General features: G+C 44.1%; 96 protein-coding genes and 2 pseudogenes (2 of these 98 cut by a window edge). 54 read left to right on the top strand and 44 right to left on the bottom strand.

What is annotated here, in order from left to right; genetic code table 11:
* Nucleotides 1-200, top strand: the final stretch of a protein-coding gene (locus L1D60_RS16735; protein WP_239842153.1) for a GGDEF domain-containing protein. Its footprint begins 1,738 nt before the window's first position; 200 of the gene's 1,938 nt are visible here — the last part of the coding sequence; its start codon lies beyond the left edge, outside the window; its stop codon occupies nt 198-200.
* Nucleotides 201-324: 124 nt separating this feature from the next.
* On the opposite strand, the gene L1D60_RS16730 is transcribed toward L1D60_RS16735, so the two are convergent.
* On the bottom strand, nt 325-1,041 hold the full coding sequence (locus L1D60_RS16730; protein WP_239842109.1) for a 3'-5' exonuclease: 717 nt from the start codon (nt 1,039-1,041) through the stop codon (nt 325-327).
* 5 nt (nt 1,042-1,046) lie between these two features.
* The gene (locus tag L1D60_RS16725; RefSeq protein WP_239842108.1) at nt 1,047-2,936 is read right to left on the bottom strand and encodes a DUF294 nucleotidyltransferase-like domain-containing protein; all 1,890 of its coding nucleotides are present in this window, start codon (nt 2,934-2,936) and stop codon (nt 1,047-1,049) included.
* 149 nt (nt 2,937-3,085) lie between these two features.
* Here L1D60_RS16725 and L1D60_RS16720 point away from each other — a divergent pair, with 149 nt between their 5' ends.
* Nucleotides 3,086-3,727 carry an outer membrane beta-barrel protein gene (locus L1D60_RS16720; RefSeq protein ID WP_275665723.1) on the top strand — a complete coding sequence of 214 codons (642 nt, stop codon included), beginning with the start codon at nt 3,086-3,088 and terminating at the stop codon, nt 3,725-3,727.
* A 106-nt stretch (nt 3,728-3,833) separates the two neighbouring features.
* Here L1D60_RS16720 and L1D60_RS16715 read toward each other — a convergent pair whose 3' ends face one another.
* The 3 genes from L1D60_RS16715 to L1D60_RS16705 all read right to left on the bottom strand — a co-directional run bounded on the left by L1D60_RS16715 (nt 3,834) and on the right by L1D60_RS16705 (nt 7,305).
* Complete coding sequence (locus L1D60_RS16715) at nt 3,834-5,024, bottom strand: amino acid aminotransferase (RefSeq protein ID WP_032548727.1); 1,191 nt, start codon at nt 5,022-5,024, stop codon at nt 3,834-3,836.
* Between the two features lie 226 nt (nt 5,025-5,250).
* Nucleotides 5,251-6,753 carry an HD domain-containing phosphohydrolase gene (locus tag L1D60_RS16710; RefSeq protein ID WP_239842107.1) on the bottom strand — a complete coding sequence of 501 codons (1,503 nt, stop codon included), beginning with the start codon at nt 6,751-6,753 and terminating at the stop codon, nt 5,251-5,253.
* A gap of 252 nt (nt 6,754-7,005) precedes the next feature.
* Nucleotides 7,006-7,305 (bottom strand): hypothetical protein, encoded by a 300-nt coding sequence (locus tag L1D60_RS16705; protein ID WP_239842106.1) that lies wholly within the window; start codon nt 7,303-7,305, stop codon nt 7,006-7,008.
* Between the two features lie 211 nt (nt 7,306-7,516).
* Here L1D60_RS16705 and L1D60_RS16700 point away from each other — a divergent pair, with 211 nt between their 5' ends.
* The 4 genes from L1D60_RS16700 (at nt 7,517) to L1D60_RS16685 (ending at nt 11,474) form a co-directional block, all read left to right on the top strand.
* The gene (locus tag L1D60_RS16700) at nt 7,517-8,923 is read left to right on the top strand and encodes a PLP-dependent aminotransferase family protein (RefSeq protein WP_239842105.1); all 1,407 of its coding nucleotides are present in this window, start codon (nt 7,517-7,519) and stop codon (nt 8,921-8,923) included.
* Nucleotides 8,924-9,029: 106 nt separating this feature from the next.
* Nucleotides 9,030-9,236, top strand: coding sequence for a hypothetical protein (locus L1D60_RS16695; RefSeq protein ID WP_239842104.1), 207 nt, complete (start codon nt 9,030-9,032; stop codon nt 9,234-9,236).
* A 367-nt stretch (nt 9,237-9,603) separates the two neighbouring features.
* Nucleotides 9,604-10,293, top strand: coding sequence for a hypothetical protein (locus L1D60_RS16690; protein ID WP_239842151.1), 690 nt, complete (start codon nt 9,604-9,606; stop codon nt 10,291-10,293).
* Nucleotides 10,294-10,295: 2 nt separating this feature from the next.
* Complete coding sequence (locus L1D60_RS16685; RefSeq protein WP_239842103.1) at nt 10,296-11,474, top strand: trypsin-like serine protease; 1,179 nt, start codon at nt 10,296-10,298, stop codon at nt 11,472-11,474.
* Between the two features lie 83 nt (nt 11,475-11,557).
* On the opposite strand, the gene asnS is transcribed toward L1D60_RS16685, so the two are convergent.
* Together asnS and L1D60_RS16675 are read right to left on the bottom strand one after the other, a co-directional pair.
* Nucleotides 11,558-12,958 carry an asparagine--tRNA ligase gene (asnS, locus tag L1D60_RS16680; protein ID WP_239842102.1) on the bottom strand — a complete coding sequence of 467 codons (1,401 nt, stop codon included), beginning with the start codon at nt 12,956-12,958 and terminating at the stop codon, nt 11,558-11,560.
* A 267-nt stretch (nt 12,959-13,225) separates the two neighbouring features.
* Nucleotides 13,226-14,848 carry a methyl-accepting chemotaxis protein gene (locus L1D60_RS16675; protein ID WP_239842101.1) on the bottom strand — a complete coding sequence of 541 codons (1,623 nt, stop codon included), beginning with the start codon at nt 14,846-14,848 and terminating at the stop codon, nt 13,226-13,228.
* 797 nt (nt 14,849-15,645) lie between these two features.
* Between L1D60_RS16675 and L1D60_RS16670 the strand changes: the two genes are divergently transcribed.
* Entirely contained in the window at nt 15,646-16,788 is a 1,143-nt protein-coding gene (locus L1D60_RS16670) for an aromatic amino acid transport family protein (protein ID WP_239842100.1), read from the top strand.
* A gap of 92 nt (nt 16,789-16,880) precedes the next feature.
* Here the strand turns inward: L1D60_RS16670 and L1D60_RS16665 are convergent, their stop codons facing one another.
* The 3 genes from L1D60_RS16665 to L1D60_RS16655 all read right to left on the bottom strand — a co-directional run bounded on the left by L1D60_RS16665 (nt 16,881) and on the right by L1D60_RS16655 (nt 20,538).
* Nucleotides 16,881-18,242: an L-serine ammonia-lyase gene (locus tag L1D60_RS16665; protein WP_239842099.1), complete on the bottom strand. Its 1,362-nt coding sequence runs from the start codon at nt 18,240-18,242 to the stop codon at nt 16,881-16,883.
* A gap of 133 nt (nt 18,243-18,375) precedes the next feature.
* A complete protein-coding gene (locus L1D60_RS16660) occupies nt 18,376-19,629 on the bottom strand; it encodes an aromatic amino acid transport family protein (protein ID WP_239842098.1) in 1,254 nt (417 codons plus the stop codon).
* A gap of 309 nt (nt 19,630-19,938) precedes the next feature.
* Complete coding sequence (locus tag L1D60_RS16655; protein WP_239842097.1) at nt 19,939-20,538, bottom strand: CoA pyrophosphatase; 600 nt, start codon at nt 20,536-20,538, stop codon at nt 19,939-19,941.
* A 340-nt stretch (nt 20,539-20,878) separates the two neighbouring features.
* Between L1D60_RS16655 and L1D60_RS16650 the strand changes: the two genes are divergently transcribed.
* Complete coding sequence (locus L1D60_RS16650) at nt 20,879-21,418, top strand: heme NO-binding domain-containing protein (RefSeq protein WP_239842096.1); 540 nt, start codon at nt 20,879-20,881, stop codon at nt 21,416-21,418.
* Between the two features lie 4 nt (nt 21,419-21,422).
* Entirely contained in the window at nt 21,423-23,138 is a 1,716-nt protein-coding gene (locus tag L1D60_RS16645) for an ATP-binding protein (protein WP_239842095.1), read from the top strand.
* Nucleotides 23,139-23,253: 115 nt separating this feature from the next.
* Here L1D60_RS16645 and pabB read toward each other — a convergent pair whose 3' ends face one another.
* Nucleotides 23,254-24,624 carry an aminodeoxychorismate synthase component 1 gene (gene pabB / locus L1D60_RS16640; protein WP_239842094.1) on the bottom strand — a complete coding sequence of 457 codons (1,371 nt, stop codon included), beginning with the start codon at nt 24,622-24,624 and terminating at the stop codon, nt 23,254-23,256.
* A 267-nt stretch (nt 24,625-24,891) separates the two neighbouring features.
* Between pabB and L1D60_RS16635 the strand changes: the two genes are divergently transcribed.
* From L1D60_RS16635 to L1D60_RS16600, 8 genes are all read left to right on the top strand, one after another.
* On the top strand, nt 24,892-26,406 hold the full coding sequence (locus L1D60_RS16635) for a fumarate hydratase (protein ID WP_239842093.1): 1,515 nt from the start codon (nt 24,892-24,894) through the stop codon (nt 26,404-26,406).
* A gap of 137 nt (nt 26,407-26,543) precedes the next feature.
* Nucleotides 26,544-26,729 carry a hypothetical protein gene (locus L1D60_RS16630; RefSeq protein ID WP_032548748.1) on the top strand — a complete coding sequence of 62 codons (186 nt, stop codon included), beginning with the start codon at nt 26,544-26,546 and terminating at the stop codon, nt 26,727-26,729.
* Between the two features lie 206 nt (nt 26,730-26,935).
* On the top strand, nt 26,936-28,309 hold the full coding sequence (locus L1D60_RS16625; protein ID WP_239842092.1) for a YcjX family protein: 1,374 nt from the start codon (nt 26,936-26,938) through the stop codon (nt 28,307-28,309).
* An 11-nt stretch (nt 28,310-28,320) separates the two neighbouring features.
* On the top strand, nt 28,321-29,373 hold the full coding sequence (locus L1D60_RS16620; protein ID WP_239842091.1) for a TIGR01620 family protein: 1,053 nt from the start codon (nt 28,321-28,323) through the stop codon (nt 29,371-29,373).
* A gap of 105 nt (nt 29,374-29,478) precedes the next feature.
* On the top strand, nt 29,479-31,023 hold the full coding sequence (gene tyrR, locus L1D60_RS16615) for a transcriptional regulator TyrR (RefSeq protein ID WP_239842090.1): 1,545 nt from the start codon (nt 29,479-29,481) through the stop codon (nt 31,021-31,023).
* A gap of 9 nt (nt 31,024-31,032) precedes the next feature.
* Nucleotides 31,033-31,611: a ribosomal protein S5-alanine N-acetyltransferase gene (rimJ, locus tag L1D60_RS16610; protein ID WP_239842089.1), complete on the top strand. Its 579-nt coding sequence runs from the start codon at nt 31,033-31,035 to the stop codon at nt 31,609-31,611.
* A gap of 99 nt (nt 31,612-31,710) precedes the next feature.
* Nucleotides 31,711-32,187 (top strand): DUF2947 domain-containing protein, encoded by a 477-nt coding sequence (locus L1D60_RS16605; protein WP_239842088.1) that lies wholly within the window; start codon nt 31,711-31,713, stop codon nt 32,185-32,187.
* A gap of 196 nt (nt 32,188-32,383) precedes the next feature.
* Nucleotides 32,384-32,599 (top strand): hypothetical protein, encoded by a 216-nt coding sequence (locus L1D60_RS16600; protein ID WP_239842087.1) that lies wholly within the window; start codon nt 32,384-32,386, stop codon nt 32,597-32,599.
* A gap of 125 nt (nt 32,600-32,724) precedes the next feature.
* Here the strand turns inward: L1D60_RS16600 and L1D60_RS16595 are convergent, their stop codons facing one another.
* The 3 genes from L1D60_RS16595 to L1D60_RS16585 form a co-directional block, all read right to left on the bottom strand.
* The gene (locus tag L1D60_RS16595) at nt 32,725-35,562 is read right to left on the bottom strand and encodes an Hsp70 family protein (protein ID WP_239842086.1); all 2,838 of its coding nucleotides are present in this window, start codon (nt 35,560-35,562) and stop codon (nt 32,725-32,727) included.
* 242 nt (nt 35,563-35,804) lie between these two features.
* Nucleotides 35,805-37,757: an Hsp70 family protein gene (locus tag L1D60_RS16590; RefSeq protein ID WP_239842085.1), complete on the bottom strand. Its 1,953-nt coding sequence runs from the start codon at nt 37,755-37,757 to the stop codon at nt 35,805-35,807.
* Nucleotides 37,757-38,389 (bottom strand): DUF2760 domain-containing protein, encoded by a 633-nt coding sequence (locus L1D60_RS16585; RefSeq protein ID WP_239842084.1) that lies wholly within the window; start codon nt 38,387-38,389, stop codon nt 37,757-37,759. The genes L1D60_RS16590 and L1D60_RS16585 overlap by 1 nt, the downstream gene beginning before the upstream one ends.
* 348 nt (nt 38,390-38,737) lie before the next feature.
* Here L1D60_RS16585 and L1D60_RS16580 point away from each other — a divergent pair, with 348 nt between their 5' ends.
* Both L1D60_RS16580 and L1D60_RS16575 read left to right on the top strand, forming a co-directional pair.
* Nucleotides 38,738-40,288, top strand: a complete 1,551-nt coding sequence (locus L1D60_RS16580; protein ID WP_239842083.1) for a sensor domain-containing diguanylate cyclase — start codon at nt 38,738-38,740, stop codon at nt 40,286-40,288.
* Nucleotides 40,289-40,367: 79 nt separating this feature from the next.
* Nucleotides 40,368-40,898 (top strand): 3'-5' exonuclease, encoded by a 531-nt coding sequence (locus tag L1D60_RS16575; RefSeq protein WP_032548762.1) that lies wholly within the window; start codon nt 40,368-40,370, stop codon nt 40,896-40,898.
* Between the two features lie 89 nt (nt 40,899-40,987).
* Here L1D60_RS16575 and L1D60_RS16570 read toward each other — a convergent pair whose 3' ends face one another.
* Together L1D60_RS16570 and L1D60_RS16565 are read right to left on the bottom strand one after the other, a co-directional pair.
* Entirely contained in the window at nt 40,988-42,673 is a 1,686-nt protein-coding gene (locus L1D60_RS16570) for an LruC domain-containing protein (protein ID WP_239842082.1), read from the bottom strand.
* 12 nt (nt 42,674-42,685) lie between these two features.
* The gene (locus tag L1D60_RS16565; RefSeq protein WP_239842081.1) at nt 42,686-43,156 is read right to left on the bottom strand and encodes a hypothetical protein; all 471 of its coding nucleotides are present in this window, start codon (nt 43,154-43,156) and stop codon (nt 42,686-42,688) included.
* Nucleotides 43,157-43,466: 310 nt separating this feature from the next.
* Between L1D60_RS16565 and L1D60_RS16560 the strand changes: the two genes are divergently transcribed.
* The 4 genes from L1D60_RS16560 to L1D60_RS16545 all read left to right on the top strand — a co-directional run bounded on the left by L1D60_RS16560 (nt 43,467) and on the right by L1D60_RS16545 (nt 45,777).
* Nucleotides 43,467-43,829 carry an antibiotic biosynthesis monooxygenase family protein gene (locus L1D60_RS16560; RefSeq protein WP_239842150.1) on the top strand — a complete coding sequence of 121 codons (363 nt, stop codon included), beginning with the start codon at nt 43,467-43,469 and terminating at the stop codon, nt 43,827-43,829.
* A gap of 30 nt (nt 43,830-43,859) precedes the next feature.
* Entirely contained in the window at nt 43,860-44,522 is a 663-nt protein-coding gene (locus tag L1D60_RS16555) for a hypothetical protein (protein WP_345772875.1), read from the top strand.
* A 63-nt stretch (nt 44,523-44,585) separates the two neighbouring features.
* Complete coding sequence (locus tag L1D60_RS16550; protein ID WP_239842079.1) at nt 44,586-45,335, top strand: winged helix-turn-helix domain-containing protein; 750 nt, start codon at nt 44,586-44,588, stop codon at nt 45,333-45,335.
* A gap of 1 nt (nt 45,336) precedes the next feature.
* A complete protein-coding gene (locus tag L1D60_RS16545; protein ID WP_239842078.1) occupies nt 45,337-45,777 on the top strand; it encodes a hypothetical protein in 441 nt (146 codons plus the stop codon).
* Between the two features lie 59 nt (nt 45,778-45,836).
* Here L1D60_RS16545 and L1D60_RS16540 read toward each other — a convergent pair whose 3' ends face one another.
* The 3 genes and pseudogenes from L1D60_RS16540 to L1D60_RS16530 all read right to left on the bottom strand — a co-directional run.
* The gene (locus tag L1D60_RS16540; RefSeq protein WP_239842077.1) at nt 45,837-46,286 is read right to left on the bottom strand and encodes a TerB family tellurite resistance protein; all 450 of its coding nucleotides are present in this window, start codon (nt 46,284-46,286) and stop codon (nt 45,837-45,839) included.
* A 169-nt stretch (nt 46,287-46,455) separates the two neighbouring features.
* Entirely contained in the window at nt 46,456-48,411 is a 1,956-nt protein-coding gene (locus L1D60_RS16535) for an alkaline phosphatase family protein (RefSeq protein WP_239842076.1), read from the bottom strand.
* 49 nt (nt 48,412-48,460) lie between these two features.
* A pseudogene (locus tag L1D60_RS16530) lies at nt 48,461-48,866 on the bottom strand (hypothetical protein); the annotation flags it as partial.
* Between the two features lie 98 nt (nt 48,867-48,964).
* On the opposite strand from L1D60_RS16530, the gene L1D60_RS16525 reads away from it, so the two are divergent.
* Entirely contained in the window at nt 48,965-50,263 is a 1,299-nt protein-coding gene (locus tag L1D60_RS16525) for a MipA/OmpV family protein (RefSeq protein WP_239842074.1), read from the top strand.
* A gap of 85 nt (nt 50,264-50,348) precedes the next feature.
* Here L1D60_RS16525 and L1D60_RS16520 read toward each other — a convergent pair whose 3' ends face one another.
* The gene (locus tag L1D60_RS16520; protein ID WP_239842073.1) at nt 50,349-50,933 is read right to left on the bottom strand and encodes an FMN-dependent NADH-azoreductase; all 585 of its coding nucleotides are present in this window, start codon (nt 50,931-50,933) and stop codon (nt 50,349-50,351) included.
* Nucleotides 50,934-51,128: 195 nt separating this feature from the next.
* Between L1D60_RS16520 and hrpA the strand changes: the two genes are divergently transcribed.
* Together hrpA and L1D60_RS16510 are read left to right on the top strand one after the other, a co-directional pair.
* Entirely contained in the window at nt 51,129-55,130 is a 4,002-nt protein-coding gene (gene hrpA / locus L1D60_RS16515) for an ATP-dependent RNA helicase HrpA (RefSeq protein WP_239842149.1), read from the top strand.
* A 136-nt stretch (nt 55,131-55,266) separates the two neighbouring features.
* Entirely contained in the window at nt 55,267-55,761 is a 495-nt protein-coding gene (locus tag L1D60_RS16510; protein ID WP_239842072.1) for an outer membrane beta-barrel protein, read from the top strand.
* 182 nt (nt 55,762-55,943) lie between these two features.
* Here L1D60_RS16510 and L1D60_RS16505 read toward each other — a convergent pair whose 3' ends face one another.
* On the bottom strand, nt 55,944-56,702 hold the full coding sequence (locus L1D60_RS16505; protein WP_239842071.1) for a hypothetical protein: 759 nt from the start codon (nt 56,700-56,702) through the stop codon (nt 55,944-55,946).
* The gene (locus L1D60_RS16500) at nt 56,623-57,417 is read right to left on the bottom strand and encodes a hypothetical protein (protein ID WP_239842148.1); all 795 of its coding nucleotides are present in this window, start codon (nt 57,415-57,417) and stop codon (nt 56,623-56,625) included. Before L1D60_RS16500 ends, L1D60_RS16505 begins: the two co-directional genes overlap by 80 nt.
* Nucleotides 57,418-57,896: 479 nt before the next feature.
* Between L1D60_RS16500 and L1D60_RS16495 the strand changes: the two genes are divergently transcribed.
* From L1D60_RS16495 to pheT, 7 genes are all read left to right on the top strand, one after another.
* Nucleotides 57,897-58,685, top strand: a complete 789-nt coding sequence (locus L1D60_RS16495; RefSeq protein WP_239842070.1) for a TetR/AcrR family transcriptional regulator — start codon at nt 57,897-57,899, stop codon at nt 58,683-58,685.
* A gap of 176 nt (nt 58,686-58,861) precedes the next feature.
* Complete coding sequence (locus L1D60_RS16490) at nt 58,862-61,267, top strand: MMPL family transporter (RefSeq protein WP_239842069.1); 2,406 nt, start codon at nt 58,862-58,864, stop codon at nt 61,265-61,267.
* Nucleotides 61,268-61,403: 136 nt separating this feature from the next.
* The gene (locus tag L1D60_RS16485) at nt 61,404-62,177 is read left to right on the top strand and encodes an outer membrane lipoprotein-sorting protein (RefSeq protein WP_239842147.1); all 774 of its coding nucleotides are present in this window, start codon (nt 61,404-61,406) and stop codon (nt 62,175-62,177) included.
* Between the two features lie 9 nt (nt 62,178-62,186).
* Nucleotides 62,187-63,383, top strand: a complete 1,197-nt coding sequence (locus tag L1D60_RS16480) for a hypothetical protein (RefSeq protein WP_239842068.1) — start codon at nt 62,187-62,189, stop codon at nt 63,381-63,383.
* A gap of 202 nt (nt 63,384-63,585) precedes the next feature.
* Nucleotides 63,586-64,695: a GGDEF domain-containing protein gene (locus L1D60_RS16475; protein ID WP_032549684.1), complete on the top strand. Its 1,110-nt coding sequence runs from the start codon at nt 63,586-63,588 to the stop codon at nt 64,693-64,695.
* A 286-nt stretch (nt 64,696-64,981) separates the two neighbouring features.
* Complete coding sequence (gene pheS / locus L1D60_RS16470; RefSeq protein WP_032548794.1) at nt 64,982-65,965, top strand: phenylalanine--tRNA ligase subunit alpha; 984 nt, start codon at nt 64,982-64,984, stop codon at nt 65,963-65,965.
* A gap of 18 nt (nt 65,966-65,983) precedes the next feature.
* Entirely contained in the window at nt 65,984-68,371 is a 2,388-nt protein-coding gene (gene pheT / locus L1D60_RS16465; protein WP_239842067.1) for a phenylalanine--tRNA ligase subunit beta, read from the top strand.
* 97 nt (nt 68,372-68,468) lie between these two features.
* On the opposite strand, the gene L1D60_RS16460 is transcribed toward pheT, so the two are convergent.
* Nucleotides 68,469-73,361, bottom strand: a complete 4,893-nt coding sequence (locus L1D60_RS16460) for an ATP-binding protein (protein WP_239842066.1) — start codon at nt 73,359-73,361, stop codon at nt 68,469-68,471.
* Nucleotides 73,362-73,496: 135 nt separating this feature from the next.
* On the opposite strand from L1D60_RS16460, the pseudogene L1D60_RS16455 reads away from it, so the two are divergent.
* Nucleotides 73,497-73,595 (top strand): annotated as a pseudogene (locus L1D60_RS16455) (alpha/beta hydrolase); the annotation flags it as partial.
* Between the two features lie 101 nt (nt 73,596-73,696).
* On the opposite strand, the gene L1D60_RS23560 reads toward L1D60_RS16455, so the two are convergent.
* The 3 genes from L1D60_RS23560 to L1D60_RS16445 all read right to left on the bottom strand — a co-directional run bounded on the left by L1D60_RS23560 (nt 73,697) and on the right by L1D60_RS16445 (nt 75,607).
* Nucleotides 73,697-73,819 (bottom strand): hypothetical protein, encoded by a 123-nt coding sequence (locus tag L1D60_RS23560; RefSeq protein WP_275665721.1) that lies wholly within the window; start codon nt 73,817-73,819, stop codon nt 73,697-73,699.
* A gap of 55 nt (nt 73,820-73,874) precedes the next feature.
* Entirely contained in the window at nt 73,875-74,132 is a 258-nt protein-coding gene (locus tag L1D60_RS16450) for a hypothetical protein (RefSeq protein WP_032548799.1), read from the bottom strand.
* 236 nt (nt 74,133-74,368) lie between these two features.
* Nucleotides 74,369-75,607, bottom strand: a complete 1,239-nt coding sequence (locus L1D60_RS16445) for a ferredoxin reductase family protein (protein ID WP_239842065.1) — start codon at nt 75,605-75,607, stop codon at nt 74,369-74,371.
* A gap of 191 nt (nt 75,608-75,798) precedes the next feature.
* On the opposite strand from L1D60_RS16445, the gene L1D60_RS16440 reads away from it, so the two are divergent.
* Entirely contained in the window at nt 75,799-76,137 is a 339-nt protein-coding gene (locus L1D60_RS16440; protein WP_032548803.1) for a hypothetical protein, read from the top strand.
* A gap of 296 nt (nt 76,138-76,433) precedes the next feature.
* Nucleotides 76,434-77,360: a hypothetical protein gene (locus L1D60_RS16435; protein WP_239842064.1), complete on the top strand. Its 927-nt coding sequence runs from the start codon at nt 76,434-76,436 to the stop codon at nt 77,358-77,360.
* A gap of 91 nt (nt 77,361-77,451) precedes the next feature.
* Here the strand turns inward: L1D60_RS16435 and L1D60_RS16430 are convergent, their stop codons facing one another.
* Nucleotides 77,452-78,960: a DUF3360 domain-containing protein gene (locus L1D60_RS16430; protein WP_239842063.1), complete on the bottom strand. Its 1,509-nt coding sequence runs from the start codon at nt 78,958-78,960 to the stop codon at nt 77,452-77,454.
* Nucleotides 78,961-79,503: 543 nt separating this feature from the next.
* Nucleotides 79,504-80,148 carry a hypothetical protein gene (locus L1D60_RS16425; protein ID WP_239842062.1) on the bottom strand — a complete coding sequence of 215 codons (645 nt, stop codon included), beginning with the start codon at nt 80,146-80,148 and terminating at the stop codon, nt 79,504-79,506.
* A 246-nt stretch (nt 80,149-80,394) separates the two neighbouring features.
* Here L1D60_RS16425 and L1D60_RS16420 point away from each other — a divergent pair, with 246 nt between their 5' ends.
* The 3 genes from L1D60_RS16420 (at nt 80,395) to L1D60_RS16410 (ending at nt 82,517) form a co-directional block, all read left to right on the top strand.
* Nucleotides 80,395-80,949: a hypothetical protein gene (locus L1D60_RS16420; protein ID WP_152468861.1), complete on the top strand. Its 555-nt coding sequence runs from the start codon at nt 80,395-80,397 to the stop codon at nt 80,947-80,949.
* 305 nt (nt 80,950-81,254) lie between these two features.
* Nucleotides 81,255-82,127 (top strand): patatin-like phospholipase family protein, encoded by an 873-nt coding sequence (locus tag L1D60_RS16415; protein ID WP_239842061.1) that lies wholly within the window; start codon nt 81,255-81,257, stop codon nt 82,125-82,127.
* A 33-nt stretch (nt 82,128-82,160) separates the two neighbouring features.
* Nucleotides 82,161-82,517, top strand: coding sequence for a hypothetical protein (locus L1D60_RS16410; RefSeq protein WP_239842060.1), 357 nt, complete (start codon nt 82,161-82,163; stop codon nt 82,515-82,517).
* A 110-nt stretch (nt 82,518-82,627) separates the two neighbouring features.
* Here L1D60_RS16410 and L1D60_RS16405 read toward each other — a convergent pair whose 3' ends face one another.
* The 4 genes from L1D60_RS16405 to L1D60_RS16390 form a co-directional block, all read right to left on the bottom strand.
* Nucleotides 82,628-84,400, bottom strand: a complete 1,773-nt coding sequence (locus tag L1D60_RS16405; protein ID WP_239842059.1) for an ABC-F family ATP-binding cassette domain-containing protein — start codon at nt 84,398-84,400, stop codon at nt 82,628-82,630.
* 417 nt (nt 84,401-84,817) lie between these two features.
* Entirely contained in the window at nt 84,818-85,603 is a 786-nt protein-coding gene (locus L1D60_RS16400) for a hypothetical protein (RefSeq protein WP_239842058.1), read from the bottom strand.
* 309 nt (nt 85,604-85,912) lie between these two features.
* Nucleotides 85,913-86,248 carry a hypothetical protein gene (locus L1D60_RS16395; RefSeq protein ID WP_239842057.1) on the bottom strand — a complete coding sequence of 112 codons (336 nt, stop codon included), beginning with the start codon at nt 86,246-86,248 and terminating at the stop codon, nt 85,913-85,915.
* A gap of 112 nt (nt 86,249-86,360) precedes the next feature.
* Nucleotides 86,361-86,816: an Lrp/AsnC family transcriptional regulator gene (locus tag L1D60_RS16390; RefSeq protein ID WP_032548816.1), complete on the bottom strand. Its 456-nt coding sequence runs from the start codon at nt 86,814-86,816 to the stop codon at nt 86,361-86,363.
* A 142-nt stretch (nt 86,817-86,958) separates the two neighbouring features.
* On the opposite strand from L1D60_RS16390, the gene L1D60_RS16385 reads away from it, so the two are divergent.
* Entirely contained in the window at nt 86,959-88,770 is a 1,812-nt protein-coding gene (locus tag L1D60_RS16385) for a PLP-dependent transferase (RefSeq protein ID WP_239842056.1), read from the top strand.
* Nucleotides 88,771-88,856: 86 nt separating this feature from the next.
* Here L1D60_RS16385 and L1D60_RS16380 read toward each other — a convergent pair whose 3' ends face one another.
* The gene (locus tag L1D60_RS16380) at nt 88,857-89,837 is read right to left on the bottom strand and encodes a helix-turn-helix domain-containing protein (protein ID WP_239842055.1); all 981 of its coding nucleotides are present in this window, start codon (nt 89,835-89,837) and stop codon (nt 88,857-88,859) included.
* A gap of 114 nt (nt 89,838-89,951) precedes the next feature.
* On the opposite strand from L1D60_RS16380, the gene L1D60_RS16375 reads away from it, so the two are divergent.
* Nucleotides 89,952-90,569: a LysE family translocator gene (locus L1D60_RS16375; RefSeq protein WP_239842054.1), complete on the top strand. Its 618-nt coding sequence runs from the start codon at nt 89,952-89,954 to the stop codon at nt 90,567-90,569.
* Nucleotides 90,570-90,595: 26 nt separating this feature from the next.
* Here the strand turns inward: L1D60_RS16375 and accD are convergent, their stop codons facing one another.
* Nucleotides 90,596-91,456 (bottom strand): acetyl-CoA carboxylase, carboxyltransferase subunit beta, encoded by an 861-nt coding sequence (accD, locus tag L1D60_RS16370; RefSeq protein ID WP_239842053.1) that lies wholly within the window; start codon nt 91,454-91,456, stop codon nt 90,596-90,598.
* Nucleotides 91,457-91,581: 125 nt separating this feature from the next.
* Between accD and L1D60_RS16365 the strand changes: the two genes are divergently transcribed.
* On the top strand, nt 91,582-92,487 hold the full coding sequence (locus L1D60_RS16365; RefSeq protein ID WP_239842052.1) for a LysR family transcriptional regulator: 906 nt from the start codon (nt 91,582-91,584) through the stop codon (nt 92,485-92,487).
* Here the strand turns inward: L1D60_RS16365 and L1D60_RS16360 are convergent.
* A complete protein-coding gene (locus L1D60_RS16360) occupies nt 92,478-93,203 on the bottom strand; it encodes a metallophosphoesterase (protein WP_239842051.1) in 726 nt (241 codons plus the stop codon). The two genes, L1D60_RS16365 and L1D60_RS16360, sit on opposite strands and share 10 nt — an antisense overlap.
* A gap of 62 nt (nt 93,204-93,265) precedes the next feature.
* A complete protein-coding gene (locus L1D60_RS16355) occupies nt 93,266-93,760 on the bottom strand; it encodes a YcxB family protein (protein ID WP_239842050.1) in 495 nt (164 codons plus the stop codon).
* A 409-nt stretch (nt 93,761-94,169) separates the two neighbouring features.
* On the opposite strand from L1D60_RS16355, the gene L1D60_RS16350 reads away from it, so the two are divergent.
* The 5 genes from L1D60_RS16350 to L1D60_RS16330 all read left to right on the top strand — a co-directional run bounded on the left by L1D60_RS16350 (nt 94,170) and on the right by L1D60_RS16330 (nt 100,006).
* Nucleotides 94,170-96,086 carry a methyl-accepting chemotaxis protein gene (locus L1D60_RS16350; RefSeq protein ID WP_239842049.1) on the top strand — a complete coding sequence of 639 codons (1,917 nt, stop codon included), beginning with the start codon at nt 94,170-94,172 and terminating at the stop codon, nt 96,084-96,086.
* Nucleotides 96,087-96,404: 318 nt separating this feature from the next.
* A complete protein-coding gene (locus L1D60_RS16345) occupies nt 96,405-97,298 on the top strand; it encodes a metal ABC transporter substrate-binding protein (RefSeq protein WP_239842048.1) in 894 nt (297 codons plus the stop codon).
* Nucleotides 97,299-97,360: 62 nt separating this feature from the next.
* Complete coding sequence (locus tag L1D60_RS16340; protein ID WP_032549686.1) at nt 97,361-98,242, top strand: manganese/iron ABC transporter ATP-binding protein; 882 nt, start codon at nt 97,361-97,363, stop codon at nt 98,240-98,242.
* Nucleotides 98,242-99,162 carry a metal ABC transporter permease gene (locus tag L1D60_RS16335; protein ID WP_345772874.1) on the top strand — a complete coding sequence of 307 codons (921 nt, stop codon included), beginning with the start codon at nt 98,242-98,244 and terminating at the stop codon, nt 99,160-99,162. Before L1D60_RS16340 ends, L1D60_RS16335 begins: the two co-directional genes overlap by 1 nt.
* A 1-nt stretch (nt 99,163) precedes the next feature.
* Entirely contained in the window at nt 99,164-100,006 is an 843-nt protein-coding gene (locus L1D60_RS16330; RefSeq protein WP_239842046.1) for a metal ABC transporter permease, read from the top strand.
* Between the two features lie 86 nt (nt 100,007-100,092).
* Here the strand turns inward: L1D60_RS16330 and L1D60_RS16325 are convergent, their stop codons facing one another.
* The gene (locus tag L1D60_RS16325; protein ID WP_239842045.1) at nt 100,093-100,590 is read right to left on the bottom strand and encodes a heme-binding protein; all 498 of its coding nucleotides are present in this window, start codon (nt 100,588-100,590) and stop codon (nt 100,093-100,095) included.
* Between the two features lie 209 nt (nt 100,591-100,799).
* On the opposite strand from L1D60_RS16325, the gene L1D60_RS16320 reads away from it, so the two are divergent.
* The 5 genes from L1D60_RS16320 (at nt 100,800) to ihfA (ending at nt 106,594) form a co-directional block, all read left to right on the top strand.
* A complete protein-coding gene (locus tag L1D60_RS16320) occupies nt 100,800-101,474 on the top strand; it encodes a response regulator transcription factor (protein WP_239842146.1) in 675 nt (224 codons plus the stop codon).
* A complete protein-coding gene (locus tag L1D60_RS16315) occupies nt 101,458-102,873 on the top strand; it encodes a HAMP domain-containing sensor histidine kinase (protein WP_239842044.1) in 1,416 nt (471 codons plus the stop codon). The genes L1D60_RS16320 and L1D60_RS16315 overlap by 17 nt, the downstream gene beginning before the upstream one ends.
* Before the next feature lie 299 nt (nt 102,874-103,172).
* Nucleotides 103,173-103,592 carry a hypothetical protein gene (locus tag L1D60_RS16310; protein ID WP_239842043.1) on the top strand — a complete coding sequence of 140 codons (420 nt, stop codon included), beginning with the start codon at nt 103,173-103,175 and terminating at the stop codon, nt 103,590-103,592.
* 154 nt (nt 103,593-103,746) lie between these two features.
* Nucleotides 103,747-105,888: a diguanylate cyclase gene (locus L1D60_RS16305; RefSeq protein WP_239842042.1), complete on the top strand. Its 2,142-nt coding sequence runs from the start codon at nt 103,747-103,749 to the stop codon at nt 105,886-105,888.
* A gap of 409 nt (nt 105,889-106,297) precedes the next feature.
* Complete coding sequence (gene ihfA / locus L1D60_RS16300) at nt 106,298-106,594, top strand: integration host factor subunit alpha (RefSeq protein ID WP_004734853.1); 297 nt, start codon at nt 106,298-106,300, stop codon at nt 106,592-106,594.
* Nucleotides 106,595-106,734: 140 nt separating this feature from the next.
* On the opposite strand, the gene L1D60_RS16295 is transcribed toward ihfA, so the two are convergent.
* Nucleotides 106,735-107,508, bottom strand: a complete 774-nt coding sequence (locus L1D60_RS16295; RefSeq protein WP_239842041.1) for a RelA/SpoT domain-containing protein — start codon at nt 107,506-107,508, stop codon at nt 106,735-106,737.
* A gap of 279 nt (nt 107,509-107,787) precedes the next feature.
* Here L1D60_RS16295 and L1D60_RS16290 point away from each other — a divergent pair, with 279 nt between their 5' ends.
* A complete protein-coding gene (locus tag L1D60_RS16290; protein WP_239842040.1) occupies nt 107,788-108,441 on the top strand; it encodes a thiopurine S-methyltransferase in 654 nt (217 codons plus the stop codon).
* Nucleotides 108,442-108,552: 111 nt separating this feature from the next.
* Here the strand turns inward: L1D60_RS16290 and purT are convergent, their stop codons facing one another.
* The 5 genes from purT to sbcB all read right to left on the bottom strand — a co-directional run bounded on the left by purT (nt 108,553) and on the right by sbcB (nt 113,642).
* On the bottom strand, nt 108,553-109,728 hold the full coding sequence (purT, locus tag L1D60_RS16285; RefSeq protein WP_239842039.1) for a formate-dependent phosphoribosylglycinamide formyltransferase: 1,176 nt from the start codon (nt 109,726-109,728) through the stop codon (nt 108,553-108,555).
* Between the two features lie 168 nt (nt 109,729-109,896).
* Complete coding sequence (gene cdd / locus L1D60_RS16280; protein WP_239842038.1) at nt 109,897-110,784, bottom strand: cytidine deaminase; 888 nt, start codon at nt 110,782-110,784, stop codon at nt 109,897-109,899.
* Nucleotides 110,785-111,120: 336 nt separating this feature from the next.
* Entirely contained in the window at nt 111,121-111,798 is a 678-nt protein-coding gene (locus tag L1D60_RS16275) for a CidB/LrgB family autolysis modulator (RefSeq protein WP_239842037.1), read from the bottom strand.
* 1 nt (nt 111,799) lies between these two features.
* The gene (locus tag L1D60_RS16270) at nt 111,800-112,171 is read right to left on the bottom strand and encodes a CidA/LrgA family protein (RefSeq protein WP_239842036.1); all 372 of its coding nucleotides are present in this window, start codon (nt 112,169-112,171) and stop codon (nt 111,800-111,802) included.
* 46 nt (nt 112,172-112,217) lie between these two features.
* Nucleotides 112,218-113,642 carry an exodeoxyribonuclease I gene (sbcB, locus tag L1D60_RS16265; RefSeq protein WP_239842035.1) on the bottom strand — a complete coding sequence of 475 codons (1,425 nt, stop codon included), beginning with the start codon at nt 113,640-113,642 and terminating at the stop codon, nt 112,218-112,220.
* 363 nt (nt 113,643-114,005) lie between these two features.
* Here sbcB and L1D60_RS16260 point away from each other — a divergent pair, with 363 nt between their 5' ends.
* The gene (locus L1D60_RS16260) at nt 114,006-115,124 is read left to right on the top strand and encodes a flagellin (RefSeq protein WP_239842034.1); all 1,119 of its coding nucleotides are present in this window, start codon (nt 114,006-114,008) and stop codon (nt 115,122-115,124) included.
* On the opposite strand, the gene L1D60_RS16255 is transcribed toward L1D60_RS16260, so the two are convergent.
* Nucleotides 115,121-115,343, bottom strand: the final stretch of a protein-coding gene (locus tag L1D60_RS16255) for a sterol desaturase family protein (protein WP_239842033.1). Its footprint extends 626 nt past the window's final position; 223 of the gene's 849 nt are visible here — the last part of the coding sequence; its start codon lies off the right edge, out of view; the stop codon is at nt 115,121-115,123. The genes L1D60_RS16260 and L1D60_RS16255 overlap by 4 nt on opposite strands.

Below are 115,343 nucleotides of genomic sequence, written 5' to 3'. Positions count from 1 at the left end.
AAGTGGAAGCTCTTAAAGAGCAGTTATATTCTGACCAAACACAGTCGCATATTTTGATAAAGGGTCACCCGATCCCCGTCCTTTTTTCTGTCGGATTTTCGCAGAGTGATAGCTCGGCATTGAACGATATGTTCAGTCATGCAGACCAAGATATGTACACAGAGAAACGTCGCTTTTATGAGGCTCAGGACGAGTCTTAATTGTTTTAAGTGTTAGAAATGAAAAAGGAGCAAGGTTGCTCCTTTTTGGTTTTGAGTTCTCTATTTATAGCTTGTTTATATTTGCTTTAAGAGCTCTGGTGACGTGAGGAAGTCGATTCGCAACTTACAACCAAAACTCTTTCAGCGGCCTGCTCGCATCGTAATGGTGAGCAATCTGAGCTTGGAGTAGTTCTGCAGTCGCGATCGCGTCCGTTAAAGCATGGTGGGGCGTATAGTCGGGTAAGTGGTAGCGGCGACGACTTTGCCCCAATCTAACCGAGCCCGGCTTTTTGCCTTTTAGCTTGTTCCACAGACCGCCAGCGAGTTTGTGCTGTACTTGAGATTCGATTTCTAGCGTATCTAATACTGGGAACTCGATACCTTCGCCAAGACGTGAGCGTAGTGCGTTATCTAGGAAGTTGCGTTCTATGCGTCGGTAATGAACCACAGGAATGTGTCCTGCCATTGCTTTAAGCACTTCATCGAGAACCTCGTTTAGATCTGGAGCATCGAGGATATCATTGTGAGTAATACCGTGAATAACCACCGACTCTTCCTCTAGCTTTTGTCTTGGTCTCAGAGTCCAGTGACGTGCCTGTTTAAGGTAGATTCGGTTAAGTGTGAACGGCACTAACCCGATGGTGATGATGCCATCCTTAGATGGGTTGAGTCCGGTGGTCTCAAAGTCCAACGCCAAAAACGTGACTTCGGATATCGGAGTCTCAGCCGCTGGCAGCGGTTTGCTGTAGTACTCTTTGAGACGCTCATCCTGAACACGATCTAGCTTCTGAGCAAATTTGAAGTGCCAATCCACAGCGGGTGACTTAAATATTCTCGTCATCGTCTCTACTTAAAGTTGTTGTTAGCTTGGTAACGGAACTTGAGGAAGTTCTGGGCATTGCTGAGAATTTGGAATGCATCTTTTAAGTTACGACGCTCAAAGTCAGACAAATTCTCCGGCTCAATGTTGTTATCCGGCTCGATGTTGTTGTCGACATCAAGCGCTTGGTGGCGGATACGCACCATAGAGATAAACTCCATCGCATCTTTCAAGTCTTGAGCTCGGCCTTTCGGTAAGATACCCGCATCAATGATGTCATCAAGACGCTCAAATGAGTTTTTCGAGCGCGATGCGACGGCTAGAGAATGGACTCGGATCAAGTCGGCTAGTGGTGCCGTACCGCGTCGTTTGAGATTGATGGAGTTATTGTGGCGACCATCTTTCTCCATAACAAAGTCTTTAAAGAAGCCAAGTGGCGGCGTGCGGTTGAGTGCATTTCGAGCCAAACAGGCCAAGAAGCGATTGTTTTTACGTGCACGTCGAACAATGAAACTATTGAGTTGTTCTGCCCATTTCAATCGGCCATAAACACCATCAAGATCGAAGAAAATAGAAGCGTTAAGCAGCGCTTTCGGATTTGGGTTATCAATCCAGTCTGCGAAGCACTCTTCCCATTCGGTACGGGTCATTCGCCAGGTTGGATTGGTCGCCATGATGTCGCCTGTACAGTAGCTATAGCCGCACTGATCTAAGCCATCACAGATGAATTTAGAGAAGGCCTCAAAGTAGGCACCATGTTTCGCTTCATCATAGGTGTCGTCAAGAATAATGGCGTTATCTTGGTCGGTAACAAGCAGCTGTTCGTCGCGTCCCATTGAGCCCAATGCAAGGAAACAGTAGGGGATGGGCGCATGGCCAAGCGTCTCTTCGGCAAGCTCAATAATGCGTTGCTTGAAGCTTCGACCTATCACCGACATTGCCGTCCCGACCATGTGAGCATTGGCATCCTCGTTTACAAGGCGCACGAAACTATCTTTAACCTGCTCCGACAGTACCTTGAGATCTTCAATGCTCTGCTGCTGGAAGATACTGCTCACTAGAAGAAGAGAGTTTTGGGATTCGTAGCGGACAATATCTGTCGCTTCGATAATACCAATTGGCTTCTTATCTTTAAGAACAGGTAGGTGGTGTACGTTGTAGCGAAGCATGGTCATCATGGCTTCATAAACGTAAGCGTTATGGTCGAGCGAGATAACCTCTGCAGTCATCACGCTGGAGACTTCATCCGACGGGTCAAGACCTTCGGCCAGTACGCGTGTACATAAATCTCGGTCGGTAATGATGCCGATTACTGGCGTGGAATCATCTTCATCATCTTCTACGATATCTGGGTCAATAATTAGCAGTGAAGAGACGTTCTCTTCGGCCATCATGGTTGCTGCTTGTTGAATGGTGCGTGATTTCTCAATCATTGGTGCATCGCTAGTCAGCAGCGTTTTTACCTTTGATGTGGTCAGGTCGTTGGCATCATTGTTGTTTGAAATGGCTTGGCGCAAGCGCGCGTTGTCTTCAACTTCAACAAAGTCAGCAAACGAATCGTAGTTGTCGTAAAGCTCTTGAAAGATTGACTCTGGGATGCAGTAAAGCAGGGTATCTTCGATTGCTTTAACAGGAAAACGCACCTTGTTGTTGGTCAGAAGACCCATTTGACCGAACAAGTCACCTTGATCTAGACGGTTATAGAGTTCCCCTTTACGTCGGTAAACTTCCACCTCTCCACTGCGTACCACGTATAAGTCGTGAATTTGGTCGCCAAAGTGAATAATCGGTGTGTCCTGACGATAATAGGAAATTTCCACGCTGCTCGTGACTTTAGTGAGCATCTCTTCCGGTAATTCACTGAAGGGAGGGTATTGGGCGAGGAAATTTTGAATCTCTAATAACTCAGCATCCATAATGTTCATCCGTAATTTAATATGATTTCATGGTACATCATTTGATAATAATTTTCTGGGACAAATCATTCTGTGAGGTAAAACCTTTTTAAAGTCTGATGGATAGACTAACCTTTGATAAAAAGAAGACAGTGTTAAGGAAGAGTTAAATGTCGATATGGAAGCTGGGCTTGATCTCTGTATGTACTGCATTCTCAGTGGGCGCAATGGCACAAGATAATGAGCCAACAATACTCGATTATAATTATGTGACTGCCTCGGTGTATTCCGGCAGTTTAAACGAAGACGCGGGCGGCAATAATAATGCCTCTGTGTTTGGTCTGGGTGTTAGCTACGAAATGACAGATGAATGGTTGCTTATTGGTGACTACACCGCGCGCTTTATTCATCCAGACGAGAGTACGACTCGAATTGATACCCTTATGGGGGGCGCAGGCTACCGCTTTAATATCCGTAAAGATCTCGATATCGTGGCATCGTATCTATTGGGGATAACCAAAGGTGAAATTGAACTTAATTCGAACAACAAGACGCTCAAATCTGATACCGAATTTATTCATGGCGGTAAAGTCGAACTGAATTATGGCTTTGCAAAACGATGGATTGCTAATGGTAGTATCCAAGCGAATCGAAGTGATCTGTTTGATGAAGAGATCTACCATCTAGGCTTGCGTTATAAGGTGACGTCTAAATTCTCTATTGAAGGGGCATATCAGCACCGAGATGGCGAAGGTGATGACGGTGGCGAGCGAACTAACGAGCTCGGTCTAGAGTTTAGGTTAGAGTACTAACGGTTTCGATAAGCACCAAAAATAACCATTACGCTTACTAAAAGCATCGAAATACTAAAAAGCCAGCATATACGCTGGCTTTTTTGATATTGGAAAGGGCCAAAGCTTACAGTACTGCAGCGATGCCTTTACATAGAGGTAGCATGTTTGACTTAGTCATACCTGCCACACTGATACGGCCAGAGCCTACGATGTAGATAGCAAACTCTTCTTTCAGGCGAGTTACTTGCTCTTTAGTTAGACCAGAGAACGAGAACATGCCGTTTTGACGCTCGATGAACGTGAAGTCAGCGTCAACGCCTTGCTCCTTCAGTGTTGCTACGAAAAGCTCACGCATCTCTTGGATACGGTCACGCATTTCAGCAACTTCTGCTTCCCACTCTGCACGTAGCTCAGCATCACCTAGGATGTGAGTTACAACTGCACTACCGTGCGCTGGTGGGTTAGAGTAGATAGAACGGATGATGCTCTTCACTTGAGAGAATGCAGTGTTTGCAACGTCTGCAGATTCAGCAACCAGTGTGAATGCACCTACACGCTCGTTGTATAGACCAAAGTTCTTAGAGAATGAGCTCGCTACAAGGATCTCTTTGTTGTACTTAGCGAAAGTACGAAGGCCAGCAGCATCTTCTTCAACGCCTTTTGCAAAACCTTGGTAAGCGAAGTCGAATAGTGGAAGAAGTTTCTTCTCAGCAACCAGTTTCGCCAGTACTTCCCACTCTTCTGCAGTTGGGTCGATACCTGTTGGGTTGTGACAGCAGCCGTGTAGAAGAACGATATCGCCTTCAGATGCTTTCTCTAGGTCAGCAACCATGCCAGCAAAGTCTTTGTCTTTTGTTTCTGCGTTGTAGTAGCTGTATTGAGCTGTCTCAATACCTGCAGCAGAGAAAACGCCGTTGTGGTTTGCCCACGTTGGGTTACTGATCCAGATCTTCACGTCGCCAAGTTGACGTTTAATGAATTCGCCAGCAACACGTAGAGCACCAGTACCACCTGGAGCTTGAGCCGTTTTAGCACGTTGAGCAGTAACGATTTCAGCGTCTGCACCGAATAGAAGCTTCTGTACCGCTAGGCCGTATTCAGCTGTACCTTCAATTGTTAGGTAAGATTTAGTTTTCTCGTTTTCTAGAAGAGCGGCTTCCGCTTTTTTAACGGTTGCTAGAACTGGCGTTTGGCCATCTTCGTTTTTGTAAATACCAACACCAAGGTTGATTTTTTCTGCACGAGCGTCTTTTTTAAACTCTTCAGTCAGGCCAAGAATAGGGTCTGCTGGGGCAGCGAGTACTTTTTCAAACATAATCTTCATCCATGTCAATTGAGAGGGGATAGTATCTAGTGGTATTTATACCTGTATGAAATTTTGAAGACAATATGAATTGGGAAGAAAGCGGAAAAAAAATCTATTTCGACGGAATTTATGAGTAAAGCTCGAATATATCTAATAAAACACCCTACGGATAAACCAATAGGGTGTAAGAAATTAGTGTGTTTTAACTTAATTGTGAGCAGTCGGCAGACCTTAGCTAAGCGGGTTGTAAAGTAAGGTTTTCTCTCTCGAGCTCACTAAGGTCTAACTTGCCATCTTTATGCGTTGCGGCAATTTCAACAAATTGTTGTTCAACCGCGAGAAAAGCTTCAACAACATCTGGGTCAAAGTGCTGGCCTTTCCCCTCGATAATGATGCCTTTTGCTTTCTCGTGGCTAAAAGCGGGTTTGTATACGCGTTTCGAAATCAAGGCATCATACACGTCGGCCAACGCCATCAATCGTCCAGACAGTGGAATATCTTCGCCAGCCAATTGATTTGGGTAACCTTGACCATTCCACTTTTCGTGGTGGGTGAGTGATATCTCTTTTGCGACTCTTAAGAATGAGCAACTGCCGAGTTGACTCTCTGCAATAGACAGCGCCTCGGCACCAATTTCAGGGTGCTTCTTCATGATGTCGAACTCTTCGTCAGTCAGCTTCCCTGGTTTGAGTAGTACATTGTCAGGAACGCCAACTTTACCCACATCATGAAGGGGAGCGGATTTGTAGAGCAGTTCAATGTATTCGGGTGTGAGCAATGACGCGTGTTTTTCTGATTGGCTCATATGTTCCGCCAACGCTTTTACATACTCTTGTGTGCGAATAATGTGCGCACCTGTTTCGTTGTCACGAGATTCCGCTAAGGCAGATAGACTGACGATCGCCACATCACGTGTGGCTTTGACCTCTTGCTGAACCGATTGCAGGCTATCGAGCATGTTATTGGTGAGTAAAGCCATTGAGCCAAGCTCATCATGATTGAAGACAGGTAATCGAGATTGAATATTTCCTTTTGTTACTTCAATCAATGCACACTCATGACTTAAGAGTACTTTCTTAATGAGTTTGCTCCACATGGTCATGATCACCACTGCATAACCACCTAAAACAAGCGATAGGTAAGCAAACTCTTTCATAATGCTGATTTTACCCGTGCCATCTAAGATGCGATCAGGATTATGCTCAAGCCAAAAAACATCTTTGATTGCCACCATGCTCAGCATCAGAGTAAGAGATGTGAGTAGCACCATCACTAGGCTTATTAACTGCTTAACTAAAGACTGGCGAACGCCGCTGAGTTGGACGTCATTCGTCCCTTGAGCATGATAAGTCTCCATCTGCTTAAGTTTGGACTCGAGTTCCAGAATACTGCCTGTAAAGAAACCAAACAGAGCCATTCCAAACAGAACCTTCAGATTACTATCAAGAGGGAACTCATAGCCAAGGTTGTAGTATGTGGCGAGTGGAATACTGATAAGGAAAAATAGAGCCGTATCAAGTTTGATATAACGCCCCTGTTGATAAACATCCCAACGAGTGGCAACGGTAAGCCTTATAACAAGCAAAATTGCAAATACTATGCTGACATGGGTGAGCGTTTCCATCGCTGTTAATGTTTCTAACATCGGGCAAACTCTACTGCCATATGTCCCAAAAAGAACACCAGCAAGCACGTACAGTTTGGTGGTTAGATTGGTATTGTGGTGTGAAGAATCCATCAATTAATCCTTGTTATTATCCTAGTCTGCTTCCAATGACTTATAAGTAGAACGAGACTGGCAAAAAAATATTTCTTTTTAATAGTTATTCTGTATGGATTTTGATAATTCTATCGGTGAGGAAGGGCAATTGATATAACTGAGTGAAAGCTTTTATAGAATTGTTAAGTGTAGCGTTTGTCTGAGCGCTGTTAATGGGGAAAAGAATGAGGCTCACTGATCTTAACGATTAATCAGTGAACCATAGACGTATTACTTCTTAAGGTTGATTTCTGCTTCAATCGAACCTGTTTCAATTTCTGGGTGTGAAGCAAGCTTGTCAGCAGCCCATTGATTGATGTGTTTCAGAATCGCCGATACAGCATGTTTTTGAGTCGCGGGTTGGTCATCGACAACATCAAGCTTCTCTTTTGGATGTGAGCCTGTCGCGTCTTCTGCAATGTGTAGCCAATCAGGGTGCCAGTAGTAAGGCTGTCCACTTGGTGTTGTCCAGCTGTGGACACCATTTGATTCACCTTTGTACTCTAAGTGTTCTGCTTCTATCTTTTTCATTATGGTCTCGCATTATTATTGTGAACATCTGTATAAGTTTAGAGCGATATAAAGTTCTCGCTATGCATCAAAGTTAACAGAGCGCGTCAGTAGTTCTGTGAAGTTTTTCACACAATTATATAAATGACGTTAAATCAGTGGGATAGCTATAACCTAAGCCCATGTTAATGCTAGAGTATTGGGTTTATTGATTCTTTAGGTATTACAATTTATGGCACGTTACGAAGAGCTGGCAAAGGATATTCGCACTCAGATAGCCAATAATACTTGGCGATCTGGTGAGAAGATCCCATCAGTCCGTATGAGTTGCCGTAACTATAAGGTCAGTAATAGTACGGTACTGCAGGCGTACCAGCTTTTAGAAAGTGAAGGGTGGATCATCGCTAAGCCTCAATCTGGGTATTTTGTTGCGCCCAAAATTGAAAGTTTGGTCACGCGGCCTGAAATTTCAGCGCCCAAACGAGCCATTAACGATAGGCTGTTCGACTTTTTGACCTCCAGTTCTGCAGAGGGAGTGGTGCCTTTTGGTTCTGCCTTCCCAGATCCAGACCTCTTCCCACTTCCTGTATTGACAAGAAACCTCGCTAGCGCAGGGCGCAAGATGACAGGTGCGAGCGTGATCAATAACCTTCCTCCGGGGAGTGAATCTCTAAGGCGTCAAATTGCACAACGTTATCTACAGCAAGGAATTGTTGTCAGCCATCAAGATATCGTGATTACTTCAGGTGCGATGGAGGCATTAAACCTCAGTCTGCAAACTGTCACCAAACCGGGTGATACTGTTGTGATTGAAGCCCCCGCTTTTTATGGTGCGCTTCAAGCTGTGGAGCGACTTGGCCTTAATGCCGTTGAGGTAGAGGTTTGTCCTAAAAATGGTTTGAATATCGCGGCCTTTGAACAAGCGATGATTGAGCATGATGTCAAAGCTTGTTGGCTGATGACGACATTCCAAAATCCAACTGGAACATGCCTGTCAGATAAGAGTAAGAAAGAAGTGGTTGCGATTGCTCAAGAGCATCAGGCTCTTATTATCGAAGATGACGTTTATGCTGATCTTTATTACGACGGAGAAAAGCCTAAACCACTTAAAGCCTATGACATTAACGACTCTGTTTTGTTGTGTGGCTCGTATTCTAAGAGCTTATGTCCGGGGTATCGCGTAGGTTGGGTTGTTAATGCTCGTTATCATAATCAGATCCAAAAGCAGCAGCTTCTTTCAACGCTATCAAGCAGCGCACCCGTACAGTTGGGCGTAGCGCACTTTTTGACTCATGAAAGCTACGATAACCACCTGCGTAAGCTACGCAAGCACCTACAAGCGCGAAAGCAAGAGTTTATAAGTGCCGTGAGAGAATATTTTCCGGCTTCTATTGAACTAGAAGAGCCACAAGGTGGTTATTTTATTTGGGTTCGTTTCCCTGAATCCTTCAATAGTCATAAACTCTACAAGCAGGCGATGGAAGAGGGGATCAGTATCGCTTCGGGGGATTTGTTCAGTGATAGTGATTCGGTCTCTCATGCCATTCGACTTAACTTTTCTCACGAGTTCAATCAAGAGCGCCGCTTGGCGTTAAAACTCGTAGGTCAACTAGCTCATCAACTGTCGCGTCAGTCATAAACTTAGAGATAAAGAACTGTACGCCTTGAATCAGGCATAACTGTACGCCTTTCAACAACATAATCTGTGTTTGAATAACGGTAGACCAAATATTGGAGAAACCGTTATGTTGAAATCACCTGCTGGAAATGAAATCAAACTTATCCTAGTCGCTATCGTGTGTGCGGTACTATTGATTTTTGGCCATGTGTTATTGGCAAAAGCCTTTGCTGATATGGCATGGACTGAATACACCACGGCTGCTATCCCATTTGTTTTGTTTGGTATTTGCGCGTTGGCCATTCGTTACGCTGAAAAACAAGAACAATCCTAGTCGATTACCAACTTGCTAAGGAGTTAGGGAGAACAGATCACTTCCTCGCTCCTTTTAATTTTCCTTGTTAAATCGATGAACATCTCACTTAGTCGCGTCAATTTAGACTCCTACCAAATGCAATACCCCTGCTAAACGTAAGCTTAAGTAAGTGCTTTCTAAGAAAATGTTAGCTGTCGCCAAAATGTTGACCCCAACCTCAAGCTATTAACAAATTGAACAGTGGAAGAATCTCATTGCATTCACGTCAATTATTGGTCGTGCAGCCATTAATAAACCGGTTGATGTGCTTACAGTGGCTTACACCTTGTTAATTTCTCTTTCATACAATCGTATTGTTCAGTTGAGAGGAATAAACATGAATAAAATGAGTATTTTAGCAATGGGGTTGATGGTTAGTGCCGCTCAAAGTAGTGAACTGGCTGTTGATTTAAACAATCTGTCGAACGTGACTGAGGTAGAAAGTCATGGACTGATATTGGTGAGTGAATTCTATGGTTACGAGCTTGAAGAAGGTCGTTATCGCTATGCTAACGAGGTTGAGCTAGACGGATTGGATTGGTCTTTTTGGTACGGTGAACATCAACACGTAGCGAAGCCTGATGTGAATTATATCTCGTTCGTAAGCGAAATTGGTGATTTAGAGAAAGTGAAAAACAGCTCCACTAAGAACGCTGTCGGCAATCGCTATTTCTGGGATGGAGGAAGTTCCCTAGATTACAGCGACCAATTGGCGGATTCTGCCATGATTCATGGCACTGGCGGTTATGAGTTTACCGTTCGACCAGGAAAAGAGGGTGAGTTCGTTGTAGAGCTCTACACGCATAATTGGTTGTCATCTTCCGATGTGACTGCTTGTCTAAGAAACCACTGTACAACAGTTCAAAATGACATCACTTTCCATATGACCAGCGTAAAGAATACGATTCGTTTTCATGCTACGTCGCCGGACGAGATGCTGACTGTTAGTTACCAACGTAGCCCTCGACAGTTCGATTTTGAGCAAGATAAGGGATACCACGCCCTAGAAGCCATTCAGTTGATGGAGGTACGATAATTATGAAAAAATTGATTCTTGCATCGGCAATTCTAGCGACATTCTCAGCGAACGCTGGTATCGGAAAGCTGGATCGCTCCGTGACTCAGCACAAAGAGTTCGCACTGCAAAGCAAATTTGATTTTGCCTGTCACATGAACGCAGGTTCTGCGACGCTTATTGACCCGTACTGGGTTATCACAGCGAATCATGTTGCGGGCTCAAAAAGCGAAGGTTATCGAAATACCGTCACGTGCTCATCATTCAAAAAAGACAAGAATGGTGTGTATCAAGTTGTACATTCATCACGAGCAAGCACTGATCCAAACGGAGAGTGGGGTGAATACGAGTTTACGGATGGCTTTTATGACTTTGCTCTTGTTCGATTAGATACACCAATAACTGGTATAAAGCCCGCTAAACTTCCGGAAAAAGGCATGTTTAGCTATGACGAAATCTATGAAGTGAATAACATTGGCTACGGAAACTATAATGGCCGAAATGGCGGCAAAAAGTTTGTTAAGTACAATGAGACCGACAAAAAATGGTTGGCCGAATATAAGTATGAGCCGGTCATTATGCCGCAAAGCGATCTTCAGTGGCTAGCGATTCACGGTGATTCCGGCTCGGGCATTACGATTGAGCGTGATGGCGAATACTATATTTTGGGCGAGATTGGCCTGCAATATTATGGTGAGCTTGGTTGGCAAGATACCTTTGATGACGTTATTGGTCGTTTAGACAGCCTTAAACGTGATATGAAAACACATGGCTTTAGCTACACCGAAACCGTTGAGCTGAGTGAAGTGAAATGGACGCATCAAACGCAGCACACCATTGAAGATCTCCACGCGTTCTACAGCTACTGGCGAGCTGAAAATATGGACTTTAATGGTACGTACTGGACTGAAGATGGCGGTATCTACAATACCGTATATGCAGCGGACGGCGAGCGTTATACCTTTGAAACCGTGATTCCAGCTAATCCTAAAGCGCCAGCATTTGATCTGTTCATCAATGGCCGTCAGGTTGCTCATAATATCAAGGCTGACAACGAGAGTCTGTTGTTGAAGGTGAACGCTTTCGAACAGAAAGGCGACCAATTGATTGTTGAATTTAAGCCACTCCACGTCGATGAAAACAAAGAATCGGTTGAGAAGATTCTATTAGACCATTTCTTGGTACGACACGCGGGGGAGTAGTCCTTCGGTTTATTTCAATAAAAAAACCTCCGCAATTGCGGAGGTTTTTGATTTCGTTCTTTTAATTCGAGCTTATAGCGGAATTAGAAGTTCGCAGAGCGAGGAGTACGTGGGAATGGAATCACGTCACGTACGTTACCCATGCCTGTTACGTAAGATACTAGACGCTCAAAGCCCAGACCGAAGCCTGCGTGTGGCACTGTGCCGTATTTACGTAGATCGCGGTACCAGCTCATGTGCTCTGGGTCGATACCAACTTCACGCATACGCTCGTCTAGAATGTCTAGACGCTCTTCACGCTGAGAACCACCGATGATTTCACCGATGCCAGGTGCTAGTACGTCCATTGCCGCTACTGTCTTACCGTCATCGTTCGCACGCATGTAGAATGCTTTGATGTCTTTCGGGTAGTTCTTAACGATTACAGGTGCTTTGAAGTGCTCTTCTGCTAGGAAGCGCTCGTGCTCAGAAGACATGTCGATACCCCATTCAACAGGGAATTCGAACTCACGACCAGAATCTAGAAGGATTTGGATTGCGTCAGTGTAGTCAACTTGTGCGAAATCAGAAGAAACAAACTGCTCTAGACGAGTGATTGCTTCTTTGTCGATGCGTTGAGCGAAGAACTCAAGGTCATCGCGGCACTCTTCAAGAACTGCTTTGAATACGAACTTAAGCATGTCTTCAGACAGCTTAGCAACGTCTTCTAGGTCAGCGAATGCAACTTCAGGCTCAACCATCCAGAATTCAGCTAGGTGGCGGCTTGTGTTTGAGTTTTCAGCTCGGAACGTAGGACCGAACGTGTAAACTTTGCTTAGTGCACAAGCGTAAGCTTCTGCGTTTAGCTGGCCAGATACTGTCAGGAATGTCTCTTTACCGAAGAAATCTTCGTTGTAGTCAACATCGCCTTTCTCTGTGCGAGGTAGGTTTTCCATGTCTAGCGTAGAAACGCGGAACATTTCACCTGCACCTTCTGCATCAGAAGCTGTGATCAGCGGAGCAGATACCCAGAAGAAACCTTGCTCGTGGTAGAAGCGGTGAATCGCTTGAGATAGACAGTTACGAACACGTGCAACTGCACCGATCACGTTAGTACGTGGACGTAGGTGTGCTACTTCACGAAGGTACTCGATAGAGTGACGAGTTTTCGCCATTGGGTAAGTTTCTGCGTCTTCAACCCAACCAACAACTTTCACGTCAGTTGCAGCAAGTTCGAAGTCTTGACCTTTCGCAGGAGACTCAACAATCTTACCCGTTACTTCAACAGAGCAGCCAGTTGTTAGCTTTAGTACTTCGTTTTCGTAATTATTAAGATTATTTGGGACCACGGCCTGAATCGGGTCGAAACAAGAGCCGTCATAAATGGCAAGGAAAGAGATTCCAGCTTTGGAATCACGACGTGAACGGATCCAGCCGCGAACAGTTACTTCACTGTCTACCGCTAGCTTGCCGCCAAGTACGTCTTTTACAGGCGCGTAAGTCATGTTGGTTTCATTCTCCATTGAGGGACAAATTCAACCCAATGCTAATTCACGATAGTTTTAATTTTCTGATACTTGAACAAAAAACAATCGAAACATTGAGTTGTATAAACTTTTTAAATCAATGGAACATATTACCTGTCACACAGAGAGCTTCAACCTTTATTGTTAGTTGAAGAAAGAAATATTCCCTATATGGACTAAATTTTCGTTAAAGGCCGACTTTTTACTCTATCTGTCGGCCTTTGTTCGTTTTGTTGGGGTAGGTACTTAGTGATTTTGCTGCTTATCAGACAATGTAAATTGGTTAATTAAGCTCTCTAAGTGATTTGAAAGATCTTCAAGGTCATTACTGATGTCGCGCGTGCTTGCAGCTGACTGAGAGGTATTGTTTGCGTGTGAGGTGATCGCTTCAACCTTATTCTGCACATCTTTGGTCGCATGTGTTGTAGATTGAGTCTGGTGCTGAATGTCTTGAGCGTGTGCTAGCACTTGCTTCATCTCTTCAACCACGCCATTCATCTCTGCTGCAAGCGCTTCGATATCTGTCGAGCTTTGGTAGGCTTGAGCACAGACATGGTCTGCAGACTGCAGTGATTGTTCACTGCCTTGCTGGAATTGGTGGATGATTGACTCAATGTTACCCGTTGCTTCCGCTGTGCGAGAGGCTAGGTGACGAACTTCATCAGCAACCACTGCAAATCCACGCCCTTGTTCACCTGCACGCGCTGCTTCAATGGCCGCGTTGAGCGCTAATAGGTTGGTTTGCTCTGCAATTCCGTGAATCACGGTTAAGATCGAAGACACTTCACCCGTTTGTTGATTGAGCGAAGAGATCTTCTCTTTTACTTCTTCGATACTGGTGACAAGGTTTTTAATCTCATTACTCGCGTCATGAGCTTGGTTTGCGCTTTTGAACGCGACATCAGCAGTATGATTAATAAGGTTAGACGCAGTAACCGTCGCCTGCTCGGCACTGACTTGCTGCGCTTGAATCCCTTCTATGTTGCTTTGCACTTCAGCCGTTTCACCTTGCTGATCGCTGGCAGCGGTCTCAGTAATGTGAGCCACACTGGTCAACTGATTGGCAGACGCGTTCAGCTTATGCGAAGTCTCTTGTACTTGACCTAAGCTGTTTGAAACTGTCTTCATGAAAGAGTTAATGGCACCTGATAGCGAGCCAATTTCATCATTACGCTCAATTGGCAGTCTTTCTGATAAGTTCTTATCGTCGCTCACTTGAGTCATAAAGCGTGCTGTTTGCTGAAGAGGACGAACAATGATCTTGCGAATAAGACCCATGGTTAGCGCAAAGCCCACAAAAGAGATCACGGCCATGATGGCGATAGCAGTAACGGTTTGAGTATGAATAAGGTCATTCACATGGCTCAAGTTGTATTCTAGACGAATTGCGCCCAGTACTTCTCCCTCTGGTGCCATATGACAAGAGACACAATTGGTTCCACGATAGTTTTCGCTCGACTTCATGGGTAGGGCGATGACCAGTCCTTTGCCCCAATCTGCGCTGAACGGTTCAATAACCGTTTCACCTGCCAGTGCGCGCTTGTCGATGTCGTCTTTTGGTTGCTGATCAGCACCACCTGGACCATAAAGCTTGCTTACCGTGTCTGCTCTAAGCACGCGAACATCTTCGATGCCTTCTTGGGCTAATGCCTTATGGCGTAGTGTCTCTTTTTGCGACATTGTGCCTGTCAGCATCATCATGTTAAGGCTGTCGAAATAGTTGCTGGCTTTGTCGTGCAGTTGCTCACTCAAGACTGAGTTTACAAGTTGCTTCTGTTGGGTGTATTGAAAGTATGTAGAGATAGCGAGGAGTAGGGAGAATACTACCGCCAGTGCTACCAGTATTTTAAACGTTATTGTTGAGCGCATACCGAACACATATTTTTATTAGTTATAATGACGAGCATACTGTAGCGGCAAAAATATGCGGTACCTACCATAAAGGGGTAATTGTGTGACCATACTCCGATTGTGGTTATGTTTATGTGATGTAGCAGCTTTGTGATGGAATATTGGCGTGAAAACGTCATAAAAATAGCGCACTTAGCGTCATATTTTGATCTTCTTTCAACTAATCGGGTTTTTAATTGATATATCTATTTTTAGCGACGGGTGTGGGAGAAGGAATGAAAATAACATGTAAATATTGGTTAATACTTTGCGACAAATGTGGCTAATAGGATCATTTAAGCGAGTAATTTAGAATATATGTGATGCTTTTCAGTTCTGATTGTTTAAATTACAGACAAACGAACAAAAAGTAGCAGAAAATAAGGCTGCCCCGTTGTTTTTCAGTTGTCTTTCGTTAAGATGAATTTACCTCAATACTTGAGGAGGGCAGTAAAGGATCGCTGCTTGCAATAACACGGAATGTGATTAATTTGGACACATAGATGAAATTCAAAATCACATCACCAATCATCGAACCGACAGAAGGTTCACCACACCAAAAGCAGATTTCTTCATTTGCCTCTCTTTCTCTACAATCTCGCTTTTATCACAGCTCGCTTTCTACTGCCTTTTCGCGATTTAACTCCGCTTATCGCTCCTATCGATATTCGTTTTAAAGCTTAACTTCTTTCGAATTTTCTTTGCATCTTGATTGATGACAGAGAAGTACACCTATTAAAAACTAAATAAATAAGTTAAAGACAATGAATATTAAAATGATAGGGAGCTCCCTAATTATCGCTGGTACCGCTCTTGGTGCCGGTATGCTTGCAATTCCAATGGTTCTTGCTCAATTTGGATTGTTATACGGTTCACTTTTAATGGTACTGATCTGCTTCGGTACGACTTATGCGGCGCTTTTGCTTCTTGAAGCGACTATCAAGGCTGGTGGCGGACTAGGCTTGAACTCAATTGCGCGCAAAACGCTAGGCAAACAAGGGCAACTGATTACGAATGGTCTGCTTTACGCCTTACTTATCTGCCTGTTGATGGCGTACATCCTAGGTGCTGGCGATCTTTTAAGCCAACTACTTGCGAGCCTTGGTATTAATATTAATGCGACCACAGGACAAATTGCATTTACGCTGATTGCGGGTGCTGTTGTTGCGTGTGGCACCGGTGTGATTGATAAACTCAACCGAGCACTATTCTTTGTGATGCTAGCAAGCCTTGCTATCACGATGACTTTCCTTGCTCCGGGCATGACCCAAGAAAACCTAACGCAAGTTACGAGTCATGATCATGTCGCGCTTATCAAAACCAGTGCAATCTTGTTTACCAGCTTTGGCTTTATGGTGGTGATTCCGACTTTGGTTTCTTACAACCAAGAAGCGACCGACAAGCAACTACGCAATATGGTGATTGTGGGCTCTCTTATTCCATTAGTGTGTTACCTGTGTTGGTTGTTTGCTGTTGTGGGTAACCTAAGTGAAGAGCAGTTCAGAAGCTTCCATAACGTTTCAGACCTTATGGCCGCGTTTGAGACTAAGTCGCCGTGGATTGGAAATATCCTATCGACCTTTACAGGTTTAGCGCTATTGACCTCTTTCTTTGGTGTGGCAATGGCACTGTTCAACCAAAACCGAGATATGTTTAATCAGAATACTGCGGTAACGTATGTAATTAGCTTTATTCTGCCACTCGCTGGCTCACTACTGGCGGCGGATAAATTCCTACAGGTGCTGAACTACGCAGGTATCATTTTGGTGTTCTTAGCGGTGTTTATCCCACTTATCATGGTGCACAAGCAGCGTTTCATGAAAGTGGCGGAAGATAGATACTCAGCGGAAGGCGGTAGTGTGATGATGTTGTTCTCATTGCTGTTTGGTTGCTTCTTGCTTATCTCTCAAGTGATATAACTAGACGCGATTAATACCCGTAAATCGTAGATACAAAAAAGGAACGCCTCGGCGTTCCTTTTCTTTACAAGCAAATCAAATGCGAGTGCTAATTAGCAAACCACTTTGATTGCTAGACCACCTTGAGAAGTCTCACGGTATTTTGCGTTCATGTCTTTACCAGTTTCTAGCATGGTTTCGATAACTTTATCTAGAGATACAGTAGGAGCAGAAGAACGACGAAGTGCCATGCGAGTCGAGTTGATCGCTTTCACAGCCGCGATACCGTTACGTTCGATACACGGTACTTGAACCTGACCAGCAACTGGGTCACACGTTAGACCTAGGTTGTGCTCCATCGCGATTTCTGCAGCCATACATACTTGCTCTGGGCTACCACCCATAAGTTCAGCAAGACCTGCAGCAGCCATAGAACATGCCACGCCAACTTCACCCTGACAGCCAACCTCTGCACCAGAGATAGACGCGTTACGCTTGTACAGGCCACCGATAGCACCAGAAGCCGCAAAGTAACGGATGTAGTCTTTCTCAGTCACCGTTTGGATAAACTTGTCGTAGTAAGCTAGAACTGCAGGGATGATGCCACACGCACCGTTAGTTGGTGCTGTAACTACGCGACCACCTGCTGCGTTCTCTTCGTTAACAGCGAAAGCGAACATGTTTACCCAGTCAACAACCGACATTGGATCGTTCGTTGTCTTCTCTGAAGTCATTAGCTGTTGGCGAAGCGCTGCAGCACGACGAGGCACACGCAGTGGGCCAGGCAGAATACCTTCAGTGTTCATACCGCGATCCATACATTCACGCATCGTTTTCCAGATGTTCGCGAAGTAAGTGCGAGACTCTTCATCAGAGTGAAGGGCAGCTTGGTTCTTCATCACAAGTGTGCTGATAGAAAGGCCGCTCTCTTTACACTGGTTCACTAGCTCTTCAGCAGTTGTGAATTCGTAAGGCGATTTGATTGGGTTCTCTTCTTCTTTGCCGAAGTTCTCTTCGTCAACGATGAAGCCACCACCAATAGAATAATAAGTCTTTGAGTACGCTTTTTCGTCATCGATCCAAGCGTGGATGCTCATACCGTTTTCGTGTAGCTCAAGGTTAGTAGTATGGAAGTTCATACCACCGTCTTTCGGGAACGATACTGTGTGACAGTGCATGCCAACAGGAAGGCGCTCAGTTTCTTCTACGCGAGCGATAAAGCCCGGAATAGCATCGATGTCTACTTTCTCAGGGGTGTTGCCAGCAAGACCCATGATGATAGCGATATCTGTGTGGTGACCTTTCCCTGTCAGTGATAGTGATCCATATACGTCAACGGTGATTTTAGTGATGTCGCGCAATTTTCCCATTGAACGAAGATCATCAATAAACTCTTTACCCGCTTTCATTGGTCCAACTGTATGTGAGCTCGATGGACCAACACCGATTTTATAGATATCAAAAACACTAATCATAGTGATTACCTCAAAAGAGAGCCTCCCAAGGGGAGTAGGGAGGCTCATTTATTATCATTATATTTGGTTTTAATGCTCAGCTTGCTCAGTGAGTAATACTTCACTCATGTGCGTCAGTGTAATGGTGCTGAGATTAAAGAGCGCCGTAGATTACAGAACTAATAGCCGCTAGACCACATAAAGCTGTAAAGATTTGTACAGGTGCTGAAGTTTTGTACTTAGCCATCGCTGGTACTTTGTTCATCGCGAATACAGGCATTAGGAACAGGATTGCTGCAATCATTGGAGCACCCATTGTTTCAATCATACCTAGGATGCTTGGGTTAACTACCGCAACAATCCAAGTAGTCACAACGATGAACGCTAGAGAGATTTTTTCAATCTTGCTTACTTGAGTGTTAGAGCGAGATTTGATTAGACCTACTAGACCTTCGTGTGCGCCTAGGAAGTGACCGAAGTAGCTAGAAGTGATTGCTGCGAACGCTACTAGAGGACCCATGTAAGAGATAAGTGGAGACTCGTGAACGTTAGCTAGGTAAGAAAGTACAGAGATGTTTTGCGCTTGCGCTGTTGCTAGTTGCTCTGGTGATAGAGAAAGTACAACAGAGAATACGAAGAACATTACAAAACCCATCAGCATCATTGCTGCGCCACCAGTGATAGCGTCAGTTTTCTTAACTGCGTTGTCACCGTGTACACGACGTTGCTCTTTAGAGAACTGAGAGATGATTGGGCTGTGGTTGAAAGAGAACACGATGATTGGAATTGCTAGCCAGATGATAGAAGGCATTGCAGACCACTCTGGGCTTACGTCCATCATAGAAGTGTTCCAATCAGGAACTAGGTAGAAAGATAGCGCTAGTAGGATGAATACTAGAGGGTAAACCATCGCTGAAGTTGCTTTAAGCATCAGCTCTTTACCGAATACAACACCCGCTGTCATAGCTAGGATAAGTGCACCAGAAAGAAGAGGGCGAGGGATAGATTCCATACCCATTTGGTTTACTAGGAATGAATCTACAGTGTTTGTGATACCAACACCGTAAATTAGAACGATTGGGTAAATAGCGAAAAAGTAAGCGAAAGTAATAAGGTTCGCGCCAGTCTTACCAAAATGTTCTTCTACTGTATCAGTGATATCTGCTTCAGGATTTTTTGCAGACAGTACAAAACGTGCTAGAGATTTATGTGCAAACCAAGTCATTGGTGCTGCAATTAGAGCTAGGATAACTAATGGCCAAAAACCACCCGCACCAGCTTTGATTGGAAGGAATAGTACGCCAGCACCTACTGCTGTACCGAACAGAGAAAGACACCAAGTAAAATCTTTATAAGTAAACTTGCTCGAGTCTTTTACGGCATTTGCCGAAGAAGTTGTTGTGTTCATGTTAAATTACTCATTTTTTGGGAACAGGAAATAAGTCGGGGCTAATTTTGCAGAATTTTCTTCGGCAAAAAATAGATCTAAATCATGTAATGAAACGGCTTGTTATATGATATGCGAAAAACGGTTTTATGATCACGATTTTGGCGTGCTACAGGTGATTTTTGCTCATGTCTGATATTAGTTTTACTAATCTGAAAGGTGGGCTGATTTAGATTTATACGAGGTAACCGTTTGCGTAAAAATGTATTAATAAATCTGTTCCATGGAAATTTGAGCATTTGTTAACAAAAAATAACTGAAACGACCATTTTATGTAACTTGTTTCACTACATGCTGCTGCATTGATTGGACGATTTGTGCAGTTACTCCCCAGATCAACTGGTCTTTGAACGGCATTGCAAACACACGATGCTTGACTTGCTTAAAGTTGACTAAATGACTGTGAAGGTTGGTTTGGTCAAACACATATTCAGCTGGCACTTCGAAAACAGAGTCTACTTCGTTGTGGTCGATGACAGGTTGATAGTCAGGATCAATCAGTGCCACGATCGGCGTGACTGAAAACTTACTGATAGTGCTTAAAGCTGGTAGTTGCCCTATCACTTCTACCTGATCTTTAACAATTCCTATCTCTTCTTGTAGCTCTCTCAAGGCTGTATGCTGCAATGTAGGATCGGTTTGTTCATATTTTCCACCGGGGAAGCTCACTTGGCCAGGGTGATGTTTGAGATGTGCAGCTCGTTTAGTAAAAATTACGTTAAGCCCATTATCTCGCTCGACTAATCCGACAACCACTGCGGCTTGGCGTAGATCTTCATCACGAATCTGCGCCACACGCTCGATGGATTCTGGGTGATAGCCGACAATCGGGTTAAGTTGGAATTGTTGTAAGAAGTTCTGTTTATTCATATCGAGCCAATGTATTGATTATTATGCTAATAAGTATAAGCACAACTTCTGGCTCAACACCAATCAGTAACACTCGACAGTTTTAGGGAAGAAGGGATGCGAAGTGTTGCATATTTGCTATATTGATAGAAACCCTCACCGATATTGTAAGTTTTCGTAGGGCGGCTAAGGACTTAGACAGTGAAGCTATTGCAAGTTAAATCACTTAGCAGCTAAAGCACTCAGAAATTGAAGCATGTAACACCCAAAGCACGCAGGAATCAACGTACACAACAAACCAAGTACTCAGCAAACAAGGCGTGTGGGATAATTCTAAAAACTAAAAAAATGAAGGTATGCGATGAAAGGAATCATATTTACCGAATTCTTAGAGCTTGTTGAAGATAAGTTTGGGCTTGAGCTTCTTGAAGAGGTTCTTGAAATGTCTGACGACGAAGGTATCTATACCTCTGTCGGCAGTTATGATCACAAAGACTTAGTTAAACTCATTATTAACCTAAGCAAAAAAACCGATATCGATGCTGCAAGTCTGCAACGTGTATTTGGGCAGTCTGTATTTAAGAATCTGCTCGACTCACTGCCTGACAAAGCCAGCCTAAACCACAGCAATACCACTTTTCAATTTATCCAGCACGTAGAGCGTTATATTCACGTAGAAGTGAAAAAGCTTTACCCAGACGCTGAACCGCCTCAATTTACCTTCTTAACCACTGATGAAGCGCAGTTGGTCTTTGACTATAAAAGTGCCCGTTGTATGTCTCATGTTTGCTTGGGGTTGATAGAAGGCTGCGCGGAGTATCATAACGAATCTATCGCGATAGAGATGATCCCGCAAAATGAAGACCAAAGCGTCGTACGTTTCAACTTGAGAGTAGAATAGCAATATGAGTTCAGAGTCGGCCCTTGAGCGTAAGCTCAAACGACAAGTTGCAGCGAGAAAAGAAGCTGAAAGGCTACTAGAGCAGAAAAGCCTAGAGCTGTTTGAGGCGAACCAAAAGCTTGAGTTAGCGATGCGCCAACTTGAGAAGCGTTCTAACGCTAATATTCGACGGATTGAATTCCAAGAGCAGATCGATAATTTATTGATTGATTTTGGCCGCGCATTTTTACGTAGCGATCTAGACGACGTCATGCTCCAAGAGTTGACTACAAACATCACCAATAGTTATCTGATCAAAGCCAGCCGATTAGTGTTGCCACCTAAGCTCCTGCCTGAGCTAAAAACCAATGACTACGGAGATGCTGCGCTCGGCGGTGCCGATTTAGATATTCAAGAGCTAACGTGGGATGGCGATGTCTTGATGATTCCGCTGGAAGTGGAAAAGGTCATTATTGGTTCTTTAATCGTTATTGTGAATCTTGGTGATCAAGAAGGCGACTTTATTCAAAGCCAGCTCATGTTAGTCACTGACCTAATCTGCAGTGCTATTACCCACCAACTCGCGATTAACCGAAATATCGAGTCCAGGCGACGAGCAGAAGAGTCGGAGCGCTCGACACGGGATTTCGTGGCCATGATTAACCATGAGCTTAGAACACCACTCAATGGATTATTGGGAAGTGCGGAGCTGATTAGTGATACAGAATTGACCGATTCACAACGCGAGATCATCAATAACCTAAGCCAATCTGGTGAATTTCTAAGGACCATCATTAACGACTTACTCGACTACAGTAAGATTAATGCGGGTATGTTGGAGTTGATTCCGAAAACATTTGCCTTGCGTGATTTGAACAATACCATCGAGAGTATTTTTATTAATCGCGCAGCCGAGAAACAGCTCGACTTTACTATCTCGATTGGTGAACAGGTTCCTGCCTATTTCAATGGTGACTTAGAGCGTATTACACAATTGTTTGTGAATTTAATTGGCAACGCAATCAAGTTCACTGAAGAGGGGTACGTTCGCGTCGATGTGAGCTGGAAAGATGGCCAGTTCGTATTTGCGGTGGAAGATACCGGTGTCGGGATTGCTGAGACCGCTCTAAACACTCTGTTTGACCCGTTTACCCAAGCAGACCGATCTAGTAAGCGAAACTATGAAGGCACTGGATTAGGCCTCGCCATATGCCGCAAGTTAGTCAGCCTAATGAATGGTCACATCTCAGTGAAGAGTGAACAAGGTGTCGGTACCACCTTTACTATTGCCTTACCTTTGATTGTGGTGGAAACCTCTCACTATGAAGAGAAAGTAAAAGAGAGCATCGTATCTGATACCGGCTTATCACAGTTGAAAGTCCTTGTGGTAGACGATATCAAGATGAACCAAATCATCATCCAACAGATGCTGAGAAAGCATGAGATAGAGCCCGCGATCGCCAATAATGGAGTAGAAGGGTTTGAACTCGCAAGTGCCAATGAGTACGACGTGGTCTTTATGGACTGTCGAATGCCAATCATGGATGGCTTTGAAACGACTGAAAAGCTGCGTGAGAAAGGCTACACCAAATCTATTGTTGCGTTAACCGCGGGAACGACTCTAGAAGAGCGTGAACGATGCATTAAGTGTGGGATGGACGACATATTGAGTAAACCGTACACGGCTAACGATCTCAAAGAGATGCTGAAAAAGTGGGGAGTAACTTCGCTCGCTCAGTAGGCTAGGGGAATCTGACACAATCCTAGAGTTGGATAAAGCAATATTGTTACCTAAACAAAAAACCAGAAGCTGACTTCTGGTTTTTTAAGTTTTAGCGATTCAATCTTACCGACCGCTAATCTTGAGCAAGTACTGGTAGGATTCGACTTAGCTTATCCAACGTCTCTTGATACTCAGACTTACAGTCACTGTCTGCAACAACACCGCCACCAGCCCATGCATAGAGCGTTTTATCTTCTGCGACCAAGGTGCGGATCGTGATGCTAGTATCCATACGTCCATGTCGGCTGATATAGCCAATACTGCCGCAATATGCGGAGCGTCGATGCGGCTCCAGCTCCTCAATGATCTGCATCGCTCTCACTTTCGGAGCTCCAGTAATTGATCCACCCGGAAAACAAGCTCTCAACAGATCTGTCGCATGATATTGATCATCTAGCTCTGCACGAATCGTACTCACTAAGTGATGAACAGCTGGGAAGCTTTCAATGTCGAACAGTTTAGGAACATGCACTGTGCCCGGTTTTGCCACGCGGCCAATGTCGTTGCGTAGCAAATCAACAATCATTAGGTTCTCTGCTTGGTCTTTCTCTGCATTGGCTAAATCGTTCGCGTATTCAGCATCGATTTGAGCTTGCTCTGAGCGAGGGCGGGTTCCTTTGATTGGCTTGGTCTCAATAGTGTTGTCTTTAAGCTCAAGAAAGCGTTCTGGAGAAACACTTAAAATGGCGCAATCTTCGAGGCGAATAAAGCCAGAGAACGGTGCGCTGTTGTATTGCTCAAGCTTTTCGTACGCTTGCCACTCTGACCCCTGATATTGTGCATTGAAACGTTGCGCTAAGTTGATTTGATAGCAGTCACCGGATAACAGGTACTCTTGAACAGAATCGAACTTATTGGCGTAGCTCTCCTGACTCATATTGGATTGCCATTCACGTGTCAGTGTAAATGGTGTATGCGCCACTGCGTAATGATCTTGCAGCCAAGTGAGTCGTGCCTCAACATCTAAACCAACCACCCACGCTGTCTTTAGCTTATGGTCAACAATGACGGCCCAGTCATACAGGCCAACGGCCATATCCGGTGCACTGATATCGTGTTTAGCCAGCTCTGGCAAATTCTCAACGCGGCGTCCCAAATCATAACTGAAGTAACCTAAGGCACCACCGACAAACGGAAGGTCATGTTCACACTCAAGGTCAGGGATCAACGCTTGTTGATAGTGGTGAAGCAAGTCAAACGGATCATCTTCTGAAACGATAGTTTTTTCATTAACATTTATCGTTGTTTTGTGGCCAATAGTCTCGAAAGTGGCCACTGGTTGAGCAACCAAAATATCAAAACGACTATCAATATGGCTTTCTGACGCTGAGCGTAATAGCATTGCCCAGGGAAGGGTTTCTATACCTGAAAACAGCTGTTTAGCTAAAGTTGATTGATATTCGAGCGGCTTGATTTGGATAGACTGGAGTTCGTTGTTATTCATTTGTTTAATTTGTGACAAAGAGTTCGATCACTGCATGGCGTGTGAGAGGAAGCAAGAGTATCATAAATTGAAATTAAAATGGGCTCTTGATTCACACAGTTCAAAACAAGGGGTTTAGTGTAAAGCGAAGCAGTCAATTATCTGGGTAAATTACTAGTTCAGATAAGCGAGTGTCAAAGCAACTAAATTAAGCTCAACATTATAAAAAGCTAAACACCCATAGAGCCATGAGCCCAACATGGAACTAGAACAATAAAGAGGCATGCAATGACGGTTATTCGTAAGCAAGATGTGATCAGCAGTGTCGCTGACGCACTTCAGTACATTTCTTATTACCACCCTTTAGACTTTGTCCAAGCCCTAGAAAAAGCCTATGAGAAAGAAGAGAGCCAAGCCGCGAAAGATGCGATTGCTCAGATTCTGATTAACTCTCGTATGTCGGCAGAAGGTCATCGTCCAATCTGTCAAGACACGGGTATCGTAACCTGTTTCGTGAACATCGGTATGGATGTGAAGTGGGAAACAGATTTAACAGTTCAAGAGATGGTTGATGAAGGCGTTCGTCAAGCTTACAACAACCCAGATAACCCATTGCGTGCATCAGTGCTGATGGACCCTGCCGGTAAACGTATTAATACCAAAGACAACACACCAGCGGTTGTTCATATCAATATGGTTCCGGGTAACAAAGTTGAAATCCAGATCGCAGCGAAAGGCGGCGGCAGTGAAAACAAAACTAAGATGGTAATGCTAAACCCGTCTGATGACATTGCAGAATGGGTAGAGAAGACACTACCGACTATGGGTGCAGGTTGGTGTCCACCGGGCATGTTAGGTATAGGTATTGGTGGTACGGCTGAGAAAGCGGCTGTACTGGCGAAAGAGTCTCTAATGGAACACATCGATATCCAAGAGCTTATCGAAAAAGGTCCAGAGAATGCTGAAGAGGAACTTCGTCTAGACATCTTCAACCGTGTAAACAAACTGGGTATCGGTGCGCAAGGTCTTGGCGGTCTAACAACTGTTGTTGATGTGAAGATCAAGACTGCGCCAACACACGCAGCATCTAAGCCAGTATGTTTGATTCCTAACTGTGCGGCGACGCGTCACGTACACTTCACACTAGATGGCAGCGGCCCAGCTGAGCTAACGCCACCTAAGCTAGAAGAGTGGCCAGACATCACATGGGAAGCGGGCGCAAATACGCGTCGCGTGAACCTTGATGAAGTGACTAAAGAAGACGTTCAAGAGTGGAAGACCGGTGAGACGGTTCTACTATCTGGTAAAATTCTGACTGGCCGTGATGCAGCACATAAGCGTATTCAAGGCATGCTAGAGAATGGCGAAGGTCTACCTGAAGGCGTCGATTTCAAAGGTAAGTTTATCTACTACGTAGGCCCTGTGGACGCAGTAGGCGACGAAGCGGTAGGCCCTGCTGGCCCAACAACATCAACACGTATGGATAAGTTCACTGACATGATGCTGAATGAAACGGGCATTATGGGCATGATCGGTAAAGCAGAGCGTGGCCCTGCAACTGTTGAATCTATCAAAGAGCACAAAGCCGTTTACCTAATGGCGGTAGGTGGTGCAGCTTATCTTGTAGCGAAAGCAATCAAGAAGGCTCGTGTTGTGGCGTTTGAAGACCTAGGTATGGAAGCTATCTACGAATTTGAAGTAGAAGATATGCCAGTAACAGTGGCGGTAGACTCAACAGGCGCTAACGCTCACCAAATCGGCCCAGATACTTGGAAAGTGAAAATCGCAGAAGCTGAGCAGTAATCAGTAAGCGATTAGGGCAAAAAATCTAGATTTATTGCTCGAAAACGACAAAAGTGCAGCAACTACTGCACTTTTGTCTTATTATCAATGATATAGTGATAAACACATAGTTTGATATAAAAGAATAGGAGAAACGGATGCCTCGTTTTATTCAGATCCTACAGATTATTTTGGCCGTGGTGATTGGTGGTTTTGTTGGCTACGATCTGATCTTGAAAGGGATTAGCATCTTCGATAATAAATACGTTACGATCACGTGTGCCTTGTGGTTGATTGCAGAGATCGCACTGTTTGTTATCTACAAGTTGATAGAAGACGATTAGTCTTAGATAAGACCTGAAGTATTCAAAGCCCCTGATTATTGTCATAATCAGGGGCTTTTATTCATCTAGCATTAAGAAACGATATTAGATAATACCTCGCATAAACAGGACGGATGCATTCATTTACTTCTCTTTCTTATCCCCTGTTTTTGAAATACGCTGGTGTGCTACTCGCATGCATAGCTAAGTATAACGGAGTCGTTCGAATGAAAAAAATAACACAAGAAGTGAGTGACTTTATCAGTCGAGGAACGGATTCTCATATTAGAGTTGCGGTGACAGGCTTATCGCGTGCCGGTAAAACCGCCTTTATCACATCCTTAGTGAATCAACTTCTTCACACCTCAACGCACAGTAACTTGCCCCTGTTTACAGCGTCGCGTGATGGGCGCTTGATTGGCGCAAAGCGAATCCCACAGCACAACATGATGATCCCACGCTTTTCTTATGATGAGGCGATGGATGCACTACATGCAGAACCACCGTTTTGGCCGGTACCAACGCGCGATGTGAGTGAAATTCGCTTGGCACTCAAATACAAGCCTGCGAGTGGTGCAAAAAAGCTCCTCAGCAAAAATAGCACGCTGTATCTCGATATTATCGATTATCCGGGAGAGTGGCTTTTAGACCTACCTTTATTGGATATGGATTTCGATACTTGGAGTCAATCTCAGTTTGCTGCGCTCAAAGGGCAACGTGATGAATTGGCACAAGTATGGAAAGAGCAAGCAAGCGCTCTCGATTTGCTCGCTGATGCTGACGAGAAGCGTTTAACCGAGATCTCAGAGACATACACTCAATACCTACATGGCTGTAAAGCGCAGGGCTTGCATTGGGTTCAACCGGGTCGGTTTGTTTTGCCGGGTGAACTAGAAGGTGCGCCGGTGCTTCAGTTCTTCCCATGTATAGAACCAACGCAGAAGTATGGCAAAGAGAGTAACTACGCAGTGCTCAAAGCGCGCTACGAAGAGTATCAACAAAAAGTCGTGAAGGCGTTTTATAAGAATCACTTCGCGACATTTGACCGTCAAATCGTGTTGGTTGACTGTTTACAGCCATTAAACGCGGGTCATGACTCTTTTATGGATATGCGTGGTGCACTAGAGCAGTTATTAAAGAGCTTTAAGTATGGCCGTAGCAATATCCTGCGCCGTTTGTTTGCACCTAAGATCGATAAGATCTTATTTGCTGCAACCAAAGCGGATCATGTGACGCCGGATCAACATCCAAATCTTGTCTCCTTGTTACAACAAATGGTACACCCAGCTTGGCAGCAAGCGGCATTTGAACATATTGAGATGAGCTGTATGAGCATCGCATCGATTCAAGCGACCAGTGCAGGCTTTATCGCCTCTGGGACAAGCAGTCAACCAGCGCTTCAGGGCACGACATTGGATGGACAGCCACAAACGATGTACCCGGGCGAAGTACCAAAGAAACTGCCACATAAAAATTATTGGCAAGAGAACAGCTTTGATTTTACCAGCTTCAGGCCTATACCTCAGCATTCTGATGAGCCTTGTCAGCATGTAAGAATGGACAAAGCACTTGAATATCTGATTGGCGATAAGTTGAAGTAGGGGGTTAAAGAATGAGTGAATTGAAATCGAAACAAGTCTTCAACCAGCCATTGAACAGTGAATTCGCTGATGAAGAAACGCGTCAGAAGACGCCTGAGCTGAATGCGCAAACCGTATTTGAAGAGCAAGAGAAGTTTGTTCCTGCTGCTACAGAACAAGACAGCGAACAACAAGGTGAGCCAGAGAAACAACTAGAGCAGGTCATCCGTCCAAGTCGCGGTCGTAAATGGTTGGCTTCAGGTATGCTAACCGCTTTTGCGGGCTTAGTGGGCTGGCAGGCTATCGACAGTGTTGTCACTGCTATCCAAACCGCAGACTGGCTATCACTTGGTTGGGCTGGCTTTATGGCGGTGATTGCTTCCCTTGGTCTTGGCGCGATGGGTAAAGAGCTGTGGAAACTGCGTTCATTGAGAAACCATTTCAGTGTGCAAGAGCAGAGTGAATTACTACTCAAAAGCGACAGTGTAGGCAAGGGTAAAGCCTTCTGTGAAGATATCGCGAAGCAAGGTGGCATCATTGCAGAATCACCATCGTTTGATAAATGGAAGAACAGCATCAATCCAGCGCATAGCGATGCCGAAGTGTTAGATATGTACGATGCTATCGTGGTGTCACAGCAGGATAAGATTGCGACTAACCTTGTCACGCGTTACTCAACCGAATCGGCAGCACTTGTTGCGGTGAGTCCATTGGCCGCAGCTGATATGTTGCTGGTGGCTTGGCGTAACTTCACCATGATTGATAAATTGGCCGACGTATATGGAATCGAGCTAGGTTACTGGTCTCGCTTGAAGCTGTTCAAGTTGGTATTGGTGAATATGGCTGCCGCGGGCGCTAGTGAACTGGCTATCGACGCGAGTATGGATCTTGTTTCAATGGACTTAGCAGGTAAGGTGTCAGCTCGTGCTGGTCAAGGTTTGGGCGTCGGCATACTGACCGCACGTTTGGGCTTAAAAGCGATGGCACTGCTTCGACCAATGCCTTGGCATCAAGATCGCAAAGTGAAGCTGTCTCATATGCGTAAAGCGGTGGTTCACGAGCTCAAACGTATCGCAATCAAGTAATTATTGAGAGAAGAGTAAACATCTGTTTACTCTTCTTCTTGACTGAATAGAGGCCTTAATTCACACTACTGTCAACTTATCCTGACACCTTGAATAGGAATACTTGTGCGTCTTGAAGTATTGTGTGAAGACAGACTCGGCTTAACTCGCGAGCTGCTTGATATTTTAGCAACCAAAAGCATCGATCTACGTGGTATCGAGATTGATGTTAAAGGCATTATCTATCTGAACTGTCCAGATATCGATTTTGATGCCTTTAGTGAACTTATGGCTGAAATTCGTCGAATTTCTGGTGTAAAGGACGTCCGAAAAATTCAGTTTATGCCAAGCGAAAGGCATAACACTGAGCTAATTGCACTATTAGCAAACCTCCCTGATCCCGTTATCTCTATCGATCTAAAAGGTTCGGTGGATATGGTGAACCATGCCGCGCTGAATCTATTTGGTAAAGAAGAAAAAGACGTTGTCGGTGAACCGCTCTCTACATTCGTCCCTAACTTTAACTTCACACGTTGGATTGAAGGTGACGTTAAACGACACCGTGAAGTGGTGGTGTTGGATGGTCTAGATTTTTCTATCGAGATCCTTCCTGTTTACCTAGGCGGAGATGTGAATGAGCCGGTTTTGGCGAGCGGTGTAATGACGATTCGTTCATGTCAGCAAGGTCAGGCACAGCAAGACTCTCTCCCGGAGCAAAACAACCTAGGTTTTGAACATTTTGTCGGTGTCTCTAACCGTCACAAAGCGCTCATTAGCCAAGCTAAGAAATTAGCTATGCTTGATCAGCCTCTGCTTATTGAAGGGGACACAGGTACAGGTAAAGAGATGCTGGCGAAGGCGTGTCACAATCGCTCTCACCGCTCTTCATCGCCTTTCCTTGTCTTGAGTTGCGCCTCTATGCCAGATGATGTTGCGGAAACGGAACTGTTTGGTCACGCACCGGGTTCATTCAATCATGAGCAGGGCCACAAAGGTATCTTTGAGCAAGCGAATGGCGGTACGGTTTTCCTTGATGAAATCGGCGAGATGAGCCCGCACCTTCAGATTAAGCTATTGCGCTTCCTACAAGACGGCAGCTTTAGACGTGTTGGTGAAGAAGAAGAGATGCACGCAGATGTTCGTATCATCGCTTCAACGCGTCACAAGCTTTCTGAGCTGGCCGATTCAGGTTCATTTCGTGAAGACCTGTTCTATCGTTTGAATGTACTGACGCTTTCTATTCCTGCATTAAGGGAGCGCTCTAACGACGTTGCACCGCTGCTTGAGCTTTTTGTCGCTAAATACGCGCAACAACTTGGAATGCTCAAACCTAAGCTAACGGCTGAGTTGGTTGAGCAGCTCGGTAACTACCAGTGGCCAGGAAATATCCGTCAGCTGGATAACATGGTACTGCGTGCACTGACTGAGCTAGAGGGTGATACCTTAGCGATTGAACAGTTCCATTTACCTCAACTAGAGACAATGAACTCTGGAATGGCGAATTTAAGCCTAGATGGTTCACTAGACGAGATAATGAAAGATTACGAATCGCAAATATTGGAAAAGCTATACCAATCTTTCCCATCGAGCCGAAAATTGGCTAAGCGCCTGAATGTGTCGCACACCTCGATCGCTAATAAGCTTCGAGACTATGGTATCCGAAAAAACTAGGGACGTTTGATGGAAGATAGGAGCACTCCTGAGCGTCTATACAAACGCTCAGAGAACATTATTGTGCGCACCGCAGAAATAGACGATGCGTCCTTGATTAGTGGGTATTTTCAAGCAAACCGTGAACATTTAAAGCCGTGGGAGCCAACACGCGAAGAGGCGTTTTTTGAGCGCACTGGTTGGGCTCAACGCCTGATTAAGCTCAATGAGCTACATAGAATGGGTTTGGCTTACTACTGTTTGATTATTCACGCAGAGACCAACGAGATGCTTGGAACCGTATCGTTCAGTAACCTATCTCGATTCCCATTTCACGCGTGTAACCTGGGTTATTCTCTGGCGAAAGATGCTCAGGGTAATGGATATATGCGCAAAGCACTTCGAATGGCATTGGACTACATGTTCGAGGTGCAGAAGATGCATCGCATTATGGCTGGGTATATCCCGCACAATGAAAAAAGCGCTGCGGTACTAAAACATTTAGGCTTCGAGAAAGAGGGCTTTGCTAAAGACTACCTCCTGATCGATGGTCAGTGGCGAGACCATATACTCACTTCATTGATCAACCCGAATTGGCGCGATAAGTAATCGCGATGTTCTAGAATTAAAATTTGCTGAGCTTTTTGCGCTCGGTAGTAAGAATATCAAGCCGGATAAACACGGCTTTTTAATAGTTAAGGAAATTTGATGTCATACACAACTTTGGACGAATACCAAAGAAAATGGATTTTCACTCATCAGTCAATGCCATTGCCTGCTGAAGACTTAGAAAAGATCAAACCTATGACACAGGCGCGTGCCTCTCAGTTCTGGAAAGAGAACGTAAGCCCTCAGAGTCCAGACGCAGATAGACTGAGCTCGCAAGATTGGCCAAGCAAGCCATCTAACTGGGAACAAGAGATCAGCTGGATGGAAAATTGGGAAGCTGACGAACCAGACATGCCACAAGAGATCTTAGACTTCATTGACTGGCAAGACGACGTAACTGTTTATTTTTGCTACGAAAAATACAATGTTCTTGAGACCAAATGGTCAGTGTTTAAGAAACACTGGAAGAACTTTTTGTTCTACGATGATGGTCCAATTTTGCTTGGTCGCCGTCGCTCACAGGCACTGTGGTTTGCAACTAATGGTACGGTGAAGATCGGTAATCGCGCTGAGTAAGATCTTGGTATTTACTTTGGCGTGATCAGATGAAAAAGCGGGCTTAATGCTCGCTTTTTTGATCCTAATGAAAGGGTATAGATTGGTGTGTTAAGACGCGATATTCTCAAAATGAGATCGCTATCTCATTAGTTTATTTGAAGTTTTTTCCTTATGAACTAAATTTATAGTACTGCCTTAGTGGAGGTGAAGTATTATGATTTGGGAAACTCTCGAACGTGTAAATAAACTTCGCAAGGAAGCAATGGAAGATCCAGATTTCTTGGATTCGGCAAAAATGCATGAGGAGTGGATATTAAATGAAACTCATCAGCCATCAAAAAAAGGAGCAAAACCGAAGAAACCTAAAAAACTGTCTGATATTTACGAACACACGGAATTTACGATTAACCCAACCGGAACAAAACATTAGCAATGACAAACCACTCAATGGTTCAACGAGTTAAAAGGTTAAACAAGGTAACCAACATAAACTAAAAAGCCACTTTCAATAACGGAAAGTGGCTTTTTTATTTCAAACCGAATATGGCTATATCATTAGCTATGAATCAAACTCAGTCCGCTTGGCAGGGCATCACCAAATACGCGTTTAGACTCACTTTCCGAAAGCTCAGTCACTTCAGTTACCAGCGTTAACCATGAGTCTGGCACTTTACTGCTCTTTAACTTCTCAACGACTTGTTCGCGGAAATCATCAGAAATATCGAACAAGCGGTCGCCCGTTTTACGACAAATCATTACCGCAGCAAACGCGATCATTGGCTCTTTGTGCCAGTTTTGATCAAGCAATTTAGGTAGCCACTGCTCAGCCTGCTCACGAGGAATCACACTATGTTGGCTGCCATAAAGAGGAGTGCGTGACGCCAAGCGACCTAGAGCCCACCAGTGCGCTTGTTCAAATTGATTATGGTTAATCGCTTTGTTGAGGAACCAAGTAGAGAGCAGCGCTTTGTCTTCTACCTCTAATTGCTCTAAAGAAGCCGCCAAACGAACCATAGATTCATAACCGTGGTCTTGCGCATCTTTTGCTGATTTCGGGTTCTTCATCGCTCCTGGGTGTAGGTACTTAGCGATATCCGCCAAGATGGTTTCTTGCTGCTCTTGATTTAACCCGCCAGCAACGCGACGCCAGAATACCCACCAGTCTGTCCAACCTTGGTGATTCTTGAACTGAATACCTTGCTGGTATAAACCCCAAAGTTGCTCCATACGCCAAGAGTCTGTTGGATCTCCAAATCCAGGGCGCATTGAATACCCAGCTAAGCGAAGCCAGTTTTTCTCATGTGCTTCAGAGCGACGGCGACGTTTTCTACCTAGAGAGAAGGTATCAAACAGGTGACGCAGGGTAGTGAAGTCCCACTCATCACGTTTACCTAAGCGCTTTTCCAGATCTTTCGCGAGGGTTTTGATCTCTTTCGACTCTGCACTTTTCTTGTTACCACTGTAGAGGCGAGAAACGAGCTCTTTACACTCTTCAAGGCGAGGGTGAAGCTTCTCTTGCTCTGCATCGTCACCTTGCTTATTACGAACCTCAAACTCCAATGACCAACGCTGAGTATCATCATTTACGCTCACACACTCCATCTTAAGTGTGCCAACTTCGGTCAGTTGGCAAGCGAGCTGTACCTCAACGCGCTCTTTTTGGTTCGCTTGTAGCTCTTTCTCATCAAAGCTTTCAAGTGTTGATATATATGGCGGCAGAGGTGAGAAAAGATCGGCATCAACATCGACCATCACACCATTTTGAATCGCAGTATCGTGAGCGATTTGATCATGGGTTGACGTCAATAGGTTAAATCGAACAGGCTCGCCCAGAGTCAACGAAAAACGACGACTGCTTAGACGAATCTCGTGGCCTTCTTCGGTGCCTTTAGCCAATAGACAAAGTGCTTTGCCCATTTTGTTTTTTTCTTGCAGATGCAGGAAGTAAGAGCGCGCAGCACCCCCACCAATTTTAAGTTGTGCGCCACGTCGTGCTTTACCAAAGGCGACCGCACCTAGAGCTACCGACCAGTCTGGATGAGGGTTATCTAATACTGTGATGTCAGAGCCTTTCCAGCTAGTCATTAACTGAGTGATACGCTCGGTAACCAAATCACTGTTAAACACACCACCATTCAATAGGATTGCGACCGGAATCGCGGGGGCGGATTCATCGTACTCAATGGCAGAGTTTTCTAGAGCCGCTTTAGACACTTGCTGATGTTGCGTTAGGAACTCGGCGATGTGTTTGCTTACTGCTGGATCAGCAACATACGGAAGACCAAACTCAACCACCGCACTGCGGCGTTTGTCTGGCACTTCATTGAAGTCAGAAAGAGGGAAAAAGCCTTCAAGCGCGATCTGGTGAACTTCAGCTTTGGTCAACCCAATGCTTTTTGTGCCGCCAAGTAGTTTCGAACCACTGCCAAGCATGGTGATTTTTACATCGTCTGGCGCTTGGCTTGAGAGAAGGTTCTCTTTTGCACTACGAGTCTGCTGAATTAGCTTAGTCAGACTAGAGGCATTCAGTTTCTTGCTTTGGTTGAAACGTTGTTCAGCAAGGTGAGCTAGGGCTAAGTCGAGGTTATCACCACCAAGCATTAAGTGTTCGCCAACACCAATACGATCAAGGGCGAGTTCTGCTTCACTACCATTGCTGGAATTAAAGCGTGCTTCAATCAAGCTTAAGTCGGTCGTACCACCACCAACGTCACACACCAAGATCAGTGGTAGCTGTTCAAGTTCTTCAGCCGCTGTTTGCTGGTGGCGTGCATACCAGTCGTAGCAAACCGCTTGAGGCTCTTCGAGTAGTAAGATCTTATTAAGACCGGCCAGTTGAGCCGCTTCCAAAGTTAACTTACGTGCGGTTTCATCAAACGATGCAGGCACAGTGACTACCACATCTTGATCTTCAAGTTTGTTGCTTGGGTTGCGGTAGTTCCAAGCTTGGCGGATGTGGTTAAGGTAGCTAGCGCTTGCCACAACAGGCGAGACCTTATCAACGTCACTCGCACCCGCCCACGGCAAGATATCTGAGTTACGGTCTACGGCTTGGTGGGAAAGCCAGCTTTTTGCACTAGACACTTGGCGACCTTCTACTTTCGCACCAAGCTCACGTGCCCATTCACCAACAATCACATTACTGATATCACCAGATACAGGTTCCACGTCCCACGGCAAGGTAAGATCGTTCTGTGCAATCTGCCCTTGAGCAGGGTGATAACGGAAAGAAGGGAGTAGGGGTTTACGAACGACTTCACCAGGGCCAATAAGTTGGTCGATGTCGAACAGAGATACAGGGGATTGTTGTAAGTCGTCGGTGATTTCACAGTAAGCAACCACTGTGTTGGTGGTGCCCAAGTCGATACCGACTAAGAAACGAGGAGATGCCATACAAAACCTTATTCTTCCTAAGTGATGACCAGTTTATTGAAAGAGTGGATCTTATTGTCGTTATTTTAAACGTCGTTCCCGACAGATGGAGTCGTACCAATTTTAGTACACAACTGAGTCGGGAATATCATCACTGTAGGTTTAAATCTATCGGTTAAAACAGATTCTCTAATTCGCCGCAACTGCGGCAGGGAATCACGTTTTGATAAAATAACGGCACCCGCTAAGGTGCCGTTGAATCATTATGCTTGTTCGATTGAGTCTTGGTTCGAATCTTCACGAACGTCAAACTCAACGTGCCACTTCTGACCGTTGTCGGTGGCAATAGCTTCTAGGTAAAGCGTACCTAGCTCTGTGACGCGTGAAGCAAGTGTTACAGGAACCACTTCACCTTCACGTCGACCTTCAGACACAGGTAGAGTCACTTGGATCTCAGGTAGCTCTTCTAGATCTTCAGGTGCCCAATGATCCAGGTGAGTACCAGCTTCATCATCACGACGTGTTGTTGAGCCGAAGAATTGGAAGTGAACCGGTTGACCGATTACTAGGCCGAACTCTTGACTTGGTACTTGAACGCTCGAACCTTCTTCCATACCAAATGGTGCAACACACAGTGCTTCCATTGGAGGAGCCATACCTGGAATCGCTGGCATCGCGCTTTCAATACCTACGTAGTAAGCCGAAGCAATACCACCACGGATACGTACGCCTTGACCACGACGAACTGCGCCGTAGTATGAAGCGCCACTTGCAACGGCAAGATCAAGGTCCAGACCAGAAAGCTGCTTAGCAAATTCGGCGTCGGCGTTGATCAACCACTCGTTGATCGTGTCTGAAAGGCGATCAGCCAATAGACTCGATTTCAGAACACCACCGTTGAACAGGATCGCTGTTGGTTTGATGAAATCGGCAGCTGGCGCTTCTGCACCCGGCATGCCTGGCATGTTTGCGAATGGGTTGAAATCTTGTTGAGCTGCTTCGTCATTACCTGAAAGCGCGTTTGCCTGTTTAGATAGGAAAGCGGCAATGTGACGAGTAATTCCCGCGTCTTGAGCGTAAGGCAGACCCATTTGAGTCAGTGCGCCACGTGTTTTCTGAACAGGGTGATCTGTCACTGCAACTTTAGGGAAGAAACCATCAACCAGTGTTTGTTGAACTTCTTGTTGCGTCAGCTCAGTTTTCAGCGTTGCGCCCAGTAGCTTAGAGCCACGGCTAGGTACAACGATTGGCACAGCTTGAAGTTCGGCATCGTTCAGTAGCGCTTCTTTTGCATCACGACATGCGTGAGTCATCGCTTGAACTTGCCAAGGAGCCAGCTCTTTGCCTTCTTGGGCTAGCTTCATCTTCAGACGGTAAGCAAGAGCCAAGTCCATGTTGTCACCGCCAAGTAGGATATGCTCACCTACCGCAATACGGTTCAGCGTTAGGTTGCCGTCGTCTTCAGTAACTTCAACCAAAGAAAGGTCGGTAGTACCACCACCGATATCGACAACAAGAACGATGTCGCCAACTTCAACTTCATCACGCCATTGATCGTTGCTGTTATCAATCCAGCTATACAGTGCAGCTTGAGGCTCTTCTAGTAGAGTCAGGTGCGTGAAGCCAACGTTACGTGCTGCTTCTGCTGTTAGGTCACGAGCCGCAGGGTCGAAAGAGGCTGGAACTGTAATCGTCACATCTTGCTCAGAAAGCGGGTGTGATGGGTTAGCGTGGTTCCAAGCATCTTTTAGGTGTTCTAGGTAAAGCTCTGTTGCTTTCAGCGGCGATACTTTTTCAACTTCTTCAGGGCTACCTGCAGGAAGGAAAGCATCACGACGATTAACACCCCCGTGGCATAGCCAAGATTTCGCACTTGCGATAAGACGGATTGGCGTTTTTGAGCCTAGATTACGTGCAATCGCACCAACCAATGCTTTTGGCTCTGTTGACCAAGGAAGAACGCGTGACGCTTCGTTCATCTCATGTTCGTGCGGTTGGTATAGGAATGAACCTAGTTGGCTGCGTGTCTCTACAGTGCCTGGTGCAGTAAGCTGAGGAATTGGCATTACTTCAACTCGTGCATCTTCATTGGTTGTATCAATGAACGAAAGAACACAGTGCGTGGTACCTAAGTCGATACCAACGCTGAACTTAGCGCCTTGCTCTTGTGGCTCTTGAGACGCAGCGTCTTGAGATAAGTGGTTATGCTGTTCCATTATAGCTCTACCTCTGCAGGTGCAATAACAGATGCATCGTAGTTTTCAGCAAGCTTAGGAAGCTTCATCTCAGTCGCTTTCCAACCTTTGTGTACCAGTGTACCGTTGAATGGTGCGCTACCTGTTACGTTACCGGTTAGGCGAACTTCTTGTGGGTTGAAGCCCTCAGCTACAGTAATACGTGTTTCTTCGTCTTCATTACGGATGTGAGAAAGAGTAACGTAGTCGCTTAGTACTTTTTGGCCGCCAGTGTGGATAACACGAGCTGCTGCACCTACTTCTTCGTCAGAGAACGACGTTAGGTCTTCTTTCAGGAAGTCGATTAGGCGAGCTTCTTGTTGCATGATAGACAGTAGTTGCATTGCAGAATCTGTTGATGCGGTTGCTAGTTTAGATTCAACTTCTACTACTTTTTCGATGACTTTTTCTACTTCAACGACTTTTTCAACTTCTACGATCTTCTCGACCGGTTTTTCTACTTCAACAATTTTCTCTACTGGTTTCTCAACCACTTTCTCGACGACTTTAGATTTGCGAGATACAGCGATCAACAGTAGTAAAACGCTCGATGCTGTTAGGCCTGCGTGAAGCATATCAAACGTTTGTGGGATAAGGTTTAAATCAAAGTTCATTGTGATTTCTCTTTAGATTGATTTAACGGTATATTCGCTTGTATAGATGAATATACTGGTCGGAAAGAATCTAGTTTTACACTTTGGTAAATGCGCTTCTTTCAAGCTATAAATATGGACGGATACTAGCATATTCAAGGTCTAAGAGCTTTATTTAATGTTTTTGATAAACGTTTTTTTTGGTTTGTTAGCTTGAAAAATCATCGAGTTCTGTTGATTTAATGACCATTAATGTCCGTGCTTTGTAAATAGTGTTAGTTCTATTCCAGAATCATCCCTAAAGAGGAATAGAGACTGCCATGTTGTCAGTGTATACTTTCGAATCAATTACCATGTTTTGGAAGCTCTATGCCCCATACTATCGACCCTACAACCGGGTTGAAAAAACGAACGCTCCCGTTAGTTGCTTTTTCTGTCACATTTTTGATAACGGTGTTGTGTCTCGTACTCGTTGCTATAAGCCAGAGTCGTTCCTTAAAGGCAAATTTAGACAGTTTTGCTGATCATCAAACGTTGAGTTTGAAAGCCTTTATAGATAACGATGTGGCCTACATTGGCTCTGGTGCCAATTTCTTTTACTCCAATGATCCTCAAAATTGGGATAAGTTCGATCGTTTTGCAGAGCAAACTATCAATGGCTCTAAAAGCCTGATCGGGCTGCAATGGATGCAAAAAGTCACCGCAGACGAAATTGAACAGCATACTGCGAAAATGAAAGCGATCCATCCATCTTTTGAACTCTATACCATTCCTAAACACGGTCCCAAGACTTACGGCTATGTGCTGGATGGTGAACCTGCCTTCATCGCAAGCGACCTTTACCCAAACACAGAGCGTAACGACAAGGTACTCGGGTTCTACTCCTCCCGTGAACGCTTTAAGCGCATCGTGGAAAACATTCGCGAGACACGCGAAGCGAACATCTCGGATAAAGTTCGATTACTTCAAGATGGTTTGAGTCGAGATCTACCGAAAACGGGCATGTTGGTGTACCACCCAGTGTTTGATGGTCAAAGTGACAATCTGCTGGGGGTGGTAATTGGAGTGATACGTACAACCTTCTACTTTGAAAACCTATTGGCATCGACTGTGGGTGATATGGATGTGTACGTTCGTGTTACGGATCATGGATTCGAAGCGGAAGATGCGCCGCTATTGTTTGAATCTGATGGATTTGAAAGCGTAGATGGCCAGCATATTACGAAACACATAATGCTGACAAATCGACAATGGACGATTGACTACAAGATCAACTCATACATATCTTTTGATGGTTACCTAGTGTTGGCGGGCATTGCGCTCGTAGGGACGATGATCTCACTGTTGTTGGCGTACATAGTAAACCTGCAAGTACGAGAAAAAGAGCGTCTCTATCAAATGCTAGACAAGAGAACGGAAGAGCTGCGCTTTCTTGCCAATCATGACAGCCTAACCGAGATTTATAATCGTCGTGCCTTCAATAAAATGCTCGACAGTGCCATAAGAAGCGATAAGCCTTTCAGCTTGATTGGGTTTGATATCGATAAGTTCAAAGCGATTAATGACGAATTCGGTCATCCTGCCGGCGATGCTTTGCTAGTACACGTGATTAAAGTTATCTCTGTGAGTCTTAAATCTGGCGATAATCTATTCCGAATTGGTGGGGATGAGTTCTGTATTCTCTCCACAATCGCCGAAAAAGAACAACTGTCAGGATACTTGGACTGCATTCTTAATCGAGTTCGTGAAACGGTTTGTGAACACAAAGATCAACAACTGCATTGTACATTGAGCATTGGCGCGGCTATTCGTGTCAGTGAAGATACGGAAGAAATTCTACAGTTGACCGATAGTATGCTTTATCAAAGTAAAGTAAATGGACGAAACCAAGTGACAATTGCAGGGGAATTGAGCACTTGAAACCTCCAGGGTCGAGATCTTGCAGCGGCTCAGGTACAATCGGTCCTTTGAAATTTTTGACGGGATAATTAGGCAACGTATGAATCACAATCGAGTAGTCTGTTTCGATTTGGAAATGTGCTGTTGGAACGAAGACGGAGTGGGAACAACGGGCGAGATCATTGAAGTGGGTCTGGCCGAGATTGATCTAGCATCCGGAGAAATCGTGAAACGAGCGCAGTACTACGTTAAGCCTGAGAAAGATGAAGTCTCTTTGTTCTGCGCTGAGTTGACGGGTATTACACCACGTAAAATTGAGAAGCAAGGGCGTCCACTCGCGTCAGTGGTTCAGTCGATGATCAAAAATTTTGGTGGTCCTAATAAGATTTACGCAGCTTGGGGACGTGACGACCTAATCTTACACAAAGAGTGTATTGAAAAGGGGATTGAACCTCCGTTTACCGAGTTCTTGAATATCGCGACCTTATATCGCATCCAACATCGTCTGAAAGATAAACGTATTGGCCACCGTGCGGCTCAAGAAGCGCAAAATATCGAGTGGGAAGGTCGTCAGCATTCCGGTTATGTCGATGCTTATAATCTCGCTAAGTTGACGTTGACCATGCTTTAAAGCGAACGCTATAAACGAAAAAGCCATCATGATTGATGGCTTTTTTGCTATTGGTGGCCTGGATTGTCATTCAGGTTTTTGGTTTGTGTTTACCATGTTTTGTTCGCATTTGGGTTAGCATGCCAGTTAGGTTTATTTACGCCACCACTTTCCGCCCAAGGTTTGATGTCTGGGTACGCTTGGCTAGTATCTGTTCTCTCGTATGGATGAGCCCAGTTTGCAGGAATATCCAGTGCCCACGGCAGACCAGCTTGGGTTTGATAGAACTCATTATTCTCGGCAACACTATCATCATCACCGACACCGAAGATACTGGTGTTGGCTAGGTCGGTACTAGGGTAGTTCATCAAGTGGATCTCTTTGTTTCGAGAACCAACTTTGAAAATGAATGGGTTGAACGCTTTTGGCGCTAAGCTACTCATTGAACCATTAATCACCAGTGATGCGCTGTAATCTACAGCACTTCGGTTGTCACCCGCTTCAGTATTGTAGAAGTTTGATGAGCCGTTGGCTGGCAGCAAGTCACTTACACTGTCAATCAATACGAATACCATCTCGCCACTGTGACCAGACTCAGGAGTGACGGTTGTAGTGACACCGTTAATGGTGCGAGTCAACGTACCGACATCAGACGCTTCTAATCCAGCTAAAGAAATAGCAAAGCTGTTGTCATCAGCAGCACCACGCGCTACGGCTTGGCCATAGTAATCGAATCGAGTGATTTCATTGCTTGCGTTGGTGTAAACACCGTAAGCGTAACGGGTAACGAAATCATTGAGGTCGTAATCACCTTCATAAGGCCATAGATCTTCATATGCTAATGTGTGCCAGCCAGTTGTTGGTGTGCGGCTGTAGAACGCGATATTCGGATCGTTTGGAGCGTAGTCGTTGGCATCAGCAACACCGTCGCCATCACTATCACCAATTTCAGGCCAGCTGATTTCTGCAAAGTTACTGATTAAACCGTTGGAATCGACTGCGGTAACTTGAACCTTCCATAGCTCTCCGTCTGAAGTTTGATTCGCTGGCAGGGTTGCGCCGTTGTTGTCATTCTTGCCGACAAACTCATCATCTACATAGAAACCTTGGCCAACATCCACAAACCAACGGTAAGTGTAAGTTACGGAATCGCCGTCTGGATCGGCTGGGTTAGGCCCTGTTACAGAAACAACTAACGGGTCGTTATCACCTAAACCACTGCTTCGAGATAAAGTCGGCGTGAATGGAGGATCGTTTTCAATCTCGGTATAGGTCACGGTCAACAAGCTGTAATCAAGAGTGGTTAACCAACCGTCACCATTAACGTCGATGTCCAGGTCGACATTAACTAACCCGTCATCCAGCGAAGCAAGGGGTAAGTCAAAAACAGTTGTCGACCAATTGTTGTTGGTACCTTGAAGGAAGCCGGGGTTGAGCAAGGTTCCGTCTACGGTAACACTATCGTATTCGCCGTTTTCACCGTGATGAGCTTCTGAATCTACATCATAGGCATAGATAGTAAGGGTTGCAGAAGTCACCTGTGCACCAGATGGAATCGAAATATCGTGTTGCCAAGAGTAGTCTTCGTTTTTATTACTGTAGATCGAAAACCCGTACCCAGAAGGCGCAACATAATGAGGAGAGGTACTGCTGGCATTGATCTTTTGAGTCACAGTCGTAGAACCATCGCCATTATCTGTCGTTTGGTTTTCCGAAGCTGCTGCTAATACTTGATTGGAAAAACTACACGCAGCAATTGAACTAGCCACAAGCAGTGATTTTTTGAAGTTATCCATAATTCCCACTCCTTAATCTGCGTCTAAAACGATGTCACAGCTGACATACAGATCTTTCATAATGTCAGCGGACTCAACCTGAGAAACGCACTCATCGCCGCGCACAAGTGCTACCAGCTTAATTCCTTGCCAAGTATCTAAGAGGCTTAAGCTATTCGTGAGTTGACCATCGCTGTTCGTCATCCCAGTGAAGAAGGGCTGTGAATCTGTGCCGTCACTGCTCATGCTGTATAGCTTGACGATGTGAGAGCCACGAATTGCTGCGGCTTGGCCGTCACGTTGCGATACTTCACTGACTACGTTAATGGTCAAATCACGAGTGGTTGAGCCACTCCACTCAAATGAGCTCGGTACGGAAATGTCGGAAAAGCTCTGTGTTGGAGCTGGTGCTGAGGTGCTTCCACCACCGCCGCCACCACCTCCACATCCATGTAGGGTGAGAGCAACGGCAGTCGTCAATATTGTCGGAATTAGCTTTCTCATGGTCGGTTCCCTTTTATCCCTAAAAATCTAAATAGAGCAAAGAGAGTGCCAAAAAATAAGTGGTTGAAATTTATGCTTTTTATTTGGGTTTTTTATTTTGGAAATAAGAGTGTGGGTGAATATATCAATATGAGAATCAAAATGATGGAAGAGGGATGAATGGTGATTGTAATAATGGGTTTTGGAACGTTTTGATGCTCCATCAACGAATTAGCTTTTAATTAATATTAAACATCACCTCGCGGTCTTTTTATCGCCAAATCTTGTGTTAAGTTTCTCTCGCTTTTACAAGGGAGTGACCATGAAACCAATGAAAATAAGAAAGTCTATCAATCACGCACTGGGTATTTTGACGTTAACCGTGAGCAGCTTGGCAATGGCTAAGCCAGTAGTGCTGATCAATACCTTTGCCGTAGATGAGTCAAGCGAAGAAGTGACACTTGAGTACTGGGAGGCTGCGAGAGATATTCTGGAGCAACAACCGGGCTATATCTCGACTAAATTGCACCGTTCACTCAATGATGATGCGACTTACCGTTTCATCAACGTCGCGCAGTGGGAGAGCGAGGCCATGTTCAAAAGTGCAATTGCGACCATGAGAAAAGAGTTACCGCCAATGATGATACAAGGTGTATCTGCTGATCCTGCCTTATACCAGATTATACGAGACTAAGAGATGACGCTGATGAGAAACATAACCCCGATGACTTTAGCTTTTTTTAGCTTATTTTTATCTTTTAATATTAATGCGGCGGCTTTCGGTGTCGCGGTTGCGTGGAAAACGGACGATGCGCAGGCCGTATTTGATGCAATGCCAAATCAAAAGAAAGCCTTTGCTAACTTGATTGATGCAGGCCTAATTCACGATATGTTTGTGAGTGAGAGCTTCATTGGCGATAAGTCGTTTCCGATTATTAAGTTTGTGATGGAAGCCAACAGTGAACAAGAAGTTCGAAATACGATAGGTAATTTGCCTCTTCAATATAAAGAGCTGGCAGAAATCACTGAAGTTAGAGAGATGGGCAATAAATGGCTGAACTCGGAGGTTGCCTTCACTAATTATGCTGTCGAGTTGAGTTGGAAACAGCCAGAAGACAAATTGCTGGTGGATAAGGTGATTGGCCGAGATCTGCAGAAAATTGTTGATTGGAGTGCAACGAGCACCATTACGTCGGCGTACCTCTTTAACAAGGATATTTCAGCGTCAAAGGATGGCGGAACGCAAATGATTCGCCCTGTTTATTCTATTGCTGTGCTTGCTAAAGATGAAGAGCATGCAAGACAAGTAGCGAACGAATTAGAAGCGGTAAAACTAGGCTTTGCGGATATTCACGTTAGCGAGTTGGGTTTCAAGCTAAAGCTTTGATTCTGATATAATATTTCTATGTGTGCTAATCTATAACGATTAGCACATTCGTTTGTCTACGGTATGGATAATAATAAAGTAACCTTAAATGACTTAGTTCTTGAGCTTGATACTTGTACCTTGCGAAGCACGACGTCTTCCCACCAAGTTAGCCTCTCTTATTCAGAGTGCCTGATTTTAAATCTCTTATATAAAGAATCCCCTAAAACCATCAAGCGTGATGTTCTTCTCGAAGAATGTTGGCCAGGAAAAATCGTGACTAACAGTTCGCTCAATGTAGCGATTAAGAATTTACGTAATGCATTGATGACGTTTGATGCACCTTTTAAGGTGGTGACGGTGCAAAAAGAGGGCTACTGCATTCCAGCTTTCGATTCTTTAGCTTCTATTCCTACTATGGAGGAGTCGGAAACCAAGGAAAAAACAAGCACTCAGAGTGATTTGAACTCCAAAGATGCTTGTGAGCCACTTACTTCCCCAGAGAGCGCGATGTTTGGCTTAACGGGAGCACAGCTCATAAAAGGCGCATTAGGGTCTTTGATTGCTTTAGGGCTCTTTATCACCTTCTACCAAATGGCTTTTTTCATGAGCGATGAAACTATTGCTGGTATCGAAGTGGTTCATGACGACATTAAGATCGTGAGTAAAGATGAAGCACTGTTTAATAAGCTCTCAAATCTTGGCGTGACTCGTCTGTACCTACATGATCGAGGGGTTGGCTGTAATAACATTCAGGCTGTCGCTCTCATTGATGGCGAGTGGACGGATATTTCTCCTGAATTTTCCTCACTCTCTTGCCGAGAAGAATCCTAAGATGCGACATTTTTTAATCCCTATTATTTTTGTCACTGTACTAATTTTGTCGGTAGGACTTGTCTCGGGTATGTCGACGAATAATGCCTATCAATTTAAGGTCGCTTATGAGGGTTTGGGCCATGAAGAAGTGACACTGCGCCTGCGAAATGGCAGAGCTAAAATGCATTATATTGGCTATGACCGATATGGAAAGGTGCTGCATGTTAAGCAGTTTTTTGGTGTCTTTCTTCGCTGGGGAGATCACTATTATCTCTATCAAATAGAACAAGATCAGGCATCGAACCCTCAAACCTTTAACGTAAAAAACCTATACATTCGAGAGTTAGAAAACAAGCGTAGCGTGATGGTATCTGACCAAAGAGGGTTGTTTATCAATCAAGATGGGCTGCCTTTACAGCTAAAGGGCATATTTTATGGGCGTTCGCTATCTCGCGATTAAGGCCAACCCTTTTAAAGTTAGCCTTTATGAAGCGGATTTATTCTCTGTGAACTGCAGCGCTACTCTTCACCGAGTACGCTTAGTTTTGTTTTGATGAAGTCGCTGTGGTCAACGTAGAGCAGTTCCGCTGTTTTACGAATCACAGCATCTTCCATTGGGTCGATCTCGCCATCGGCATGCGCTACTTCCCACATCGTTTTAATTAGATCGATACGTACAGGTTGCGAAAGTTCACGAAGCTGTGAAGTAAAGTCATAGAGAGAAACGGACTGTTCTACTTGCGGTTGTGCTTTCTTGAGCAGCTCTCCGGCTTCTTCTTCTGTCAGCCCCAGTAAGCGTTGAATCAACATCAGTTTTGCCGCTTGCTCGTTTTCGTCTATTTCGTGGTCGGCACCTGCAACTTCACACAGCAAGCTTGCAATCGCAATATTGGGTGACGCTTTTGCGTTTTTACTAAGGTCTTCGCCTTCAATCAGTTGTTTGAACAGTGAAGTAAGGGAATTAAACATAACAAGCTCCAATAGTGCGAAACAGATTTAAATTGCAGGCTAAACCGGATTGATAATGTAGAGATATAGGTAAGCCTAATACTATTAATATTGGGCTTGCTTTTGCTGATCGCAAGTGGATTTACACTATGCTGACAAAACTATAGGTAGTCTGGCGATGCATTTAGCCTTAATCAGGCTCCGGGAATCGAGTGACTTTACCATCACCGCTTAATGTGGTGATTGAGATTGGTTTACCCGATTCATCGAGCTTCAACTCACCAATGGCACTTCGGTTTGAAAGGCGGTAGAAGTTCTGGTTATCTGGGCTTCGTTTCTCGATTTTCAAACGCTTACGCTTGGTGAAGTAGTTAAGTATTGAACGTGGGCTGTAGAGCAGGCGATCACATACGTCGCAAAACTTAAGCAGAGCAGCGGGGAACTCGTTCTTAATGCCGCTGCAGGTGATCTGATAAATGTTCGGACTGTTTTTGCGATAACGCAGTTTAATGTCGTAAGCAAAGGAGTAGTGCACATCACCAGAGAGCACCACAAAATTGGTCGGTGTCTTAGTATGCGTGAAAATGCTAATCAGAGTGTTTGCACTGCCTGGGTGAGCCATCCAGTTCTCTGCATCAATTACCAATGGCTGACCGCACGTCGTCATGATTTTCTGCAGTGCCTCGATGAACTTAACCCCAAACATTGGCGCAGCTGAGATGATGATCACCTTATCTTGATGCATGAGCTGGTGTTGAAATTCAATCAGTGCTTCCCAGTCCATTAAGCCTGAAGGTTTATTCATGCGAGATTCTGAACGCCAGCGTCGAGTTCGCGTATCTAAGACGATCACTTTGGGTGACAAATCGATGGTGTAATGCCAATCTTCAAAGCGATTAAGATATTCAACAAATCCTTGGTGCGCTTCTTTGTCGATCATCGGGTGCGCTGTTTGAGTCTCTTCAGTGGTTCGAACATTAAAGACGGACTTCGCGTGTTGGAAAAACAGATCATCAAACTTTTCAGGAGCATTTCCCCAGCCTTGGCAAAGCCAGTAGGAAGCAAGACCATTCCCAATCACTTGTGTAGCGAGTTGGTTTTGTATAACGGCTTGTTCCCATCCGACGGTGAGGTTCCAATCATCAGTAACGTCGTGATCGTCAAAAATCATATAGGTTGGGATATGCGCCAGTAAGCGTTGTACTTGTGGTAACCCCTTGATGAAGTCGTTAATGATCTCTGTTTCATCACGCCATTGTTGTTGCTCTAGCGGAGTGAGTTTTCTGCCACCTTGCTCAAAGTTGTTTTCAATCAGGCGTTCACGGTTAATGCACTGCCACAGAGTCGGTGACCAAACCAACAGGTACATGGCAACGAACTCAGAGAGAGTAACCAAATGGTTTTCACATTCACGAGAACTAAAAATTGGAACTTTGCGATTTGGAAACAGCTTATCCAATAATGAATCTGACTGCGGATGATGAGGCAAATAGTGATGGCGCTGATAAAGATGGTACTCACTTGCAAACAGCGATTGGCTGCTATCAATATCATTGATTTGCGCATCGGTCGGTAGCCGCTCATCTGGAAGACCAAGCAGTTGAATGACTTGCCAAATCGCATCTAGCATGGGGCCCGCAACATGATCAGCGTAGATCTGGTCTCCGCTCATCATTAACAAGTCTGGGCGTTCTAATGGTGTTTGCTTTTCTACCTTGTTGTCAGCCGCAACTAAGCTATCTTTACTCGGGTGATGTGGGTTACGGCAAGAGCCATGCAGAATGTAGTTTGACTCTTCAGAGACAACAAACTCAACCCGTTGGTTATCATTATATGTGAGGTGGGGAGCAAGAGCTTTGAGTCCACCTTGTTTGGTCTCGATATCATATTCGAGCGGCGTATTGGTTGGGAAGTCACCGTGAAGTTGAAGCAGTGTTACCCACGCTGAAACGCCGATTTGGAAGCTTTGCTGTTCACCTAACTCGGCTTGATGACAAGCCTGATCTTGCTCGCGATGGTAAAGCGAAACCATGCCAGAAAGCGGTTGGCTAGTTACGACCCAGATGACAATCTCTTGTTTGGTCGTTTTACGCAATATTGGGCCAGCAATTAGCAAAGGGAGTGTTTGAGGTGTCGAAAGCTTCACAGTGTTCCTAAAATGGTGGTAGTGGACTATTCTTTAATTATATTAAGTCGTTATCTAGATCGGGTGTTTCGAGTATTTCGATAACTTCTGAGCTAGAAAGTTCATGACCCATTAAAAATAGAGCCAGCATCGCATCGGCTTTTGTCTTGGTATCTGAAGGAGCATCAAGTATTTGTTCGAGTTTTTCTCGGATCATGGTAATTTCGTGCTCCACAAAACCACGGCCTTCTTCGTCTCCTTGCGTTTCTTCAGGAGCGTTATCAAATTGAAGAAACAACAGCTCACCATCAAGCGTGGTGTCAACGAGTCTTTCTGGTAACCAAGCCTCTCCCATGACAACGTCAGGATCGGCATCGCTCGGAAGCTGGTTTATAATGTTTTGTAATTCGGAAACTTTCACAATACTTTAAATTGACCATAGGGTGATCTTCATTGTAACGGTCAATGACGATCAAACCTAAAGTTAGTTGCTTAAAATTAAGATAGTTGACCACAATTGGTTAATAAATGTCTATTCGGTAGCATAAAACGGCTCAACAGAGAAAAAACAATAATGAAGAACAAATTAATAGCAACCATGGTTAGCTCGGGTGCGCTACTTAGCAGTGGTAATGCAGCAGCGATCGAAGAGCAAGAGTGGGGGATAGCCGCGATGTTTCGAACGGCGAGCATCCCTTATGACACGTCTGGTGGCGATCAATCGGTGAGCTCGTTCGTGCCGATGTTGTTTTTTAAAAATGACTACGTGTTTATTGATGGCACTGAAATGGGGGCATACCTGCTTGAGTCTGAAGATGAGAAATGGTCACTGAATGCGATCTCGCGTATGCGTTTTATTGATATTCCAGCATCAGAGCAAAATGCGATAGAAGGTGATACTGCTGACTTCGGTGGACAGTTGACTTATCAAATTGATGATGAGTGGGCGGTCGAAACCGAAATAATGAGTGATAGTGAATACAACTTCCACGGTAACTTACGTGCGAAAGGTTTCTATGAAGTTGGTGACTGGGAATTTACCCCAAGTGCGACCCTTCGCTATAAAAGCGCCGACTTCAACAGCGAATATTATGAGGTAACGGGGAAGAATATCGGTGCCGGCGTTGATTTGAACGTGGGGGTGGAAGCTAGGTATCACGTTATTTCTAACCTTTATCTACTCGGTTCAACCAGTGTGACACGCTTAGATGACAACGCTTATGAATCATCGATTGTGGAAGATCGCTATCAAGGTGAACTCTACCTTGGCTTTGGCTTCTTTAACGATAAAGAGAAAGCACCAAAACCTCGGTTGAATAACCTAGCCTACCTTCGTGTGGCGCACGGTTGGGCAACGCCATCAAACATTGGCGACATCATGAAGTTCAATCGCGAGAAAGATGAGTTTAACAACCAGCTTACGTCGTTCTTCTACGGTCACCCTCTGACGGATGAGATCTTTGGTTTCCCGTTGGATATCTATCTAACGCCAGGTATCGTTCATCACTGGAGCTCAGATGTGCAATCGAGCAGTACGGAATATGTGGTTGCGATTAAGGCTTACTACACCTTTAATTGGCCAACACAATGGCGCTTTGGTGTCGCAGAAGGTATGTCCTACATCGATTCCATTACCTACATTGAAGCGACAGAAATGGAAGAGAAGGGTTACACGGCGAGTCATCTACTCAACTACTTAGACTTCTCGTTTGATGTCAACGTAGGTGACCTGTTTGGCAAGAACGATTTGAATAATCTTTGGTTTGGTTATTCACTTCATCATCGCTCTGCAATCTTCGAGAACGCCTCACAGTTTGGTCGTATCAAAGGCGGCAGCAACTACAACACGGTCTATTTCCAGTATGAGTTTTAAGCTCAGCCGGATATAAAGACGAAAGCCTCATTCTTATATGAGGCTTTCTTTTTTTCTGTTTACATATAGCTAAGCGATTGTGCTATTAAGCCAGTTCAGCGAGCTGAGCTTGTGCTTCTGAGATGCCTTTTGCTGCTGCGTCTTCACCCATGTTGAGTGCTTCTGCGTAAACAAATTCCACATCTGTGATGCCAACGAAACCAAGTACCGTGCGTAGGTAAGGCGTTACGCTATCCGTTGCTGCGTCTTTATGGATGCCGCCACGAGTCGTTACGACAATCGCTTTCTTACCTTCAATGAGACCTTTAACGCCAGTTTCGGTGTAAGTGAACGTCACGCCTGCACGAGCAATTAGGTCAATCCAGTTTTTCAGCTGAGTTGGGATAGTGAAGTTGTACATAGGTGCCGCAATCACTAGCGTATCTGCTGCTTTGATCTCTTCAATTAGAGTGTTTGAAAGATCAACAACCGCTTGCTGTTCTTGTGAAAGGTCTTCAGTTGCGCGAAGAGCAGTTGCCACAGAGAAGTCTAATACTGGAAGTGGGTTTGCAGCCAGATCGCGAACGGTCAGTTTATCTTGGTCTACATTTTTGATGAACTCTTCTACCAGTTTAGTTGATTGAGAGTAGTCACCTAGGATGCTTGATTTTAGGGCTAATACACGAGACATAATGGTTTTCCTTGAATAAGTGCTTTTGCTATGGGGGCATTATAGGAAATCCAACAGAGCCTAAAAGGCGATAGATTCGCTTAACTTGTTCGAAAAAATTGAATGATTGTCGGGGGCTGCTTTCCGTTATCTTGTTTTAGCCCTTCTGTGCTACAATTCGCAAAGTTTTATGTAATGAAAAGAATAGGACACGCTTTGACTTCGTCTCCGGAAAAAGCAGATAAGAATCAAGACGCCGCGCGTTCGGACGCGGCAGACAAGAGTTCTGCTTCTCAGGCTACTAAAGCCTCTCAAAATACACCTGCCTCTCTTCGTAAAGCGCTCAAAGAATGTATGATGCGTGACCGCTTCCGTTTGAGTAAGCGAATTGCAGGTGCTAGCCGAATTAAAAACGAGAAATCGAAACACGCCGTCTTTGACGAGATTGCACTAGATATTGCCCAATCGATGATGACGGCTACTCAGCGCGCAGCGCAAAAGCCAACTATTGAATACCCAGAAATCCTGCCAGTAAGCCAAAAGCGTGACGATATAGCTAAGGCGATTGAAGAGAACCAAGTGGTGATCGTTGCGGGTGAAACAGGTTCGGGTAAAACAACCCAGCTTCCTAAAATCTGTTCAGAGCTTGGACGCGGCCGCTATGGCCTAATTGGTCATACTCAGCCACGTCGTCTGGCTGCGCGCTCTGTAGCGAACCGTATTGCAGAAGAGATGGAAACCCAGTTGGGTGAGTTTGTCGGTTATAAGGTTCGATTTAACGATCAAATCTCGGATAATACTCAAATCAAACTGATGACCGACGGTATTCTACTAGCGGAGATTCAGCACGACCGTTATCTAAACCAGTACGACACCATTATCATCGATGAAGCGCACGAACGTAGCTTGAACATCGATTTCATCATGGGTTACTTGAAAGAGTTGCTACCAAAGCGTCCTGATCTGAAAGTGATCATCACGTCGGCAACCATCGACCCTGAGCGTTTCTCTAACCACTTCAACAATGCACCAATTATTGAAGTATCAGGTCGTACTTACCCAGTTGAAACGCGCTACCGCCCACTCGGTGGTCAAGACAGTGATTCTGATCGTGACCAGATGGAAGGCATCTTCGAAGCGGTTGATGAGCTTTGCGATGAAGGCTTGGGTGATATCCTGATCTTCATGAACGGTGAGCGTGAGATTCGTGATACGGCAGATGCGCTGAGTAAGCGTAACCTGCGTGATACCGAAATCGTACCGCTGTATGCGCGTTTGTCAGCGGGTGAGCAGAACCGTATCTTCCAATCGCACACGGGTCGTCGCATCGTACTGGCAACTAACGTCGCGGAAACGTCACTAACGGTTCCAGGAATTAAATACGTTATTGACCCAGGTACTGCGCGTATCAGTCGCTATAGCTACCGTACCAAAGTTCAGCGTCTACCGATTGAGCCAGTATCTCAAGCGAGTGCGAACCAGCGTAAAGGTCGTTGTGGTCGTGTCGCGGAAGGTATCTGTATTCGTCTGTACTCAGAGGAAGATTTCGAATCACGCCCAGAGTTTACTGATCCTGAGATTCTGCGTACCAACCTAGCGTCGGTAATCCTACAGATGACGGCACTAGGCCTTGGCGATATCCAAGCCTTCCCGTTTGTAGAAGCGCCAGACAAACGCAACATCCAAGATGGTGTAAGATTGCTTGAAGAGCTAGGTGCCATTGCATCAGGCAAACCAAACAGCAAGAACAAGAACCAAGGTGATGATACTAAGAAGCTAACGGCGATTGGTCGTAAGTTATCTAAGCTGCCAATCGACCCGCGTTTAGCACGTATGGTGATTGAAGCACCCAACAATCGCTGTCTGCACGAAGTGATGGTTATCGCGTCTGCATTGTCGATTCAAGACCCGCGTGAGCGTCCGTCTGACAAGCAGCAATCGTCTGACGACAAACACAAGCGTTTCTTCGACAAAGACTCAGATTTCATCACCTTTGTGAACCTTTGGGACTACATCAAGAAGCAGCAAAAAGCGCTGTCGAGCAATCAGTTCCGCAAACAGTGTAAGCAAGATTACCTGAACTACCTGCGTATTCGTGAGTGGCAAGATGTCTATTTCCAAATTCACCAAGCGATGCGTGAATTGGATACCAAGCTCAATGACGAACCGGGTAGTTACGATGGTATTCACCAGTCGTTGTTAGCGGGCTTGTTATCGCACGTAGGTATGAAAGACCAAGAGAAGAACGAATACCAAGGCGCACGTAACGCTCGCTTTCATATCTTCCCTGCGTCTGGCCTGTTTAAGAAGCAGCCTAAGTGGATCATGTCAGCTGAGCTGGTGGAAACCTCAAAACTTTGGGGTCGTATCATTGCTAAGATTCAACCAGAGTGGATTGAGCCGCTAGCGAAGCACCTAATTAAGCGCAGCTACAGCGAGCCACACTGGTCGAAGAAGCAAGCAGCAGTCATGGCGCACGAGAAAGTGATGCTTTACGGCATTCCAATCGTACCTAAGCGTCTAGTGAACTACGGTTCGATTGATCCAACGGTGAGCCGTGAACTGTTTGTGCGCAGTGCGCTGGTTGAAGGTGAGTGGGAAACCAAACACGCCTTCTTCAAACAGAACCGCAAGCTTCTACAAGAAGTGGAAGAGCTAGAGCATAAATCGCGTCGTCGTGACATCTTGATTGATGACGATGAGCTGTTTGATTTCTATGATCAGCGTGTTGGTGAAGAGGTGGTTTCTGGCCGTCACTTTGATACGTGGTGGAAGAAAACCAGCAAGCAGACGCCTGAGCTACTGAACTTCGAGAAATCGATGCTGTTCCGTGGTGATGCAAGCCATGTTACCGATTTAGATTACCCGAACTTCTGGCATCAGAATGGCTTGAAGCTAAAACTGAGCTACCAGTTCGAGCCGGGTGATGACAACGATGGTGTGACGGTTCATGTTCCGCTACCGATTCTGAACCAAGTAGAGCAGAGTGGCTTTGATTGGCAGATCCCAGGTTTACGTCAAGAACTTGTCATCAGCCTTATCAAATCACTACCTAAGACGTTACGTCGTAACTTTGTGCCTGCGCCAAACTACGCAGATGCATTCCTTGCGCGAGTAACGCCACTTGAAGCCCCGCTGCTGGATTCTCTAGAGAAAGAGCTACGCCGCATGACAGGTGTTGAAGTAGTGCGTGATGATTGGAAACTTGATCAAATTCCAGAGCACTTGAAAGTAACGTTCCGCGCGGTAGACCACCGTCGCCGTAAGCTGAAAGAGCACAAAGATCTGCACGAGCTGAAAGAGAGCTTGAAAGACAAGGTTCAAGAGACGCTGTCGAAAGTGGCAGATGACGACATCGAGCAGCAGAACCTTCATACTTGGAGCTTTGGTGAGCTGCCGAAGGTATACCAACAAAAACGTGGCGGTTACGACGTAAAAGCGTTCCCTGCGTTAGTGGACACCAAAGACAGCGTAGAGATTAAACTGTTCGAAACCGAGCAAGAGCAGATCTCGGCAATGAAAGCGGGTCAGCGTCGTTTGATTTTACTTAACGTGCCGTCGCCGATTAAGTATCTACACTCGAACCTGCCAAACAAATCTAAGCTAGGTCTGTACTTTAACCCTTACGGAAAAGTCCTTGATTTGATTGATGATTGTATCGCTTGTGGTATCGATAAACTTATCGAAGAGAAGGGCGGTTTGGTTTGGGAACCGGAGCAGTTTGAAGCGCTGAAAGAGCATGTTCGAGCTGAGCTAGGTGATACCGTTGTAGAAATTGCTCAACAGGTAGAAACCATCCTGACGACAGCGTTCAGCATCAACAAAAAGCTGAAAGGACGTGTTGATCTGTCGATGGCATTTGCCTTGTCGGATATCAAAGCGCAGATAGAAGGGTTAATATTCAAGGGCTTCGCGACTGAGTGTGGTTGGAAGCGTCTGCCGGACATCTTACGTTACATGCGCGCGATTGAGCGTCGTATGGAGAAACTGCCGATTGATCCGAACAAAGATCGCTTACACATGATTAAAGTCGAATCAGTAATGAACGATTACAAAGAGTTACTGAATAAGGTGCCAAAAGGGATCGCGGTTCCAGAAAATGTCAAAGAGGTGCGTTGGATGATAGAAGAGCTTCGTGTAAGCTTCTTCGCACAGCAACTTGGCACGCCGTACCCAGTATCGGATAAGCGTGTTAAAAACGCTATCGATGCTTGTTAAGAATAGAACGAGATAATCGAGCAAGGTTCAGGTATGAATCTTGCTTATTTTCTTGTTAATTGGATAGTAATTACAAAAAGACGTTTTAGTGGCAATCATTTACCGCTTAAGCGTCGCTAGGACGAGAAGGTCAAGTATGAAAAAAACGTTATTAGCGCTAGCGCTGCTAGGTGCATCTTCAACAGCTATGGCTGATTCATGGTTATACGGTGGTGTAATGGGTGGTCAAAACTCATTTGCTGGCGAAAGCGAGAATGCGATGGGTGTTCACGTGGGTACTGGCATTCTACCGATCATCGGTCTAGAAGCGGGTTACTGGGATCTAGGTTCTTTCAGCAACACTAAATATGGCAACCGTGCAGCTCAAAGCATTGATGCATCAACAGCTTATGTTGCAGTTAAACCAAGCATCGACTTCGGCCCTCTACACGTTTACGCGAAAGGCGGTCTGCACTCTTACGAGCTGAAGGGCGATTCTTTCAAACAAGACGACGTTGATATCATGTACGGTGTTGGTGCAGAGTACTTCATCTTTGGCCCACTATCTGTTGGTGCAAGTTACCAGAACTTCAAGATGAAAGACGACGATTCAGGTGTATTCACGCTAAACGCGACAATCCACCTACTATAATCTGACTACCTATGTAGTGAGTCGTCATTTTGGCGCTTTCGATTTGAAACGTACCAAAAATAACGAATTAATAAAAACGCCAGCATCATTGCTGGCGTTTTTGTATTTAGGCTTTAAGTAGCGAGTCTATTGCAAGTGGCTTAGTTCATTGTAAGTAACTAGCTCTATTGCGATTAACTAGTCTAGCGTGGCTTTTTACTGTCTAGAATCTGTTGAATTCTTGGGTTCAGAGCCTTACCGTGCTTCTCTTCGTACTCTTCACGTTTCAAATCGTTAAGGTTCTTCACTGAGTTAGCAGCCAGCAAGTGTTGAGGCAGTTCCGTATGAAGCATGCCTTTCTCATCAAGTCTTTTCGCTTCCAAGTAGTACTTCTTGAATAGGGCATCAAGCTTGTTCTCAGCTGTGCGTTTCAAGTCGTAGAGCTTGTTCTGAATCAGCCACTTTTCAATTGGGTTGATTGCAGTGCGAGAAAGCACACGAATACGGCTATCCAATAGCTCTTCTTCTGTCAGTGAGTCTTTGAGGATCCATAGCTCACCCATTTGTGGCGGCCAGCTGTTACCTAATTGAATACGTTCATGACAGTGCATCAGTACGCGGTTTAAACCGTCAGAGTCGATGGTATTAGCGAACTCGATGAACTTACCGCTTGGCTCACTACCGTATTGGTATTCCCATTGTGTTTCATACACACTCAAGAATGAACCGAATACGTGAATACACCAGTCAGACAGCTCTAGTTCTGCCGGATCTTGGTCAACGACGGGCACTTGCTGATTTGAGCCTGTATTTGACTCAACAACAGGAACCGATGGCGAAGCAGCGACCGGTAAAACTTCTGGAACAACAGAAGGCTCAGGATCAGAAAGTTGGCTTTTTGCCTTTCTGGATGAGTTGCTGCCTGAAGCGCTCAGATGGGCTAAGCTTTTGTCGATACCCATTTCCTTGAGTTTGTCCTGAAGTTCCTGAATATTGAGCGGTTTTCGGTTGTTGTCTTTCATTTTGCTTCTCGTTAACTAGCCAGTACTGCAACTTAGATTCAATTCGAGATATTGGCATTAATTCATTGGCTTTGGCTTTGTACCAAAGGACAAACTTCTTCCATATTAGATTATGGTCACCGGACAATCCGGAAAACTTAAACGCACGTTCAGCCCACGATGGAATGTTCTCTTCATCCAGATCGTGAGTTGAAATTGTGTTGCCATTCATTCCACCGCGGCTTTGTGGGCGAGGGGAGGTCGACATCACTTGCATTGGCGCTGGAGCAGGCTGATATTTCGGTGCAGGTGCAGGTGCAGGTGCAGGTGCAGGTGCAGGTGCAGGTGCAGGTGCAGGTGCAGGTGCAGGTGCGTACACAGGAATTGAATTAACCTGTGCAGGTTGCTCCTGTTCCAGCAGCATCTTAAACACGTGAATCTCTTGGTTGTCTCTGCGCTCGACTTTCACTTTGTTTAGCCAACCATTGTCGACTAAGGCTTTTAAGCAGTCTGCTAATCCAAAAACAGATAGCGCAGTCAGCGTAGAAGCCTTGTTAAGTTCAATCGTTGCGTAGCCTTCATCATCGGCATTGTCTGCGAGTAAAAGCATCACCAACTTTTCAGCTGGGCTGCTGGTATTAATTTTCCAAGTAAGATAGGTAAATTTGGCGCTCAAAATGATGCTCTTGATAAAGTACAACTCATGTTCCCATTGTAAGCCACCCACACCGGAATTTATAGCAACTTCACCTAAATCAATGTCAGCTAAACAAATATTAAGCATTGCTGAGCACTGAAAGTACTGCCTCACTTTCAAAACGACGGGTTTCAGTCTCCTAAAGAACTAAGAGTGAACAGTTCGTCATATCAGGTATTGAAATTGTATGAGTGTGGTTGAATAAATCGAAGAAATGATTCATTGGTCGAATAAATTTATAAATGAGACTTGATTTGATCAATGATTGAGCTATTATGACGATAAGTCAAAAATGACGAAGCGTCACAAAATGTCAGCGTACATGATTATGGGATTCATGTTATTATATTGAGTAGGAGTATTGTTTAATACAAACAAGGTTTAAAACAGACCATGCTTATATGCAGACGGGTTGTACAGACCGAGTTTTATAAGCTGAGTTAAGGTACGGACTAAACATGAAGTTTGGCTTAGGTTGCAAAGATGAAATAAAAGGAATGTTAGGGTGCGTCTCTGGCATGACTAAAAAACAACAAGCGATCGCAGAACGCGAAGTAGAGCTTATGTTGTTGGCAAGAGATATCGTTCGAGAGCAGGGTTTTGGTAACTTAACAATGGATAAGTTAACCGCAGCAAGCTCTTACTCGAAAGGGACGATATACAATCATTTTTGCAGCAAAGAAGACGTTGTTTTAGCCCTGTGTATTCATTCACTTAAAACAGAGGCGATGTTGTTTGCGCGCTCTGGAGAGTTTGAAGGCACAAGCCGTGAAAAAGTAATGGCATTGCACGTTGCATACCGAATCTATGCTCGCATGGAACCTGTATTATCAACGTGTGCAATTATGGCGAAGAGCCCTTGGATATTAGAGAAGGCCTCGCCAACAAGAGTGCAAGAGCTTAATCAACTTGAAGAGATGGTGATTCAGCATGCCGATGATTTGGTAAATCGTGCTGTTGAAGCTGGGGATCTGAAGTTCTCTTCTGGAATTGGTTCTGACGCTATTGTCTTTGCTAACTGGTCGATCGCTTTTGGCTCAAACGCCTTGAACCAAAATGCATCTAACAGCCACTGTATTAAACGAATCCAAGACCCATATTCAGTGTTACATAACGCCAATATGCTTTTAGATGGCTTGAACTGGAAGCCGCTCTCTTCGGAATGGGATTATAAAAAGACCTGGCGCCGAGTAGAGCAAGAGCTGTTCAGTGAAGAAGTTGCTTATTTAGAATCTGTTGGTCGTTAAGTTTTAATAGCCCATGGCCTAAGCCGATGGGTTATTTTAGCGCCATTAGTGACGAATCGTCAAAAATAGGGGCTGATTTAGGTTATATCGAATCAGTTCCTGATTTTGACCTCATTTTGTATGTTTGCCAGCGAATTGCTGGTTTTTAAATATACATTTATGACGAATCGTCACATATGGAGGCTGTGATGGAACCCCAAAATCAACCATCAAAAACACAGAGTGCTTGGTATACCTTACCCACCCAACGCTCGTTTATAACGCTGTTTGTCGTGTTAGCGGTGATCGCTGTTGCTACGTTCGGCGCCAAGAACCTCTATTTCAGAGGTGACTACAACATCTTTTTCGAAGGGACCAACAAACAGTTGATGGCGTTTGACGAGATTCAAACCACCTTCGCTAAAACAGACAACCTTTCCATTGTGATCGCCCCAAACGATGGCAATGTATTCACTCCAGAGACTCTGACTCTGATTCAAAACCTCACCGTCGATTCATGGCAGATCCCATATTCTAGCCGTGTCGATTCCATCGCTAACTATCAGCATACCGAAGCGTTCGAAGATGACCTCTTGGTAGAAGATCTCTTGTATGAAGAGTATGAACATACGCCGGAACGAATCGCTAAAGTAAAACAGATCGCTCTAAATGAACCACTGCTCAAGAATGCCTTGGTGTCGGCATCTGGCGATGTCACGATTGTGAATGTGACCGTGCAGCTGCCAGAGGTGGATAAGACTGCCGAAGTGCAAGAAGTGATCGCAGCCATCAACGCCATGATAGGTAAGTACCAAGATCAGTATCCGAATGTTGAATTCCATAAAGCGGGCATCATTGCCATGAACAACGCCTTTATGACTTCCGCTCAAGAGGACAGCTCGACATTGGTGCCGTTAATGCTGCTAGTGGTGTTGGTGTTCCTCACCTTTATGCTGCGCTCGTTCTTCAGCGTTGTCGCGACACTTGTGGTGATCATCTCTTCCATCCTCGCGACCATGGGTTTGTCTGGCTGGGCAGGCATGTTCCTAAGTACCGCAACCGTGAATGTTCCAACACTGGTGCTAACCCTAGCGGTGGCAGACTGTGTGCACGTGATTGTGACCATGCGCCAAGCGATGCAGCGTGGAATGACCAAAGCAGAGGCAATTCAATACAGCATCAAGCTTAACTTCATTCCGATTTTAATCACCTCTGTGACCACTGCGATTGGTTTCTTGATGATGAATATGTCGGACTCTCCAGTGCTGCGTGACTTCGGTAACTTATCTGCACTGGGTGTAATGATCGCATGCTTGCTGTCAGTCTCTCTGTTGCCTGCGCTACTTAACCTGTTACCAGTGAAGCGCCTTGCGCCAACCACCAATGAGTCAGACAAAGTGACCTTCATGGACAAGTTGGGTGATTTCGTTGTGAATAACCGCAAAGCCTTGTTGCCTGCGTCAGCGCTGGTGATAGTGATTGCTGCGGCGTTGATACCACTCAACAAAGTCAACGACGAATCGGTGAAATACTTCGATACCTCGAATGAGTTTCGCCAAGCTGCCGACTTTATGGAGCAGACCATCAGCGGTATGACCAACCTCAGTATCGCGATAAAAACCAACGAGTCGCAAGGCATTGCAGATCCTGTGTTCTTGCAAGCGATTGGTGACTTTACTGAGTGGTTACGCGTTCAACCAGAAACCGACCATGTTGCGACACTGTCAGACGTTTATAAGCGTTTGAACAAGAACATGCACGGTGACGACCCTAGCTATTACCAACTGCCACTCGACCGTGAACTTGCGGCGCAATACCTGCTTCTTTACGAGATGTCTCTGCCTTATGGGTTAGACCTAAACAACCAAATCAACGTCGATAAGTCTTCGATCAAAATGGTACTCACCGTCGCTAACCTCGGCAGCGTGGAGCTAGTCGAGCTCGAAGAACGTATCTACACATGGTTCGCGGCGAATGCACCTCAATATGAAGTGGTCGCGTCTAGTCCATCACTGATGTTTGCTCATATCGGTGAAACCAACATGGCGAGCATGCTCTCTACTTTGCCAATCACGCTCGTGCTTATCTCTGCGCTGATGATCTTCGCTCTGCGTTCGGTTCGCTTAGGGGTGATTAGCCTAGTACCAAACATTGCACCAGCGATCATTGGCTTTGGTTTATGGGCGCTTATATCCGGCGAAATCAACCTTGGTTTATCAGTCGTTGTCACGCTTACCTTGGGTATTGTGGTTGATGACGCGGTGCACTTCTTGAGTAAGTACCAGCGTGCTCGTCAAGAAGGTCAGTCAGCTGAACAAGCGGTGCGTTACGCCTTCCACACCGTTGGCCGCGCATTGTGGATCACCACAGTGGTGCTTGTTGCTGGCTTTAGTGTACTCGCTCTTTCTGGCTTCAGACTCAACGCCGACATGGGCTTATTGAGCGCCATTGTTATCTTCATCGCACTGGTTGTGGATTTCATCTTGCTACCAATTTTGCTGATGATTTTCGACAAAGAAAACCACTACGTGAGCGACGCAAAAAAGCCAAAGGCTAGCACACAGCCTAACCCAACTGCTGAGTTATCCACTTCGACCAAATAAGGAATTGTCAGCCTGCAGATGCGGGCTGACCAAGGAGATCATTATGAAAAGCTTTAATCACTTTATCAGTAACAGAACAATGACTAACAAAACAACGGTTAACAAAACAAAAGCAAAGAAAACACTAATAACGTCAATGATAACAATGGGTGCGCTAACCCTAGGCTCGTTCGTGGCTTTACCTGCGCTGGCTGACCCAGCAAAAGGGCTAGAAATTGCGGAGAAACGCAAAAGCCTAGATACAGGCTGGGGCGATTCGGTTGCGACCATGGAAATGCTGCTTAAAAACAAACAAGGAGAGAGCAGCACCCGCTTAATGCGCCTTAAATCTTTAGAGGTTGATAACGATGGCGACAAAGGCTTAACCATCTTCGACCAACCGCGAGATGTAAAAGGCACGGCTTTCCTCAACCATTCGCACATCACCAAGCCAGACGATCAATGGCTATATCTTCCAGCTCTAAAACGTGTGAAACGTATCTCTTCACGTAACAAGTCAGGCCCGTTTATGGGCAGTGAGTTTGCTTACGAAGACTTGAGCTCGTTTGAGCTAGAAAAGTACACATTCAACTATGTGGAAGACGCCAAACTCGATGGACTAGACACCTTTGTGTTAGAGCAAGTGCCAACCGATAAAAACTCAGGCTACACCAAGCAGAAAGTGTGGCTCGACCAAGAGCATTACCGCCCAATGAAAGTTGAATTCTACGACCGTAAAGGTGCACTGTTGAAAACCTTGTCGTTCCAAGATTACAAACAGTACCTAAATCAGTACTGGCGTGCTCACACTATGGCGATGCAAAACCATCAAACGGGTAAAAGCACTGTCCTAACCACAACAGATTTGGTGTTCCAGAACGGACTTGAAGAGCGCGACTTCCAGAAAAACACCCTTAAGCGAGCGAAGTAGGGCATTGATATGAAAAGGAATGTGTTACTAGGCTCTCAGTTGGCGGTGACCATCGCAGCGACACTCGGTTTAATGAGTGTCTCGTCGATGTGTCATTCGGTTGAGCTGGCTGGGCAAGTCAATGTGGAGCATCGCCAGTTCTTCAGTGACGGCTTACAAGGGCAGAGCAAAGACCAAACCTCGTTGGTGCTGCAACCTGAACTCTATTGGGAGCAGCAAGACGGTAATGGTAGCTTCACCTTTACCCCGTTTTATCGCTTTGACAGCCAAGACGATGAGCGAACCCACGGTGATGTTCGTGAGGCGTTATACCTTACTTACTGGGATGACTATGAGCTGCGTGCCGGTGTCGGCAAAGTGTTCTGGGGTGTGACGGAATCTGCGCACTTGGTGGATGTAGTGAACCAGACTGACGCCATTGAATCGGTCGATGGTGAAGCTAAGCTTGGCCAACCTATGGTGCACTTTACCTCTGTTAAAGATTGGGGCACGGTGGATGCGATGCTACTGCCGTATTTCAGAGAGCGCACCTTTGCGGGCGAGGATGGAAGGTTGCGACCAACCATCCCAGTTTCTGACGATGCGCAGTATGAGTCTTCGAGAGAAGAAAAGCACGTCGATGTCGCGCTGCGTTATAGCCAAATGTACGGAGATTGGGACGTTGGCTTGAGCTACTTAGCAGGTACAAACCGCGACCCATACTTTCGTTTCGAAGGGAACAAGCTCAAACCTTACTACGCGCAAACGCAGCACGTCGGGTTAGATGTACAAGGTATTGTTGGTGACTGGCTACTCAAGTTAGAAAGCGTTTATCGAGACAGTTTCGATAACCACACTGGGCTAGTCACAGGCTTTGAATACACTTGGGTAGGGGCATTAGATTCGTATTGGGACATTGGCTTTCTTGCAGAATATCTGTATGACAGCCGAGGCAACAATGCGCAAAACGTGGGGCAAAATGATGTGTTTGTCGGAACTCGATTTGCGCTTAACGATGAAGACGGCACCGAAGTTCTAGTCGGTATGACGCAAGACTTAGACAACAGCGATGTCTACAGTGCGCGTGTAGAAGCTTCAGCCCGCATCAATAACCACTTTAAGTGGCGATTGAACGGTTGGTTGTTCGAGAACGAAACGCCTGAAGATTTACTCTTCTTTGCTAGAAAGGACGATTTTGTTGAGCTGGCGTTGGAGTATTACTTCTAATGTTGGCTAATTGAGGCGTTCTTGTTGAACAAAACGCCTCAATTTTAGTTAGGACTGCGGTTTATAACGATCAAGGTCGTTTTTTTATAAACTCGGCGAGAAATCAAATAGCCCTAAAGGTAAGGTGGTTATGTTAATTGACCACCTATAATGATCGGATATGCATTTAAATTATGCTGGCGGCATTGGCCCTAAGGGACTTATGAATTCATTTAATTGGGATAAAAATTTTGAAACAGGTATTGATGCTGTAGACGAACAACATCAATACCTAGTTGGCTTTATCAACCACTACGGCAACCTGTTATCGGAGAATACGATTTCTATCGGTGACATTAACGTCGCTCTGCTCGATCTTACGCGCTATGCCGAATTCCACTTTAAGGAAGAAGAGTGTTTGATGAGAGAGCGTGGTGTACATGAACAACACATCGAAGAGCACATCAAAGTGCATCGTGTGTTTATGCAAGACATCTACAGCATGCAGGCTTTTATCTTAGAAGAAGATCAATCATCGGCACGGCAGCTACTTGATTTTCTGATCCATTGGCTTGCTTATCATATCCTTGGCATCGACCAAAACATGGCGCGACAAATGGCAGCGATTGCAGAGGGCGCGACACCTCTACAAGCCTTTGAAGCAGAAGAGAAGCAGCAAGACTCTTCGACCATTCCCTTGCTAGCTGCACTGAAAGGTTTGTTTGAGCAGGTTTCTGAACGCAATAAACAGTTGTTACGTTTCAATCAGTTACTTGAAGATAAAGTCGAGGAGCGCACTGCTGAATTAAAACGAGCAAATAAGAAACTTGAAGAGTTGTCGTTAACAGATTCGCTCACCAAATTACCTAATCGCCGTTGTGCGTTTAAACAGCTCGCAGTGCATTGGCAAGAATCCCAAGAGCTTGGCCTGCCTTTGGTTTGCATTATGATCGATGCTGACCACTTCAAAAGCATAAATGATACCTGTGGCCATGATGCTGGTGACTTGGTATTGCAAACCCTCGCACGTGAGTTAAAAAACACCTTCCGTAATGACGATATTGTATGTCGGCTAGGTGGCGATGAGTTCTTGGTTATTTGCCCGGATACCGACCTGAAAGGGGGAATGTACATCGCGGAAACGGCTCGTCATAAAGTGTCTGAATTGAAGGTTGAAACCGGTCATCAAGTTTGGGTTGGCAGTATTAGTGTCGGTGTGGCAGAAATAACCCCAGAATTTGAATCGATGAGTGAGTTGATCAAAGCCGCCGATGAATCTGTGTACCTAGCGAAAGATGCGGGGAAAAACAGCGTTTGTTCGATTCAGATTTAGGCCTGATTTTGTTCCAGTTCTGGAATACCGTTTGCTCATTCTCTTGGGTGTAACTTAGTTGTAATCTCGGGTGAAACTCACCTCTAAATCAAGGAGTGGTACCTGTAATTGTGCCACTTCTTCATCCTCCTCACTTATATCTCGTGAAAGTTGCCGTGTTTTTAGTCAATAACTTGTTCTTTTGGCAATTCAATTTGGCATTAGTAGCTGGTTTGATTACTATGTGTAGCTATCGAAAAAACTAATCATCCGATACGGACACTACCAGAAGGTAGATGAGGAAACGATGCAACATCTAGAAGAGATCATTGCTAATGCAACGACAGCGATTGAAAGCGCTGATTCGTTAGTCGCACTTGATGAAGTGCGAGTTCAGTATTTAGGTAAGAAAGGTGAACTAACTTCACAGCTTCAAAGCCTAGGTAAACTACCACCTGAAGAGCGTCGCACTGCTGGTCAAGAGATCAACAAAGCGAAAGGTGCTGTTCAACAAGCGATCGCAGCTCGCAAAGACGCACTACAACGTGCAGAGCTAGAGGCGAAACTGGCTGAAGAGACAATCGATGTGAGCCTACCAGGTCGTCGCATTGAGAACGGTGGTCTACACCCAGTAACACGCACAGTTGAGCGTATTGAACAGTTCTTTGGTGAGCTAGGCTTTAACACTGAGTCTGGTCCTGAGATTGAAGATGCATTCCACAACTTTGATGCACTAAACATCGCAGAAGATCACCCAGCTCGTACTGACCACGATACCTTCTTCTTTAACCCAGACCTAATGCTACGTACGCACACGTCTGGTGTTCAAATCCGTACAATGGAAAACGGCAAGCCTCCTTTCCGTTTCATCGCTCCGGGCCGTGTTTACCGTAATGACTACGACCAAACTCACACGCCAATGTTCCACCAAGTGGAAGGTATGCTGGTAGATGAGAACGTAAACTTCGCTCAACTGAAAGGTATTCTGAACGACTTCCTATGTAACTTCTTTGAAGAAGAAGTAGAAGTGCGTTTCCGTCCTTCGTTCTTCCCATTCACAGAGCCTTCAGCTGAAGTTGACGTGAAACGTAAAGATGGCAAATGGCTAGAAGTTCTAGGTTGTGGCATGGTTCACCCTAACGTACTTCGCTCTGTAGGCATCGACCCTGAGAAATACTCTGGTTTCGCATTCGGTATGGGTGTTGAGCGTCTAACAATGCTTCGTTACGGCGTAAATGACCTTCGTGCGTTCTTCGAGAACGACCTTCGTTTCCTAAAACAATTCAAGTAATCCGGGGCAGTCAAAACTATGAAATTCAGTGAATCTTGGCTACGCGAGTGGGTTAAACCTGCAATTAACAGCGAAGAGCTAGCTCACCAAATCACTATGGCTGGTTTGGAAGTTGACGATGTAGAACCTGTTGCTGGTGAATTCACCGGCGTTAAAGTAGGTAAAGTGGTTGAGTGCGGTCAGCACCCAGACGCAGACAAACTACAAGTTACAAAAATTGATATCGGCGAAGAAGAGCTTTTAGACATCGTTTGTGGTGCATCTAACTGTCGTCTTGGCCTAACTGTAGCAGTAGCAACAGTTGGCGCAGTACTTCCTGGTAACTTCAAAATCAAGAAAGCAAAACTACGTGGCGTTCCATCGCACGGCATGCTTTGTTCTTTCTCTGAGCTAGGTATCGACGTAGAGTCAGACGGCATCCTTGAGCTACCAGAAGGTACAACTCTAGGTATGGACGTTCGTGAACTTCTAGACCTAGAAGACGTAGCGATCGACGTAGACCTAACAGCAAACCGCGCAGACTGCTTCAGCATCCGTGGTCTTGCTCGTGAAGTTGGCGTATTAAACCGCGCAGACGTTACAGAGCCAGCAGTTGAAGCTGTTGCTACAAGCATTGAAGACACAGTATCTGTTGAAATCAAAGCAACTGATGCGTGTCCACGTTACCTTGGCCGTGTGGTTAAGAACGTAAACGTGAAAGCGGAAACACCAATCTGGATGCAAGAAAAACTGCGTCGTTGTGGTATCCGTTCAATCGACCCAGTTGTAGACATCACAAACTACGTGATGCTAGAGCAAGGCCAACCAATGCACGCATTCGATCTAGCTAAGATCGAAGGTGGCATCGTGGTTCGTCTAGCAGAGCAGGGCGAAAAACTAACACTTCTAGATGGCAATGAAGCTGAACTAAACAGCAACACATTTGTTATTGCTGACCACAACAAAGCACTAGCAATCGCTGGTATCTTTGGTGGCGAAGAGTCTGGTGTAACAACTGAAACTACAGACGTTCTTCTAGAAGCAGCATTCTTCGCACCGGATCACATCCGTGGTCGCGCACGTGCTTACGGCCTACACACTGATTCTTCTCTACGTTTCGAACGTGGTGTTGATTCAACACTACAGCTAGCTGCTATGGAGCGTGCAACACAGCTTCTAGTTGACATCTGTGGTGGTGAAGTTGCGCCAGTAAACGGCAGCGAGTCTGAAGCTGATCTACCAAAAGCAAACGTAGTATCTCTACGTCGCGTTAAGCTAGACAGCCTACTAGGTCACGAAATCCCATCTGAAGACGTGGTAGAAATCCTAACTCGTCTAGGTTGTGAAGTTGAGACAACTGAAGCAGGTTGGACGGCAACGTCTCCATCTTGGCGTTTCGATATCGCAATCGAGCAAGACCTAATTGAAGAAGTAGGTCGTATCTACGGTTACGATAACATTCCAAACCAAGCGCCTAAAGCGGCACTTAAGATGAACGACCACAAAGAAGCTGACCAACCGCTTAAGCGCGTTCGTGACCTTCTAGTTGACCGTGGCTACCACGAAGCAATCACTTACAGCTTCGTTGAGCCAGAGCAGCAAAAACTGATCGTTCCAGATGTTGAGCCGCTAATCCTGCCGTTCCCAATCTCTGCGGACATGTCAGCTATGCGTCTTGGCCTAATCCAAGGTCTTCTAAACACAGTTGTTCACAACCAGAAGCGTCAACAGCCACGTGTTCGTCTATTCGAATCTGGCCTACGTTTCATCCCAGAAGCATCAGCTGAAAACGGCATGCGTCAAGAAGTGATGCTAGCGGGCGTTATCTCTGGTACTCGTGGCGAAGAGCACTGGGACGTTGCAACAAACACTGTTGACTTCTTCGACCTGAAAGGCGACCTAGAAGCCGTTCTAGAGCTAACAGCGAACGAGAAAGCTTACAGCTTCAAAGCTGCTAAGCACCCAGCACTTCACCCAGGTCAAACTGCGGCTATCGTAGTAGACGGTAAAGAAGTGGGTATCATTGGTACTGTTCACCCAGAACTAGAGCGTAAGTTTGGTCTAAACGGCCGTACTATCGTATTCGAAATCGAATGGGCAGCTATCAACACTCGCGTGCTTCCAGAAGCTGTAGCAGTATCTAAGTTCCCTGCAAACCGTCGTGATATCGCGGTTGTTGTTGACGAAGCAGTAGCTTCTGGCGACATCGTAGAAGCGTGTATCGCAGCTGGTGGCGAATTCCTAACAGACGCTAAACTGTTCGACGTTTACGTAGGTAAGGGCGTAGAAGAAGGCAAGAAGAGCCTAGCTATCGCACTGACTCTACAGTCTGTAGAGCGCACACTAGAAGATGCAGACATCGCTGGTTCAGTAGATGCTATCGTAGCTTCAATCTCAGAGAAATTCGGCGCAGCACTTCGCGACTAATCTCTTCTGATAGATAGAAAAATCAAAGGCCTCGCATTGCGAGGCCTTTTTGTTTTGGGGTGTTCTTTTGATTTAAAGGTTGGTCAGCACATTTGAATCAAATTACTTCCATTTTATATTTTACTTTCTCACCGCTGAAGCGTCCCATTTTTCTATCAAGTAGAGGTGAGACTTTTTCATTTACACTCGCACGTTCGTCTAACGTTAGTTTACTAATTTGAGAAATACGTTTGCCTAGACCGTTCAAGGATGTACCAATTGCTAGTCCACTATTTGGTGATAACCACCAACGATCATGAATAGGTATTTGGTTCTTTTGACCATATCCAGCAAATGTAAACTCAAAACTAGGGTGGTCGCTATTGCTTATATTGTCGTTCCAGAATTTGTCGATAATTTCTGCAAAGTCGTCACCATGTTTATTTTTTATCTTATTGTAGTTGTCTATACTGGTTAGAATTTGGATTCTAACTTCTGGATCCCTGTTTATTACTTCTGAAACTGGCACTAGGTCATCTAATGAAAAGTAAGGGTCAATAATAGTAAAATCTGAAATGTTCTCTTCCTCATACCATTTCTTTATAAAGTTTATTGCGAGACTTTCTTCACCTTCACCAATCATAATATGATCGTCATTACTTTCAGTATGCTCAATGACTGATGGTATTAGTTCACTAGAAAATATATCTTTTATTAAAGACATGTTTTTAAGTAGCTCATCGAGAATAGGGAAAATTCTTTCATTTGCAGTTTTTTGGCCAGGTGATACATTATCGATATAATGAATATAGAAGCTTAGTAGCTTATAAAAGTCTCCAAAGCTAAAGTTTGAAACGATATTAAGATTTTTATTAATATCGAATCCTTTTGAACAATAGCAACTGTTCGCATTTATTGAACCTAACTGTTTCCAAGCTAACTCAGGTAATTCAAAGGCTAACGATGACTCAAAATCTATTTCATTTTTTTCGAATTTTTTACGCTGTTTATCCTCTTCTAGTTTTTGCTGGATATTGTCTTGAATTGCTTGTTTCCTTGCTGGATCTTCGTCAAACATTGATGATAAAGAACCTGCAAAGGAGTCACCTAACTTATGACACATATCTATCGCATTTAATCTAGTTGGAGAATTTGGGTCAATGTCGGAACGACTAGATATATATATAGCTTTTTTGATGATACTTTTAGCGTGTTTAATATCGGATTCTTTTATGAAACCGCAAATTTGCCTATAGCGAGTTACTTGTTCGCTTTTACAATTAAGACTATCAACAAGTGACTCAGATTCTTTATAAAGTTCATCTTTTACCTTCTTCATTGAATTAGGTAGATAAGATGCTATGTTAGCCAGAGTAAAAGATAAATCAGAAGTACTATCTATATTTCTCGCCTTACTAATAATGTTACTCCAAGCGGACCTATCATCTTTGTTTTCAAGCAACAAGATGTTTGCCTTCACCAATAGTGAGTAGCCTTCATGTGTGATACCATCTACTTTTGGTAATAGAGTAAGAATATCATTTCTTATCATGTCAACAATACTAGAAATCTGCATTCGAGTTATAGAGTTTTTCTTTCTCTGAGATTCTATTACTTCTATTAGATTAGAAACTTGATAAACAATAGCGCTATCATCATTGTAATTCTTTATTAACTTTGTAACTGACACTAAGTCTGCATATGTAAGTTTGTATTGCTTATTTTTAACCGGATTATATGGATCATTTAATATACAATCGTTGTAAATATAGCTAATGCAATTGTCTATTATTTTATCGCTTCTAAGCCTATTCTTCTTATTAATTTTCTGGAAATAAAGATCAAAAATATCACTACTATAATAATATATTACCGGAAGTGATGCTTCACAAGAAATCGTAAATTCAACATTATTGTATCCAGAGTTACTATCTAATTCTGGTATCAAGTAATTGTCTATTATGTGTTTCGCTTTATCAGGGAAAGAGTTTTTCTGGTAAACTGAAGCCAACCTTGATAGTTGAGAAACTTTATATAACCTACTTGGTATGAATGATATAAAGTTAAGAGCAAGATTTAATTTATCATCTGGCACAAGTTGATGTTTAGATAATACATAGATTGATCTAATGATTAGATCACTAGTATGAGTCATATAATTATTAACACTACCATTAACTAGATCACTAGTTTTTCTCATAGAGATCGCTTTTTCTTTAAAGTAGTTAGAGGTAGTTATGTCTACATCGTATAGTTTATTACATACATAAAAGTATAAAGATACTTTATTCCAGTCACCATCAACTATATTTAAAATACAACTATTTATATTTTCTTTGACTTTGTTTTCAACTTCGTTAATTATACCTTTTTTTATTGCGCTAGAACTAAGTGCAGTTAAGCTTTTAATTTTAATAGGGGTATTCTCAATTCTATTTATATATTTCAATGCATCAGAATAGTCGCGTTTTGAACATTTTGATTTTTCAAAAATACCCATTAAATGTTTACAGACAGAACTTCTAAAGTGATCGTCCTTAATCATTCTACATTTGGTTAGCCAATAATTGAAAATTCTTTCTTTGTGTTCAATATCTCCATAGCTTTCAATGTAACTTTCGATCGCTGCTTTAATGGATGCATCTTTTCTCTCAGAAGTGTTTAGTTTATTGATCCATGTAAATGTTCTTTCTATATCGACTTTTACTTCATGCTTTATTGCATCTTTAAATACGTCAATGTGTAATGCTTCACTTTTCAACAAACTGTCAAATATCTCTTTCTTTTTCTCGCATACAAGATTTTTACAATCTTCATCATTTATAGTTTTAAATGCGCTAGAAACTAAAGATAAACAAGCCAATGCAACTGATTTATCATCTAGATTGACTAGATAACTTATTAGATTACTCAACCTTTCTTTTTTGTATTTACCATTGTTTTGTTCATAGATTGCTAAAGACACTTCAACTTTACTATATTCAATGGTTGGGCCTTTCTCCGAAATATTCTTTAATTGGGCAACTATAGTTTGATATGCGTTTTCTGCATCAGGGTTTATGATGGCATGATTTGAAGTCAAACATTGAGATATATCAGCAAAGAGTGTCGCGTCCGAAGAAAAATCAATCGTTTCAAGAATAATTTCTAATAGTTTGTTGAGAAGTAGTAAAGCAGACTCTTTTTTGTGATATTTACTTAGCCATCCTCTTAACAAAAATATTTTATCGCCCGCTTGTTTTTGGCTATCTATGTACTCTAATATTTTCTGAACTGGTGAGTCAGGGTTGAAAATTTTAATGCCTTCCAACATAGAGCTTTTTTTATCGAGTACACGGTCAAATTCTTCTAGGTCTTCAGATAGAGAGTTGCCATGTCTTTTTAAGGTTTCTAGAGAAAGCTTTAAGAACGCGAAATCAGATTGGTTTTGACCAGAGGAATGAGTTTTGTCAATTTGACTCAATAAGTCCATTGAAAATTCAGGGTATATAGGGAAAAGGTCGACAGCGATGTCGATGACCTTTTCATCTGCTAAGCTTTGGACGCTTAGATTAGTATATATTTTTTGTATTTTTGTTTGTATTTCTTCAGGTATTTCGATGTTTTGATCTTTGTAATGAATTGCAATTAAGCAGTAGAGTTTAATTTTATCTTCTATTGCTTGGGGGGTTTCTGCCAAGTCTTTTGCAGATTTATAGTCCCCATCGCTTAGATAACATTTCATTTCTTCTAGTGATATCTCGTCACTTTCGATGTTTAATATAAAGCTTTTAAGATGCGCGAACTTTGCTGTTTTTCCATTGTTGGATTCGAAGACCGAAGATTCAAGGGCTAACTTAATGTTCTTGAGTAAATCATTGTAACTTAGTTTTTTTGAATACAGATCTGAAAGGTAATGTTCGTCTATATGCTGAATTATAGATTGATGCTTTCCTGCTTCGTTATAGTATATTGACAGTGATTCTGATGTTTCTTCTAATTTGTGATTTTCGACTAAAGATATAATTACTTCTAAATAGCCAAGTTTTTGACCGTCTAATTTTATTCTAGCATATTTCTTGAATCCATCACTGACGAAATGGATGGCTTCATCAGTGATGTCAACAAATGAAATTTTGTTTATTTCTTGTTCAATCTCTATTGGTGGAACATTAACGCACTGTGATAAATCATTTACTGATAGTTTACCATTAGAGAATGCGATATAACCTGTAATCTTTTCTTGTATTTCATTTTTAATAGAATGTTTCCATTCAGCATCATAAAGAGCGTCCGTATCAGTGTCTGTATTTTGTAAAATGTCATTAATTGCTTTATTTTCATCTAGAAGTCGAGCTACAATAGACAACTTGTCGGGCATTGTTCCAAAGCTATTTATTACACCGTCTAACTCACCTTTTGTTAAAGTGGGAAGTAATTCTTTCGCTTCCTGTTCTGACATTACTGTTAAAGTAAATGAACATGGTTCTCTAAGGTATATATAGTCTTTAATATCGCTATTATAAGTGGATATTATATATTTGGCAGATTTGTTTGCATTTAAAGAACCTAAAACCTCTTTTGCTACCGTCGGGTTTTTTTCATTAAGCTTATCGAACCCATCTAAAATAAATAGAATATTTTTGTTTTTTTCTCTTAGATAGTAATTAAATGAGGACATAGCAGATGTGTAGACTTCACGATTTACTATATAATCTTTATCGGCACTACAATACTGACCAGTTAAAACTCTAGATTGGAGGTAAATATCTTTATATATGTCGTTCTCAGTTACATATTCACAATCATACTCGTCTATAAATATGCTAATACAATCAAATTTTCTGTCTGATACGATTTGTTTTAATAAAGTTGTTTTTCCTATATTTTCTGGCCCTTCAATGTAAACTAATTGTTCCTGTTGTAAGTAAAGGTATATTGTTCTAATTTGCTCTTTTCTTATTACATTCTTTTCATGTAGATTAGCTTGAAAGAGTGAAATGCTGTCGGGAAATAATAGTTCTTGTTTCATATTTATGCTTACAATTGTACATGTGCTTATTTTTTATCATATTATTATTATTTTTTATGTGAAACGGGGCTAAATTATTGAAAGTTATAGTTTTATTGATGTTTATGTAAATAGCTAAAGGGGAGTAAGACTAAAAGCTATTACTACATTGAAGACTCAGGCCACTTCCCAATGCTTGAGCAACCACAGCAGTTCGACGCAACCTTAATGAAAGCGGTTAACTCAGTGAAGTAGGGTGGTTGTAATCATTCTATGGATAAAACTAAGGCCTCGTTTGCGCGAGGCCTTAGTCTTTTAGGTCTAATCGATGGAGTCTGCCACCCTGTGAGAGCCCATTACTTTTTGTCTTGAGACTCTTTATATTTTTTTGCAATCCACTCATGCAAATGAAGCCCCGTTTTACGCTGTAGGAATACACTGATACCAGCCAAAATTAACAGTCCAATTATTGTGCCCATAATCATCTCCACGCTTTGTTACTATCTAAATTTAATCAATAATTTAGTGCTTTGACTAATCCATTGATTTCATCATTTTGTCTATATTAAGCCCACCAAGATCCTCGAGGTTGTTCTTAATCTCCTCATCGATTGATAACTGGCGTTCCACTTTCTTTACTTCCTTCTCAAGAAACTTTTCAACTTCTTGAGATACGTTGAACATTAAGCCCTGCTCACGCGCTGCTTTTCTCGCTCGCTTAAGACGAAAATCTAAGTCTGATGGGATTTTAATGTTCAGTGATACCTTGGGTTGTTTTTTCTGTAATGACATATCGATTCTCAAGTTTGCCTGCAAAATACTATAAACTTTTCTACCTTTTTAGCAAGAAAACTTTTGGGGTGATGAACTCTGAATCGAATAGGAGGCACGAAAAAGCTAAAGGTATTTACTACGTTGAAAATTCAGGCCTCGCGTGCACGAGGCCTTTTTCTAACGGTTAAGGAGGGCAATGCATCCTCAAGGTAGAAGGTGGGGACGATTACTTATCTATAGTTATGGGTATAGCGTTATCTCATAGAGAAATTTTCGTTGTGCCATTGCGTTGGACACATCCCGTCAGAGATCAGTTGTTCTTTTAAGTCCTTCATCATTTGCTCGGGTCCACATGCGAAGAACTGATGATTTTTCACAGGTGTCTCGACAAGCTCTGTGATCACTTGTGCATTCAAACGCCCATCAAAATCGGCTTGTGTATGTAGCGTTACGTTTTTGCTCGGTATTAACCCTGATAGTTTTTTAATGATTTGTGCATAAAACTTACCTTTGCCGACATAAAATAGGTGAATAGGTTGGTGCGATGGCTTCACAGTTTGAAGCCAAGATAGGAAAGGAGTGATCCCGACACCACCAGCAATCCAAATTTGTGGTTTAGTACTATCCTTTTCAGCGTGTAATCGACCGTATGCACCATCAATTTTAACTTTGTCTCCAGTTTTTACTCTTGAGTACAGTTCACTTGTGTGACGGCCTAAGCAGCGTATAACGAATTTCAGCTCTTTTTCATGTGGTGCTGAGGTGATGGTAAAAGGGTGAAAGTGTTCTACTTTATCGTATCCAAAATCGAGGTAGGCGAATTGCCCCGCATGATAGTGAATGCCTTTGCCAACGGTATTGAGTGTAATTTCAAGGGCACCGTCAAGCTTCTCTACATGAGTAACAGTGTAGTCTTGATAGGTGGTTGGCTTGATGAAGGTCTTATATAGCCAGCCTAAACTACCCACAAGCGAAACGATGACCAAAGAGATACCAGTGACACTCTCGATGACGAAAGGGACATCCGAGAAAAACGTATGGTAAACCGCAATTAGAAATATTGGCCCCATGAGTTTGTGCGTGTAGTACCAAAGGCGGTAAGGCAGTGTTTTAACCATGCTTACGCTACCAAGAAGCAGCAATCCATACATTGCCCATTGACCCAGCTCTTCTCCAAATTCAGCGAATGAAGGATCGATACCATTCCCAGCTGGGCCGGGTACCAACAACCAATGAAACGAAGCACCAACAAGGCCGAAAATACCTAACCATTTATGCCAGATGTACGCACGGTCCATCCCTCCCACCAGTGACTCTATCCATTTTGGTCTGCAGCTCAACAACATCGCTCCCGCCATAGCGATCATCGAGACTGTGGCAAAAAACGCTGGGATCTTGCGGGCTAACTCAAGGTCACCAGGTAAAAGGAACCAGACAATTACACTGCTAAAAGTGATCGATATTAGGGTTTTTAATCGGGGAGAGAGCTTCATTTTTTTCGTCGCTTATCAATGGATTCTTTAATCAGAATGCAATATCAAGTGTGAATGCGAGCTGAATAATACGGTTATGTTTCAAGGAGAAATGACAGCGTGGTCAGGCCTTGTTTTTAACCACTCAATTTCTCCCACGCTAACTGCTCGATAGTGATAGAATCCCCTCATTAGAAATATCGAGAACCACTATGTTTATCCATCATGTAAACGGCATCGACTGGCTGGTAATTACCGCCTTTGAAGAACTGAAACCGATGTTTATCGAAGATGCTGGCCCAATCCCATCGTACTTCTCTATCAACAGCGAACTGAGCTTGATTGACCAAGCTAAGCGCAGCTATGGTTTTTTGCCAACACTTCGCGGCGTGATCACTGATACTGGAACGTATCAAAGTAAAGATCTTGAAGAAGACTTGAACCCGCAGCTAGCGTGTATTGTTGAAGGGCGTGGTCGCGTGTTCATCTACCACGGCGATTACGTGGCTTTTGTCGATGATGAGCAAACCTTCATTACTCGAATGGATTAAAGCCAGTGAAGTAGGGCGGTTGTAACCCTTGATTGAAAACTAAGGCCTCGCGTTTGCGGGGCTTTTTTGTGCGTGGTAGGTTTTGCTCGGTACATTCATTACCAATTTGCGAGTCGTGACGGAATCTTTCACTCATTAATCGCCTAAAACGGCTGTCTCATAGTTATACAAAAGATCTATCAATCACCTACTAGATGGGTAATCAGCAGCATTCTTATTGGCAAAAGCTGAGCGAACCTAGCGGGTGTTTGTTATCGAAAATAATAACTTTAACTATGTATTTAGGACGTCCCACTATGGCTAAGAAAATCATATTCATTCATGGTCGCGCTCAAAAGCCCGACAAAGCACCACTTCAAGCACTCTGGTACGATGCGATAGAGCACGGCTTGCAGCGAGACTGTGGAGACTCAAGCTCCTTACAAGCTTTTAGAAATGTCGATAAACGGTTTGTCTACTACGGTGAGCTTTCAAACACATTGCTAAAAAGGCCAACCGAAGACCCTGTAAGTCGACAACAGGCATTGGCGGAGCTTAAAGAGTACCAAACTGACCAGTTCAACGAAGCAACGTATGATGATGTATCTAAAATAGGCTTTCTTAAAGAGGCCTTAGCAGATACTTTTTCCGCGATATTGGGGCGAATGGGTGTGGCAGAAACGCTAGTTACAATGGTCGCTCCCGATATGGCTCACTACTGGAATGAAGATACCTATTTTGGTAGCGATGTTCGGCATAGATTGATGGTCGAACTGAAGGAAGCGCTTGATAATCAAGATGATGTGATGATTGTATCGCACAGCCTTGGTTCGATGATCAGTTATGACGTGTTATGGAAGCTATCTCATTACGGAGAGTACAGACACGACTATGGCGCCGATAAGAAGGTAGACTTATTGGTTACGCTCGGTTCACCGCTTGGTGATGAAAACGTAAAAGACAGGCTTAAAGGCAGCCGCCTAAAAGGTGATAAGAAGTATCCTTTAAACATTCAACAATGGATAAATATATCTGCAGAAGATGATTTCATCTCTCACGATAGTGAAATCAAAAACGACTATAAAGAGATGCTTGAACTGGGTTTAGTACCCGGCGGCATGAAAGACATCTACCCAATCTATAATCTCAACATCCGCAACGGGAAAAGCAACCCTCACGCGTCAATAGGCTATCTCATCCACCCTGAATTTATTGCAGTGTTAGATGATTGGCTCTCAAGTTAAGTCAGCTCTTACTAATTTCTGGTTGAACAGCAGATACAATAAGGCCTCGCGTGTGCGAGGCCTTTTGCTTTCAAACTAAAGTTAGTTGAGCTTAGCGGAAGCTTGGGATGATTGCTGGAATCCCAGGTAGAAGGCCAACTAATGCCATCACGCTTGTTAGTACAACGAACATAATGCCCGGTAGTACCCAACGGCTCATCTTACTCAGTTCACCACTTCGTTCTTTACAGCCAACTAAGCCTAAGTTGTCTAGCAACATGGTGATAGACCAACCAAATGCTGGGTTCACAAGCGCTGATGAGAACACAACAATCGCTGCTGATTGAGTGGTTTTTCCTTCACGCGTCATCTCCATTCCTGCCTCTAGCAGTGGAACGAATACACCCACAATCAGTGCCACACAAAGTACAGGTTGCCAGATAGCTAAATCCATTGGGTAGCCCCAAATCGCGGCGATGATACAGAACAGAGCCGTCAATAAAGCACCCGCAGGAATAGGACGTTTAGCAATCGCCGCAGGTACGATGTAAGTACCCCATGAAGACGTAAAGTTAGTACCGCCAAGTAGCGAGCCGAATGTTTGACGAATAGAGGCTGTGGTCATGGTGTCATCAATGTTCATGTGTACTTTTTCAGTACGCTCTGGGTAGCTGATCTTTTGGAATACTTGATGCCCCAAGAAATCTGGTGACCACATCGCTACCGCTAGAATCGCGAACGGCAGTACTACCATGAAGTGTTCAATTGTCGGTAGGCCTAGCATCCAACCTGTGTCTTCTCCCCACCAATACATAGGGTTCATGTTCGGCAGGCCTGGCTCTGTTTGGAAAGCGAATGGCGCACCCATAGCAAATGCGATCGTACCACCTAGCAAGCAGCTAAGAGGCACAGCTAACCAACGTTTACGGAAGTGTTCTAGTAGTGCGTATAGAATAATGGTGCAGAAGATCACCACAAAAGCGATGTAGCTCATGCCGATACTTTCAGCCCAAGCGAACAGCTTTTTCACTTGAGAAGCAGTGCCTACAAAGCCAAGGTAGAGCAGCAAACCGCCACACACGCCTTTACTGGTGAGGTTGGCCAACATACTGCCCCCTTTACTGATGGCCAACATCAAACCAAAAGCGCCAATTAGCAAGCCAAAGGCCATTGGGTGTCCGCCGGCCGCAACCACAATAGGGATTAAAGGAATGAGTGGGCCATGGGTACCTGCAAGGTTAGCGGTTGGTAGTAAGAAGCCAGAGAAAAGAATGATAAATACAGAGGCGATGAGCAATTCATAACGAACGTTTTCTAGGATGAAGCCTTCACCTAGCCCTAAAGCGCCTGCGAACGTGGCAGCAATAGCGCCCACCATAACCACTTTACCAATGGTTGCGGCCATCGCTGGGATGGTGTCTTCTATCTCAAATCGGTAATCTTTAAACGGTAAGTTTGGACGCCAGCGCTTAGGCGACATGATTTGTAATTCGTGCTCTAGATATTGTTCTCGGGATTCAAATTCTGAGCTTGGTTTGTGTTGTTGTTCATAGGAGAGCTCGTCCTCATGGGTTTGAGGCTCCTCTCTTGGTATATTTACGGACTCTAAAGTACTGCTCATTTTGATTCCTTTCTTTCACACTCTAAGGTGCGTTGTTCCAACAAACGTAATTTACTCACGACACCAAGATTGAGCGGAGTATGTAGCGATATTTTTTTCTTCTACACAGAACGTGATGACTCACTTAGTGATGCAAACAATGCATCAACTTATATTTAAAAAGTCATTAACATTCAGTTGCTGCTACCTTATACCAAACCAAAAAAAACAAATAGACTCAGTCGGTTAGACATTAGTCGTAGGATGAAGGTGCTAGAATGAAAGACTGTAAATTGGATGGGGCGGCTTGTTTGTAGACGATGAACTTGATGGATAATAAACGAATATCCAACAAGAAATGCTTGGTACTAAAGCATCCGATAAAGTCTATTGACGAGGGCTTTCTGGCATTCTTGGGTGTGGTTGGATGGTGATGCTGTCTGAAAAGTAACCGATACGTTTGAGACCAAGGTATACGCTTGAAGGCAACTTTTAGTATCTCAAAGGGAAGATAGGCACCATCTAGAGAGGTGCCGAGCAAGTTCGATGTTAGTGTATTAAAACTCAACCACCAAAATAGTCATCAAATTGTGTAGAGAGTCGTTTTAAGGGTTTGGCTCCCTCATAATGAGCAGACGTTTTATTATGGAACTCAATGAAAGAGAGCTTTGTTTCAACATCGTACTCACCAATGGCTTGGTCGAGGAACAGAAAACCGATGCTGGCGTATAGAACGTGCTCTGGTTCGTTATAGCCATCAAAGAACAAGACGACGCCCAGTTTATCGCCATCTTTGTAGAGATGATAAAAAACGTCATCAGCCTTAACTGAAACCCCACCATAAGTTAGATCATGCAAAGGGGTACGACGTTGTCGAAACTTAAAAAATACCCAATTGTCTAGATTCGGAGCTGTTGCGAACAACAATTCTACCGACGAAAATGACTCTTGTATTCCACCAGCACTAATCACAAACTCCCGCTTGTTGTCTTCTCGAATAGGACTAAATTCGAACGTTAAATTTGGATCTACTTTGTTTAGAGCCGCAGATAACTTATCGAATGCTACTTCTTGGTCCTTTTCGAAATTAAACAGCATGTCTTCATTAGTTTGGAACCACTTCCAGAAGTTTTCTTCCTCAGAAGCATTAGCGTTGAAACCAAATATTGCGACACACGCTAGTGCGAACGACAAGACCGAATTTTTCATAATGTAATCATCGAGATATGAATATAAGAAGGTGTTTGTACTTTAACTTATCCCAGCCAATATTCTTCGTAAAATGGATGATGTTTGTGATGCCACGGGATAACTTTTGCGTTACATGCTGCTTTTGTTCTTTGAATTCGAATCTTAATCCTTCGAGAACTAACATTTTCGAGTTAAACCTATTGATAATAATTCTCATTACGTTGCTTTATTGTCTCAAACACACTCATTGTTGCGGAGACCAACATGGAACACTCGGATATTACTCAACTGCTTATTCCAAAGAGCGATTGGGCATCGCCTGATCTCTTTCTCTATGAAGGAGAAGACAAACTTCACCTGAGCTTAGAAGGCGCAATTCAATACAGTGGATTGAACAGCATTGGTGGCGTAGTTCTGGGCTTTAGGATGATCCAACACGCGGTGCAACTCGCGGCGGGTGACCAGTCACTGCAACGTGATGGCATTAGTATTTATACCGCGTTCCCTGGACGTGGTGCTCAAGATGCCTTCGAGTACACATGCCGCGCACTGCGTGATAGACGTTATTGCTGTGATACCACATTGCACCACCCAGCCGCGCAAACTGGGCAACGTGGTCAGTTCTTGTTTACGATTCGCTTGAACGAGCAATCTATGGTGATGACGCCAGCCAACGGGCTACCAAGCAAAAGCTACTTTGAAGCTGATCGACATTCACAAGACGGCCGAGAAGCAGCATTGAGATGGCGTGATGAGAAGATTAACTTTGCCAATACACTGTTGAGCTTGTCGCCTGAAGAGTGCTTACGTGTGCTGTAGCTCCTTGTTTTTATTAACAGAGTGAGCTTATTAACAGAATGAGCTTAAAAACAGAATGAACACAGAAATAGAATGATCAACAGGAGGTTGCTCGCTTTTTAAGTGGGCGACCTTTTTGGTATCAGCGTACTTAGAAACCAGATTCCTAGTCGCGCTTAGGCTTGCTGGAATGACTCGTTTTTACCCAATATATTTAAGTGATTAAGTGAGTCAGTTTTCATAGTATTGCACTGCGTGCGGTTATACGAAGTGATATAATTTTTGCTTAAAGCTTTGAAGAGCTGATGAATTAAAGGATTAGTACGATGGCAAAAACAATCTCATTGGTACTTGGCAGTGGTGGTGCTAGAGGCTTAGTCCATGTTGGCGTTATCCGCTGGCTGATCGAACATGGTTATCAGATAAAATCTATTTCAGGTTGTTCAATTGGTGCACTTATCGGCGGTGTTTACGCTGCGGGTAAGTTGGATGAATTTGAAGAGTGGGTCACCAGTATCGACCAAACGGATATGGCCATGATGTTGGACTTTTCGTGGCAATCGAGTGGTATGTTCAAAGGTGACAAGATCATCGATACACTGCGTCAACTGATCGGTGAGATCTCAATTGAGGAGTTGCCTATTCCTTACACCGCGGTTGCTGCCAACGTTGCTGATGAAAAAGAGGTTTGGCTGCAATCTGGATCTCTGTTTGATGCCATTCGTGCATCTATCTCTTTGCCGCTGTTCTTCACTCCTCATGTTATCAACGGTGAAGCGCTGATTGATGGCGGAGTCCTTAATCCTGTACCGATTGCTCCTACCTTTGGAGACAATACTGACGTTACTCTGGCGGTGAACTTAGGTGGTGAACCTGAGACACTTAAACAGGAAGTGATACCTATTTCCCCACCAACAAAGGAGAGTAACCTGCACGACAAGGTTGTTCACTTTATCGATAACCTAGGTAGTAGCGTAAAAAACAAAATGAACTTCAACTTTGTTGCGTACGATGTTGCCAACCAAGCATTTGATGCGATGCAATCGACCATTGCACGTCAGAAACTGGCCGCTTATCCTGCCGATATTACCCTTGAGATCCCCCGCAATGCCTGTGGCACTCTGGAGTTTGATCGCTCACAAGAGATGATCGATAGAGGCTACCATTTGGCACAAGCGAAATTGGGTAACCGGCTTTAATGATTGGCCGATGACGCAGCGAAGAGAGTATTTATGTCAACTGAACTCAAACAACTTGAACTTAACGATTTGATGGCAACGAAAGATGTCATTGTGCTCACCAGCGTAGAAGATCAGGCGATATCTTGGTTAACAAGTTACTACCACAAAAACGCTGATATTCAGATTATCGAGAACGCACATCAGGTAGATACTGAAGCGATTTTGTCGCAATGCCGAAGCGGTCTTCACGAAGGTAAAAAGGTCATCCTCACTGCCCAATTTCGTAGCCAACTTCCTATCATCAATATCGCATCCCTGTGTAATGAACAGCGCAAATCACTGATTAATATTGAGCTATCAGGCTGGGATGAAGATCAGCGCCTGCCACAGTCGTTTAGTAGTTTTTAGCTTGTAGTCATTTTAGATAAAATTAAGGCCTCGCATGAACGAGGCCTTGGTTTTGAGTGGAGTATGTTACGAATGCTCAGTGGTAGCTTTACACTGCTCACTCCAAGTTATTACAGGTTAAGTTGGTGAGTAATCTGGTCTAACTCTTTTAGCCATTGTTGCTGCATCTTGGGTTTCTGATGCTTTGGCTTACGCTGTTTGTCATCCTCAATTAAGGTTTCTAGTTGATACAGCCTTTCCAATATGGCTTCTTCAGAATCAAGACTATCGCCTGTTTGATTAGGGGTAGGTGAGGAACCACTGTTAGTTGATCCGCTCTTCAATAACTCAATATCTGATAACTCAGGGTCATGAGCTTTCGTTTCTGAATCAATTTCACCATACAGCTTTTCAAGGTCATGCCATTCCGTTAGCTCGCCGTCTTTAATCAACCAATAGCGGTTACAGCTTTTTTCAATCAGCTCTCGGTCGTGCGTTACAAGTAACACTCCACCTTCAAACTGATTAAGCGTGTCGCTGAGTTGATCTTTGCCATCGATATCAAGGTGGTTTGTAGGTTCATCGAGCATGAGTAGGTGATACTCTGCCAGTGATAGCCCTAGCATCAATAACCGAGAACGTTCGCCACCACTCAATTCGCTTACTTTTTGAGAGTGTCTGTTGTACTCGAAACCAGCGCTGATTAACGCGATTTTACGTCTTTCTTCACAGAGGTCAGTTAACCCTTCAAGAGAGTCAATCAAGGCGTCGTTGTCATTCAGTTGCTTTAGGCTTTGGTCGTAAAAACCGAGTCGGCAACGTGGATGGAACTGAATTCCCTCGATGTTATTTTCACGCCGCGTATAGTTCTGCCAGAGCATTTTCAACATTGATGACTTGCCGCTACCATTACTACCGATAATCACAACTCGATCGCCACTTTTGATCTGTTGCTCAATCACCCGAAGTAGTACAGGTGCATCAAATGCGGGCTTTACATCGAGTTTGTCAATAGTGAGTAGTCGATTTGCCCTAAGCGCTTCACCTTTTAAGGAGAGCTGCCAAGGGGCTCCAGAGGTCAGCTCGGTTTGTGACTCTTTTAGTCGCTCGACTCTTTTCTCCATGGTTTTGGCTTTTCTTGCCAGATCTTCGTTGTCATAAACTCGTCCCCAGTTCGCTAATCGTTTAGCGCTTTTCTCAACACGATCGATCTCTTTCTGTTCTGCCATGTTTCTCTGTTTTGCAGCTTCATCAACTCGTGCGAGTTCAGTTAGTGCTTTTGAGAAGGGCAGTTGGAAGTAATTAAGGCGTTTGTCTCTAAGTATCCAAGTGCAGTTGGTGACTTTGTCCAATAGCTTTCTGTCATGTGACACGAGAACAAAGCTACCCCTCCAGTTGATTAGAAAGCGTTCTAACCACAGTAAGGTTGGGAGGTCGAGGTGGTTACTCGGTTCATCGAGCAAAAGCAGGTCTGGCTCTGAGATCAGCGCTCTTGCGAGTAATAGGCGTGTATGTTGACCACCACTTAGAGATCCCGCTGTTAGGCTCCAATCACTGGATGGAAAGCCCATATCAGAAAGGATCAGCTCTGCGCGCCATTGGTCTTGTATCTGTTCATCTTTGGGAAGCTTTGCAACCACGGCCTCAAGCATAGAAAGGTGCTCTAAGTTCGCTGGCAAATGCTGCTCGACTTGTTCGATTAAACAGTGACTCGATATGGTAATAGCACCAGAGTGAGGTTCCTTGTTACCGCAAAGTAGTTGCAGTAGGGTACTTTTTCCGCTGCCGTTGTAGCCGACAAGGCCGATGCGGTCACCTTGTTTAAGGGTGAAAGAGATGTCTTCAAACAGAGACGCTGAAGGTGTGTTGAATGTAACTGATTGGGTAGATAATAATGTGCTCATTGGCTTACTCAAGTTTTTCAGGCGTAATGGCGCCTATCGTCAGTTTTTCGCTGACAATAACCTCGTAAGCTAGAGGGAAGAGACTCTAGTTAGTTTGTCTGTTTTGCTACTTCGCTCAAGCTAGGTTATCGCAGCACGTTGCTGGTAAAACTTGAGCGAACTTCGTAAGCAAAAATGTATGCAAAAGACAATGCACACTGGTTCATGGTTACCTCCTTTTATTTCGTCTAGTGGATGGATATGGTCATTCTATCAGCTGATCTTTTAAAGTCTATGATGGTTCAGATTTAGTCGAGTGAAATACGGTAAGTAAGACAAGAGGTTGGTTGGCAGGAATGACCATTGAGTAAAGAAATGGCCTCATGTAAACGAGGCCATGATAACTCAATTAATTTTTCTAGCGAGTGATATTGGTAGCTATTCTTTGACGTTGTTTATTAGCTTATACAGAGAATCGCTTACTTTCCTTTCGTATTTATCGACTTCTTTATTTATAGGTCCAGAAAGAAATGAACGAACGCTTACCCTTATGCCAAGATAAAAATATGCCTTTGAAAGGTTAATCGATGCATGAGTTGATGGAACTATTACTCCATCTTTTTTCGAGAGTTGGATATTAATATTTACTCGTCCAGCAAAGTTGAAATTTTTGTCTTTATCATCACTGTAACCATTAAATAACTTTTTCACTTTATATATTAGTGTCGCTTTGGCTTTGAAGTTAAGTGATATTACTAAGGTATCTATGTCCTTATGCCCAATATAAAAATTGTTGATAGTATGACTCAGGTTAACTCTTCGTAGTTTGACCTTTAAAGGTCCCCAACCAACTTTCTTATCATGCAATGGGATCACACTCGGTATGACATCACCAGATCTTTCCGAAATGGCGTGTCCAATGACTTCAGACAACAATGAATCTAGGCTACTCTCACTTGGAATGTTTCGAGGGAAATCTAAGTAAGTGTTTGTAAAGTCGGGGTAATTATCGTCGAGTAATTGTTCAGTATCCAGTTCTTCTATGACTTGCTTCTTCTTATCTTCTTCGCTCAGGCTATCCCATTTTATGCGAATTAGGTCTAGCGCCTCATCCAGTCGCTCAGAGCGGTCACCTTCTGTTAACTCACATACTTCTGTTAGAAAAAATTCAAGTGAGTCATCATCCATCTGTTTTACTATATCAATATATTTATCTACTAGCATAGTAACCTCCTAATAAGTCTACGTGCTGCAGTTTTTGATATTAACGTTGTTAGCTTTAGGGTAACTAACTTATACCCGATTAATATTGTAGACGCATTGTTAGACGAATGTGTGCAATGAATCTCATACTGGAGATATCGCTTAGGTCGAGGGTTGATTTATACAAATAAGATTAGATATCTATAGATTTAACACACTCCATATAACTATCTGAATTTTTTGAAATATGAATATATTCCATATTAAAAATCAATTGAGGTTACGTTAAGAATTGATAAATACGAACACCTTCTGTGTAACCAATGCCGTTTAACCTTGTTGCTGCGTTGGGATACAAACACTGGTTGGCAGAGTTAAAAGTCGATCTTCAAAAACATGAATATTCGTGATTTTCGCAAGTTCATCGTTATCCGAATACGGCATTTTTACGATGGAATTGTTAAAGCTTACACTTGCGACCATGTCGTCTGGATGACCAACAAAACCTATTTTGCATGGATCAAACGTTATCTCATGAACGCGACCAGTATTATAAGTGACCGTTACCGTAACTTGTTTATCCATGCTATTCGTTATTTTGGGGCCTGCTACTTCCATGCAACCTGTTAAAGAAACAAACAGCATGGTGATGATTACAAATCTCATAAAAATCCCTTTGATTTATAAATGGGAATTGTAATTAAAATCAATTGGTTATGATGTGATCTGAGATCGGAAACTCTTTAAATTCTTAAATCTCCAAAACAACCACACCAACTCACCTCACTGGCAGCTTGGTCTTTGTTTTTACTTGGCCAAAGGCGAAGCTGGATTCAATAGAAGCGATATTAGGTAGGCGGGTTAACTGCTTGCGGATAAATTGCTCGTAGCTTTTGAGAGATTCACTCACCACATGCAATAGGTAGTCGTGATTCCCCGTCATTAGAAAACACTCTAACACTTCATCAATCGCTTCAATGTGCTGCTCGAAGTCTCGCATGTTTTCTTCAGTCGGCTTTTCAAGCTTCACCAATACAAAAACATTCACGGGTAGGCCGCACGCTTCTTGATCGACACTGGCGTGATAGCCTCGAATAATCCCTTGTTTCTCTAATGCTCGGACTCGGCGTAAACAGGGGGAGGGAGAAAGCGCGACGCGATCGGCTAACTCTTGATTGGTGAGCCGTGCGTTGCTTTGCAGTTCAGCCAGTATCTTTTTGTCGATCTCATCCATTGGCATATTCCATTAATATTAGGGTTTAGTCTGCAATATTATTGCTCAAAGTGTATGCCTTACTTCGCAAATAGCAATCTTTAACATCTATGTAACACTAAAATTAAAGGAGGTACAACAAGGATGGAATGATTTAGCAATTATGAATACTTCAACTCAACTGAGCCCGCTGCGCAAAACAACCAAACACGAACAAGCAGAAGCCCTTGCGATTGAGCAAGCAAAACACTTCGGTATTGACCCAAATAGCGATTATGGCACCACGCTGGTGGAATTGGCGACGACGCTGTACAAAGCTAATACCAAAACACACGATCTTTGGGCAATAACGGTTGATGGCCTTTCGGAGCTGGATAAAAGTGATCGAATCGCTTGGTTTAACGCCAAACGTTTCTTGTCATTCCAGATCGCTAAGATTCTCGATAATCTACAAAACCCAATGCGCGCGACATACCAATCTATTGCGACTAACAATGGTAACTTTGCGTCTAAAGGTGCGTACCCTATCTTCGACAATGTCGCGGCTATCTTCTCGGCAAGCCCAGTAATTACGCGCACTGCGACTTATCTGTTTGCCTGTACAGAATGGATCGAAGATGCGTTCAATGGCAAAGAGCCGCTGCACGATATTTATTCTCGACTGTTAAATCCAACCTCAATCTCACTCGCCAACCATATGGTTGATCTTGAGGCTGGTTCGAGAGCGAACGAGTATCTTGCATGGAACTTCAACTCCGGTATGGCGGCCATTGATGGCTTACTCAGTCACTTACTAGGGCATGAGGATATTGTATTGGCCTCGCGCAATATTTACGGCGGTTCTTATCAACTACTGGAAGATTGGTTTGGTAAGCCTTCGAACTTGAATGTTGCGGTAGAGTGGGTGGATGGTTATTCCGGTGATGAGTTCGCAACTCGCCTTGATGAGGTTGCTGATAAGTACGCAGGCCGTCTTGCAGCGGGTAAGAAGATCTATGTCTACCTTGAGTCACCGTGTAACCCGCATGGGTATGTGTTAGATATTGCCAACATCAGTAAGGCCGCTCATGCTCGCGGATGGGATGTGATTGTGGATTCCACTGTAGGCACGCCACTGCTACACCCAGTACTCAAACGTGATGATGTGATGGAAAGACCGGATTACGTGATTCACTCGTATACCAAAGAGCTGGCCGGTTCTGGCACCACCACAGCAGGTGTTGTGATTGGCCGCAACGAGACCATGTTTGTACCAAAAGGGGAAGAGGTCACTTTCACCAAACCCAATGGCGATGAGGCGATGATTCCATGGAACGAAACTCTATTTTGGAATGTGTATTACATTAAAGGTGCATTCTTAGATGCAGACAAAGCATTTGAAGTACTCAACGGCATGAAAACCTATGAGATGCGTGTGGTGCAGAAAACCATTAATACCCTCACTCTTGCGAAGATCTTTGATGCGCATCCAGACATTAATGTGTCGTGTCCGGCTCTGCCAGACAGTGACAACTACGAGCACTGCCAGAACAACATGCATTTAGGTTTACCTGCGGCTCTGTTCACTATTGATATGGAGGGCAACGGCGACCGAGCGCCAATCAATCGCGATGGGTTTAAACAGTTCTTCGATATGTTGGAACCTGCAATCGGTATGCAAGTAAGCCTTGGGCAAACTAATACTGTAGCGCTGTGTCCGGCACTGACTACTCACTCAGAGCTGAGTGATGAGGCTCTCAATGAAGCAGGCATTAAACCTACGACTATGCGTATTTCGATTGGTTTAGAAGACCCTCGTATGTTCATTGCACATATTATTGAAGCGGCTAAATTGTCGATAGATCGTAAGCATGTTGATTTTTCATCGAGCTTCCCAAGCAACGAACGCATCGATGAGATCTATATGCAGACCTATATGGACGTGCACCAGAGGTTCGTGAAGAGCCTGCCGAAGTTCGGACAGCTGAGTCAGTAAATTTGCTTGGTAATCTAAGTCAGTAGGCTATTACAAAACACAAGCAACACCCTGTTAGATTAAGAGTCGGCAGGGTGTTTTTATTGTTATGGTTTCAAAGAATTACGACGACACTGATTTGGCGTCATCCCAAATCTTTTTCGGAAAATCTTGCACAGGTAACTGGTGTCTTTCACACCGATTTCATCTGCTAGTTGTATCAAGCTATGGCCGGAGTGTATGAGTCTCCAATGTACGTGTTGTAGGCGCAACTCTTGCCAATATTGGTGAGCAGACATACCAAACTGTTGTTGGAATAGTCGGTCTAGTTGGCGACGACTCACTCCAATCAGGCCACCAATATCATCAATGTTGGTGCTCAGCTCTAAATGTTCCTGCATTAATGAAATCGCGCGATCGACATGACGGTTTTGGTAACAGCCGTGCTGAGATGATTTTAATCGGTGATGATTACTACGGCTTTCGTCGACCAGCATATCAGCTAGCCCTTTTTCAGCTCTAATCTGGCCAACATGATCTTGCAAGATCGCGATAAGAAGGTCGATAGTCGCACCGCCGCCTGTACAGCTGATGAGTTTTTTGTCGAAGTGATACAACTGCTCATCACGCACCACCACCTTAGGATAGTTCGCTTTAAATTCATGATGATGTCGCCAGTGAACCACGACTTGGTGATTGTTTAGCAACCCTAATTCAGCGAGTGTAAAACAAGCATTGTCGATACTCACGATCTTGATGCCAGCTGATACGACCTTTTTAAAAAATGAGCGATACAGAGGAGCTTGTTGTTGTGAATCTTGAGCCGTTCGGCTGCCAAACAGGACGACATAATCAACGTCCTTTAGCTCAATTGTCTCAGGAGTGTGCTCAACCATGATAGGGATATTGCTACTAGACGTAACCACTCCTTGAGTGTGAGACATGATCTTCCATGAACAGTATCTTTGCTGACTAAGATCCGCGTCATCGGCGGAGAAACGCAGCTTGTCTAGAAATGCTCCAAAGGGAAACACATTGAAGTTGTCTAACGGAATCAATAGAAACCTGACGCTCTTAGATTCGTCCATAGCAGTGATCTCGTATGTCTATATAGTCATATTTTACGTCCATATATTTCCGTTATCAATTTGCTTTTCGACACATACTAGCGACAGATTCAGTTATCTTGTTGAAGATTAGTTATGACGTTTGAAGTGTGGTGTTTGTTTATTTTGTCTGCTTTTGGGTTAGCGTGTATTCCTGGTCCTAACTCTTTATTGGCGCTCAGTCATGGTGCTCAGTTTGGTTACAAGAAGACCCTATGGACGATTTATGGTGGTGTCTGTGGTTTCTTTCTATTAATCACCATAGCCATGCTTGGGTTAGGCACGCTGTTGGAGGCAGAACCGGAGCTGATGATTGTTCTTCAATGGCTAGGCGCACTGTACCTCGGGTTTTTAGGTTTGAAGTTGTTTTATGCGCCTAGTGTTGATGTTGAAGGCAAAACTGAAACGGTCATACTCTTACCGCGACAGCTCTTCAAGCAAGGTTACTTTGCCGCATTATCCAACCCAAAGGTGTTGCTATTCTTTACCGCGTTTTTGGCTCAGTTCATCGACCCGAACAAGGCCTTTTTACCTCAGTTCGTAGTGATTACAGTGACCTTTCTGTGCATTGAATTTGCGGTTGAGTTCGGCGTTGCGAGAGTCGCAGATAAGGTCAAGGTGATGCTCCTAAAAAATGGCCGCATATTTAACCAATGTTGCGGCGCTCTTTTCTTAGCAATGGGAGTTATGGCGATAGTGAAGAGCTTGTTTTAGTGAGTAATGTAGAACACGTAAAATATTCACCTTTGAATCTGCGTGTTAGTCATCATCGCGATGAGTCTGGCAACGCGTTCTCGCATGTCATGCCTTTCGACAATCATGTCGAGTGCGCCGTGCTCTAGTAGAAATTCACTCTGTTGGAAATCTTCGGGTAGCTTTTCGCGAACGGTTTGTTCGATCACTCTGCGGCCTGCAAAACCAATGCGCGCTTTGGGCTCACCGATGTTGATGTCACCAAGCATCGCTAAGCTCGCTGATACGCCACCGAAGGTTTGGTCGGTGAGTACCGAAATGTAGGGAAGCTTTGCGTCAGACAGACGTTTTAGCGCGGCGCTGGTCTTGGCCATTTGCATTAATGCCATCAGTGATTCTTGCATGCGCGCGCCTCCACACGCGGAAAAGCAGACTAAGCTACAATTGGCTTCAATGGCTGTGTCGACAGCTTCTACAAAACGCGCTCCAACCACTGAACCCATTGAGCCAGCCATAAATGAAAACTCAAAAGCGCAGGCGATAATAGGTAGCCCTAATAGCTCACCTTGCATCGCAACCAGTGCGTCACTTTCGCCAGTGTTTTTGTGAGCAAGTGTTAGACGTTCTGTGTAGCGCTTTTTGTCTTTGAAATTGAGTAGATCTTGTGGCAGAAATTGTTTGCCTAGCTCCGTATGTTCGCCTTTGTCCAAAAAGCTCTCTAGTCGATTTCGTGCTGACATTCGCATGTGGTGGTTACACTTAGGGCACACCTCTAAATTCTCTGCGAGTGCGATACGATACAAGACTTGGTCGCAGCTCGGGCACTTAGTCCAAATGCCTTCAGGGATTGAAGCTTTGTGAGTACTGATTAAGTTCTTCTTATTTAATAGCTTTTCTAGCCAGCTCATGCATAAACCTTGTTATCAATGCTTTGAAAGATGAACATTGTATAAGCCAATTTTTGGTAATAAAGTGTCTAATATTGGTTTTATAATCCAACTTTTTGGGATAGTGTGAAGGGTGAAACAACAAGGTGCTAGATAAAATCGACCAACAGTGGCTTAAGAGCTTTCACTGCGTTTACGAGAACAACAGCTTTAAACGCGCTGCGGAGTTCCTGTGTTTGCCGACTTCAAATGTCAGTCGCCACATCGCGTTATTGGAAGAGCAACTGGATACTCGATTATTCGAACGAACCACTCGTCGCATCGCGCCAACCGAAGTCGGCGAACAACTCTATCTACGTACTCAACCTCTGTTGGACAAGCTTAGCGATGCACTCGAAGAAGTAACGCAACAATCACATGAGGTAATAGGGCAGCTCAATATTTTGATGCCAGATTCTCCGGAGCTTGCCCAAGCAGTCGTGTCCTTTTGTACCAAGCATCCTTCGATTTCGTTGTGTTGTGACACTAGTATCAGCCCGAAAGAGAACTTTTTGGATGGCTTCGATGTGATTTTGAGTTTCCACCGAGGAAAGCTTGATGATAACAACTGGATAGCCAGAGAGATTAAACGCTGGTCGAGTGTTGTTGTTGCATCTCCTAAGCTTCTGCAAACCTGCGCCAAACCAGCGAAGATTACAGACCTAAAACACGTACCTTGTATCACTAGTTTTACCGCTCTCAATGGCACGCCTTGGGTGTTTAAAAATGACAAAGGTGAACTGGTAACACAGCGAGTAAAGTCAGCATTTAAGGTCAATAGCGGGCAACTTGCTATGGCTGGTGGACTAGCGGGTTTGGGTTTTGCAATCCTGCCAGCCGAACTGTGTGAGGAAATGATTAACGCAGGAGATCTAGAAGTCATTGAGTTGGAATATCAACCCGAAGACTTAGTTTTGTACGCCTTCTACGCATCAAGAAAGCATATAGCGAAGAAAGTTCCTGCGTTTATCGAGCATCTACATAGTTATGCAGGCCAGAATGACTACAAATAGATTGCTTGGTAATCGACAGAGTTTGCAGAGAGCGAGATTTTACCTAATCCAATTTTCTCACTGCGATTGTATTCATCGATTGAGTGGTCAAATCCATAGGCTGTTGCTGGGGCCATGTACTGAGTTACGCCCAAGTGTGTGGTTGTAATGCCGTCATGGCCGTGTCCACAGATAACGTCACGGACTTGATACTGCGTAAGCACTCTCATCACCGTTGTATCATTCTCTAGGCGAATCGCCTTCATCCATTCGGCACCAACGGGGATAACAGGGTGGTGGACAACGACGATCGGATGGTGAGACTTTCTAAGATGCTTTTTAAGCTGCGCCATGCCACGGTTATCAATACGTCCTGAACCTAGTGGATGTTGGTTATCGAGCGGTTTGAAGCTCGAGTCGAGAAACACAAACTCACGCCCACAAACAGTGGCTTTGTTGGTAACGCAAATCGTTGAGCCTTTTAACTCTGCGCGCATTAATGAAGAGTCGTCATGATTGCCTGCAATCGCGTAAATTGGCTTGTTTCCAATATACTGTTTTATGAACGCTTCTAGCCGAATGTAGTCGCCTAACTGTGGGTTACAGCAAATATCACCGGTTAGAAAAATCGCTGTGCAGTCAGGATCGCTGTCAGCGTATTCCAATGCTTGGCGTAGGTTTTCATAGCTGGATTCATCGGATAGGTGACAGTCACTGATTTGGTATACGATAGTCATTGTTATAGTCCAATTATGACAATGAAGAAGAGCACCTACCGATAGGCAGGCGCAGATTTAGATCAATTTGCTTTGGCTGCTTCGTGTTGCTCAAACATGAAGGTAATTGCTTCGTCATTCAGACACGACTTACTCACGTATTGACGTTGTTTACCAATATGGATGATTAAGCCTAGATCTGTCTGTTCAAGCTCGTCGATTTGGCTCCACTTGATGGTGTTTGTGGTTTTGTAGTTTTTGTAACTCACGCCGTTTTCGTCACCTGAAAAGATCACTTTGCTTCCCGCGCCAGAACTGATTCTTTGTCGCCACAACCACCATGTTCTTTTGCAATAGACACTGAATGCTTCAATGACACTCAGCACAATAAAGAACCAACCGACATAGCCGCTCGGAAGTAGTTCAAACTCTAATAGAACCACACCAAAGATAAGGAACAGGAACGCCTTCATATAGGCTTTAGGAAACTGGACAGGGACGCTCGTTTGGTCATAACACTCAGCAAAGAAAGTTTTGTCGAGCGTGTACTCTGTGGTGAAACCGGGTTCTTTAGACATGTGTAGCTACTTTAAAAATCTTAGTGGATTGATGATTTTGCAATAGAGGTAGTGTATCTCTTCTTATCCGCTTTCCTTAGTGATTTTGTCCCTCTTTTGTAAATCGATACTTCTAAGAAGCGAGTTACTCTTTTTCGGTGGGTGGGGATAACCAACGATAGCCCGCTAAATTACTGAGCTTGTTTAGCCGTTTCTTATGACCCACAAGCCTTCTATATAGAGGTGCTCATCTGAATATTTGTCAAAATGTGACTCTAGATCACTCTCTTTGTTACTGTCATAAAACCTTCACACTCTTACTGATAGTTTTATTTATCTATGTTGTGTTATAACCGAAATGGTATTGGTTCTGTGAATGATTTATAGAGTCCGCAGTAATCAGGTCAGTACTCTAGGTCGGGAGATGTATATGAGAAAAGGAAGTCTGGGTTTTAAGGGAATTCTGTTAGGTTCCGTTGCCTTGTTAATGACGGTGTTATTAATGGCGAGCGAGCTCTATGGATACAAACAAACAGAAGAGTTCGTGATTAGGGATGTAGAGCGGTATTTCACGGATTATACCAAGCAACAATCTCTCACCGTCGAGCAATACTTCGCTCAAAAGGCATCCAGCGTTTCAAGCATTGCCAACCACTATAACAACAAGCCTTTCCCCTCAAATTACGTAGAACAAACTCAAATACTGGCCAAAGCAATGGACATAGGCAGTGTGGTTATCTCATTGGATAATGGTGATGGATATTGGAACCAGAGCGCCAACACTTGGCCAAACCATAAATATGAGGGTGACGTTACAACGCGAGAGTGGTACTTACTGGCGCAAAGACAGGCTGGCGTGTCGGTTACAGAGCCTTATATTGCGAGCGATGGCGTCATATGGATCAGCTTTGTACAGAAAGCATTTGATGGCACATTGTCTTCCGATTTAACGTTGGACTACCTTAACGAAGTAGTAAAACAGGTGTCTGATATTCCTGGTGCTGTGGCGATCATGATGGATCAAAACACGACCGTTTTGGCTTCTTCTTCACCGGAAATCAAAAATGGTGTTAAGGCATCGGAATTAGACGGGTTTGGTAGCGTGGCTCTTAATGCAGTAAATCAGCCGTCTGCTCTCCAAGAGTACGAGTTTAATGGTACAGGTAAACTGCTTTTCTCGAATGCCTTTAAGGTGGCGGACAAAACATGGTACTTCGCGATTCGCGTAGATGAGTCGGTTGCTTTCGCTGAGCTTTACGACTTGCGCCAAGAGAAAATCGTTAGTGTCTTGTTAGTCATTCTGTTTACTGTTTTGATTCTGACTGCTGTATTTAACTACTTATACCGCCCTGTTTTAGCATTACGAGATTTAGTAGAGGGTTTGGCGCAAGGTAATGGTGATTTAACAAAGCGCTTACCGGAGAACTCCAATGATGATTTAGGTCGAATTGCTAAAGGAATCAATGGCTTCGTTTCTCAACTGCAAGATATGGTGCTTGAGGTTAAGTTACTTTCATCAGAACTAAAAAGTAGAACGGCTAATCTATCAGAGCAGTCACGTGTGAGTGCGGAAAGATTGACTGAGCACGCTGCAGAGACTGAACAAGTAGCCACTGCGATTGTAGAGATGAACTCTACTGCGGAAGCTGTGGCACTGAGTGCGTCTCAAACGGCTCAACTGACGCAGAAAGCTGAGTCTCTCGGCCATGCTTCAATCGCTACCATCGAGCGCTCTAAAGAGAGTATGGTTGAGTTGAGATCAGATATTGATACCGCGATGGAACGTGTTCAAGACATGAATCTCAAATCAGAGAGTATTTATTCTATCTTAACGGTCATCAGCGATATCGCAGAACAAACCAATCTATTAGCTCTTAACGCCGCAATTGAAGCTGCGCGCGCGGGCGAGCAGGGCAGAGGCTTTGCCGTGGTTGCAGACGAAGTAAGAAACTTAGCGGGGCGTACTAAAACCAGCACCGAAGAGATTGAAAAAGCACTGAATGAACTCTTGGTTGGCAGTAAAACCATGGTTGAAGCGATGGAGAGCACCAAGGCTCGATGTAATGATACGGAAGAGAGTACCAATGGTTTAGAGGCGAGTGTGGCCGAAGTGTCTGTACATATCACCGAGATTAACGATGCAAGCATGCAGATTGCGACGTCCGCGGAAGAGCAGAGCAGTGTGACCCATGAAATTGGCCGAAATACCAATCAGATCAACGATATCGTTGTTGCACTCAAAGCATCAGGTATTGAGATGGATGAAGGTGCAGCCAAACTTGTTGAGGTGAATAACAGGCTTGATGACCTAATGAGCAAATTTAAAGTCGAAGAGTCGAACCGCTAATACGATTGTAAAGACAACAATCAAAAGCTGATAGAGCCATCACTCAATGATTTGTGTGGTGGCTCTTTTTGATCCGTGACGTTGTTTTTGAAGCAGTATACAGAGTTATTTAAATCCTAGCTTGGGCTCGATTGCTATTCAAACATGACCTTTCTCTCGTAGTTACACACAGTACAAGTCGATAAATAGTCTTCCCAAAATAAAATAACATTGATAATGAGAATTGTTCGCATTAATATATATTGTAAATGCGAATCACTCGCAAAGTACTGGTGTGTTTACACAGTATTAGAACGTCTCATTATCAAGGGGAAGGATATGAAGAAATTGGCATTGGCTGTGTCATCACTATTGTTGGCGATATCACCATTGGTAAATGCTGCTGGTGACAAAATGAAGGTAGTGACTACATTCACGGTCTTAGCTGATATGGCTTCAAATGTAGCAGGGGATGCCGCTGAGGTCGTGTCTGTCACTAAGCCTGGTGCTGAGATTCATGGTTACGAGCCAACGCCGAAAGACATTGTTCGCGCATCTGATGCTGATCTTATTTTGTGGAATGGGATGAATCTGGAGCTGTGGTTTGAGCAATTTCTCTCAAACATGAAGGGCGTTCCGGCGGTAACGCTGACCAAAGGAATCAATCCAATTCCAATCGCTTCTGGTTCTTATGAAGGTAAGCCAAACCCTCATGCTTGGATGGGCTTAGATAATGCACTTATCTATATCGATAACATCGTAGAAGCATTCGCTGAGCACGACCCAAACAACGCGGCGATTTATGTAAAGAACGCAGCTGCTTACAAAGCCAAACTCCGAGCAACCATCGAACCTCTAAAAGACCAGATCGCTCAGATCCCTGACAGTAATCGTTGGCTAGTCACATGTGAAGGGGCGTTTAGCTACCTTGCTAAGGATTTTGGCTTGAGAGAACTGTATCTATGGCCAATGAACGCTGATCAAGTCGGTACTCCGCAGCAAGTACGTTCAGTTATCGATGGCGTAAAGCAAAACCATATCCCTGTCGTATTTTGTGAATCAACCGTCAATACCTCTCCAGCAAAACAAGTGGCAAGAGATACCGACGCCCAGTATGGCGGTGAGCTGTTTGTCGATTCGCTATCAACTGCTGATGGTCCGGTTCCCACTTATCTAGATTTGTTGAAAGTGACCTCGACTACTGTAGCAAATGGTCTGACTGCGACGAACTAAGACATATTTCCACGATATTAGACACAATGAATTCAACCGATATTGGGAGTAAAGCATCTGTTATGAGTGATGTTAAAAATGAGGAACGCCTTGGCATTTCAGTCAGCGATGTAACGGTTACTTATCGGAACGGCTACACAGCCCTTTATGATGCGGACTTTACCGTACCGCAAGGGTCAGTGACGGCATTGGTTGGTGTGAATGGAGCCGGGAAGTCGACTCTTTTTAAGGCAATCATGGGCTTTGTTCCTATGTCCAAAGGGCAGATCCAAATATTGGGGGAAAGCGTTAAAAAAGCGCTCAAAAGTAACATGGTGTCTTATGTGCCTCAGTCAGAGGAGATTGACTGGAGCTTTCCTGTCTTGGTCGAAGAAGTGGTCATGATGGGGCGTTACGGTCACATGAATTGGCTACGTAGACCTAAAGATGTTGATCATCTTGCTGTCGACCTAGCTCTTGAACGTGTCAATATGCTGGAGTTTAGAAAGCGTCAAATCGGAGAGCTATCTGGAGGGCAGAAGAAGCGCGTGTTCTTGGCGAGAGCACTGGCACAAGAAGCAAAAGTGATTCTATTGGATGAACCCTTTACCGGTGTTGATGTAAAAACCGAACATCAAATCATCGACCTGCTTAAATCGCTTCGCGATGAAGGGCATGTAATGCTGGTATCGACGCATAATCTTGGCTCTGTGCCTGAATTCTGCGATAGAACCATTATGGTCAACAAAACGGTTCTGGCCTCAGGTCCTATTGAAACGACTTACACAGAGGAAAACCTACAGCGAGTATTTGGTGGTTCACTAAGGCACTTCAAATTAGGTGGTAATGCACTTCATCACGATGAAGATACGAGGGAACTGACCATACTTACGGACGATGAAAGACCATTCATTCAGTATGATGGCAAGGCGTTAACAGCGAAAAAGACGGAGCCTCAATTATGATTGAGCTTTTGTTACAGCCATTCAATTACGGTTATATGACTAACGCCATGTGGGTGTCTGCCTTAGTTGGTGGCGTGTGTGCATTTCTCTCTGCGTATCTGATGCTTAAAGGATGGTCCTTAATCGGAGACGCTCTGGGGCATGCGGTTGTGCCGGGTGTTGCATTGGCTTATATGATTGGACTTCCTTTCGCTTTCGGTGCCTTTATCTCTGGTGGGATAGCGGCAGGCACAATGTTGTTCTTGTCTGAGCGCTCTGGCTTGAAAATCGATGTGATCATCGGCTTAGTCTTTACTTCATTTTTTGCACTTGGTCTTTTTCTTATCTCCATCAATCCTATCTCTGTCAGTGTTCAAACCATCACCATGGGTAACATTCTTGCGATTACGCCAGAAGATACGCTTCAGCTAGTCGTGATCGGTGTGGTTACGCTGGTGGTTCTATTGGCGAAGTGGAAAGATCTTATGGTGACATTCTTCGATGAAAACCATGCGCGTTCAATAGGGCTTAATCCGGGCGTTTTAAAGGCGATCTTCTTTACTCTTTTATCTGCATCGATTGTTGCGGCGATGCAAACGGTCGGTGCGCTGCTTGTTATCGCTATGGTGGTGACGCCGGGTGCAACAGCATACCTGTTGTGTGACCGTTTTCCTCGGCTGATTTTGGTGTCCGTCATTATTGGTAGCACCACGAGTTTTGCAGGCGCTTACATTAGTTTCTTCTTAGATGGAGCGACAGGCGGCATTATCATTTGCTTGCAAACCGTTATCTTCCTTTTTACGTTTTTCTTTGCTCCCAAGCATGGTTATCTGGCTGCCCGTTTAAGGGCGAAAAAAGCACGAGTAAAGAGTCCAAGAGCAGGCGAGCTCACTTCTTCTGATTCGCCAATTGAGCACACATCTTTGGCAAAGGAGTATTAGTATGGATTTGTTGTTGCCATTCCAATTCCCCTTCATGCAGAACGCTTTTTTTATCTGTCTGATTGTTGCTCTGCCGACTGCACTTCTTTCTTGCTTTGTGGTGATGAAAGGGTGGGCGTTAATGGGGGATGCCGTGAGTCACGCTGTACTTCCAGGCATTGTTCTAGCGTATGTAACAGGTTTGCCGCTATTGTTAGGGGCATTTTTGGCGGGCATGTTATGTAGCTTCCTTACAGGTTTTTTAGCTGAAAACTCAAGAGTAAAACAAGACACGGTAATGGGGGTGGTGTTCTCTGGCATGTTCGCACTAGGGATTGTGCTTTATGTAGCGTTAGATACACATGCGCACTTAGATCATATCTTGTTTGGCAATATGTTAGGCGTCGATACACAAGAGCTTAGTACCGCCTCGATCATCTCAGCGGTGGTTGTTCTTGGTATTGTATTGTTCTGGAAAGATTTCTTGTTGCACTCCTTTGACGAAGTTCAAGCTAAAGTGAGTGGCTTAAATGTGACCGTGCTGCATTACACCTTGCTGACGTTTCTCTCGCTGACGATTGTTGCGACGCTGAGTGCGATTGGTCTTATCTTAGCGATTAGCTTGTTGATTGCCCCAGGCGCGATAGCGTTTCTGTTAGTGAAGCGTTTTTCAAGCATGCTGTGGATTGCGTGCTTAGTGAACCTAACGACCATGGTGTTAGGCGCGTACTTAAGTTTCCATATCGATAGTGCACCAGCCCCAACAATCGTTCTGATTCAAAGCTTAGTGTTTATTGTTGCACTTGTACGACGTATCACGATTACTAAGAAGCAGTCGCAAAAGCTCCGTACAACGACGGCATAACCTGGTCTGAGCATGAAACCGTACATCGTCAAAAGCGCTCACACTAGAGCGCTTTTTGTTTATGAAGAGGTTCTAGAAAGCTGTGATTAAAAGAATTTCTTAATTGCTTTGTCAGCACAAGCAACATCTAAATGTCCGCCCGGCGCGCCGCCGACACCAATAGCACCAATCATAGCGTTATTCAGTTGTACTGGAACACCACCCGCTAAGAACAGTAGATTCTCATCCATGTTCTGTAGAGGTTGCATAATAGGTTTATCAGCGATGAGCTTCATCAAATTACCAGATGGCTGTTTCATGCTGGCAACGGTGAAGGCTTTCTTACGCGAGCTGTCTAGCGTGTGGATACCAGCACCATCCGAGCGTAATTGAGCAATCACGTTTCCCGACAAATCAACAACGGTTGCTGAAACCTTGTAACCGTCTGCCTCACATTGATTTACCGCTTCTTGAGCCAGTTGGAATGCAGCTTTAGAAGAGATTTGTGTAACAGATACGGTTTGAGTTTCCGTTGCCAATGCAAAGTTAGAGATACCAAAAGAAGCGAAGGCTGCGGCGATAAAAGTTCGTGTCATTGTTTTCATGTTTACTCCGTTAATACATATTTTTGTTTGGATTTGTTTAAGTACCTGTGTTTCGACAACAAGGTGTTTTTAATCAACATGGTCATACTAACGAACACATAATTGCGGCAGCCTTTCCGAAACATTACAAAATTGTAATCTTGGTTATATTCGAGAAAGGATGTTGATAGAGTGTATTGAGAACGAGGCTCATGGATAAATGGACGTTAATGAAAATACTATTGATTGAAGACGATCTTCATATCGCCAAATTTTTGGTGAATGGCTTTCAACAACAAGGGATTAGCGTAACCCACGCGACAGATGGCATCGATGGTCTGCATGAAGCGATGACTGAAGAGTTTGACGTAATTATTCTCGATATTATGTTGCCAAAAAAAGATGGCTTTGAGGTATTGGCTGAGCTAAGAGGGCAAGGTTACGCAACGCCAGTGATTATTTTAAGTGCAAAGCATTCAGTAGAGGAGCGTGTACAGGGACTACAGTCGGGAGCGGATGACTACTTAGTAAAACCCTTTGCTTTCCCTGAGCTTATAGCTCGTTGTCAGACGCTGACTCGCCGTGGAAAGCAGCCTGTAACTCAGGCTTTATCGCTTGAGTATGGTCCTCTTAGTCTTGACCTCATCAAACACACTCTATGTCGTGACCAACAGGCGATTACTATCAATCAACGTGAGTTTATGTTGATGAAGCTACTTCTTGAGAACCCAGAAGCGGTAATGTCTAAAACCGCCATTTTAGAACACGTATGGGGACATCAATTCGACCCACAAACGAACGTTGTTGATGTTCTGGTGTGTCGCTTGCGAAGCAAAGTGGATAAAGGGTTTTCAACACCACTGATTCACACATTGAGAGGTGTCGGCTATGTCCTCAAGTCGTAATATCGAACAGGCTTTGGCGAAAGCTAAAAATCATCTGTTACTGCGACTTATGGCGACGCTATTACTCTGCTTGTTGCTGGTTGAACTGATCGTCGGGGCGATTTTCTTTTTCGATCTTTACCAAACCGAAAAGAAGATCATGACCTCAATGTCGGCTGAATATCAACGAATCTTGACCTACGATTCGCCTGAGAGACTGACTCATGTACTGGAAGCCAATCCGCATCGGCTTATAGAGAATAATATTGCGGCCTTTGTTGTGAGTAACCAAAGATCAAATGAAGCTATGTTTGTTGCGGGCGACACAAATGTATCAAATAGCTTATCGAACTTGAGTGGAGCTGATTCTGTCCGTTCACTTTTAGAGTATCAGATTGACGATTCAAAAATGTGGCTCGAGAGCTTTGTTGTTAGTCCCTACATGTCGCTTAGAATGACAGGTGAAGATTACGACTTTTGGTTGGTATTGGACAATCGAGCTAGAGATCATGTCGCTTTTAATCAATGGTTAATGACACTCTATGCACTTGTGGCTTTGTTGATCGTAACGGCAGTCTTTACTCGTAAAATTATCCAAAATGCTATGTCTCCGCTGATCACATTGGGTGACTTGCTAGACCAACTCCAGAAAGGGCAGCTGGAGCTTAAAGATATCGACACAGAGCCAGCACAAGGGTTAGAGGTGATCAGTTCAAGTGTCCGCAGTTCAGTGGCGAGACTCCACCATGTTACAACGGCCTTGAATACTACGGTTGATGCTATTGCTCATGATATTCGAACGCCTCTTTCACGCATCACTTTAGCCTCTCAAACCGCCTTGATTAATAACGGCGATCCGCAATCAATGAAAGAAGCGCTAGCCGACTGTGCCGAGCATGCAACACAAGCGAGCAATATGTTGACAGCTTTGATGAAGCTTAACGATGAACTTACAGGCAAGCGCATACCGCAGAAAACGGAAACTAATGTATCTGACGTTATTCGTAATGTTGTGAGTTGGTATGAAGACGTCGCCGAAGACAAAGAGATTACGTTGATTGTCGATGCGCCAATCGATTTGAGCCTTCAATCGGACCCAGATAAGTTGACGCAGGTGTTGGTTAACTTACTGGATAATGCGATTAAATATACTGAACCAAATGGCCATATCACATTGATTGCTGAACGAGTGGGCAATGATTCGGTGAGCATTTCAGTTCAAGACACGGGCATCGGTATCGACCCTAAATTTCAAGCCTTAATTTTTGAGCGCTTGTATCGAGTCGATAGTAGCAGAAGTAATGTACAAGGCTACGGGCTAGGCCTCTCCCTCGCGTTGGCTATGGTCGAGAACCTCGGTGGCGACTTAACTGTCGAGTCCACAGTAGGTGAGGGAAGCACTTTTACTATTTCGCTGTAGTTTTGTTTGAACACAAGTAGAACGAAATTAAAGCACGATACGGATTACTTGATTTCGCAGGGCTAGAAGATCATCTATGGTTTTACTGATTACTTATATTATTTGTTGAATTTATGTCTTTCATTTTGTTTTATTGATTTTACTTATTAAATATTTATCAATGGCTGGGTATTTATGTACAATCTCTTGAATAGTAAGGTGATTTATAATTATTTGCTCATGATGACATATCTTTGATTTGGCTGATCGCGCATATCCTTACTTGTTAAGTGACAATAATTCAAAAAAGAAAGGTAAGAATGAAGTTCTATATAGCAGTGACGTTGGCTGTGTTTTTAAGTGGTTGTGTTACAACGGCTGAAAAACCGAAGAAAAATAATATAATCAAAGAAATGGTAGCTGAGACAACCCTCGATAAATTGCATACAAATGGAAACGATCTATTTTGTGTACAACCAAAGTATTTGGCGTGCTTTGATATAACGCAGCAGCAATGTATTAGTGAAATGGAAGAAAACGATGATTTTTGCGTAGCAAAAGTTGAGAAGAAGCTTCCGAACAAGACATTTGACGAGGTGGATGAGTATTCGCAACTTTACGCTATGTGCCTTGTAACCTCTCATGTAACAACACACCTAGATAAGCTTGATGATATCGGCCCTTGTTTGAAAAAGTTGGAACTCGACCAAGACTTGTTTAGAGATACGTTATCTAAGTAGCGTATGAGTAAGTTGCTTTAGCGTAATTGAAATCGAAGGCCTCGCGGTGTGCGAGGCCTTTTTCGTTTTTAGAAGTGTAGAAAGTTCGGTTAGTGGTCTTTTTGTGATTTTTCGGTATGCTATGCTTAATAATTTCGTTTAGCGACTGAATCTGATGCAAGATAATCCAAATACATCCCGAGCCGAGCTAGAAGCGATGACTCTGCTAACCCAACTTCGTGGCGATCGTAGTATCGATGCGATTGAAGACGCTCACCAACAGTTGAAGGATATAGAGCGACGTTACAGTGTTGAGCTGAATGAGGTTTATAGTCAGTATTTAAAGGCTGTTGAGGCGTTTCGCTGTGATCGACTTGATGAAGCCGTAGATCGGTTTATGGTTTTTTTGGAACGTTTAGAGTCGGAGACTGATAACGACATTCTACTCGCATACGCTAATGTCTATCTTGGAACCATATATGCGTCCAAAGGACAATTTTATCGCTCACTCGACTACTTCAAAGCAGCTGAAGCCCTTCGAAGAGGTTCAGATCATAAGCTAGGGCTGTTTTTGAATATTAACCTAGGTGGTATTTATATCGATCTAGAACAGTATTCCAAAGCACTAGAACACAGTGAACTTGCTTTGGAGCACAGTAAGCATGTAGCGAATCCGGTCAACTTATCGCTAGCGTTGTGTAATCAAGCCATCGCTTTTGCTTACACCGATAAACTCGATCAAGCACTCGAAGTGATTGAACGCTCTTCTCAATTATCTCTATCCAATGAAAACTGGCATGGTTACACATACAGTCGCTTTTACTACGCATTGATTTTGTCGATGAAAGGTCAAAGAAAGCAGGCATATGAGGCGTATAAAGAGAGCTTTGAACTAGTTAAACAGCACGCAGATACCTATTTGAGTCTTGAGTTCTACGATAAGTACGCGCAGTTTCTATTGAATTGTGGATATTATGATTTTACCGCTAAGTTCTGTAAGAAGTCCCTTGCAGCGAAAGGCTTGGCAGACAATGTTCGTATAAAACTGTCATTGCTTAATACACTCGCACAGTGTCTAGAGAAACTTGGCGAAGTGGAGCAAGAGTGCCAGGTTCTTCGCGAGGCTTGTGTAGCCTATCAAACCTTAATTAATCAGAGTAAAGATAACGAAGTTAGTTATATCGACTCCATTCTTGAGCATACCCGTGTTCAAGTAGAAGCTAAGAACTCAGATCTGTTCACGCGCAACCTCGGTTATTTAAATGAATTAGGGCAGATGATCGCAAGTACAGAAGATCATCAAACTGATGTACTTAAACTGTTTAAACACATAGGTGAGATTGTCCCATGCTCAGCCTTTAGTTTGGCTTTATATCGTGCAGATCGAGATGTACTCGATTACCAATATTTGCTTGATGAGGGTGAGTTTCAACCTGCGTTTGAGGTTGAGTGCGATTGCGTGTCGAGAATTGGAATCTATACACTCAAGAACAATGAGACCTTGGTGCTTGATACTTGTAGCGATCAGGAGTTGGAGTTGTACTTAGACAATGGTTGTTCAGCAAACAATACTTGGGTCAACAAAGACGAAAAGCCTGCTCAGAATGGTATGTCGGTGATTTGTACGCCGGTCATTTTTAGTGGCGAGACTTTGGGCGTGATCAGTGTTCAGAAAAATGAGAGTTATGCATACAAAGACTTTCATGTTCAGGTGGTCATGCAACTGGCGAACTATATAGCTGTTTCATTGAAAAATCAGTTACAACGCCAAGAGTTAGAAGATAACCGTCAGTATATGGAGCAGATCTATCGAACCGATCATTTAACAGGTTTGAAGAATCGCTTTGGTTTGAGACCTTACTTAGAGGAACTTATGAACCGATATGGTTCGGGCTTTGATATTGCTACCGTTCTACTCGATGTTGACTATCTGAAGGCGTTTAATAACCACTACGGCATGGCGAAAGGGGATGATCTGTTGGTGACAATAGCCGATGTTCTTCGTCATGTATCTAGAGGAGAGGGCGAAGCATTTCGAATTGGTGGGGACGAGTTCGCGATATTGTTTCCGCATCCGGTAATGGATAAGGCCATCGAAGTTGGACAAGCGATTAAAGCACATCTGAAACGCAGTGCTATAGAGAATCTGGGGGCTAACACAGAAGAGTTTGTCACTTGTACGATAGGAGTGCTTGAATCATCAAATATGCAAGATATCGTCACCTTTGAACAACAAGTTCTCACCGGAGAACGAGCATTAATCAAAGCTAAGAAACACCAACGTAATCGATTGTTACGATATGAGCATTCGAATTAAATTCTGCTGACTCATTAATGGCATGAAATTCGGTGTTCGAATTATCATCTCTGTTGAGATTAATGTTAAATCAAGTAGCTGATTTTATTGGGGATAAGCGTAAAGTCTCGGTTTTGACTAAAAGTACTAATTAAGTTTTATATTCTTAATTGTGAGAATAAATTGGTGTTTAGTTCTGATTGGCGTTCAGTGGTTAGATGTTTTTTAGGTTAATATCCACTTAATTAAGAGTGTTATGTTCTTGATTTGCATAAATAATTAAAGAGTTCAAATAAAAAAGTTGGCGAAAATCAGAAGCTTGGCATACACTTTCCTTGTAAACAGCCTTATCTCATTGATTGGATAGGGTAAATGCTTCGGCGCTACTGACGATAGTAGCAAGGTTTAACATAGCTTTGAGGAAAGTTTTATGGCACTCACGAAGGCCGATTTGGCTGAGAACCTGTTTGAAACACTCGGATACAGCAAACGGGATGCCAAGGAAACGGTTGAAGTGTTTTTCGAAGAAGTTCGTAAAGCACTAGAAAATGGCGAACAGGTAAAACTGTCAGGTTTTGGTAATTTTGATCTTCGCGAGAAAAACGAGCGTCCAGGTCGTAACCCTAAAACTGGTGAAGACATTCCAATCTCTGCTCGACGTGTTGTTACTTTCAGACCGGGTCAAAAATTAAAAGCCCGCGTTGAAAATATTAAAATCGAGAAGTAGCCAAGCAATAGACCACGCCTAGCGTGGTCTTTTTTTGTCTCGTTGCATCTTTGAAGCATGATGAATACTAAAAAGGCGGTCTTGATGACCGCCTTTTGCGTTAATTGAATTGGACGTTATTAGTTAACTAATGAGTGTGTTTATGCCGCTTTGATATGAGTTGTAATGTAAGGCTGCCAAGCTTGCTGATACAACTCCAGAGACTGGCTTCTTAGGTTATTGATTTGTGCCGCTTCAATATCGTTAATAGGGCGGTTTTGCGCTAACGCGTTGCGCTCAATGCCTTGAATGATCTCATACAGTTCATGTTCTGGGCCACTTTTCACATCAGCGATAGCTTTTAGGTGAAGTTGAACTTCTGCAATGATGTTAGTTTTTGGTAAACGAACCAGTAAGTTAAGGTCACGGTAACCAGAATCGGCTGGAGACTTAAATTTGTTTTTCACTTTAACGACATCCGCCTCACGGCTTACTGCTTCATAGACTTCTACCAGGCTCTCTACATCGTTAGCGATGATGGTTGCACGAGCAAGGTCAGTGATTCTAGTCACGTCGCCGTTGAGTTCTAGAGCGATCTTTTCTTCAGCACGAGCTTGAGATTTTACGCCAGCAAAAAGCGCTTCAGAATTAGTCAGTAGGGCAGTACTTTTACAGATTGTTTCTAGCTCTGCTTGAGCTTGGTGTGATTTGCTGTAAAGCACGTCGAAGTCGGTATAAGGTTGAGTTGGTTTTGAATCGAACGCTTTGATTCCATATAGGCCGCTTAGGCTGTGACGGAATACTTTCGATGACACTTGGTTTTGTGCCGGTGTGCGAGTTGGTTCTGCTGAGTTAGTTGATACAGTTGCTGCGAATGCAGGCGCGCGGCTCAATACAAGAAGCATTAGTGCCGTGGTACGGAGAAATACACTCATTCAAACTCCAATATACGAGGTTACAAAACGGTGAAACTAAAAGGGGTAACCAGTAACGCTAAGAGCAAATTGTTGTTCAAACTCGGTGTTTCTACATACTATATGGGGCCGTTTGAACAGAAACCAACCTTAACGTTTTCTCGTGTTTTAGTATGTGAACATATAGACAAATTAAAGAAGCGTTAGTTCCACATTTTCAAGAACTTTGAGCTCTGCCAAGGTTGCTCTTACCTGTCTATCCTGTACCCTTGCATTATGACTGAACAAGATGAACGAAAGATGAATAATCCTGAATTTTGGCACAATAAATGGGCCGCAAACCAAATCGGTTTCCACTTAGAAGATGTAAACCCACTGCTAGTTGAGTTTTGGCAGCATACCGAGCCTAGTCATGAGAAGAGCGTTTTTGTCCCGTTGTGTGGCAAGAGTGAAGATTTAGTATGGTTGGCATCAAAGCATGCTGAAGTGCAGGGCGTTGAGCTAAGCCAAATAGCTGTCCGCGCGTTTTTCGCTGAACACTTTTATACGCCGATGGTGATGCAGGTTAATGGTCAACATGAGCTGTACCAGTTTGATGAGCTGAGTATCTACACGGGCGATTACTTCACAGCGCCAATTCAAGCCGTTGATACTATTTACGACCGCGCTTCTTTAGTGGCATTGCCGAAAGAGATGCGAGTTCAGTATGTCGAGCGTTTAAAGCAGCTATTGAAACCCGGAGGTAAGATTCTTCTGGTCACTTTAGATTATATTCAGGAAGAGATGAGTGGCCCTCCGTTTAGTGTACCAAGAGACGAAGTCGAGCAACTGTTTTCTGGCTATAAGATTACGCAATTGAATCAAGATATTGCGGGTGAAGATCATCCTAAGATTGCTAAAAAAGGTCTATCTCGCTTTAGTGAAGAGGTCTACTTGATCGAGTGTCAGGGTTAAGACGAACAGCGGATTGCGCATAGCTTAATGTCGAAAACGAAAAGACGGGCACATTAGCCCGTCTTTTTTGTACTCAGTAATATGAACGACCGAGCATAATTACTTTACAAATTAGTAGATCACTTTGACCTTCGAAGCGCTCTCTACAGCATCTTCAATCGCAGATTCAATGCTGTTACGACGAGTTAGAGCAACACCCAAGCGGCGTCGGCCATTGATATCTGGTTTACCAAATAAGCGAACCTGCGTTTGAGGAGCACTCAACGCATTTTCTAAACCTTCAAAACGAATATTAGTTGAAGTGCCTTGTCCAAGAACAACAGCAGAAGCACATGGTCCGTATTGAGTGATTCCCTTGATCGGCATGCCCGTGAATGCGCGTACGTGCAGTGCAAATTCAGAAGAGTCTTGCGACATTAGTGTCACTAGGCCTGTGTCATGTGGTCGTGGTGATACTTCGTTAAAGATAACGTGATCGCCTTTAACGAACAGTTCAACACCAAAGATGCCGTAACCACCTAGAGCGTCAACCACTTTACCAGCCGTGTATTGTGCAGCTTTTAATGCATTGTCAGACATGACTTGTGGTTGCCATGATTCACGGTAGTCACCGTCTTCTTGGCGATGGCCAATTGGTGCACAGAAGTGAACGCCGTCCACTGCTCGAACAGTGAGAAGAGTGATCTCATAATCAAAGTCGATGAAGCCTTCAACAATCACACGCCCAGCGCCAGTACGACCACCTTCTTGTGCGTAATCCCACGCTTTTTGAATGTCTTCTTCTGTTTTAATAACGCTTTGCCCCTTGCCTGAAGAGCTCATTACAGGCTTAACCACACATGGTGTACCTACGAACTCTACTGCTGCTGCGAAATCTTCGTATGTATCGGCAAAGCGGTATGGCGATGTCATCAGTTCTAACTCTTCCGCTGCAAGGCGACGAATGCCTTCACGATTCATCGTTAGCTTGGTTGCGTTAGCCGTAGGGACGACATTTAAGCCTTTCTCTTCTAACTCAACCAGTTTATTGGTGGCGATAGCTTCAATTTCAGGTACTACGTAATCTGGCTTTTCTAGCTCGATAATTGCTTCAAGTGCATCGCCATCTAACATGTCTAACACATGACTGCGATGAGCGACTTGCATTGCAGGGGCATCTGGGTAGCGATCACATGCAATCACTTCTAGACCTAAACGTTGACACTCAATAGCGACCTCTTTACCAAGCTCACCAGAGCCAAGTAGAAGTACACGAGTAGCATTGTCACGAGTGGCGGTACCAAACATAGTTATTCCTTCCGATCTTTTGAACGAGTAATTGAGAACGGGGTGATCATACTTATTCCAACCTCAAAAGCAAACGTTTGCGTAATGATTTTGGTGAATTTTAAGCATAAAAAAAGCAGCCCATTGGAATCGGGCTGCTGATGTAAATTACATGTTAACTTATTGCAATTAGATTGCTAAGTAAGTTACTGGAATATCAGGGTTAATTGCTTCAAGTGTTGATTGAGTATCCGCTAGGTGGCTAATCTTGCCTTCTGCGTTTTCAACCAGAGCTGCGCTCTCAATTTGGTCGAAGTCAAAACCAGCAAGCATTACTTGAATCATCGCCACTTGAAGTGGAGGTAAGCTTGGGTTGAACGCAGCGTTTTCTGCGTAGGCACCTGTGAAGATGTCACCGTTAGCCAATTGTAGAGATACACCACTTAGGTTCTTGGTGTATGGAGCATGGCTACGGTTCATCGATTCTAGAGCTTTGACTACGATAGGTGCTGTCTCTTCAGTCGTGTACTTATGGTCAAGCTCTGTCATTAGACCTTCGGTGATACCCAGATCAGAAGGGCCGAAAGAGTCTGGTAGATAATCTTGTAGTGAACGCTCTTCACGTTCTGGTAGCTGGATTTTAAGTTCTTTTGCTGTCGTCAGCTCATTCATAAATTGACGACAGTGGCCACAAGGGCTGTAGTTGATGGTGACATCAGTAAGTCCCTTTTCGCCTTTCATCCAAGCGTGGCTAATCGCTGCTTGTTCAGCATGAACCGTTTGTCCAAGCTGGGCGCCTGCAATTTCCATGTTTGCACCGAAGTAGAGGTGACCTGAAAGGCCGCGCACCACTGCACCAACGTAGAAATCAGAAAGTGGGGCATATGAGAATGCCGCTGCAATTGGCAGTAAAGCTAGGCGAACTTCTTTGTCAGAAAGACCGCTTGCATCCAGCAAGCTTTGAAACTGCTCTTTAGATATAGTGGCGTCAAAGTTGTCTGCTAATACGATGTCACTTAAAAGTGCTTTCAATGAAGCTGGAGCACTTTCCAGCGCCAGGGTAATACGACTGTTCATGTTGAATCCTTAATTGACCTTAGGCTTTAAGTTTATGCAATACTCAGGAATTTTCTGTGATCATTGTCGCCATTGCATGTTGGTTGTTACATTGTGTTGCACAATTAGAGTGAGGTCACAAATGAAATCGTTTGCAGCCAGCAAAGTGTAATTGATGTCACAAATTGTCAGGTGCATCACATTGCATTAATAAATAGTTTAGTGGAAAAAAAGAGCGCAATTTCCAATGTGTTGTTGGAAAAGCGCTCTAATTTCTATAGAAAAATGGTAGTGGCATACGTCTTCAGTAGTGGCTCACTATTTCGATAGCATGAGTTGTTGGCTGGATATCGAGGTTCATGAGTACAACCACAGCACCAAAGAAAACACCGATGGTGCGAGTATTGACGTGATCACGCCACATAAAACCAAAGCCAGTGAGCTAAATGCCGCATCGCGCGGGTCTTTCTCGGCGCTGGTCGCAGTGCCCAAGGCGTGAGAAACGGTGCCCATAGTCAATCCACGAGCGATTGGACTCTTAATACCAATCAGGTTGTAGATCGGGTAAGCGAATATTGCACCGAACAGGCCGACAAGCAGAACCAATATTGCAGCGATTGCAGCTTCACCACCTAAATGGCTGGAGACTTCCATTGCAATTGGCGTTGTAACGGACTTACCTAACAAGCTAGCGATTAGTCCAAGGTCTGCATGAAATGCGGCGGCAATTAAAGAAGCACTCAGCATCGACATCAAGCTACCGACTGCACAAGCGAGAGTGATGATACGCCAATTCGCGCGGATCTGAGGCAGTTGTTCATACAATGGATATGCTAAGGCAACCACTGCTGGTTGCAGCATGTAGGTAATCCAAGTGTTATCTGCGTAATACTCTTCGAATGGTACACGCCAGTAGGTCAGTATCGGAATAATAATGGCGAGACTAATTAGCAGAGGATTACACAAAGGTGAATTCACCTTTTGACTAATCCAACGGGCAAATAGAAATACAACTATGGTCAATAGAATCCACATGTTATTTACCCTTCGCAATAATTCGGTCTAAAAACCAAGAGAGTGATACTAAAACGATCAGTGTACCGCCAATAGCACTGGCTATAATAGGCAGAGCGTTGGCGACTAACATGTCGAAATGTTCCATCAGCCCGACACTGATTGGTACGAACAAAAGGATCATGAAACGGATTATCAGGCTCGCACCGGGTTGTACCCAGTGAGGTGGTATGATTCCGATCACCATCGCAAAGAAAAGCAGCAGCATGCCAAAGATACTTCCAGGAATCGAAGTATCAAGAAGGCTCTGTATGGCATTACCGGCTGTCAGTGAGCCGATGATCAAGGTAAAGGAGATCATCAGGTACACGAGTTGGATCAGTCTTTCTTTCAAAAGGTGTCTCTGTTGTTAGGTTAAGTTGTGAAGTTAAGTCGATGTATTAGCTAGCCAACTTCTCTACGTATTGATATACGGCTTTCAGTATCGCCATCTTCTTCTCGTCGTTTTCATGCTCATGAGCAAGATTCTCAAGGTTAAGCATGTAGTCTTCAAGTCGACTTTCGTAAAACTCACGGCAGTGGTTGGCCCATTTTTGCTGTTCTGATTCATCAAGCGTCCAAGGATAGTGGCGCGCTTTGTACCTGAATAGCAGAGGTTCAATACGTTCGTCAGCAAAACTAATATCTAGAGCCGCTAGATTGTTTGGCTCTGTTTGGCGAATGATGTCCATCGCCGCTTTGTCTGAAGGCGAGAAGAAACCATCGTACAATTGAGTATCGACGTCGTTGTCTTTTTCATACTCACGTTCTACCGAATAAAGCCCGATGAGTTTTTCACGAATCTCTGGATGCTCACGAAGAAGCGCTAAGTTTGCTAGACATTGTTGACGGTCAATACCAATAGTCTCTGCATTCTCGGCTGTGAGTGTTTTCGCAGGCGCAAGAATAGGGCACTTGTTGAGTTGTACCAACTTGATCGGCACTGGTAGCTCATCAGGGCCTAGTTCGCTGTGTTTGGTATAAAGCCTTTCACGTAACGCGTCTGTATCTAACTCAAGGAGTGGGCTTGGGTCTTTCGCTAGGTCGACCACAATCACTGCATTTTGGTTAGTCGGGTGCCAAGCTATTGGCACAATCCAACTGGTGTAGTTGCATTCTTTACCAAGCATGCCCGAAACGTGCATCAGTGGTGTCATGTTTACGATGTCGACCAGCTCGTTGAGCTTGCGTTTGTGGCGCATGTTGTACAAGTAGTCGAACATTTTCGGTTGAGCAGCTTTGATCTTTTTCGCGAGTTCAATGGTGGCAATTACGTCAGCCATCGCATCGTGGGCATTTTCGTGTTCGATACCGTTAGCCACAGACAGGTGCTCTAACTTAAAGCTTGTGAATCCTTCTTCATTCTCTGGCCAAACAATGCCATCTGGACGTAATGCATGGACAGCGCGCATGACATCCAATAGGTCCCAACGAGAGTTGCCGTTCTGCCAGCTCCATGCATACGGATCGATGAAGTTTCGGTAACAGGTATAACGTGTCACCTCATCATCAAAACGAATGCTGTTGTAACCAAGGCTAGTGGTATTTGGTTTAGATAACTCAGCGTGAATCTTAGCGATAAACTCTGGCTCAGGTAGACCTTGTGACATCGCTTTTTGTGGCGTGATTCGTGTAATTAATGCAGCTTCAGGTGCAGGTAGATAATCAGCTGGAGGTTGGCAATAGATGACCAGTGGCTCACCAATGATGTTGAAATCTTGGTCGGTGCGGACACCCGCAAATTGACTTGGTCGATCTTTAGCTGGGCTCGTACCCCAAGTTTCGTAGTCGAAGAAGAAGTAGGTTGGCTGAGAGTCGTGCTGCATAACTTTGATATATCCAGTTTTATCTGATTTCCCAAGTATTAGAACACCGTGAGGGCGCTAACGCAATGAGCTTAGCCGACTTGATTCGCGATTAGATTTATGTTCAACACCGTGTTTTATTTGAATGAAATCATTTAATGAAGCTCAGCTAGTTTGTCACTTAGTTATAGTCAAGGCGTATGAAATTTGTTTTGTTGAACCGTGTTGGCTTGTATTTGTACTAAATGCGACAGATAGCACAACAAATCGGACGAAAAAGGAATGGATATATTAAAGTTGGCTCATAAAACGCCGATAGGTTATTAAATGCATAATATTTATGTAAATTATTGATGTTTTTATAAATATAACTAGGCGTACAGTATGGCTATAAATGTAAATTCAAATGTATCGGCTATGACAGCTCAGCGGTTTGTAAATAATGCCAGTTCCCAAGTCAGTAATTCAATGGAACAGCTGTCATCAGGCTACAAAATAAATAGTGCTCAGGATGATGCAGCAGGTCTGCAGATATCGAATCGACTTAATGTACAAAATCGAGGTCTTGAGGTGGCAGTAAGAAACGCTAACGATGGAATCTCTATCGCTCAGACGGCGGAAGGCGCCTTAAATGAGACGACCAATGTACTCCAAAGGTTGCGTGATTTGTCTCTACAAGCTTCGAATGGCTCGAATTCAAAAGATGATCGGCTTTCGATTCAAACCGAGGTTACAGCGCTTAATGATGAGCTCAATAGAATTGCGGAAACGACTTCATTTGCTGGTTCAAAGTTGTTAAATGGCTCGTTTCAAGATAGATCGTTTCAAATTGGTGCTGATAGTGGAGAGGCGGTTGTACTGAGCCTACAAAACGTACGATCTGACAGCCTTTCTGCTGGTGGCATGTTTTTGCGGACAGCTGAGGGAAAAGCTGATGACTGGACCTTACCTCGAGACGCATCACTAACAGTTGATATAGCTGACGAATATGGTTTTGAACAGGTGACGTTTGATTTGAAGAAAGGCAGCGACTTAGAAGAAATCGCGACAAGAATCAATGGCCAGCAGGATATTGTTAACACATCGGTTGATGGAGAGGGACGACTACAAATATTTTATGGGCCTGACTTTAACGTTAATCTCGATGGCGATTTCCTTGAAATAATGGGCGCACCAGAATATCGCTATGAGACTGTGTCTAATATTGATGTAACTTCTCAAGGTGGTGCCCAAAGGGGAATTGCTTTGGTCGACCAGGCTTTAGAGTATGTTGATTCGCATCGAGCTGAACTTGGAGCTTTCCAAAACCGGCTTGGGCACGCTATTAGCAACCTAAACAATATTGATCTCAATGTGCAGGCATCAAAAAGTCAAATAAGGGATACAGACTTTGCAAAAACAACAACAGAGTTGACCAAATCTCAAATACTACAACAGTCTTCTAGTTCAATTTTGGCGCAGGCTAAACAAGCTCCAAACTCAGCCCTGAGCTTGTTGGGTTAGTCAGTTGGTGGCGTGAACATCATTTTAAGCTTCTGATGCCAACTGTATTCATGGTTTCTTAGGTCTTGAAAAATCAGTTTCCACTCTTGGAAGGTGACAGTTAGAGGGTTATTACTGTTGACTGGTTTAGTGGTGCCGTAACGAACGGTTTCCACTTCCGGTTCAAAAGTGCCAAACAGTTTGTCCCATATGATGAGCACGCCTGCGTAGTTTTTATCA

Source organism: Vibrio sp. Isolate30 (genome assembly GCF_022397975.1).
In the GTDB taxonomy this organism is placed as follows: domain Bacteria; phylum Pseudomonadota; class Gammaproteobacteria; order Enterobacterales; family Vibrionaceae; genus Vibrio; species Vibrio fortis.
Note: the sequence above shows the minus strand (reverse complement) of the source record. Positions and strands in the feature narration are given on the sequence as shown.

Excerpts from the sequence above, each read along its gene's own strand:
- L1D60_RS16730 (WP_239842109.1), bottom strand. The coding sequence starts at position 1,041 with ATGACGAGAATATTTAAGTCACCCGCTGTGGATTGGCACTTCAAATTT.
- L1D60_RS16725 (WP_239842108.1), bottom strand. The coding sequence starts at position 2,936 with ATGGATGCTGAGTTATTAGAGATTCAAAATTTCCTCGCCCAATACCCT.
- L1D60_RS16720 (WP_275665723.1), top strand. The coding sequence starts at position 3,086 with ATGTCGATATGGAAGCTGGGCTTGATCTCTGTATGTACTGCATTCTCA.
- L1D60_RS16715 (WP_032548727.1), bottom strand. The coding sequence starts at position 5,024 with ATGTTTGAAAAAGTACTCGCTGCCCCAGCAGACCCTATTCTTGGCCTG.
- L1D60_RS16710 (WP_239842107.1), bottom strand. The coding sequence starts at position 6,753 with ATGGATTCTTCACACCACAATACCAATCTAACCACCAAACTGTACGTG.
- L1D60_RS16705 (WP_239842106.1), bottom strand. The coding sequence starts at position 7,305 with ATGAAAAAGATAGAAGCAGAACACTTAGAGTACAAAGGTGAATCAAAT.
- L1D60_RS16700 (WP_239842105.1), top strand. The coding sequence starts at position 7,517 with ATGGCACGTTACGAAGAGCTGGCAAAGGATATTCGCACTCAGATAGCC.
- L1D60_RS16695 (WP_239842104.1), top strand. The coding sequence starts at position 9,030 with ATGTTGAAATCACCTGCTGGAAATGAAATCAAACTTATCCTAGTCGCT.
- L1D60_RS16690 (WP_239842151.1), top strand. The coding sequence starts at position 9,604 with ATGAGTATTTTAGCAATGGGGTTGATGGTTAGTGCCGCTCAAAGTAGT.
- L1D60_RS16685 (WP_239842103.1), top strand. The coding sequence starts at position 10,296 with ATGAAAAAATTGATTCTTGCATCGGCAATTCTAGCGACATTCTCAGCG.
- asnS (WP_239842102.1), bottom strand. The coding sequence starts at position 12,958 with ATGACTTACGCGCCTGTAAAAGACGTACTTGGCGGCAAGCTAGCGGTA.
- L1D60_RS16675 (WP_239842101.1), bottom strand. The coding sequence starts at position 14,848 with ATGCGCTCAACAATAACGTTTAAAATACTGGTAGCACTGGCGGTAGTA.
- L1D60_RS16670 (WP_239842100.1), top strand. The coding sequence starts at position 15,646 with ATGATAGGGAGCTCCCTAATTATCGCTGGTACCGCTCTTGGTGCCGGT.
- L1D60_RS16665 (WP_239842099.1), bottom strand. The coding sequence starts at position 18,242 with ATGATTAGTGTTTTTGATATCTATAAAATCGGTGTTGGTCCATCGAGC.
- L1D60_RS16660 (WP_239842098.1), bottom strand. The coding sequence starts at position 19,629 with ATGAACACAACAACTTCTTCGGCAAATGCCGTAAAAGACTCGAGCAAG.
- L1D60_RS16655 (WP_239842097.1), bottom strand. The coding sequence starts at position 20,538 with ATGAATAAACAGAACTTCTTACAACAATTCCAACTTAACCCGATTGTC.
- L1D60_RS16650 (WP_239842096.1), top strand. The coding sequence starts at position 20,879 with ATGAAAGGAATCATATTTACCGAATTCTTAGAGCTTGTTGAAGATAAG.
- L1D60_RS16645 (WP_239842095.1), top strand. The coding sequence starts at position 21,423 with ATGAGTTCAGAGTCGGCCCTTGAGCGTAAGCTCAAACGACAAGTTGCA.
- pabB (WP_239842094.1), bottom strand. The coding sequence starts at position 24,624 with ATGAATAACAACGAACTCCAGTCTATCCAAATCAAGCCGCTCGAATAT.
- L1D60_RS16635 (WP_239842093.1), top strand. The coding sequence starts at position 24,892 with ATGACGGTTATTCGTAAGCAAGATGTGATCAGCAGTGTCGCTGACGCA.
- L1D60_RS16630 (WP_032548748.1), top strand. The coding sequence starts at position 26,544 with ATGCCTCGTTTTATTCAGATCCTACAGATTATTTTGGCCGTGGTGATT.
- L1D60_RS16625 (WP_239842092.1), top strand. The coding sequence starts at position 26,936 with ATGAAAAAAATAACACAAGAAGTGAGTGACTTTATCAGTCGAGGAACG.
- L1D60_RS16620 (WP_239842091.1), top strand. The coding sequence starts at position 28,321 with ATGAGTGAATTGAAATCGAAACAAGTCTTCAACCAGCCATTGAACAGT.
- rimJ (WP_239842089.1), top strand. The coding sequence starts at position 31,033 with ATGGAAGATAGGAGCACTCCTGAGCGTCTATACAAACGCTCAGAGAAC.
- L1D60_RS16605 (WP_239842088.1), top strand. The coding sequence starts at position 31,711 with ATGTCATACACAACTTTGGACGAATACCAAAGAAAATGGATTTTCACT.
- L1D60_RS16600 (WP_239842087.1), top strand. The coding sequence starts at position 32,384 with ATGATTTGGGAAACTCTCGAACGTGTAAATAAACTTCGCAAGGAAGCA.
- L1D60_RS16595 (WP_239842086.1), bottom strand. The coding sequence starts at position 35,562 with ATGGCATCTCCTCGTTTCTTAGTCGGTATCGACTTGGGCACCACCAAC.
- L1D60_RS16590 (WP_239842085.1), bottom strand. The coding sequence starts at position 37,757 with ATGGAACAGCATAACCACTTATCTCAAGACGCTGCGTCTCAAGAGCCA.
- L1D60_RS16585 (WP_239842084.1), bottom strand. The coding sequence starts at position 38,389 with ATGAACTTTGATTTAAACCTTATCCCACAAACGTTTGATATGCTTCAC.
- L1D60_RS16580 (WP_239842083.1), top strand. The coding sequence starts at position 38,738 with ATGCCCCATACTATCGACCCTACAACCGGGTTGAAAAAACGAACGCTC.
- L1D60_RS16575 (WP_032548762.1), top strand. The coding sequence starts at position 40,368 with ATGAATCACAATCGAGTAGTCTGTTTCGATTTGGAAATGTGCTGTTGG.
- L1D60_RS16570 (WP_239842082.1), bottom strand. The coding sequence starts at position 42,673 with ATGGATAACTTCAAAAAATCACTGCTTGTGGCTAGTTCAATTGCTGCG.
- L1D60_RS16565 (WP_239842081.1), bottom strand. The coding sequence starts at position 43,156 with ATGAGAAAGCTAATTCCGACAATATTGACGACTGCCGTTGCTCTCACC.
- L1D60_RS16560 (WP_239842150.1), top strand. The coding sequence starts at position 43,467 with ATGAAAATAAGAAAGTCTATCAATCACGCACTGGGTATTTTGACGTTA.
- L1D60_RS16555 (WP_345772875.1), top strand. The coding sequence starts at position 43,860 with ATGACTTTAGCTTTTTTTAGCTTATTTTTATCTTTTAATATTAATGCG.
- L1D60_RS16550 (WP_239842079.1), top strand. The coding sequence starts at position 44,586 with ATGGATAATAATAAAGTAACCTTAAATGACTTAGTTCTTGAGCTTGAT.
- L1D60_RS16545 (WP_239842078.1), top strand. The coding sequence starts at position 45,337 with ATGCGACATTTTTTAATCCCTATTATTTTTGTCACTGTACTAATTTTG.
- L1D60_RS16540 (WP_239842077.1), bottom strand. The coding sequence starts at position 46,286 with ATGTTTAATTCCCTTACTTCACTGTTCAAACAACTGATTGAAGGCGAA.
- L1D60_RS16525 (WP_239842074.1), top strand. The coding sequence starts at position 48,965 with ATGAAGAACAAATTAATAGCAACCATGGTTAGCTCGGGTGCGCTACTT.
- L1D60_RS16520 (WP_239842073.1), bottom strand. The coding sequence starts at position 50,933 with ATGTCTCGTGTATTAGCCCTAAAATCAAGCATCCTAGGTGACTACTCT.
- L1D60_RS16510 (WP_239842072.1), top strand. The coding sequence starts at position 55,267 with ATGAAAAAAACGTTATTAGCGCTAGCGCTGCTAGGTGCATCTTCAACA.
- L1D60_RS16505 (WP_239842071.1), bottom strand. The coding sequence starts at position 56,702 with ATGGGTATCGACAAAAGCTTAGCCCATCTGAGCGCTTCAGGCAGCAAC.
- L1D60_RS16495 (WP_239842070.1), top strand. The coding sequence starts at position 57,897 with ATGAAGTTTGGCTTAGGTTGCAAAGATGAAATAAAAGGAATGTTAGGG.
- L1D60_RS16490 (WP_239842069.1), top strand. The coding sequence starts at position 58,862 with ATGGAGGCTGTGATGGAACCCCAAAATCAACCATCAAAAACACAGAGT.
- L1D60_RS16485 (WP_239842147.1), top strand. The coding sequence starts at position 61,404 with ATGATAACAATGGGTGCGCTAACCCTAGGCTCGTTCGTGGCTTTACCT.
- L1D60_RS16480 (WP_239842068.1), top strand. The coding sequence starts at position 62,187 with ATGAAAAGGAATGTGTTACTAGGCTCTCAGTTGGCGGTGACCATCGCA.
- L1D60_RS16475 (WP_032549684.1), top strand. The coding sequence starts at position 63,586 with ATGAATTCATTTAATTGGGATAAAAATTTTGAAACAGGTATTGATGCT.
- pheS (WP_032548794.1), top strand. The coding sequence starts at position 64,982 with ATGCAACATCTAGAAGAGATCATTGCTAATGCAACGACAGCGATTGAA.
- pheT (WP_239842067.1), top strand. The coding sequence starts at position 65,984 with ATGAAATTCAGTGAATCTTGGCTACGCGAGTGGGTTAAACCTGCAATT.
- L1D60_RS16460 (WP_239842066.1), bottom strand. The coding sequence starts at position 73,361 with ATGAAACAAGAACTATTATTTCCCGACAGCATTTCACTCTTTCAAGCT.
- L1D60_RS23560 (WP_275665721.1), bottom strand. The coding sequence starts at position 73,819 with ATGGGCACAATAATTGGACTGTTAATTTTGGCTGGTATCAGTGTATTC.
- L1D60_RS16450 (WP_032548799.1), bottom strand. The coding sequence starts at position 74,132 with ATGTCATTACAGAAAAAACAACCCAAGGTATCACTGAACATTAAAATC.
- L1D60_RS16445 (WP_239842065.1), bottom strand. The coding sequence starts at position 75,607 with ATGAAGCTCTCTCCCCGATTAAAAACCCTAATATCGATCACTTTTAGC.
- L1D60_RS16440 (WP_032548803.1), top strand. The coding sequence starts at position 75,799 with ATGTTTATCCATCATGTAAACGGCATCGACTGGCTGGTAATTACCGCC.
- L1D60_RS16435 (WP_239842064.1), top strand. The coding sequence starts at position 76,434 with ATGGCTAAGAAAATCATATTCATTCATGGTCGCGCTCAAAAGCCCGAC.
- L1D60_RS16430 (WP_239842063.1), bottom strand. The coding sequence starts at position 78,960 with ATGAGCAGTACTTTAGAGTCCGTAAATATACCAAGAGAGGAGCCTCAA.
- L1D60_RS16425 (WP_239842062.1), bottom strand. The coding sequence starts at position 80,148 with ATGAAAAATTCGGTCTTGTCGTTCGCACTAGCGTGTGTCGCAATATTT.
- L1D60_RS16420 (WP_152468861.1), top strand. The coding sequence starts at position 80,395 with ATGGAACACTCGGATATTACTCAACTGCTTATTCCAAAGAGCGATTGG.
- L1D60_RS16415 (WP_239842061.1), top strand. The coding sequence starts at position 81,255 with ATGGCAAAAACAATCTCATTGGTACTTGGCAGTGGTGGTGCTAGAGGC.
- L1D60_RS16410 (WP_239842060.1), top strand. The coding sequence starts at position 82,161 with ATGTCAACTGAACTCAAACAACTTGAACTTAACGATTTGATGGCAACG.
- L1D60_RS16405 (WP_239842059.1), bottom strand. The coding sequence starts at position 84,400 with ATGAGCACATTATTATCTACCCAATCAGTTACATTCAACACACCTTCA.
- L1D60_RS16400 (WP_239842058.1), bottom strand. The coding sequence starts at position 85,603 with ATGCTAGTAGATAAATATATTGATATAGTAAAACAGATGGATGATGAC.
- L1D60_RS16395 (WP_239842057.1), bottom strand. The coding sequence starts at position 86,248 with ATGAGATTTGTAATCATCACCATGCTGTTTGTTTCTTTAACAGGTTGC.
- L1D60_RS16390 (WP_032548816.1), bottom strand. The coding sequence starts at position 86,816 with ATGGATGAGATCGACAAAAAGATACTGGCTGAACTGCAAAGCAACGCA.
- L1D60_RS16385 (WP_239842056.1), top strand. The coding sequence starts at position 86,959 with ATGAATACTTCAACTCAACTGAGCCCGCTGCGCAAAACAACCAAACAC.
- L1D60_RS16380 (WP_239842055.1), bottom strand. The coding sequence starts at position 89,837 with ATGGACGAATCTAAGAGCGTCAGGTTTCTATTGATTCCGTTAGACAAC.
- L1D60_RS16375 (WP_239842054.1), top strand. The coding sequence starts at position 89,952 with ATGACGTTTGAAGTGTGGTGTTTGTTTATTTTGTCTGCTTTTGGGTTA.
- accD (WP_239842053.1), bottom strand. The coding sequence starts at position 91,456 with ATGAGCTGGCTAGAAAAGCTATTAAATAAGAAGAACTTAATCAGTACT.
- L1D60_RS16360 (WP_239842051.1), bottom strand. The coding sequence starts at position 93,203 with ATGACTATCGTATACCAAATCAGTGACTGTCACCTATCCGATGAATCC.
- L1D60_RS16355 (WP_239842050.1), bottom strand. The coding sequence starts at position 93,760 with ATGTCTAAAGAACCCGGTTTCACCACAGAGTACACGCTCGACAAAACT.
- L1D60_RS16350 (WP_239842049.1), top strand. The coding sequence starts at position 94,170 with ATGAGAAAAGGAAGTCTGGGTTTTAAGGGAATTCTGTTAGGTTCCGTT.
- L1D60_RS16345 (WP_239842048.1), top strand. The coding sequence starts at position 96,405 with ATGAAGAAATTGGCATTGGCTGTGTCATCACTATTGTTGGCGATATCA.
- L1D60_RS16340 (WP_032549686.1), top strand. The coding sequence starts at position 97,361 with ATGAGTGATGTTAAAAATGAGGAACGCCTTGGCATTTCAGTCAGCGAT.
- L1D60_RS16330 (WP_239842046.1), top strand. The coding sequence starts at position 99,164 with ATGGATTTGTTGTTGCCATTCCAATTCCCCTTCATGCAGAACGCTTTT.
- L1D60_RS16325 (WP_239842045.1), bottom strand. The coding sequence starts at position 100,590 with ATGAAAACAATGACACGAACTTTTATCGCCGCAGCCTTCGCTTCTTTT.
- L1D60_RS16320 (WP_239842146.1), top strand. The coding sequence starts at position 100,800 with ATGAAAATACTATTGATTGAAGACGATCTTCATATCGCCAAATTTTTG.
- L1D60_RS16315 (WP_239842044.1), top strand. The coding sequence starts at position 101,458 with ATGTCCTCAAGTCGTAATATCGAACAGGCTTTGGCGAAAGCTAAAAAT.
- L1D60_RS16310 (WP_239842043.1), top strand. The coding sequence starts at position 103,173 with ATGAAGTTCTATATAGCAGTGACGTTGGCTGTGTTTTTAAGTGGTTGT.
- L1D60_RS16305 (WP_239842042.1), top strand. The coding sequence starts at position 103,747 with ATGCAAGATAATCCAAATACATCCCGAGCCGAGCTAGAAGCGATGACT.
- ihfA (WP_004734853.1), top strand. The coding sequence starts at position 106,298 with ATGGCACTCACGAAGGCCGATTTGGCTGAGAACCTGTTTGAAACACTC.
- L1D60_RS16295 (WP_239842041.1), bottom strand. The coding sequence starts at position 107,508 with ATGAGTGTATTTCTCCGTACCACGGCACTAATGCTTCTTGTATTGAGC.
- L1D60_RS16290 (WP_239842040.1), top strand. The coding sequence starts at position 107,788 with ATGAATAATCCTGAATTTTGGCACAATAAATGGGCCGCAAACCAAATC.
- purT (WP_239842039.1), bottom strand. The coding sequence starts at position 109,728 with ATGTTTGGTACCGCCACTCGTGACAATGCTACTCGTGTACTTCTACTT.
- cdd (WP_239842038.1), bottom strand. The coding sequence starts at position 110,784 with ATGAACAGTCGTATTACCCTGGCGCTGGAAAGTGCTCCAGCTTCATTG.
- L1D60_RS16275 (WP_239842037.1), bottom strand. The coding sequence starts at position 111,798 with ATGTGGATTCTATTGACCATAGTTGTATTTCTATTTGCCCGTTGGATT.
- sbcB (WP_239842035.1), bottom strand. The coding sequence starts at position 113,642 with ATGCAGCACGACTCTCAGCCAACCTACTTCTTCTTCGACTACGAAACT.
- L1D60_RS16260 (WP_239842034.1), top strand. The coding sequence starts at position 114,006 with ATGGCTATAAATGTAAATTCAAATGTATCGGCTATGACAGCTCAGCGG.